Annotated in this window: 128 protein-coding genes and 1 pseudogene (2 of these 129 cut by a window edge); 26 read left to right on the top strand and 103 right to left on the bottom strand. The window is 46.4% G+C overall.

The features are described from left to right. From RRU94_RS10050 to RRU94_RS10035, 4 genes are all read right to left on the bottom strand, one after another. Positions 1–954: the start of an S-layer homology domain-containing protein gene (locus tag RRU94_RS10050; protein WP_315694068.1), read on the bottom strand. 999 nt of this gene lie to the left of the window's left edge; 954 of the gene's 1,953 nt are visible here — the first part of the coding sequence; its start codon is at positions 952–954; the stop codon falls past the left edge of the window. A 107-nt stretch (positions 955–1,061) separates the two neighbouring features. Then, complete coding sequence (locus RRU94_RS10045; protein ID WP_315694066.1) at positions 1,062–2,084, bottom strand: C40 family peptidase; 1,023 nt, start codon at positions 2,082–2,084, stop codon at positions 1,062–1,064. 306 nt (positions 2,085–2,390) lie between these two features. Next, positions 2,391–4,313 carry a S8 family serine peptidase gene (locus RRU94_RS10040; protein ID WP_315694064.1) on the bottom strand — a complete coding sequence of 641 codons (1,923 nt, stop codon included), beginning with the start codon at positions 4,311–4,313 and terminating at the stop codon, positions 2,391–2,393. A 113-nt stretch (positions 4,314–4,426) separates the two neighbouring features. Then, on the bottom strand, positions 4,427–5,818 hold the full coding sequence (locus RRU94_RS10035; protein ID WP_315694063.1) for an N-acetylmuramoyl-L-alanine amidase: 1,392 nt from the start codon (positions 5,816–5,818) through the stop codon (positions 4,427–4,429). A gap of 248 nt (positions 5,819–6,066) precedes the next feature. Here RRU94_RS10035 and RRU94_RS10030 point away from each other — a divergent pair, with 248 nt between their 5' ends. Together RRU94_RS10030 and RRU94_RS10025 are read left to right on the top strand one after the other, a co-directional pair. Then, positions 6,067–7,368, top strand: a complete 1,302-nt coding sequence (locus RRU94_RS10030) for a hypothetical protein (RefSeq protein WP_315694062.1) — start codon at positions 6,067–6,069, stop codon at positions 7,366–7,368. Next, on the top strand, positions 7,361–10,108 hold the full coding sequence (locus tag RRU94_RS10025; protein WP_315694061.1) for a DEAD/DEAH box helicase: 2,748 nt from the start codon (positions 7,361–7,363) through the stop codon (positions 10,106–10,108). The genes RRU94_RS10030 and RRU94_RS10025 overlap by 8 nt, the downstream gene beginning before the upstream one ends. Positions 10,109–10,315: 207 nt before the next feature. Here RRU94_RS10025 and RRU94_RS10020 read toward each other — a convergent pair whose 3' ends face one another. Next, positions 10,316–10,681, bottom strand: a complete 366-nt coding sequence (locus RRU94_RS10020; RefSeq protein ID WP_315694060.1) for a single-stranded DNA-binding protein — start codon at positions 10,679–10,681, stop codon at positions 10,316–10,318. 237 nt (positions 10,682–10,918) lie between these two features. Here RRU94_RS10020 and RRU94_RS10015 point away from each other — a divergent pair, with 237 nt between their 5' ends. Beyond that, positions 10,919–11,338 (top strand): YwpF family protein, encoded by a 420-nt coding sequence (locus RRU94_RS10015; protein ID WP_315694059.1) that lies wholly within the window; start codon positions 10,919–10,921, stop codon positions 11,336–11,338. A 206-nt stretch (positions 11,339–11,544) separates the two neighbouring features. On the opposite strand, the gene RRU94_RS10010 is transcribed toward RRU94_RS10015, so the two are convergent. The 9 genes from RRU94_RS10010 to RRU94_RS09970 form a co-directional block, all read right to left on the bottom strand. Then, positions 11,545–11,949 (bottom strand): hypothetical protein, encoded by a 405-nt coding sequence (locus RRU94_RS10010; protein ID WP_242232829.1) that lies wholly within the window; start codon positions 11,947–11,949, stop codon positions 11,545–11,547. Between the two features lie 145 nt (positions 11,950–12,094). Next, positions 12,095–12,412 carry a hypothetical protein gene (locus tag RRU94_RS10005; RefSeq protein WP_315694058.1) on the bottom strand — a complete coding sequence of 106 codons (318 nt, stop codon included), beginning with the start codon at positions 12,410–12,412 and terminating at the stop codon, positions 12,095–12,097. A gap of 154 nt (positions 12,413–12,566) precedes the next feature. Next, positions 12,567–12,986 carry a 3-hydroxyacyl-ACP dehydratase FabZ gene (gene fabZ, locus RRU94_RS10000; RefSeq protein ID WP_315694057.1) on the bottom strand — a complete coding sequence of 140 codons (420 nt, stop codon included), beginning with the start codon at positions 12,984–12,986 and terminating at the stop codon, positions 12,567–12,569. A gap of 13 nt (positions 12,987–12,999) precedes the next feature. Beyond that, the gene (locus RRU94_RS09995; protein WP_251271623.1) at positions 13,000–13,203 is read right to left on the bottom strand and encodes a DNA-directed RNA polymerase subunit beta; all 204 of its coding nucleotides are present in this window, start codon (positions 13,201–13,203) and stop codon (positions 13,000–13,002) included. 16 nt (positions 13,204–13,219) lie between these two features. Then, positions 13,220–14,008: a flagellar hook-basal body protein gene (locus tag RRU94_RS09990; RefSeq protein ID WP_315694056.1), complete on the bottom strand. Its 789-nt coding sequence runs from the start codon at positions 14,006–14,008 to the stop codon at positions 13,220–13,222. 13 nt (positions 14,009–14,021) lie between these two features. Next, entirely contained in the window at positions 14,022–14,822 is an 801-nt protein-coding gene (locus RRU94_RS09985) for a flagellar hook-basal body protein (RefSeq protein ID WP_315694055.1), read from the bottom strand. Positions 14,823–14,962: 140 nt separating this feature from the next. Beyond that, positions 14,963–15,967: a rod shape-determining protein gene (locus tag RRU94_RS09980; protein ID WP_251271619.1), complete on the bottom strand. Its 1,005-nt coding sequence runs from the start codon at positions 15,965–15,967 to the stop codon at positions 14,963–14,965. A gap of 418 nt (positions 15,968–16,385) precedes the next feature. Further along, positions 16,386–16,637: a sporulation transcriptional regulator SpoIIID gene (gene spoIIID / locus RRU94_RS09975; protein WP_251271617.1), complete on the bottom strand. Its 252-nt coding sequence runs from the start codon at positions 16,635–16,637 to the stop codon at positions 16,386–16,388. A 121-nt stretch (positions 16,638–16,758) separates the two neighbouring features. After that, positions 16,759–17,364: a peptidoglycan DD-metalloendopeptidase family protein gene (locus RRU94_RS09970; protein WP_315694053.1), complete on the bottom strand. Its 606-nt coding sequence runs from the start codon at positions 17,362–17,364 to the stop codon at positions 16,759–16,761. Positions 17,365–17,567: 203 nt separating this feature from the next. Between RRU94_RS09970 and RRU94_RS09965 the strand changes: the two genes are divergently transcribed. Next, on the top strand, positions 17,568–18,002 hold the full coding sequence (locus RRU94_RS09965; protein WP_315694051.1) for a VanZ family protein: 435 nt from the start codon (positions 17,568–17,570) through the stop codon (positions 18,000–18,002). A gap of 20 nt (positions 18,003–18,022) precedes the next feature. Here the strand turns inward: RRU94_RS09965 and spoIID are convergent, their stop codons facing one another. The 33 genes from spoIID to RRU94_RS09800 all read right to left on the bottom strand — a co-directional run bounded on the left by spoIID (position 18,023) and on the right by RRU94_RS09800 (position 46,813). Next, entirely contained in the window at positions 18,023–18,952 is a 930-nt protein-coding gene (gene spoIID / locus RRU94_RS09960) for a stage II sporulation protein D (protein ID WP_315694049.1), read from the bottom strand. A gap of 118 nt (positions 18,953–19,070) precedes the next feature. Continuing rightward, complete coding sequence (murA, locus tag RRU94_RS09955; RefSeq protein WP_251271609.1) at positions 19,071–20,360, bottom strand: UDP-N-acetylglucosamine 1-carboxyvinyltransferase; 1,290 nt, start codon at positions 20,358–20,360, stop codon at positions 19,071–19,073. A 307-nt stretch (positions 20,361–20,667) separates the two neighbouring features. Next, a complete protein-coding gene (locus RRU94_RS09950; protein ID WP_315694048.1) occupies positions 20,668–21,048 on the bottom strand; it encodes a DUF1146 family protein in 381 nt (126 codons plus the stop codon). Positions 21,049–21,108: 60 nt separating this feature from the next. Beyond that, a complete protein-coding gene (locus tag RRU94_RS09945) occupies positions 21,109–21,516 on the bottom strand; it encodes a F0F1 ATP synthase subunit epsilon (RefSeq protein WP_315694047.1) in 408 nt (135 codons plus the stop codon). Between the two features lie 23 nt (positions 21,517–21,539). Continuing rightward, positions 21,540–22,946 carry a F0F1 ATP synthase subunit beta gene (gene atpD / locus RRU94_RS09940; RefSeq protein WP_315694046.1) on the bottom strand — a complete coding sequence of 469 codons (1,407 nt, stop codon included), beginning with the start codon at positions 22,944–22,946 and terminating at the stop codon, positions 21,540–21,542. Between the two features lie 62 nt (positions 22,947–23,008). Next, complete coding sequence (locus tag RRU94_RS09935) at positions 23,009–23,869, bottom strand: F0F1 ATP synthase subunit gamma (protein ID WP_315694045.1); 861 nt, start codon at positions 23,867–23,869, stop codon at positions 23,009–23,011. Between the two features lie 80 nt (positions 23,870–23,949). Then, positions 23,950–25,458 (bottom strand): F0F1 ATP synthase subunit alpha, encoded by a 1,509-nt coding sequence (gene atpA, locus RRU94_RS09930; RefSeq protein WP_242232765.1) that lies wholly within the window; start codon positions 25,456–25,458, stop codon positions 23,950–23,952. Positions 25,459–25,511: 53 nt separating this feature from the next. Continuing rightward, positions 25,512–26,054: a F0F1 ATP synthase subunit delta gene (locus tag RRU94_RS09925; RefSeq protein WP_315694044.1), complete on the bottom strand. Its 543-nt coding sequence runs from the start codon at positions 26,052–26,054 to the stop codon at positions 25,512–25,514. After that, entirely contained in the window at positions 26,051–26,572 is a 522-nt protein-coding gene (gene atpF / locus RRU94_RS09920; protein WP_315694043.1) for a F0F1 ATP synthase subunit B, read from the bottom strand. Before atpF ends, RRU94_RS09925 begins: the two co-directional genes overlap by 4 nt. Positions 26,573–26,894: 322 nt before the next feature. Next, entirely contained in the window at positions 26,895–27,107 is a 213-nt protein-coding gene (gene atpE / locus RRU94_RS09915) for a F0F1 ATP synthase subunit C (RefSeq protein ID WP_255821825.1), read from the bottom strand. Positions 27,108–27,179: 72 nt separating this feature from the next. Then, entirely contained in the window at positions 27,180–27,905 is a 726-nt protein-coding gene (gene atpB, locus RRU94_RS09910; protein WP_315694041.1) for a F0F1 ATP synthase subunit A, read from the bottom strand. Position 27,906: 1 nt separating this feature from the next. Then, on the bottom strand, positions 27,907–28,299 hold the full coding sequence (locus RRU94_RS09905) for an ATP synthase subunit I (protein ID WP_315694039.1): 393 nt from the start codon (positions 28,297–28,299) through the stop codon (positions 27,907–27,909). Positions 28,300–28,305: 6 nt separating this feature from the next. Next, positions 28,306–28,521 carry an AtpZ/AtpI family protein gene (locus RRU94_RS09900; RefSeq protein ID WP_315694038.1) on the bottom strand — a complete coding sequence of 72 codons (216 nt, stop codon included), beginning with the start codon at positions 28,519–28,521 and terminating at the stop codon, positions 28,306–28,308. A 252-nt stretch (positions 28,522–28,773) separates the two neighbouring features. Further along, the gene (wecB, locus tag RRU94_RS09895; protein WP_315694037.1) at positions 28,774–29,922 is read right to left on the bottom strand and encodes a non-hydrolyzing UDP-N-acetylglucosamine 2-epimerase; all 1,149 of its coding nucleotides are present in this window, start codon (positions 29,920–29,922) and stop codon (positions 28,774–28,776) included. 19 nt (positions 29,923–29,941) lie between these two features. Further along, positions 29,942–30,571 (bottom strand): uracil phosphoribosyltransferase, encoded by a 630-nt coding sequence (gene upp / locus RRU94_RS09890; RefSeq protein WP_309089271.1) that lies wholly within the window; start codon positions 30,569–30,571, stop codon positions 29,942–29,944. Positions 30,572–30,710: 139 nt separating this feature from the next. Then, a complete protein-coding gene (glyA, locus tag RRU94_RS09885) occupies positions 30,711–31,952 on the bottom strand; it encodes a serine hydroxymethyltransferase (protein WP_315694035.1) in 1,242 nt (413 codons plus the stop codon). Between the two features lie 160 nt (positions 31,953–32,112). Further along, positions 32,113–32,691, bottom strand: coding sequence for a TIGR01440 family protein (locus tag RRU94_RS09880; RefSeq protein WP_315694033.1), 579 nt, complete (start codon positions 32,689–32,691; stop codon positions 32,113–32,115). Then, on the bottom strand, positions 32,691–33,140 hold the full coding sequence (gene rpiB / locus RRU94_RS09875; protein WP_242232755.1) for a ribose 5-phosphate isomerase B: 450 nt from the start codon (positions 33,138–33,140) through the stop codon (positions 32,691–32,693). Before rpiB ends, RRU94_RS09880 begins: the two co-directional genes overlap by 1 nt. A 55-nt stretch (positions 33,141–33,195) precedes the next feature. Then, positions 33,196–34,485: a methyl-accepting chemotaxis protein gene (locus RRU94_RS09870; protein WP_315694031.1), complete on the bottom strand. Its 1,290-nt coding sequence runs from the start codon at positions 34,483–34,485 to the stop codon at positions 33,196–33,198. Then, positions 34,482–34,904, bottom strand: coding sequence for a low molecular weight protein arginine phosphatase (locus tag RRU94_RS09865; protein ID WP_315694030.1), 423 nt, complete (start codon positions 34,902–34,904; stop codon positions 34,482–34,484). The genes RRU94_RS09870 and RRU94_RS09865 overlap by 4 nt, the downstream gene beginning before the upstream one ends. Positions 34,905–34,989: 85 nt before the next feature. After that, positions 34,990–35,511 (bottom strand): manganese efflux pump MntP, encoded by a 522-nt coding sequence (locus RRU94_RS09860; protein WP_315694029.1) that lies wholly within the window; start codon positions 35,509–35,511, stop codon positions 34,990–34,992. Between the two features lie 264 nt (positions 35,512–35,775). Continuing rightward, positions 35,776–36,816 (bottom strand): L-threonylcarbamoyladenylate synthase, encoded by a 1,041-nt coding sequence (locus RRU94_RS09855; RefSeq protein ID WP_315694028.1) that lies wholly within the window; start codon positions 36,814–36,816, stop codon positions 35,776–35,778. Between the two features lie 93 nt (positions 36,817–36,909). Beyond that, positions 36,910–37,575, bottom strand: a complete 666-nt coding sequence (locus RRU94_RS09850; protein WP_315694027.1) for a stage II sporulation protein R — start codon at positions 37,573–37,575, stop codon at positions 36,910–36,912. Between the two features lie 45 nt (positions 37,576–37,620). Further along, complete coding sequence (gene prmC / locus RRU94_RS09845; protein ID WP_315694026.1) at positions 37,621–38,466, bottom strand: peptide chain release factor N(5)-glutamine methyltransferase; 846 nt, start codon at positions 38,464–38,466, stop codon at positions 37,621–37,623. A 3-nt stretch (positions 38,467–38,469) separates the two neighbouring features. Beyond that, positions 38,470–39,540, bottom strand: a complete 1,071-nt coding sequence (prfA, locus tag RRU94_RS09840; RefSeq protein ID WP_309089290.1) for a peptide chain release factor 1 — start codon at positions 39,538–39,540, stop codon at positions 38,470–38,472. 17 nt (positions 39,541–39,557) lie between these two features. After that, positions 39,558–40,130: a thymidine kinase gene (locus RRU94_RS09835; protein WP_242232747.1), complete on the bottom strand. Its 573-nt coding sequence runs from the start codon at positions 40,128–40,130 to the stop codon at positions 39,558–39,560. A 349-nt stretch (positions 40,131–40,479) separates the two neighbouring features. Then, complete coding sequence (gene rpmE / locus RRU94_RS09830) at positions 40,480–40,692, bottom strand: 50S ribosomal protein L31 (protein WP_242232746.1); 213 nt, start codon at positions 40,690–40,692, stop codon at positions 40,480–40,482. A 128-nt stretch (positions 40,693–40,820) separates the two neighbouring features. Further along, complete coding sequence (gene rho, locus RRU94_RS09825) at positions 40,821–42,104, bottom strand: transcription termination factor Rho (protein WP_251271578.1); 1,284 nt, start codon at positions 42,102–42,104, stop codon at positions 40,821–40,823. A gap of 125 nt (positions 42,105–42,229) precedes the next feature. Continuing rightward, entirely contained in the window at positions 42,230–43,195 is a 966-nt protein-coding gene (gene glpX, locus RRU94_RS09820; protein WP_242232744.1) for a class II fructose-bisphosphatase, read from the bottom strand. A gap of 94 nt (positions 43,196–43,289) precedes the next feature. Continuing rightward, positions 43,290–44,576: a UDP-N-acetylglucosamine 1-carboxyvinyltransferase gene (locus tag RRU94_RS09815; protein WP_315694023.1), complete on the bottom strand. Its 1,287-nt coding sequence runs from the start codon at positions 44,574–44,576 to the stop codon at positions 43,290–43,292. Between the two features lie 95 nt (positions 44,577–44,671). Continuing rightward, positions 44,672–45,319, bottom strand: a complete 648-nt coding sequence (gene fsa / locus RRU94_RS09810) for a fructose-6-phosphate aldolase (protein WP_251271572.1) — start codon at positions 45,317–45,319, stop codon at positions 44,672–44,674. Positions 45,320–45,491: 172 nt separating this feature from the next. Then, positions 45,492–46,349 carry a class II fructose-bisphosphate aldolase gene (locus RRU94_RS09805; RefSeq protein ID WP_315694021.1) on the bottom strand — a complete coding sequence of 286 codons (858 nt, stop codon included), beginning with the start codon at positions 46,347–46,349 and terminating at the stop codon, positions 45,492–45,494. A 101-nt stretch (positions 46,350–46,450) separates the two neighbouring features. Continuing rightward, positions 46,451–46,813 (bottom strand): response regulator, encoded by a 363-nt coding sequence (locus RRU94_RS09800; protein ID WP_242232740.1) that lies wholly within the window; start codon positions 46,811–46,813, stop codon positions 46,451–46,453. 497 nt (positions 46,814–47,310) lie between these two features. Between RRU94_RS09800 and RRU94_RS09795 the strand changes: the two genes are divergently transcribed. Beyond that, positions 47,311–47,817, top strand: a complete 507-nt coding sequence (locus RRU94_RS09795) for a DUF2529 family protein (protein WP_315695904.1) — start codon at positions 47,311–47,313, stop codon at positions 47,815–47,817. Positions 47,818–47,919: 102 nt separating this feature from the next. Here the strand turns inward: RRU94_RS09795 and RRU94_RS09790 are convergent, their stop codons facing one another. The 3 genes from RRU94_RS09790 to RRU94_RS09780 form a co-directional block, all read right to left on the bottom strand. Further along, positions 47,920–49,518, bottom strand: coding sequence for a CTP synthase (locus RRU94_RS09790; protein WP_251271566.1), 1,599 nt, complete (start codon positions 49,516–49,518; stop codon positions 47,920–47,922). A gap of 163 nt (positions 49,519–49,681) precedes the next feature. Further along, the gene (gene rpoE / locus RRU94_RS09785) at positions 49,682–50,233 is read right to left on the bottom strand and encodes a DNA-directed RNA polymerase subunit delta (protein WP_315694020.1); all 552 of its coding nucleotides are present in this window, start codon (positions 50,231–50,233) and stop codon (positions 49,682–49,684) included. A gap of 97 nt (positions 50,234–50,330) precedes the next feature. After that, a complete protein-coding gene (locus RRU94_RS09780) occupies positions 50,331–50,552 on the bottom strand; it encodes a hypothetical protein (protein WP_315694019.1) in 222 nt (73 codons plus the stop codon). Positions 50,553–50,823: 271 nt separating this feature from the next. On the opposite strand from RRU94_RS09780, the gene RRU94_RS09775 reads away from it, so the two are divergent. Further along, positions 50,824–51,771 carry a YsnF/AvaK domain-containing protein gene (locus RRU94_RS09775; RefSeq protein WP_315694018.1) on the top strand — a complete coding sequence of 316 codons (948 nt, stop codon included), beginning with the start codon at positions 50,824–50,826 and terminating at the stop codon, positions 51,769–51,771. 25 nt (positions 51,772–51,796) lie between these two features. Here RRU94_RS09775 and RRU94_RS09770 read toward each other — a convergent pair whose 3' ends face one another. The 9 genes from RRU94_RS09770 to speE form a co-directional block, all read right to left on the bottom strand. Then, positions 51,797–52,444: a TetR/AcrR family transcriptional regulator gene (locus RRU94_RS09770; protein ID WP_315694017.1), complete on the bottom strand. Its 648-nt coding sequence runs from the start codon at positions 52,442–52,444 to the stop codon at positions 51,797–51,799. Between the two features lie 12 nt (positions 52,445–52,456). Next, entirely contained in the window at positions 52,457–53,581 is a 1,125-nt protein-coding gene (locus RRU94_RS09765; protein ID WP_315694016.1) for an acyl-CoA dehydrogenase, read from the bottom strand. Continuing rightward, positions 53,578–54,651, bottom strand: coding sequence for an acyl-CoA dehydrogenase family protein (locus RRU94_RS09760; RefSeq protein ID WP_315694014.1), 1,074 nt, complete (start codon positions 54,649–54,651; stop codon positions 53,578–53,580). Before RRU94_RS09760 ends, RRU94_RS09765 begins: the two co-directional genes overlap by 4 nt. Before the next feature lie 14 nt (positions 54,652–54,665). After that, the gene (locus RRU94_RS09755; protein WP_315694013.1) at positions 54,666–55,517 is read right to left on the bottom strand and encodes a 3-hydroxybutyryl-CoA dehydrogenase; all 852 of its coding nucleotides are present in this window, start codon (positions 55,515–55,517) and stop codon (positions 54,666–54,668) included. 19 nt (positions 55,518–55,536) lie between these two features. Further along, entirely contained in the window at positions 55,537–57,624 is a 2,088-nt protein-coding gene (locus tag RRU94_RS09750) for a 4Fe-4S dicluster domain-containing protein (RefSeq protein ID WP_315695902.1), read from the bottom strand. A gap of 116 nt (positions 57,625–57,740) precedes the next feature. Next, complete coding sequence (gene argS, locus RRU94_RS09745) at positions 57,741–59,411, bottom strand: arginine--tRNA ligase (RefSeq protein ID WP_315694012.1); 1,671 nt, start codon at positions 59,409–59,411, stop codon at positions 57,741–57,743. Then, positions 59,408–59,842, bottom strand: coding sequence for a YwiB family protein (locus tag RRU94_RS09740; protein WP_315694011.1), 435 nt, complete (start codon positions 59,840–59,842; stop codon positions 59,408–59,410). The genes argS and RRU94_RS09740 overlap by 4 nt, the downstream gene beginning before the upstream one ends. Positions 59,843–60,003: 161 nt before the next feature. Next, the gene (gene speB, locus RRU94_RS09735; protein ID WP_242232729.1) at positions 60,004–60,873 is read right to left on the bottom strand and encodes an agmatinase; all 870 of its coding nucleotides are present in this window, start codon (positions 60,871–60,873) and stop codon (positions 60,004–60,006) included. 1 nt (position 60,874) lies between these two features. Further along, positions 60,875–61,702 (bottom strand): polyamine aminopropyltransferase, encoded by an 828-nt coding sequence (speE, locus tag RRU94_RS09730; protein ID WP_251271543.1) that lies wholly within the window; start codon positions 61,700–61,702, stop codon positions 60,875–60,877. Between the two features lie 276 nt (positions 61,703–61,978). On the opposite strand from speE, the gene RRU94_RS09725 reads away from it, so the two are divergent. Further along, positions 61,979–63,901 (top strand): transglycosylase domain-containing protein, encoded by a 1,923-nt coding sequence (locus RRU94_RS09725; RefSeq protein ID WP_315694010.1) that lies wholly within the window; start codon positions 61,979–61,981, stop codon positions 63,899–63,901. Positions 63,902–63,953: 52 nt separating this feature from the next. Here the strand turns inward: RRU94_RS09725 and RRU94_RS09720 are convergent, their stop codons facing one another. From RRU94_RS09720 to RRU94_RS09705, 4 genes are all read right to left on the bottom strand, one after another. After that, the gene (locus RRU94_RS09720; RefSeq protein ID WP_315694009.1) at positions 63,954–64,466 is read right to left on the bottom strand and encodes a YwhD family protein; all 513 of its coding nucleotides are present in this window, start codon (positions 64,464–64,466) and stop codon (positions 63,954–63,956) included. A gap of 16 nt (positions 64,467–64,482) precedes the next feature. Continuing rightward, positions 64,483–65,121, bottom strand: a complete 639-nt coding sequence (locus RRU94_RS09715; RefSeq protein WP_251271538.1) for a site-2 protease family protein — start codon at positions 65,119–65,121, stop codon at positions 64,483–64,485. A gap of 13 nt (positions 65,122–65,134) precedes the next feature. Further along, the gene (locus tag RRU94_RS09710; RefSeq protein ID WP_410493040.1) at positions 65,135–66,475 is read right to left on the bottom strand and encodes an HD domain-containing protein; all 1,341 of its coding nucleotides are present in this window, start codon (positions 66,473–66,475) and stop codon (positions 65,135–65,137) included. Between the two features lie 107 nt (positions 66,476–66,582). Then, positions 66,583–66,807, bottom strand: coding sequence for a YuzB family protein (locus RRU94_RS09705; protein ID WP_242232723.1), 225 nt, complete (start codon positions 66,805–66,807; stop codon positions 66,583–66,585). Between the two features lie 137 nt (positions 66,808–66,944). On the opposite strand from RRU94_RS09705, the gene RRU94_RS09700 reads away from it, so the two are divergent. Beyond that, complete coding sequence (locus RRU94_RS09700) at positions 66,945–67,496, top strand: RsfA family transcriptional regulator (protein ID WP_315694005.1); 552 nt, start codon at positions 66,945–66,947, stop codon at positions 67,494–67,496. A gap of 2 nt (positions 67,497–67,498) precedes the next feature. On the opposite strand, the gene RRU94_RS09695 is transcribed toward RRU94_RS09700, so the two are convergent. Continuing rightward, positions 67,499–68,329, bottom strand: coding sequence for an octanoyl-[GcvH]:protein N-octanoyltransferase (locus RRU94_RS09695; RefSeq protein ID WP_251271532.1), 831 nt, complete (start codon positions 68,327–68,329; stop codon positions 67,499–67,501). Between the two features lie 111 nt (positions 68,330–68,440). Between RRU94_RS09695 and hemQ the strand changes: the two genes are divergently transcribed. From hemQ to gerQ, 3 genes and pseudogenes are all read left to right on the top strand, one after another. Then, positions 68,441–69,187 carry a hydrogen peroxide-dependent heme synthase gene (gene hemQ, locus RRU94_RS09690; RefSeq protein WP_315694004.1) on the top strand — a complete coding sequence of 249 codons (747 nt, stop codon included), beginning with the start codon at positions 68,441–68,443 and terminating at the stop codon, positions 69,185–69,187. 201 nt (positions 69,188–69,388) lie between these two features. After that, positions 69,389–69,604 (top strand): annotated as a pseudogene (locus RRU94_RS09685) (hypothetical protein). Positions 69,605–69,624: 20 nt separating this feature from the next. Continuing rightward, complete coding sequence (gene gerQ / locus RRU94_RS09680; protein WP_315694003.1) at positions 69,625–70,056, top strand: spore coat protein GerQ; 432 nt, start codon at positions 69,625–69,627, stop codon at positions 70,054–70,056. 212 nt (positions 70,057–70,268) lie between these two features. Here the strand turns inward: gerQ and RRU94_RS09675 are convergent, their stop codons facing one another. The 4 genes from RRU94_RS09675 to RRU94_RS09660 all read right to left on the bottom strand — a co-directional run bounded on the left by RRU94_RS09675 (position 70,269) and on the right by RRU94_RS09660 (position 71,961). Beyond that, positions 70,269–70,640: a DUF423 domain-containing protein gene (locus tag RRU94_RS09675; protein WP_315694002.1), complete on the bottom strand. Its 372-nt coding sequence runs from the start codon at positions 70,638–70,640 to the stop codon at positions 70,269–70,271. A 12-nt stretch (positions 70,641–70,652) separates the two neighbouring features. Then, entirely contained in the window at positions 70,653–70,931 is a 279-nt protein-coding gene (locus RRU94_RS09670; protein WP_315694001.1) for a YwdI family protein, read from the bottom strand. Then, positions 70,928–71,086, bottom strand: a complete 159-nt coding sequence (locus RRU94_RS09665) for a uracil-DNA glycosylase (protein WP_315695900.1) — start codon at positions 71,084–71,086, stop codon at positions 70,928–70,930. The genes RRU94_RS09670 and RRU94_RS09665 overlap by 4 nt, the downstream gene beginning before the upstream one ends. Before the next feature lie 191 nt (positions 71,087–71,277). Further along, positions 71,278–71,961 carry a uracil-DNA glycosylase gene (locus tag RRU94_RS09660; protein ID WP_315693999.1) on the bottom strand — a complete coding sequence of 228 codons (684 nt, stop codon included), beginning with the start codon at positions 71,959–71,961 and terminating at the stop codon, positions 71,278–71,280. A gap of 101 nt (positions 71,962–72,062) precedes the next feature. On the opposite strand from RRU94_RS09660, the gene RRU94_RS09655 reads away from it, so the two are divergent. Both RRU94_RS09655 and pdxK read left to right on the top strand, forming a co-directional pair. After that, the gene (locus RRU94_RS09655) at positions 72,063–72,434 is read left to right on the top strand and encodes a YflT domain-containing protein (protein WP_315693997.1); all 372 of its coding nucleotides are present in this window, start codon (positions 72,063–72,065) and stop codon (positions 72,432–72,434) included. Between the two features lie 75 nt (positions 72,435–72,509). Beyond that, a complete protein-coding gene (pdxK, locus tag RRU94_RS09650) occupies positions 72,510–73,307 on the top strand; it encodes a pyridoxine/pyridoxal/pyridoxamine kinase (RefSeq protein ID WP_315693996.1) in 798 nt (265 codons plus the stop codon). A gap of 40 nt (positions 73,308–73,347) precedes the next feature. Here the strand turns inward: pdxK and RRU94_RS09645 are convergent, their stop codons facing one another. Then, on the bottom strand, positions 73,348–73,899 hold the full coding sequence (locus RRU94_RS09645; RefSeq protein ID WP_315693995.1) for a nitroreductase family protein: 552 nt from the start codon (positions 73,897–73,899) through the stop codon (positions 73,348–73,350). A 122-nt stretch (positions 73,900–74,021) separates the two neighbouring features. Here RRU94_RS09645 and RRU94_RS09640 point away from each other — a divergent pair, with 122 nt between their 5' ends. Beyond that, positions 74,022–74,369 (top strand): YojF family protein, encoded by a 348-nt coding sequence (locus RRU94_RS09640; protein WP_242232711.1) that lies wholly within the window; start codon positions 74,022–74,024, stop codon positions 74,367–74,369. 17 nt (positions 74,370–74,386) lie between these two features. Next, positions 74,387–75,103 (top strand): bacillithiol biosynthesis deacetylase BshB2, encoded by a 717-nt coding sequence (gene bshB2 / locus RRU94_RS09635; RefSeq protein ID WP_315693993.1) that lies wholly within the window; start codon positions 74,387–74,389, stop codon positions 75,101–75,103. Between the two features lie 34 nt (positions 75,104–75,137). Here the strand turns inward: bshB2 and ilvA are convergent, their stop codons facing one another. Together ilvA and RRU94_RS09625 are read right to left on the bottom strand one after the other, a co-directional pair. Next, positions 75,138–76,385: a threonine ammonia-lyase IlvA gene (gene ilvA, locus RRU94_RS09630; RefSeq protein WP_315693991.1), complete on the bottom strand. Its 1,248-nt coding sequence runs from the start codon at positions 76,383–76,385 to the stop codon at positions 75,138–75,140. Between the two features lie 42 nt (positions 76,386–76,427). Beyond that, positions 76,428–77,300: an HAD family hydrolase gene (locus RRU94_RS09625; RefSeq protein WP_315693990.1), complete on the bottom strand. Its 873-nt coding sequence runs from the start codon at positions 77,298–77,300 to the stop codon at positions 76,428–76,430. A gap of 288 nt (positions 77,301–77,588) precedes the next feature. On the opposite strand from RRU94_RS09625, the gene RRU94_RS09620 reads away from it, so the two are divergent. Both RRU94_RS09620 and RRU94_RS09615 read left to right on the top strand, forming a co-directional pair. Next, on the top strand, positions 77,589–78,683 hold the full coding sequence (locus RRU94_RS09620; protein WP_315693989.1) for an AI-2E family transporter: 1,095 nt from the start codon (positions 77,589–77,591) through the stop codon (positions 78,681–78,683). A gap of 149 nt (positions 78,684–78,832) precedes the next feature. Next, complete coding sequence (locus RRU94_RS09615) at positions 78,833–79,303, top strand: helix-turn-helix transcriptional regulator (RefSeq protein ID WP_315693988.1); 471 nt, start codon at positions 78,833–78,835, stop codon at positions 79,301–79,303. A 4-nt stretch (positions 79,304–79,307) separates the two neighbouring features. Here RRU94_RS09615 and RRU94_RS09610 read toward each other — a convergent pair whose 3' ends face one another. Continuing rightward, positions 79,308–79,439: a hypothetical protein gene (locus RRU94_RS09610; protein WP_255821852.1), complete on the bottom strand. Its 132-nt coding sequence runs from the start codon at positions 79,437–79,439 to the stop codon at positions 79,308–79,310. Positions 79,440–79,537: 98 nt separating this feature from the next. Between RRU94_RS09610 and RRU94_RS09605 the strand changes: the two genes are divergently transcribed. After that, positions 79,538–80,341: an alpha/beta hydrolase gene (locus tag RRU94_RS09605; RefSeq protein WP_315693987.1), complete on the top strand. Its 804-nt coding sequence runs from the start codon at positions 79,538–79,540 to the stop codon at positions 80,339–80,341. Between the two features lie 8 nt (positions 80,342–80,349). On the opposite strand, the gene RRU94_RS09600 is transcribed toward RRU94_RS09605, so the two are convergent. From RRU94_RS09600 to ybaK, 3 genes are all read right to left on the bottom strand, one after another. Further along, a complete protein-coding gene (locus RRU94_RS09600; RefSeq protein ID WP_315693986.1) occupies positions 80,350–80,481 on the bottom strand; it encodes a hypothetical protein in 132 nt (43 codons plus the stop codon). Between the two features lie 109 nt (positions 80,482–80,590). Continuing rightward, positions 80,591–80,878, bottom strand: a complete 288-nt coding sequence (locus RRU94_RS09595) for a hypothetical protein (RefSeq protein WP_242232703.1) — start codon at positions 80,876–80,878, stop codon at positions 80,591–80,593. A 113-nt stretch (positions 80,879–80,991) separates the two neighbouring features. Continuing rightward, a complete protein-coding gene (gene ybaK, locus RRU94_RS09590; protein WP_315693983.1) occupies positions 80,992–81,471 on the bottom strand; it encodes a Cys-tRNA(Pro) deacylase in 480 nt (159 codons plus the stop codon). Positions 81,472–81,535: 64 nt separating this feature from the next. Here ybaK and RRU94_RS09585 point away from each other — a divergent pair, with 64 nt between their 5' ends. Both RRU94_RS09585 and RRU94_RS09580 read left to right on the top strand, forming a co-directional pair. After that, positions 81,536–82,186, top strand: coding sequence for a LytTR family DNA-binding domain-containing protein (locus tag RRU94_RS09585; RefSeq protein WP_251271497.1), 651 nt, complete (start codon positions 81,536–81,538; stop codon positions 82,184–82,186). A 143-nt stretch (positions 82,187–82,329) separates the two neighbouring features. After that, a complete protein-coding gene (locus tag RRU94_RS09580; RefSeq protein ID WP_315695897.1) occupies positions 82,330–83,820 on the top strand; it encodes a succinyl-CoA:acetate CoA-transferase ScpC in 1,491 nt (496 codons plus the stop codon). Positions 83,821–84,215: 395 nt separating this feature from the next. Here the strand turns inward: RRU94_RS09580 and RRU94_RS09575 are convergent, their stop codons facing one another. After that, positions 84,216–86,054 carry a cation:proton antiporter gene (locus tag RRU94_RS09575; protein WP_315693981.1) on the bottom strand — a complete coding sequence of 613 codons (1,839 nt, stop codon included), beginning with the start codon at positions 86,052–86,054 and terminating at the stop codon, positions 84,216–84,218. Between the two features lie 227 nt (positions 86,055–86,281). On the opposite strand from RRU94_RS09575, the gene RRU94_RS09570 reads away from it, so the two are divergent. Further along, a complete protein-coding gene (locus RRU94_RS09570; RefSeq protein ID WP_315693979.1) occupies positions 86,282–87,175 on the top strand; it encodes a manganese catalase family protein in 894 nt (297 codons plus the stop codon). Positions 87,176–87,205: 30 nt separating this feature from the next. Here RRU94_RS09570 and purU read toward each other — a convergent pair whose 3' ends face one another. After that, on the bottom strand, positions 87,206–88,114 hold the full coding sequence (gene purU, locus RRU94_RS09565) for a formyltetrahydrofolate deformylase (protein WP_315693977.1): 909 nt from the start codon (positions 88,112–88,114) through the stop codon (positions 87,206–87,208). A 141-nt stretch (positions 88,115–88,255) separates the two neighbouring features. Here purU and RRU94_RS09560 point away from each other — a divergent pair, with 141 nt between their 5' ends. Next, positions 88,256–89,599: a sodium-dependent transporter gene (locus RRU94_RS09560; RefSeq protein ID WP_315693975.1), complete on the top strand. Its 1,344-nt coding sequence runs from the start codon at positions 88,256–88,258 to the stop codon at positions 89,597–89,599. An 83-nt stretch (positions 89,600–89,682) separates the two neighbouring features. Here the strand turns inward: RRU94_RS09560 and RRU94_RS09555 are convergent, their stop codons facing one another. From RRU94_RS09555 to RRU94_RS09520, 8 genes are all read right to left on the bottom strand, one after another. Beyond that, entirely contained in the window at positions 89,683–90,570 is an 888-nt protein-coding gene (locus RRU94_RS09555) for an SGNH/GDSL hydrolase family protein (RefSeq protein WP_315693974.1), read from the bottom strand. A gap of 74 nt (positions 90,571–90,644) precedes the next feature. Further along, positions 90,645–91,157 carry a hypothetical protein gene (locus RRU94_RS09550; protein ID WP_315693973.1) on the bottom strand — a complete coding sequence of 171 codons (513 nt, stop codon included), beginning with the start codon at positions 91,155–91,157 and terminating at the stop codon, positions 90,645–90,647. 184 nt (positions 91,158–91,341) lie between these two features. Then, entirely contained in the window at positions 91,342–92,463 is a 1,122-nt protein-coding gene (locus RRU94_RS09545; protein WP_315693970.1) for a type II asparaginase, read from the bottom strand. A 209-nt stretch (positions 92,464–92,672) separates the two neighbouring features. Beyond that, complete coding sequence (locus tag RRU94_RS09540) at positions 92,673–92,930, bottom strand: hypothetical protein (RefSeq protein WP_315693968.1); 258 nt, start codon at positions 92,928–92,930, stop codon at positions 92,673–92,675. A 16-nt stretch (positions 92,931–92,946) separates the two neighbouring features. Beyond that, positions 92,947–94,425, bottom strand: coding sequence for an NCS1 family transporter (locus tag RRU94_RS09535; protein ID WP_315693966.1), 1,479 nt, complete (start codon positions 94,423–94,425; stop codon positions 92,947–92,949). A gap of 28 nt (positions 94,426–94,453) precedes the next feature. Beyond that, positions 94,454–95,866, bottom strand: coding sequence for a dihydropyrimidinase (hydA, locus tag RRU94_RS09530; RefSeq protein ID WP_315693964.1), 1,413 nt, complete (start codon positions 95,864–95,866; stop codon positions 94,454–94,456). Between the two features lie 19 nt (positions 95,867–95,885). Continuing rightward, positions 95,886–97,148 (bottom strand): NAD-dependent dihydropyrimidine dehydrogenase subunit PreA, encoded by a 1,263-nt coding sequence (gene preA, locus RRU94_RS09525; RefSeq protein ID WP_315693962.1) that lies wholly within the window; start codon positions 97,146–97,148, stop codon positions 95,886–95,888. A gap of 15 nt (positions 97,149–97,163) precedes the next feature. Further along, positions 97,164–98,540, bottom strand: coding sequence for an NAD(P)-dependent oxidoreductase (locus RRU94_RS09520; protein WP_315695895.1), 1,377 nt, complete (start codon positions 98,538–98,540; stop codon positions 97,164–97,166). Between the two features lie 176 nt (positions 98,541–98,716). On the opposite strand from RRU94_RS09520, the gene RRU94_RS09515 reads away from it, so the two are divergent. After that, the gene (locus tag RRU94_RS09515) at positions 98,717–99,208 is read left to right on the top strand and encodes a hypothetical protein (RefSeq protein ID WP_315693960.1); all 492 of its coding nucleotides are present in this window, start codon (positions 98,717–98,719) and stop codon (positions 99,206–99,208) included. Position 99,209: 1 nt separating this feature from the next. Next, positions 99,210–99,587, top strand: a complete 378-nt coding sequence (locus tag RRU94_RS09510; RefSeq protein ID WP_315693958.1) for a hypothetical protein — start codon at positions 99,210–99,212, stop codon at positions 99,585–99,587. 192 nt (positions 99,588–99,779) lie between these two features. Here the strand turns inward: RRU94_RS09510 and RRU94_RS09505 are convergent, their stop codons facing one another. The 4 genes from RRU94_RS09505 to RRU94_RS09490 all read right to left on the bottom strand — a co-directional run bounded on the left by RRU94_RS09505 (position 99,780) and on the right by RRU94_RS09490 (position 103,399). Continuing rightward, the gene (locus RRU94_RS09505) at positions 99,780–101,006 is read right to left on the bottom strand and encodes a Zn-dependent hydrolase (RefSeq protein WP_315693956.1); all 1,227 of its coding nucleotides are present in this window, start codon (positions 101,004–101,006) and stop codon (positions 99,780–99,782) included. Between the two features lie 149 nt (positions 101,007–101,155). Beyond that, positions 101,156–101,986, bottom strand: coding sequence for a D-amino-acid transaminase (gene dat, locus RRU94_RS09500; protein ID WP_315693954.1), 831 nt, complete (start codon positions 101,984–101,986; stop codon positions 101,156–101,158). A 38-nt stretch (positions 101,987–102,024) separates the two neighbouring features. Then, on the bottom strand, positions 102,025–103,113 hold the full coding sequence (locus tag RRU94_RS09495) for a class I SAM-dependent methyltransferase (protein ID WP_315693952.1): 1,089 nt from the start codon (positions 103,111–103,113) through the stop codon (positions 102,025–102,027). Positions 103,114–103,276: 163 nt separating this feature from the next. After that, the gene (locus RRU94_RS09490; RefSeq protein WP_315693950.1) at positions 103,277–103,399 is read right to left on the bottom strand and encodes a hypothetical protein; all 123 of its coding nucleotides are present in this window, start codon (positions 103,397–103,399) and stop codon (positions 103,277–103,279) included. Positions 103,400–103,512: 113 nt separating this feature from the next. Here RRU94_RS09490 and RRU94_RS09485 point away from each other — a divergent pair, with 113 nt between their 5' ends. Further along, positions 103,513–103,980 (top strand): GyrI-like domain-containing protein, encoded by a 468-nt coding sequence (locus tag RRU94_RS09485; protein ID WP_315693948.1) that lies wholly within the window; start codon positions 103,513–103,515, stop codon positions 103,978–103,980. A 392-nt stretch (positions 103,981–104,372) separates the two neighbouring features. Here RRU94_RS09485 and RRU94_RS09480 read toward each other — a convergent pair whose 3' ends face one another. Further along, positions 104,373–105,176 carry a ZIP family metal transporter gene (locus RRU94_RS09480; protein WP_309091453.1) on the bottom strand — a complete coding sequence of 268 codons (804 nt, stop codon included), beginning with the start codon at positions 105,174–105,176 and terminating at the stop codon, positions 104,373–104,375. 189 nt (positions 105,177–105,365) lie between these two features. Here RRU94_RS09480 and RRU94_RS09475 point away from each other — a divergent pair, with 189 nt between their 5' ends. Next, positions 105,366–106,241 carry a cation diffusion facilitator family transporter gene (locus RRU94_RS09475; RefSeq protein ID WP_315693945.1) on the top strand — a complete coding sequence of 292 codons (876 nt, stop codon included), beginning with the start codon at positions 105,366–105,368 and terminating at the stop codon, positions 106,239–106,241. A 58-nt stretch (positions 106,242–106,299) separates the two neighbouring features. On the opposite strand, the gene RRU94_RS09470 is transcribed toward RRU94_RS09475, so the two are convergent. From RRU94_RS09470 to RRU94_RS09410, 13 genes are all read right to left on the bottom strand, one after another. Next, positions 106,300–106,632: a bh protein gene (locus RRU94_RS09470; RefSeq protein ID WP_242232675.1), complete on the bottom strand. Its 333-nt coding sequence runs from the start codon at positions 106,630–106,632 to the stop codon at positions 106,300–106,302. Positions 106,633–106,760: 128 nt separating this feature from the next. Next, entirely contained in the window at positions 106,761–108,050 is a 1,290-nt protein-coding gene (locus RRU94_RS09465) for an NAD(P)H-dependent oxidoreductase (protein WP_315693943.1), read from the bottom strand. A gap of 2 nt (positions 108,051–108,052) precedes the next feature. Then, on the bottom strand, positions 108,053–108,451 hold the full coding sequence (locus tag RRU94_RS09460) for a PTS glucitol/sorbitol transporter subunit IIA (protein ID WP_251271463.1): 399 nt from the start codon (positions 108,449–108,451) through the stop codon (positions 108,053–108,055). Between the two features lie 14 nt (positions 108,452–108,465). Further along, complete coding sequence (locus tag RRU94_RS09455; protein WP_315693942.1) at positions 108,466–109,503, bottom strand: PTS glucitol/sorbitol transporter subunit IIB; 1,038 nt, start codon at positions 109,501–109,503, stop codon at positions 108,466–108,468. A gap of 21 nt (positions 109,504–109,524) precedes the next feature. Continuing rightward, a complete protein-coding gene (locus tag RRU94_RS09450; protein ID WP_315693941.1) occupies positions 109,525–110,058 on the bottom strand; it encodes a PTS glucitol/sorbitol transporter subunit IIC in 534 nt (177 codons plus the stop codon). Between the two features lie 34 nt (positions 110,059–110,092). Further along, on the bottom strand, positions 110,093–110,461 hold the full coding sequence (locus tag RRU94_RS09445) for a transcriptional regulator GutM (protein ID WP_251271458.1): 369 nt from the start codon (positions 110,459–110,461) through the stop codon (positions 110,093–110,095). 178 nt (positions 110,462–110,639) lie between these two features. Then, a complete protein-coding gene (locus RRU94_RS09440) occupies positions 110,640–111,368 on the bottom strand; it encodes an SDR family NAD(P)-dependent oxidoreductase (protein ID WP_410493006.1) in 729 nt (242 codons plus the stop codon). After that, positions 111,361–112,032 (bottom strand): SDR family NAD(P)-dependent oxidoreductase, encoded by a 672-nt coding sequence (locus RRU94_RS09435; RefSeq protein ID WP_315693939.1) that lies wholly within the window; start codon positions 112,030–112,032, stop codon positions 111,361–111,363. The genes RRU94_RS09440 and RRU94_RS09435 overlap by 8 nt, the downstream gene beginning before the upstream one ends. An 11-nt stretch (positions 112,033–112,043) precedes the next feature. Then, positions 112,044–113,072: a zinc-dependent dehydrogenase gene (locus tag RRU94_RS09430; protein ID WP_315693938.1), complete on the bottom strand. Its 1,029-nt coding sequence runs from the start codon at positions 113,070–113,072 to the stop codon at positions 112,044–112,046. After that, positions 113,069–113,503 (bottom strand): hypothetical protein, encoded by a 435-nt coding sequence (locus RRU94_RS09425; RefSeq protein WP_315693937.1) that lies wholly within the window; start codon positions 113,501–113,503, stop codon positions 113,069–113,071. Before RRU94_RS09425 ends, RRU94_RS09430 begins: the two co-directional genes overlap by 4 nt. Before the next feature lie 57 nt (positions 113,504–113,560). Beyond that, complete coding sequence (locus RRU94_RS09420) at positions 113,561–113,839, bottom strand: PTS sugar transporter subunit IIB (protein ID WP_315693936.1); 279 nt, start codon at positions 113,837–113,839, stop codon at positions 113,561–113,563. A gap of 19 nt (positions 113,840–113,858) precedes the next feature. After that, positions 113,859–115,265: a PTS galactitol transporter subunit IIC gene (locus RRU94_RS09415; protein WP_315693934.1), complete on the bottom strand. Its 1,407-nt coding sequence runs from the start codon at positions 115,263–115,265 to the stop codon at positions 113,859–113,861. 42 nt (positions 115,266–115,307) lie between these two features. Continuing rightward, positions 115,308–115,343, bottom strand: the 3' portion of a protein-coding gene (locus RRU94_RS09410; protein ID WP_315693932.1) for a PTS sugar transporter subunit IIA. The gene runs 444 nt beyond the window's last position; 36 of the gene's 480 nt are visible here — the last part of the coding sequence; its start codon lies beyond the right edge, outside the window — the gene reads right to left on this strand; it ends in the stop codon at positions 115,308–115,310.

Raw genomic sequence — 115,343 nt, 5'->3', positions numbered from 1 at the left:
TCCGCCAAGATACACTTTTACATAGGAATTAGTTGATGTAATATATTGCAGCTCAGTGGAAATCCCGCTGCTTCCGATCGCCGATGCGGTCACATACGTTTTAGCGTTTGTAAGTGCTGGGTCTGTATATAGGGAAACCGTTGTCGCATTGCTTGCAGGCTTGGCGAAAACAAGACCCGCATAGTTCTTCATGTAAATAATTTTTCCGTCTTTTAGGACAAGCTCAGAACCGCTTTTGGTCATCGCCTGTTTAGCGAGATCAAACGATTCGTATTGCATCGGAGCGCGTGTAATCGTTCCGCTGCTGTCAATATTCGCTGTTTGATAATTCTTTGCAGGCGGCTCTGGCAGATCCCCGTCAAGCAGGCGGTAAATAAACGCAGCGGCCTGGTCACGGCGTGCGTTATCTTCCGGGCCAAAGCGGCCGTCTCCATAACCGGAAATAATGCCGAGGTTGACGCTTTTACCGATTGCAATCCGGTGTGCGGAGCTTAAGTTATCGATGTCGGTAAAATCAGGCTGCACATATACCGCTTCTTTTTTCAAATAATCAAGGGCATTGCTGATCATCAGCGCCATGTCTTTACGGGTAATCGTCATCTTCGGAGAGAAGTTGCCGTTCGACCCGCCATTAACAATGCCAGCCGCCGCTGCAGCGTAAATGTAAGGAGCCAGCTTTGCAGATGGCGAAACGTCATTAAACATAGCCGGTCCAGCCGGCAATTCGAGGGCGCGGGCTAAAAATGTGGCAAACTCTTCACGTGTTACATTGTTTTCAGGCTTATATGTACCATCTTCATATCCGCTCATCACGCCAGCGGCGATGACCGCGCGGATTTCTTTTTCAAGGGTAATGCCGGTTACATCATCTGCAGCCTGCACTTTACTGTTTAGGAATGGCAAAAGTGGGAATAGTAATACAAGTGCCATCACAATTGAAACTGCTTTTTTCATCCTAGATTGAAACTCCCTTCAATAGTTGGTGGCCTTTTATTGCCTATCTTTCTCTATATATAGAAAACAGCCCCGGCGTAAGGGTCCGGGGCTGTTGATTTACTTTCTTATTGAGCGTTTGTTGCATTATAGATTGCAACCGTAAACGCTTCGCGTGTTGCAAGATGTGTTCCGTAGAACTTATCGCCTTCGAAAAGGCCCGTTTTATCGATTGAAGCCATTGTTACAATGCCTTCGTACGCCCAGTGATCTGCACGAATATCTGAATATCTAACACTTGCAGCTGCCGTTTGTGACATTTGCAAGTCGAATGCGCGCTGGATAATAGCGGCCATTTCGTTTCTTGTCATCTCCGCTTCTGGACGGAACGTTTTATCGTCGAATCCAGTGATGATGCCTGCTTCACGAATCGCGGCAATATCATAAGCGAAACGATAGGTTTTCGGCACATCTGTAAAGTGGCTCATGACAACTGGCTTCAAGCCAAGTACGCGGTTCATAATCGCCGCTGCCTGTCCGCGTGTTACTTTAGCGTCCGGGCGGAATGTGTAATCTTCAAAGCCGTTGATGACTTCTTTATCTGTCAGCGTTTTGATCGCTGTATATGTTGTATCTGTTGTCGGTACATCTGTAAACCATGATGGAGTAACTGGTGCAGCCGCTGCTTTTATCACACGTTTCGCACCTGCATATCTTGGTCCCCAATATGTGTTGCTAAGAGAAACAAGCGCAATGCCTTGACTTGATGTTGCATTCAATACCATATTGCCGCCGGCATACACACCTACGTGCGAAATCCCTGCTTTATATGTATTTTTGAAGAATACAAGATCGCCTACTTGTAAATCGCTTTTTGAAACTGCTGTGCCAACGTTGTATTGCTGTTCTGCCGTTCTTGGCAGTGAAATATTTGCTGCGTTACGATAAATATATTGAGTAAAGCCGGAACAATCAAACCCACTTGGCGTTGTTCCTCCAAAGACGTAAGGGACACCCATAAACTTTTTACCATAAGCCACGATTGATTCTCCAACAGACGCCGCTTCCGTTTTAAACGATGTCAGCGGTGAAAGAGTCAAAAGCATGACCGCGGCAAGTAAAGCCGTTATTGCTTTTTTATACCTGTTCACTTCAAACCTCCAGTTTTTCTCTTTCTATCATTTCTCTCTCGTGTTTTTTCTCATTGAAAATATTGTAGCAAATTTAAACCCAAAAATAGGTTACGTTTCTATTACATTCAAATATCATTTCATGACATTGCTAGTACGGGGTTTTTATTGCTTTTTGATCAAAAAATAGGAGAATAGACATTATTTATCCTGTATTTATTTTGTTTCTTTTATGATCGTGTAACATTGACATGTTTCTGAAATAAAACTGAAAATTCAGCAAAATAAAAAACAGCATCCGTCATTAACTGACAGATGCTGTTTCGTTTATCGCAATTCGCTGTTGATGGCACGTGCTAAAAATGTCGCAAACTGCGCACGGTTCATATGGGTATGCGGACGGAATGTACCGTCTTCATAACCGCCGGCAATGCCTGCTGCCGCTACCCCGTTAATATATTGGTAGCCGGTAATGCTTGCCGTAATATCTTTTAATGTACTCGTCGAAGCCGGGTTGATCTGATAGGCTTTTGAAATGAAGATGGCCATTTCAGCCCGTGTGACCAGCTGGCCTGGACGGAAAGATCCATCTCCAAAGCCCGTTGTAATGCCCGCGTCTGCTAAGCTTTGAATGTAGCCGGATGAGCTGACATTTGCCGTTACATCTTTAAACGATGTCGCACGCTGGGTGCCGTTTAAACCGAGTGATTTCCCGATTAAAATCGCTGCTTCTCCGCGTGTAATACTGGATTCCGGCTTAATAGTGCCGTCCGTAAAGCCTGTCATAATTCCTTCGTGGTTCAAGTACGTTACGTAACGGTCATACCATTTAGAAGAAAGCAAATCTTTAATTTGTGGAGACGCAATCGTTACTTTTAATGTTGTAAACGATGTTTCATCTTCCACTCCGTTTACAACCGGATGGAAATAGTAGCTGACTGTGCCTGCTGAAGCGTAGTCTGTCCACTCTGCTGCCGTTTTGTTTTTGCCGACCAGCTGATCACCACGGTATACGTTGTACGTACCGAAACGTGCAGCAAGGTCGCTTGTATCAACAGTCAGTTTCCCTTTACTGTCCGTCGTGTAAGGAAGTTCAATCCCGTGATTGATTAAATTTTTATCTACTTGTACAAGACCGAAGCCGAAATAACGGTCACGGCCCGCTGCTCCTAAATCCTTCGCGTTTTTCTGCAGCAGGGCGCGAAGCTGTTTGTTTGTCATTTCAGGATACTTTTCTTTGTATAGAGCAGCCATGCCGGATACGTACGGAGCTGCCATAGAGGTACCGCTTGATGTTGTGTAATCGGAATCCGGATACGTACTGTAAATTTTCACGCCCGGTGCAGTTAGTTCAATTTCTTTTCCAAGTGAAGACTGGCTGTCTATTTTGTCATACTCATCAATCGATGATACCGCAATGACACTGTCAAACTTCGCTGGATATTCAACCGATGAATCATTTCCTGAAACGGGCGGCCCGGTATTTCCGGCTGCCCCTACAAGTAAAATGCCCGCATCATATGCTTTTTGCATCACTTCTTCCATCGCCGGTTCATAAATAGGCGAGGTAATGCTGATATTTAAAATATTCAGCTTCTGCTTAATCGCCCATTCTACTCCGGCGATCAATGTGCTTGTTGATCCTTCGCCGTATTCATCGAGCACTTTAATGGCATACAAGCTCGCCGCCGGGGCCACCCCGATTGTGCCGAATGTGTTGTTATTAGCTGCAATAATTCCCGCTACATGTGTGCCGTGCCCGGCATTGTCATTGTAAGAATCCGGACATCCGGCGGGATCAACGATCGTCATCGTACATGTACCGCCGACCACTCTTTTCTGCAAATCCGGATGCCGTGTATCAATGCCTGAATCCAGTACGCCAATTTTTACACCGGCTCCTTTTAGTGTAGAGGGTACCATATTTTTCACGCCTACTTTTTCGTAACCGTACGAAATCGTTTGTGCAGACGACTGAACCGGCATATCATAAGAAACCGATTCAACCTCCGGTGACATTTGGAGTGCTTTTCTCTGCGCCTCGCTTATGGTAATGGACGCGGCCGGGATTTCTTGAAATATGTAGTCAACCGATTCGGAGAATTGTTCCAAAAGCTCTTTGTCTACCTGGCTTTTAAACATAATAACGGCCTGCCTGCCGTCCTGGACCGCCGCTTTCGGTGCGGATGGTGTGTGAAAAAATAAAAAGAATGCTGCAAAAACCAGAGCAGGTAGTTTTATAGCCTTCATGCTGGTCACCTCTTTCTTCAAAACTAAAATAAAAAGAGAGGCCCTGTTTGGGATCCCCTCTTTATTGTACACGGCGTGTATCCAATATTCTATTTATATATTGGCCTATTTTATTACTTATAAAGCGACGTTACATTGTAACCTTTTGCTTTGTAATAGTCCAAAATACCGTTATAAATTGCTTTAGACATCACGTTCAGCCAGTAATCTGACTTCAGTTTGTCGTTGTCGGTTTTGTTTGTAATAAAACCAAGCTCAAGCAATGCAGCCGGCACTGTGTTGTTTTTTAATACATAATAGTCAGCTGTTTTCACGCCGCGGTTGTTTAAATTCCACGCAGCGATCATACGGCTTTGGACTTTTGTTGCAAGCAGCTTGCTGTCCGCTGCGTTCTCGCTGTTTGATGCAGCCGAGTAAAATGTTTCTGTACCAGATGCGCTGGCAGAAGCAGCATTGGCATGAATGCTAAGGAAAATGTCGCCGTTATTTTTGCTTGCAAATGCGGCACGGTTCGCCAGTGTAATAAATGTATCTGTCGAACGCGTCATTTTCACATTAAATGGTGTGTCTTTAAGCAGGTTGTTTACTTTCAAGCCTGTTGTAAGCACTACATCTTTTTCCTGAAGACCAAAGCCAATCGCACCTGGATCACTGCCGCCGTGGCCTGGATCCAAGATAATCGTTTGTTCAGCCAGACGCGGGTCGGCTGTCGTAGCACTTGTTGTTTCTGTGCTGCGCAGATAATAAGAGTTTACAAAACCAACAATGGTGCCGGAGCGGATGTACGTCCAGCTTCCGACTGAATGAGCTGCTGATACACGTGCATCTTTCGCCAGTTTTCCGACTGGTGCGTATGCTGTTGATGGGCCTGAACGAACATTAAGATCGCCTGTGTTTGTCCACATCGTTCTTTTAAATTCGTCTGTTTGAACAGTACGGAAAGTTGGAGCAATGGCCCGTGCAAGAAATACTGCAAAGTCCACCCGTTTAATTTGATAAGATGCACCAAACGAACCGTCTGCCATTCCATCTGCAATACCACGGGACATCAAGGCTTTTGCCGCACCGGATAAAGTACCGCCGAATGAATAACCAAATGCTTTCGAAAGCATAACCGCCATTTCACCGCGTGTTACTTGTTTATATGGTAAAAACCGTCCCCCGTCATAACCGGACAGGATGCCTTTTTCTACAGCTGACTGAATGTAACCTGACGCGAAATTGCCTGAACCGACATCAACAAATTTTGTTTCACGTTGTGTGCCATTAAGCTGAAGTGCCCGCCCGATAAAAGCGGCTGCTTCGGCTCGCGTGACCGTTTTTTCTGAATCAAAAGTTGTTGCAGACGACCCGTTGGCAATTCCCCCTTCCGCCAGATAATTGACTTCTTTTGACGCCCGGTATGGAACATCCACGAAGCCTGATGCGCTGGCATTCTGTCCAAAATTAAACAAAGGAACCGTCAAAATAAACGCTAATACGACAAAGAAAAACCGTTTCTTCACCTTTCTGCCTCCTTTCTTAAAATTTACCACCTAAGTCTAGCACAGAAAATATAATCTAAAAACATCTCTTTTTTTAATATTTCGTGACAAATCGCTATTTTGTTAGTTTTACCCTAAAAATGTAATTTATCTGTAACAGTTGTTACATTGAAGAAACACTAGAACTTATGTTCCTTATCCTTGCCTAACCAGGACGGTTTCGTGCTATAATGAAGGAATCTTACAGAATCGAAAGGGTGCCATCTATTTTGACGAAGGCGAAATCGCTGTTTACTGATTCATCTTCTCCAAAGCGGGCAGATTTGCTTTCTATTCCGGGTGTAATGCGGGCTTCCGATTTAAAGCCGGCTCCTTCAAGCGGAACCTCTGCCGGCGAATGGAAGGAATTTGTGCTGTCTGCTTTTCGGACCCGTCTTTCAGCCCAAACAATAAAGGCCGAGCCGTACCAGACAGAGTATGCGGCAAAGGAGCTTTACCAGGCGCTTCTCAAAAAAACACCCTCAGATCGGGAATGGGCTGTTCTTTTTCGTTTGTTTGCGGCGTTTTATTCCTTCTCGGCGCTGGCGGACCAGCTGGACGAAGCGTCCCTCGCACCGGAAGTGGCAGAACGGGCTGCTTATGACGTGCTGTTTTATTTTGTCGATGAAGCCTATGACGCTGCAAAAATGACCGGCAGTGCCCTGCCGTTTGCTTTTGAATCTTATATTGAACAGCTGCGCAACGATGCAGGGCGCCTGCTCGGTTTTCCTTTTGAGCAGTTTCCGGCAGCACGGCTTGATATTTACCGCTTATTATGGGAATCCCTTTTTACCAGAACCGAGTGGCGGACAGCAGAGCTTGAGCGGATCGCCCCGGCACCCGGCAGCAGTACGGTACAGCATGCCGCTTATTTGCATCAGCTGTATCTGCTTAATGACATGGAGCAGTTTATCACCCAATCGGCTTCTGCGCCGGCGGATATTTTTCCATATTTTCTGCACTGGCTGCAGGCGTCAAAAAGATCCAGCCGTTTTATAGCCGTTCTTCGAGGCGCCGCTTCCCTTGCGCGGGACGGCCTGCTTACGATTGAAAATGAATACAGCCGGCGCTTGTTGGTCCGGCAGCTGATCCGCCTTGTCGAGGAGGATGAAGCGTCTGAGCTTGCTCCTCTTTTAGTAAAGGAGCTGTACACCTCCCTGCTGCCGTTTAGCTATGTGTCGCTCAGCTACTTTTTAATTGGCCGCGGCGACTATGCCGAATGGGTGGACTTACAGCTGCTCATTGATGCCGATATTACAGACCTTGACCGGGCCGGCTTAAAAAGTGTCGTAAAAGAAGCTCCCGAGCTGGCACTTCCTCTTCTTCATCATGGAATTAGAGGTTTTATTGCTGAAAAAAACCGGTCTTCTTATAAAAAAGCCGTCCGGTTTATGAAACGGATGCGCACGATTTATAAAAAACTCAAACAAACGGACGAATTCGACCGCTGGCTGGAATGGATCCTTGGTGAAACAAAGCGGCTGCGGGCGTTTCAGGAAGAATGCAGAAAAGGCGGGCTGTTGGATGATTAATCTTAAAACGGTTCATCTTGTTACACAATTTGAACAAGGCTTTTTTTATTTGCGGGCAATGGATGCGAACGGTGCGCCATTGCCTTTTGATTCTTGGACGCGTCTCCTGTTCGGCGGACACGCGGAAAGCTTTTATGGAACAAAACTGACCATTGCTAAACAAGACGGAGAGCCGGCTGTCCAGCTGACGCCGTTTGAATGGGCATCTCTTTTTAAAGCGGAGCATTTCAACCGGTTTGCCCGCTTTGAGTGGGATGAAGCAGGCCATTTCAGCCTCGCATGCGCCCCCGTTCTTTATGAAGCCGTTTTTGACGTAATGCCTTCTTTTCAGGAAGATGGCGTGCAATGGACTGTGCCGGAAGAAGTATACGATGAATTTGCCGAATCGTTTTGGCGGGAGCCTATTTATGGCGAAAGCCGCCAGTCGTTTGTAGAGCGGATTTTCCCCGCTCTTGCCTCGGAGGCACATCCTAATATCACATCGGTAACCGATGCGGTCGGCACCCGACTGACGATGGATGAACTAAACCGTTATTTTGACGCGGAACGGCTTAAGGAGTACTTAGCCGACGGAGAGCCGGCTGCCTTCGAACCGGGACTGCGATTATCCGAGCCGCAGTCCGATGACGGAAGCTGGACGCTTGAGGCGATCTTACTGCGCAGGAAGCCATCTGAAAAAGTGTATGAGCTGGACAAAAAATTGCCGAAATCAGCAGAACCGTTTTTGGAAGCGGCGCAGGAAGAGCTTGGACGCTGGCTTCGTCTGTTTCCGGAGCTTGATGATGAGGGCGAATTAAAACGTTTCTTATCCGAGGAAGAAGCGATCACCTTTTTAACTGACCGTGGTGAAAAACTCACCGCCCTCGGTATACCGGTGCTGCTGCCTCCCTGGTGGGAATCTGTGCGCTCGGCGGCTGTTTCCGTTGCCGCAGACGTGCGTGATAGCAATAAGCAGTCCTTTGTCGGCATGAACGCTATTTTGGATTTTGATTTTAAAGTGGCGCTTGGCGGCGCAGAAATGACAGAAGAAGAATTTTTAGCGCTCGCTGAAGCCGGCTCGCGCCTTGTGAAGGCGAACGGCCGCTGGGTTCATCTGGACCCCGATGTGATCCGAAAAATTAAAACACTGATGGAGCGCGCCAAACAGGAAGGCTTAACTGTGGTGGATGTGCTGAATCAGGAATTTGCGGACCCGGATGATGCAGCGCGTGTGCACATTCGCCTTAACCGCTCGCTTCAAGCGATGGTAGACCGGCTTAAAAGCGGTGCAGATATCCCTCTTCTTTCGCCGCCGAAGAAGCTGCACGGAGAATTACGCCCGTATCAGCTGGCTGGTATGAGCTGGCTGCTTTTCCTGAGGGAATGTGGTTTTGGCGCCTGTCTTGCAGATGATATGGGACTCGGGAAAACTGTCCAGCTTATTTCCTATTTGCTGCATGTGGAAAAAAGAGAACGCCCGGAAACACCTGCCCTGATTATTTGCCCGACATCTGTTCTTGGCAACTGGCAGCGTGAGCTTGCCGCCTTCTCACCCGATTTATCGGTGATGCTTTACTATGGAAAAGACCGGCCGCGCGGTGAAGCATTTTTAGAAAGCATCGCAAACGCGGACGTTGTCCTGACCACGTATGGACTTGTTCACTCTGATTTTGACACACTCGAAAAAATAGAATGGAATACAGTGGCACTGGATGAAGCGCAAAACATTAAAAATGCCGGCACAAAACAGTCACGTGCTGTTCGGAAGCTGAAAAGCCGCCATGCCATTGCCCTGACCGGCACACCGATGGAAAACCGCTTATCTGAGCTATGGACGATTTTTGACTTTACAAACCGGGGCTGGCTCGGCACTCTGGCACAGTTTCAAAAAACATACATGGCACCGATCGAAAAAGAACATGATGCCGGGCGAGTGGCTGCTTTACAAGCAAAAATCCGGCCGTTTCTGCTGCGGCGGACGAAAACAGATCCGGAAGCGGCACTGGGTCTGCCGGACAAAGTCGAGCAAAAAGAATACTGCCCTCTTTCAAAAGAGCAGGCTGTTTTATATGAGCAGGCTGTCCGTGAAACAATGGATCAAATCGGCCAGCTGACCGCTTTTGAACGCCGGGGCCTGATTCTCCGTCTGCTTAATCAATTAAAACAGCTGTGCAGCCATCCGGCTCTTTACTTAAAAGAAGACGACCCGCAAGATGTGCAGGACCGTGCTTCGAAAATGGAGAAGCTGATGGAGCTTGCCGGTAATATTTATGAACAAGGAGAAGCCTGCTTGATTTTCACGCAGTATATCGGAATGGGGAAAATGATTCAGCGGGAGTTGTCCGGGGCATTTGGCATTCAGGTTCCATTCTTAAACGGAGCTACGCCAAAGCAGGAGCGGGATAAGCTTGTGATGCAGTTTCAAAACGGAGAATTTCCTTTCTTTCTTCTTTCTTTAAAAGCTGGAGGCACAGGATTGAATTTAACAGCGGCCAATCATGTGATTCATTACGACCGCTGGTGGAATCCAGCCGTTGAAAACCAGGCAACCGACCGGGCTTACCGAATTGGGCAAAGCCGGTTTGTCCACGTTCATAAATTTATCACGACCGGCACCATTGAAGAAAAAATTGACGCCATGATTGAATCAAAGCAGGCGGCCAGCAGCGAAATTATTCAAAGCGGTGCTTTTATTGCCAGCATGACCGATCAGGAGCTTGCGGAATTGTTTACTTTAGATAAAAACCCCGCCCTGCGCTAGAGGAATGGCAGGCGGGGTATGCGGCGGGCGCCGTTATGGGGATATGAGGGGATTGGGGCAGCCAGGACGGGCTGCCCTTTACTTTTGCTGCTGCTGTTCTAATCTTTGAACTCGTTCTTCAAGCTGATAAATAATGGCTTTTGCTTTGCCTAGCTGAAAAATCACATCTTCGATCACACGTTCAACTTGTTCTGTCATGGTTCACCTCTAAATTAACGGTACAGTTTGAATGACGCCGGGCGATTCACCCGTCTGCGTGTCAGCCTGCTTTTTACTGAGAAAACGAATCGTCTGGACAAGCACTTCCGTTACATAAATGGTTTTACCGCTTGAGTCTTTATAGTTGCGCGTTTGAATCGAACCGAGTACAGCAACCAAAGAACCTTTTTCACTGTACTTGGCTGCCGTTTGGGCCAGGCGCCCCCAGACTGTGCAGTAAATAAAATCGGTGTCTGTTTCGCCCTTTGCATTTCGATACGGCCGGTTGACCGCAATCGTTGTCTGTAAAAGCGGTGTGCCGTCTGTTGTATGTTTCACCTCTGGATGCTTTGTCAGTCTGCCGACAAGCGTCACTTGATTTATCAGCTCGCTCCCCTCCTTTCGTTGGGCTGGCTTTAGCATAAAGGAAAAACATGGGTTTACACAAAGGTCATTTCCTTTATGTTCTTCCCATTTTTAGGTTAATTATGGGAACTATTTTTCTTTCCTGTTTGATGGAAGGCGATCCCTTTTGGTCAAAAAATGATTTTTCGTTTAATTCTTGTTATACTTTCTTTAATAAATCGCTTTCTTGAGAGGAGCGTGAACGACTTGAAAACCTTTAAAGTAGCAGCCTTTTTTTTCGAAAAAAAGGGAGAGATGACCCCAGTCCCGCTTCAGGACGGCCTCATTATTAACCGTGAAGATGAACAGCGTTCATGGCTGATTGAGCTGTTTTTACAAGAAGAAGATGTACAGCTGGTCCGTACTTTCGAACAGGATGAGCAGCTGACAGCACGTGTCGCCATTTCACATCCTGGTAATGACCCGGCGATGTTTACCGTATCGATCCGTTCCTTCGAGCTTTTGGAAGACGGTACAAGTATTTTATTTGATGCACAGCTGCGCCAGATGCGAAACGAATATGCCAAGCAGGTTCTTCATTCTCTTGTAGAAAAAGGCCTTTCTGGAGAAAAGCTGCTTGAGGCATTTACAGAAGCTCTCCACAGCCGCCCTAAAGTAGAGCAATAAAAAAAACGCCTTCCTTTAAGGGAAAGCGTTCAATCAATGAATAATATCCGACCGGAGTCCGTCCTGGCCAGTTTGAAGCGTCTGCTGAAGCAGCTGGATAAGATAAGAGATATCCTGTTTTGTGTATGACTGCATCGGCAGATTTTCATCATACACCTCGGCATACAGCAGCGAAGCCAGTGCTAAGTCCTGTTCATCGGCCGGACTTAGCCCTTCGGCTTTTTTTTTTCGTATTCATTTAAAAAATCAATATAAAAACGGGCTTCCGCTTTACATGAGAAATCGTAATCGGTTCCAAGCTTTTCCTGCTGTGCATTCAATGTCTCAATTTGCTCGGCTGTTGGTTCTTCCGAGAAAATTTTTGCGACGACTTGATTGATTTTACCAGCCAGCTCTTCATGAAACCGCGGATCGTTTTTCACATCGTCCGGCACATCATGATACCAGGAAGCATGCTTATGAATATAGCTCTGCCATTCCTTCATGAAATCAGCGGGGCTATAGGCTTCTTCCTCCCACATGATATTGGCCATATATTGTTCAAACGCCGTTGTAATGGAACGGGTAATGCTAATTTTAATACCGTGTGATAAACCACTTAAGATGGACATTGCCAATAGGTACCTCCTAGAAATAGCCTCATTGACTTCTTTAGAATAATAACTCTTATACTCTATCATACTTTTGAACCGGTGACAAAATTTTTTGTTAATAAAAGAAGCATCGGAGACGCTGGCGCCCGATGCTTTCTTTTGATTATTGGTTGTTGTTATTGTTGTTGTTTCCGTTATCTTCCAACTCATCCTGACCCTCATCAATATTCTCTTGCAGATCCTGCTCGCCTTGATCCACACCTTCTTCTACATCCTGCTCGCCTTCATTCACATCTTCCTCTATATCCTGTTCGCCATCCATCACGTCATTTTGCGTATCGGTGCCATTATCCTGCTGTTCCTGCTGTTGTTCCTGCTGATCCTCCTGCTGCTCTTCCTCATCCTGACCGCCGCCGCACCCAGCTAAAATCATCGTCACAAGCAAAGAACCGCCCACTAATTTAAATAACTTTGCATTCATCTAAAAAAGCCCCTTTCATTTCTGTAGAATTGATCCTCTTACGTGATGTATTGTTTCCCGCAATTGGTCAAAATATCCGTTTTTTTATAAAAGAGGCACAAGTATAAAATAAAAAAGCGGTGCTGCCATATAAAAATGGCAGTACCGCTTTCTTCTATTCCAAAGCAAACATTAAGTCTGCTTCACAAACAAGCTCGCCGTCTACTGTCGCTGTAGCTTTTGCTTTTCCAATCGAGCCGCGCAGGCGTGTCATCTCCACCTCAAGGCGAAGCTGATCGCCCGGAATAACCTGCCGTTTAAACCGGCAGTTGTCGATGCCGGCGAAAAAAGCAAGACGGCCTTTGTTTTCTTCTTTTTTCAACATCGCGACCGCACCTACCTGCGCCAGTGCTTCCACGATTAATACGCCCGGCATAACCGGATAGTCCGGAAAATGACCATTAAAAAATTCTTCATTAGCGGTCACGTTTTTAATGCCGACCGCACGCTTTCCTTCCTCGACCTCAAGAATCCGGTCTACAAGCAGAAACGGATAGCGATGCGGAATTGTTTCTTTAATTTCACGAATATCCATACTAGCACCCACCTTAAAAAAGACTGTTTACGACTACGTCATATAAATTCATCCACGTGTCCCATTTAAATACGTCAATCGGGTTTCCACTCCCGATAATACTGTATCCAATCAGCGCACCGATAATGGCGGTCAGGACAATGAAAAACAATGACAAAACAAATCTGCCAAGGGGGGTGAGGCGGGTTTGTTTCGTCCGCTTCAATCCATTTGTCACAATTAATCCTTCCCCTTTATCTGACCCCGTTAATTAAGCCAAGCATTTGATCAGCGATTGAAATCGCCTTTGATTGGAATTGATAAGAGCGCTGGGTAATCATCAGGTCGCTCATTTCTTTTGAAAAGTCAACATTGGACATTTCAAGGGCCCCTGTTTGAATACCCGCCTGCTGGCGTTCAGCCGCATTCAAATTACGCAGAATTTGATTTTCGGCTGTGGCCGGGTTCTCCGGCAGCACAAGCAGATTTTGGGACGCCCGCTCTAAAAATTGCGGCTTGTCTACTTGAACGAGCCCAACCAGGGTCCCTGCCTGGTTTTCCATTTCATTCTCAGGCAGCACAACCGGGTTATCCCGTTCATCAAGCACGGGGTAGCCTTCCGATGTGACGAGCATCACATTGCCTCCGCCAGCCGGTGTCACAGAAAACGAGCCGTCTCGTGTGTAATGTACGCGGTTGTTGCCCTGCTCATCCTCTACCAGCACTTTAAAAAACTGATTCGGCTTGGATAGGGCAATATCCAATGTGCGTCCTGTCTGCTGCAGCGTGCCCTGCGTTCCAACCATTTGCGCCTGCGCCATCTGGGCACCGACCCCAAGACGGAGGCCGGATGGCGTCAGTCTTCCTGCGTCTTCGCTTTGAGGTTCCATATTATTGGCCTGCTGATGAATCAAATCGGCAAACGTGGCTTCGCTTCGTTTGTATCCTGCTGTATTGATGTTCGCGATGTTATTGCTCGTTACGTCCATCTTTTTTTGAAGCTGTGACATCGTATTGACCGCATTGATCATAGTTCTGTTCATTCTGCGTTCTCCTTTACGTTACGCGCCCGATTTCGTTCGCCGCTTTTTCCATGCTGCGGTCGTAAGCAGTCAGCACCTTCTGGTTTGCTTCAAATGAACGGTAAGCTGTCATCATATCGGTCATCGTTCGGGCTGTATCCGTATTTGATCCTTCTAGGGCCGCCTGCTGAATAGAAAACACGGCATCCTCGCTCCCGAACGCATTTGGAAGAGCTGCTCCGTCAATCCGGTACAGGCCGTCTCCCTCTTTAATTAAATCATTTGGGTTTTCGGCGTAGGCAACACCGATTTGTGCTACCTGCTGTCCATTTTCCGTGATTCGGCCTGAGCTGTCTACTTCAAATTGATCAGAAGACAGCTGAATCCGGCGTCCTTCTGTATCCTGTACGTAGAAGCCAGAAGCTGTTGTTAAGTATCCTTCCAAATCCAGCGTGAAATTTCCATTTCTTGTATAGCGCGGTTCACCGGCTCCGTTTTGAACGGCAAAGAAAACAGACTCTCCCTGCAAAGCAAGATCTGTTTTCAGCCCTGTTTCCCGAACGTCACCCTGACGGAAATTAGGCATTGTTTCTTGTAAGTAGACGCCAGTATTGAGCGCGCCGATTTGCGGCTCAAGCGGCACATTTAATTTATTTTCGACCGGTATAGATGTTTTATCCATCCGCTTTAAAAGCATTTCCGGAAAAGCTCTTACACTTGTCTGGTCTGCTTTGTAGCCCGGTGTATTCGCATTTGACATGTTGTTCGTTAAAATTTCAGTGCGCCGCTGCTGGGCAATCATGCCTGAGGCAGCAGTGTAAAACCCTTTAAACAACTTTTTCACCTCAATTTTTTAGCAATAGATGCCGTCTTCATTATACAATGGCACCCCCTGCATTAACAGAAAATAATAAGAAAAATAGACAGTTTGAGGGAAAATAAATAAAGCTGCTTATAAAAAGCAGCTTTATTTGTTCATATTTTTCTTTTTTTGGAAGAAATCCGGTCCATGCTCTCAAGCATAACACCTGTACCGATGGCTACGCAGTCCATTGGGTTCTCGGCCACAAATACCGGTACCTTTAATTCATCTGCCATTAATTGGTCAATGCCGTGCAAAAGAGCTCCGCCGCCTGTCAGCATCACACCGCGGTCGATAATGTCAGCAGACAATTCAGGAGGTGTCTGCTCAAGTACATTTTTAGAGGCCTGGACAATTTGTGCGACAGATTCACGCAATGCCCCTTCAATTTCTACAGAAGTAATCGTTAAAATTTTCGGCAGTCCCGTCATAATGTCACGCCCGCGAATCTCCATTTCTTCATTGCGAGAACCTGGATATACCGTTCCGACGTTGATTTTAATCGCTTCTGCTGTCCGCTCACCAATCAAGAGCTTGTACTGCTTTTTCACATAGTTCATAATGTCAGCGTCGAATGTGTTGCCGGCCACTTTAATCGACTCAGCTGTCACAATCGCACCCAGCGACAAAACCGCTACGTCCGTCGTACCGCCGCCGATGTCAATTACCATGTTTCCGCTCGGCTCAAAAATATCCATGCCGGCGCCAACAGCCGCCACCTTCGGCTCTTCTTCCAGATAAACGGTTTTTCCTCCGCTTTTTTCTGCTGCTTCACGAATGGCTTTTTGCTCTACCGCCGTAATTTGTGTCGGGCAGCAAATTAAAATACGCGGCTTTGATAGAAAGCCTTTTACATTTAGTTTATTAATAAAGTGCCTAAGCATCGATTCGGTTACATCAAAATCGGCAATGACTCCATCGCGAAGCGGACGAATCGCTACGATATTGCCCGGTGTCCGGCCGACCATTTGATAAGCTTCTTCTCCTACTGCAAGCACTTTATTTGTGCTTCGGTCCAGTGCGACAACAGATGGTTCGTTTAGTACAATTCCTTGTCCTTTTACATGAATCAAAACATTAGCTGTGCCAAGATCAATTCCAATATCCCTTGATAACATGCTTTATTCCCCCTGAATATGCTTTATCTATTCTTATTATGAAAGTCGCTTTTTTGCTCCAAATATCTATTTTACCATATATTTAGGAAAGTATGGACAATGATTATCCGTTTTTGACTATGAAAAAAGGACGCTCTTTTAAAATAGAGACGTCCTTTTTTAGTATTAGGTTTCAACAATCAGAACATTTGAATGTCAGTTCCCAATTTGCGCGGTGTGAGCCCAGACAGGCCAGGTTCCACTTTTGCTTCATCTTGACTCCAGCAGCCAGTCTCGAAGTCATAAGTATCATCAGCTGTGCGTCCAAGAATACCGCTGCTGATGATGCTGATGCCAGTCGAGCTTATATGGACTGCTTTCGCTTTTGCTTCATCTTAGCTTCAGCAGCCAGCGCCCAAAGTCATATTGACATTGAGTGTTAAACAGACCGCTTCCACTTTTGTTTAGTCGCTTCTCCTCCCCGCAGGTGCCGGACAGATTTATGATAGTGCAAAATATGCTCGACACGAGCGGACAGCTCCGGGTTTACATTCGGCAGCCGTTCCGTTAGATCTTTATGGACGGTGCTTTTTGAAATGCCGAATTCCTTTGCAATGTCCCGGACCGTTTTGTTTGTTTCCACGATATATTTCCCGGCCTTCAGCGCTCTTTCTTTGATGTATTCGCGCACGCACACGCCTCCTTCAGCGGAAACGGGATGAGCGGTGTCGAATGGTTCGGCCATAGGTTTCATCGAATGAAAGTAGACCCATTTCTTTTTACTAACAGTATGCGCATTCCCTGGGAAATATTCATTTCCATTCACTGACGGCCTTTCCATAGAGCGCGGATGGATTTATCAGGTCGCCATCTTTGGTCATTTCAAAGTGAACGTGAATACCCGCTGATTCGTTGAGAATGCTGCGTCCGGCCTCGCCAATTTTTTGTCCCTGGCTGACCTTGTCATCTTTTTTCACTTGAATATCCTTGATCGATTGGAATGTGCTGACTGCCCCATTGCCATGGTCAATTTCAATGTAATTCCCAATGAATGCATCTTCCCGTACATCCGTAACCGTTCCGGAAAGCGGTGCGGATACGGCAAAGGTTTTTCCGTTTTCAAGCGCATAGTCTACACCCGTACTTTCATAGTAGGTGTCGTTAAATACAACAAGCGCTTCTTCCTGCTGGGCTGCTTTTGCTTTTGAATCGTAAAAAGCGGTTTTCGCAATCGCTCCTTCTACAACTGGCATGATCATCTGTTCCGTCTCGACAGTGCCATTCACACTTTCTGCTGGCTGATCAAATACGGCCGCATCCTCTTTCTTTTCAGGCTTCATTACTTCGTAAAACATAAGACTGGAAATCAATAAAATAGCACAAGCAAGATAAATCACAGGCAGTGCCCGTCGCTTCATAAAGAAGTCTTTTAATTTTGGGGGGAGTGTTTTTTTGCCGCCCTCTTTCATAGTTATCACCTCGACAACCATTTTGGACAGGCAGATGTTTTTTTATACACTTATGCCATAAAATTCCCTAAATCGTACGAAAAACGCCACAATCATAAAGGTTCTCACTGCGTTGGAATGGTAAAATCAAAGAGGGAGATGGAGGTGTGGAAGTGAAAAAAGGAATTCGGTTTTTAATGATGGGACTGCCTGTTTTATATATGATTGCTATTTGGATCATGTCAGGGCTTCCGCACGATACAATTATGGATTTACCGAATAATAAAGTAGACTTATTTATAAAAGAATCACTTCACCTTGTTGAATTTGCCATTTTGTACGGCCTGATTGTGCTTGCTCTTTTAGCAAATGGAAAGCTGACGCCGCTTACCAGCCTGGCTGCAGCAATGTTTGCTTCTTTTTACGGACTGACTGACGAAATCCATCAAGCATTCGTACCGTACCGGTCGGCTACGCTTATTGATGCAGTCAAAGACGTAACCGGTGTTACGATTGCATTTTTAGCTGTTAATTATTTTTATTTCGAGCGCAAATCACGTATCGGCCGCTGGCTGGCAGGCTTCGGTGAATGGACACGTCCGCAGTAAATGCGGACGTGTTTTTTCGTTTATTTTAAGAAAGACTGCACATCTGCTATTTCGGCACCCGGATAATAATGGGCTGTAATATCTTTATAGTTTTTCCCTTCTTTCGCCATCCCGTTAGCTCCGTATTGGCTCATCCCCACTCCGTGTCCATATCCTTTCGTTTCTACGATTACATCACTGCCTTTAACCGTCATGTTAAAGTCCGCAGAAGGCAGGCCAAGGGCTTCTCTTATTTCCCGGCCTGTAAATGATTGGCCGTCAATTAAAATGCTGCCGATACGCCCGCCAGTTGTTTTATCCACTACCGTACCGACTTCCCCCGATGAAGGCAGAGACACATCCAGCTTTTCCTCTACTTCTTGTTTGGTCAGAACGAGTTCTTGTTCAAAATTAGGGGCAGATTCATCCCATGGACTCACGACACTGATTAAATAGGGGGCTGCTGACTGCCAGTATTCTTCAGCATTTTCCGTCTGTCCATTGCCAGAGGAAAAAAACGCAGCTGTAATTGGTTGTCCATCATACACGAGTACTTCCCCTTCTGTTTCATCTGCAGCCTCTTCAATCTTCTCTTTGTTTTTCTTAAAATCGGCTCCCCACATTTTTTTCTGGTCATCCTCATCTTTAAATACCTGGTCATCTACGGTATCCGTTACGTCCTGCCCTTTCAGCGTTTCCGTTAAAATAAAGGTACGCGCAGCGACAGCCTGGGCTTTTAACGCTTCTTTTTCAAAAGAAGCCGGCATTTCAGCTGCTACTACTCCTGCCACATACTCCTCAAGCGGAACAGATTCAGTTTTTTGCGTGTCAGACCGAATAACCTCTACAGTCGGCTCTTTCTCCTCCTTCTTTGGCGCCGTCTTTTGTCCGTCCGTCAGCCACAGGCCGGCAGCTGGAATCGCAATAGCTGTAACGACGATCAGTAAAAAAGCGAAAAACGGCTTTTTCAACAAATTTCCCTCCTTGCTGTATAAAAAGGGATATGCACGACTATAATGATTATGACCGAACATAAAAAACCGCCTGCATCTGCAGACGGTTTTCATAAAAGTAGGAATAAAAATAAATTCAGCTTTTCACCGCAACTGGTGTTTCTGCTGCTTCTGATACGCGCTCGATATCCGCACCAAGCGCCGCAAGCTTGCCATGGAAATTCACATATCCACGATCAAGATGCTTTAGTTCTGTAACGCGTGTATAGCCGTCAGCCACAAGACCTGCGATAATCAATGCTGCAGCTGCACGTAAGTCTGTTGCCGCTACTTCTGCTCCCTGCAAATCAGACGGACCGTCAATGATAACAGAACGGCCTTCAATTTTTGCATTTGCGTTCATACGGCGGAATTCTTCCACATGCATAAAGCGATTTTCAAAGACTGTTTCGGTAATGACGCCTGTTCCTTCTGCTTTTAACATAAGAGCCATCATTTGTGATTGCATGTCTGTTGGGAAGCCAGGATGCGGCATCGTTTTAATATCGACCGATTTCATTTTTTCAGGACCGATTACACGAATGCCATTGCTTTCTTCAATGACTTCGATGCCCATCTCACGCATTTTAGCGATCAATGAAGACATATGCTCTGCTACAGCACCTTCAATCAGCACGTTTCCGCCTGTGATGGCTGCCGCTGTCATAAAAGTACCTGCTTCAATACGGTCTGGAATGATGGCGTGGTCTGCACCAGTCAAGACATCAACGCCTTCAATCCGAATGGTTTCTGTACCGGCACCGATTACTTTGCCGCCCATTTTGTTGATTAAGTTTGCAAGATCCACGATTTCCGGCTCTTTCGCCGCGTTCTCAAGGATCGTTGTCCCTTCTGCCAGCGCAGCAGCTGTCATAATGTTTTCAGTTGCGCCAACGCTTGGGAAATCCAAATAGATTTTTGCGCCTTTTAAGCGTCCATCTGTTTCAGCATCGATAAAACCGTTTTCTACCTTAACACGGGCACCCATTGCTTCAAACCCTTTTAAGTGCTGATCGATGGGACGCGAACCAATGGCACAGCCGCCCGGCAGTGCCACACGTGCTTTCCCATTTCGTGCTAAAAGTGCGCCCATCACTAGGACAGAGGCACGCATTTTACGAACGTATTCGAATGGCGCTTCAATAAGAAGTTCTTTTGTCGCATCAACAGTTACGGTATTGTTTTCAAATGTAACTTCGCAATTTAAGTGGCGTAGCACTTCATTAATTGTATATACATCGGATAAAGTAGGTACGTCACGAATGACACACTTTCCTTCTCCTGCAAGCATAGTTGCTGCGATGACCGGCAGCACCGAATTTTTTGCTCCTTCAACTTTGACGGTACCGTTCAACTGACGGCCGCCGCGGACGATAATTTTGTCCAAACTGTTCCCCTCCGCGTCCTTTTCTATTATACATATTCAAATCAGTGGACTGACGTGCCAGTCCTGTCCAATGTCTTTTCGTAACTTCGACAAAACTTCTTAAAGTTTACCATTCAAATTGTTTGTTTAACAAGGGAAATTCCTCACAATTTGTAGAGACTTTGTGAAAAATTTCAAAAGAGGCGCCTTTTTTTGTTTTCCCGCCTAATGAGAGAACAAACCTAAATTGCTTGTTTTTTCACAAATTGTCTTCATCCAATTTAAATGATTTTCCCCAAAAAGGCAAGTATCCTACGTATACCCGGGCTTAAAACAGTAAAGGAAGCTGGCGGGCCCACTGCAGGTAGTTTAAAAAGAAGCTGCTGACGGCAGATCCGATCGCAATGGAAAGCAGCAAATATAGCATTCTTGCCCTTGCCACCTGGTTTTTGCGAAAAAGCTGGTCAAGCCGGAGCGACTGCAGCGCCCAAAATGACAAGCCGATGCAAAAAAGGCTGAGAAACATACTGAACAGTGCTTCCTGTCCAAATGATTCAATCATATGATTTCTCCTTAATTTAATATATTGTGATTGTATATAAGAGGTGATAGCAGCCTGCAACGCGAGTGGTTCACCGTCATGTGAAAGCTGCTGATCTAACGAGGCATGTGCTGCGTAATGCAGGCGCAGCTCAAAAAACCATAACATTTTTCTTTCCTATAATAAGAAAAAAGCTGTCACAATCGCCAGGCGACGGACAGCTTTTTCTTATAAATTGCCTTGAGAAGCATTGATGCGGTTTATCGCACGTTTCAATGCCAATTCGGCACGTTTAAAATCGACGTTATCCTGGTTGTCTTGAAGCCGCTGCTCAGCACGACGCTGGGCTTCTTGTGCACGGGAAAGGTCGATATTTTCCCCTTTTTCAGCAGCCTGCGCTAATATCGTTACCTGATCCGGACGAACTTCGAGAAAGCCGCCGCTGATAGCGACCAATTCCGATTGCTTGCCGCCTGTTACTAATCGGACTACACCGATTTGTAAGGGAGCGACCATCGGGACGTGGCCGGCCATGATACCGAGGTCACCGCTTTGTGCTCTTGCACTAAGGAGTTCAACCGTTGTATCGAGGACCGGACCGTCAGGAGTGACGATATTGACGTTAAATGTCTTCATAACTTAACCTCCTGATCCCTATATTAAACGTTTGCACCCATTTCTTGTGCTTTTGCCACTACTTCTTCAATGCCGCCGACTAAACGGAACGCATCTTCAGGAAGATTATCATGTTTACCATCCAGGATTTCACGGAATCCACGTACTGTATCTTTTACTTGTACATAAGAACCTTTTTGTCCTGTAAACTGCTCTGCCACGTGGAAGTTTTGTGAAAGGAAGAATTGAATGCGGCGCGCACGCGCAACAGTCAATTTATCATCCTCTGACAACTCATCCATACCGAGGATTGCAATGATATCCTGCAATTCTCTGTAGCGCTGCAATGTTTGCTGTACAGAACGAGCTACTGAGTAGTGCTCTTCACCAACGATTTCCGGTGAAAGGGCGCGTGATGTTGAAGCAAGCGGATCAACCGCAGGGTAAATACCCATCTCAGAAAGTTTACGCTCAAGGTTTGTTGTTGCATCCAAGTGAGCGAACGTTGTTGCCGGAGCCGGATCCGTGTAGTCATCGGCTGGGACATAAATCGCCTGGATAGATGTAACAGAACCAACGTTTGTTGATGTAATACGCTCTTGAAGCTGACCCATTTCTGTTGCCAATGTTGGCTGGTAACCTACCGCAGATGGAAGGCGTCCAAGAAGGGCTGATACTTCAGAACCTGCTTGAGTGAAACGGAAAATGTTATCGATGAAGAACAGTACGTCCTGTCCTTGTTCGTCACGGAAATGTTCCGCCATTGTCAGACCCGTCAAAGCTACACGCATACGTGCGCCCGGCGGCTCGTTCATTTGGCCGAAAACCATCGCTGTTTTTGAAATAACGCCTGAATCGCTCATCTCGTGGAAAAGGTCATTTCCTTCACGTGTACGCTCACCAACACCGGCAAATACAGAGATACCCCCGTGCTCTTGAGCGATGTTGTTGATCAGTTCCTGAATAAGTACCGTTTTACCTACACCGGCACCACCGAACAAACCGATTTTACCACCTTTGATGTAAGGCGCAAGAAGGTCAACAACTTTAATTCCTGTTTCTAGAATCTCAACTTCTGTTGAAAGCTGGTCGAAAGTAGGCGCCTGGCGGTGAATCGCATCGCGGCGTGCTCCTTCTTCCATTGGTTTCTCATCGATTGGTTCACCAAGGACGTTGAATACACGTCCAAGCGTCACATCTCCAACCGGTACCGAAATCGCGCTTCCTGTATCAATTACTTCCTGGTTACGCTGAAGGCCGTCTGTTGATGCCATCGCGATCGCACGAACAGAATCGTCGCCAAGATGCGTAGCGACTTCTAACGTAAGCTCCGTACCGGCTTCAGAACCGATTTGAACTTTTAAGGCGTTATAAATGGCAGGAAGTTGACCGTTTTCGAATTTAACGTCAACAACCGGACCCATAACTTGAAGAACGCGTCCTTTGTTCATCTTTTTCCCTCCTGTTTGGTTAGCTTCATTCTATATCGGGACGTAAACCGCCCATTTTTAATCTACTCGAGTGCTGCTGCCCCGCCGACAATTTCCGTAATTTCCTGGGTAATAGCGGCTTGACGCGCACGGTTGTATTGAAGTGTCAACGTGCGGATAAGCTCTTTCGCGTTATCGGTTGCATTCTGCATAGCCGTCATACGCGCTGCGTGCTCACTCGCTTTTCCGTCAAGAAGTGCTCCATAAATCAAGCTTTCTGCATACTGAGGAAGCAAGACTTCAAGAATCTCTTCTGCGGAAGGTTCAAATTCATATGAAGAAAGACGTCCGCCAGATGCTTGAATATCTGTCAGCGGCAATACTTTCTTAGCCGTTACATCCTGCTGGATTGCATTGACGAAATGGCTGTAGTACATATAAAGCTCGTCATAAGCTCCCTCTGAGAAAAGATCGACTGTTTTCCGGACGATCTCTTTTACATCCGCAAAAGACGGCTGATCTGGAAGACCCGTAACGCTTTCAATGGTATCGATGCCCCGGATACGGAAGAAATCCCGTCCGACACGCCCGATTGCAATGACTACGTACTCGTCTTTTGATGTATGACGTTCTTGAATACGTTTATAAACAGAACGCAAAATACTGCTGTTATAAGCTCCCGCCAAACCACGGTCCGATGTAATAACAAGGTACCCGGTTTTTTTAACGGGGCGGGAGACAAGCATCGGATGTTTTACATCTTTACTGCCGAGCGCAATTGACGCAACCACTTCCTGAATTTTATCCATATACGGAACAAATGACTTCGCATTCATTTCTGCACGATTCAATTTAGAAGCAGATACCATTTGCATGGCTTTCGTAATCTGACTCGTCTTTTTTGTCGATGTAATACGTGTTTGTATATCGCGTAACGATGCCACTTTCTCTCACCACCCTTTTGTGTTTGATAACGCAGGAAGGGGCGGACGTCCGATGAGACGGTACCGCCCTTCTTCTGCTCTTATTCGGATTTCACAAACGATTTTTTAAACTCGTTGATTGCTGCTTTCAACTCGTCATCAGACGGAAGTTCTTTCGTTGTGCGAATATGATCATACACATTCGTGTGGTTTTTATCGAGCCAGTGCAGTAATTCGTCTTCGAAACGAGTGATATCAGAAACCGGAATATCATCAAGATGGCCGCGTGTTAATGCATAAAGAATAACAACCTGGCGCTCAACTTTAAGCGGTTTGTTTAAATCCTGTTTCAATACTTCAACTGTACGTGCACCGCGGTTTAGTTTTGATTGCGTAATCGCATCAAGATCTGAACCAAACTGAGCAAATGCTTCAAGCTCACGGTACGCAGCAAGGTCTAGACGCAGTGTACCTGCTACCTTTTTCATCGCCTTGATCTGCGCTGAACCACCAACACGTGATACAGAAAGACCCGCGTTAATCGCCGGACGAACACCTGAGAAGAACAAGTCAGACTGCAGGAAGATCTGTCCGTCTGTGATAGAGATAACGTTCGTTGGAATGTAAGCAGAAATATCTCCCGCCTGTGTTTCAACGAATGGAAGTGCTGTAATAGAACCTGCACCAAGTTCATCGTTCAACTTCGCTGCACGCTCAAGCAGGCGTGAATGCAAGTAGAATACGTCACCAGGATATGCTTCGCGGCCTGGAGGACGGCGAAGAAGAAGGGAAAGTTCACGGTATGCAGCCGCTTGTTTTGAAAGATCATCATATACGATCAAAACGTGCTTGCCGTTGAACATAAAGTCTTCTGCCATAGAAACGCCTGTGTATGGCGCAAGGAACAACATCGGAGCTGGTGAAGACGCAGATGCCGTTACAACGATTGTGTAATCAAGTGCACCGTGCTTGCGAAGAGTTTCCACCGCATTACGAACTGTTGATTCTTTTTGACCAATCGCAACATAGATACAAACCATATCCTGGTCACGCTGGTTCAAGATTGTATCGATCGCAACCGTTGTTTTACCTGTTTGACGGTCACCGATGATTAATTCACGCTGTCCGCGGCCGATTGGTACAAGCGCATCAATCGCTTTGATACCTGTTTGAAGCGGCTCATGAACAGATTTACGAGCCATAACGCCTGTTGCCGGGCTTTCGATTGGACGTGTTTTTGTTGTGTTGATTGGACCAAGACCGTCGACTGGCTGGCCAAGAGAGTTTACAACGCGGCCGATTAGCTCTTCGCCAACCGGAACTTCCATGATGCGGCCTGTGCGGCGCACTTCATCGCCTTCTTTGATGCCTGTGTAAGGACCAAGAATAATAATACCTACGTTGTTTTCTTCCAGGTTTTGAGCCATACCCATAACGCCGTTTGAGAACTCAAGAAGCTCCCCTGCCATAACGTTGTCGAGGCCATGAGCACGTGCGATACCGTCCCCAACCTGGATGACAGTACCGACGTCGCTAACTGTAATATCGGTCTGGAAGTTTTCAATTTGCTTTTTTATCAGCGCACTGATTTCTTCAGCTTTGATGCTCATGCATGTCACCCCTCAATTTCTTTTTGTAAAATGTATTTTGCTTCTGATTTCATTTATAAATTCGTCGTTAATTGCTTTTGAAGACGATCTAGCTTGCCTTGCAGTGTTCCATCAAAAATACGGTTCCCAATTCGAACTTTTAATCCGCCCAAAACATTGGAATCAACAATATTTTCAATAGTTAACGTTTGTTTGCCGACTTTACGGGCAAACGTTTGAGACACACTTGCTGCCTCTGCTTCTGTTAACGGCCGTGCCGAGTACACAATGGCCTCTGCCATGCCGCGTTCTTGATTAGAAAGCTGAATAAACTCTTCACATACTGTCCCAATCTCATCGGCGCGACGGCGCTCAACAAGAAGCTTCAGTGTGTTCAAAACCGCTGTTGAGGCGTGAGCGGCCAGTGTATTTACAAGTGCCTGCTTGTCTGCCAGCGATAAATTCGGTGACTCGAGTGCCTTGGCAACCTCACCGTTTTCTTCGATGACTTCTTTTACAATGCGCACTTCCTGATCAAATTTTGCTACCTGATTGTTTTCTTTTGCCAGTTCAAAAAGCGCGATCGCGTAGCGTTTTGCCGCTCCGGATTTACTCATCGCTCTTCGCCTGCCTCTTTAATAAGATAGTCGTTGATCATTTTTTCCTGATCTGCTTCTGAAAGATCTTTTTCAATCACTTTCGATGCGATCATTACTGAAAGTGAAGCTACTTGCTCACGAAGCGTGCTCATTGCTTTGTCACGCTCCTGTGCGATTTCAAGCTTTGCCATTTCTTTTAAGCGTTCAGATTCAGCGCGAGCTGCAGCCAAAATGTCGGCTTTTTGTTCTTCTGCTAATTTCTTGGCGTTTTCAATCGTGTTTTGTGCTTCAAGGCGGGCTGATTTAGCTTCCGCACGTGTTTGTTCTAATAATTGATTCGCTTCTGTGCGGCTTTTTTCTGCTGCATCAATTTCAGATGAGATTAAGTCCGCACGCTCCTGCATAATGCCCATTAATGGAGCCCATGCAAATTTTTTCAGCAATGCGAGCAAGATAATGAACATGATTAACTGGAAAAAGATATCACCAGTGTTAAATCCGCCACCTGCTCCAAGTACCAATGAATTTGTCGTCACGATTTTCACTCCCTTCAACAGCTTCATCCCCGAATGGGAAAAATATGTTCCTTTTTTACATAAAGGAATGGCGAAGGCTCGCATTTAGAATGTGATCTTCGCCATTCAAAAGGCCAGCCGGAATTCATGCCGGGGCTTTTCATATCCTTTATCTGCCTAACTTCAGGTGAATGACTGTCCTCTCTGCCGGAAGCCGGATCACGATCCGGGCAGAAAAATCATTCACCAATGTTTAATTGTCGTTATAAAACCGGCTTCTTGGGTATAACCTAGATAAAGGCATGTGCGTCCATTTGTCAAAACCGCTTCGAAAGCGTGTTTATTACTGAGCGCTTGCCATGAATGCAATAACAACGGCGATGATAGGAATCGCCTCAACAAGGGCAATACCGATGAACATGATTGTTTGAAGAGTGCTGCGAGCTTCTGGCTGACGAGCTACCCCTTCAATTGTTTTTGATACGATAAGACCGTTACCTACACCGGCTCCAACGGCCGCTAAACCAACTGCAATTGCTGCTGCTAAAAAACCCATTGTAATGTTTCCTCCTTATTATTAAAAGCTTAATTTACTTAGAAATGATTCATTTCCAAGCAGCTAGATATATTAATGGTCATGACTCACTTTGTGTGAGATGTAAACCATCGTTAACATAGTAAAGATAAATGCCTGGATTGAGCCAACGAAAAGCGAGAAGCCCTGCCATGCAAGTGTTGGCAGAATGGCTGCTAAATGGCCTCCAACTCCAACCGCCAGGGAAGCTGACAGTAATGAAAGAAGGATTTCACCAGCGTAAATGTTTCCGTAAAGCCGCAGACCCAATGTCAGCGTGTTTGCAAACTCTTCAATCAACTTCAGCGGAAGCATAAACCACATTGGGCGGAAAAAGTCCTTGCCGTATTCAGAGATCCCTTTCATACGGACTGCATAATAATGTGTAAGTGCGACCACCATAACTGCAAGTGTCATCGTCACGGCCGGATCGGCTGTTGGCGACTTCCACCATAAGTGATTGTCATAAACGATTGCAAATGGAAGGCCGAGCATATTGGAAACAAAGATATACATAATCAATGTAATTCCAAGAACGTGAAACCGGCCGCCTGTTTTCCAATCCATATTGCTTTTGATGATTCCTTTAACAAAATCCATAACCCACTCGATAAAGTTTTGCATTCCTGCCGGCTTTAGGGCCAACGTGCGAGTTGAGATCACCGCGAGCAAAAACACTATCACACTGGCAATTGTAATCATTAATACGTTCGCCAGATTGAAGGTCATTGTCAATCCACCAAATAAAGGAAGATCGTATAATGGAGCTTCGTGATGCAAATTATTTCACCTCTTTCCGGATCATACGTTTTATAAAGTGCTGGATTACAAAATCTATCATAATCACTGCATAAGCAGTCATTAATCCCAAAATAGTACTGATCATATGAAACTGTTCGGGGTTTCGGAGGGCAATAATCGCGGCTAGTGCAGCGGTGGCGATTCGTGTTGACGTGCCAAGCCGCGGCGGTTTTAAGTCGTTATCGACTGCTTTGTTAAAACGCAGCATCCGCCTGGAGATGAGCCAGTGATTGCACATACTGAGTATCGTGCCGAGAATCAGTCCGGCAAAAATACTTTGTGCTGACGTAAAGCCCCATCCGAGAACAAAAATAGACAAAAGGTAAAACAGGTACATTCTTTGTCTTCTAATAGATTGCTGGAGTTCGGACATAAATGGCTAGTCTCCTGAATTGAAATAATGAAGGGTACGGAACATTGCATAAACGCCTGCAAAAAGGCCTGCCAGCAGTCCGACAATTAAAAAGAGGGGCATAGTACTCAACCGTTTATCAAGAGCAAGGCCCCCGAAAATGCCAATTAGCATAGAGCCAGCAAGCTGGGTAAGTATTGTGGTGTAAATGGCTATGGATCGGAATGGCTTTTTGTTGTTCATCCCGCACCTCGCTGATTCGGTAAATTGGCGAAAAAAGAACCAGAAAAAAACGGTTACACTATGTATAAAACCCATTGTCCTTACCCTTTGTTAGCATACAATAGGGCTTTTTCAATGTCAATGTGTTGGGAACGAAAACCTCAAGTTATCATGTACATATTTCACAAAATGCTCATACTTTTTTCATTTTTTTCCGAACATTTATGTAGAATAGAAAAAAGTCGTCCGTTATTTAGGACGACTTTTTTCTTCTTATTTTACTTCAAACCGTTCCGGTTTGTTTGGATCCGCTCCAAAATAATAGCGAATCGCATCACAAATGCGCCGTGATGCTTCTCCGTCTCCATATGGATTAGAAGCTTTAGACATTTTGTCGTATGCTTGTTGATCCGTTAACAGCTCAGAAGCAAGCGAGTAAATCGTCTCTTCTTCTGTGCCGGCAAGTTTCAGCGTTCCGGCTTCAATTCCTTCCGGACGCTCTGTTGTATCACGCAGTACAAGAACCGGTACACCAAGTGAAGGAGCTTCTTCCTGCACGCCGCCCGAATCCGTTAGAATGATATGGGCACGTTCAGCAAAGTTGTGGAAATCAATCACATCAAGCGGTTCAATCAAATGAATGCGCGGATCATTTCCTAAAATAGAATCCGCTGTTTCACGCACAACCGGGTTTAAATGAACCGGATAAACAACTTGAATGCCTTCGTGATCCTCTACAAGACGCTTGATGGCACGGAACATGTTTTTCATCGGTTCGCCAAGATTTTCGCGGCGGTGCGCTGTCATTAACACAAGCCGGTCATCGCCCAGCTTCTCAAGCACCTCATGCGTATACTCTTCTTTAACCGTTGTTTTCAGCGCATCGATCGCTGTATTGCCTGTTACGAAAATAGACTCCGGCTTCTTATTTTCATTTAATAAGTTTTGTTCAGACTGTGCCGTCGGTGAAAAATGAAGATCCGCCATTACACCTGTCAGCTGGCGATTCATTTCTTCAGGGAACGGTGAATACTTATTCCATGTACGAAGACCCGCTTCCACATGACCCACTGCAATTTGATTGTAAAAAGCAGCAAGCCCGGCTACAAATGTGGTCGTTGTATCACCATGAACGAGTACGATATCTGGCTGAACTTCTTTCATGACTCCATCAAGTCCTTCAAGTCCGCGTGTCGTTACATCGATCAGCGTCTGGCGGTCTTTCATAATATTCAAATCGTAATCGGGTGTAATATTGAAAATGTTCAGCACCTGATCGAGCATTTGGCGGTGCTGGGCTGTTACCGTAACAATGGCTTCAAATTCGTCTGGACGCTTTTTCAGTTCCAAAACGAGCGGAGCCATTTTGATTGCTTCCGGCCGCGTGCCGAAAATCGTCATTACTTTAATCGGGCGATCCATTCTCTCCACCTGCTTTTCTTTATTTTGTTCCGAATAAACGGTCACCGGCATCGCCGAGACCCGGTACAATGTAGCCTTTTTCGTTTAATTTTTCATCCAGTGATGCAATGTAAATGTCTACGTCCGGGTGTGCTTCTTTTAATAGCTCTACCCCTTCTGGAGCAGCAATCAGGCACATAAATTTAATGTTTTTTGCGCCGCGCTTTTTCAAGGAATGAATGGCTTCAATCGCAGAGCCGCCTGTTGCAAGCATCGGATCTACCACGATAAAATCGCGATCCTCTACATCAGATGGCAGCTTTACATAATATTCAACCGGCTGAAGCGTTTCCGGATCACGGTACAAACCGACATGGCCTACTTTTGCAGCAGGGATCAGCTTAAGTACACCGTCTACCATTCCAATGCCTGCACGCAAAATCGGCACAATTCCAAGCTTTTTACCGGCAAGCACCATCGCTTTTGCATCACAAACCGGTGTTTGCACCGTTACTTCTTCAAGCGGCAGGTCCCGTGTAATTTCAAACGCCATCAGTGTGGCTACTTCATCTGTTAGTTCACGAAAATCTTTCGTGCCTGTGTTTTTATCGCGAATCATTGTCAGCTTATGTTGAATAAGCGGATGATCGAATACATAAACTTTTCCCATCAAGTTCACTCCTCGTTTATACGGTCATACAAAACCATCCCTATTTTACTCCAAAAGCAAAGGACGGGCAACCGAAGGGACAGGGCGCTTCTTTGAAACATAAAAAAACTGCCGGCATTTGCCGGCAGTTTTTGTTTGATTATGCTTCTTGGTAAAGTGAGTATTTTGATGTTAAAGCAACAACGCGTTCTGCTGACTCTTTCAACACTGCTTCATCTTCATGATTTTTCAATGTTTTTGCAATGATTGAAGCCACTTCATCCATTGCAGCAAGATCGAATCCACGTGATGTAACCGCTGCTGTACCGATACGAATACCACTTGTTACAAATGGGCTTTCCGGATCGTATGGAATCGTGTTTTTGTTTACCGTAATGCCCACTTCATCAAGCACTGCTTCTGCTACTTTTCCTGTTAAGCCAAGGGAACGAAGATCGATCAAAAGAAGGTGGTTATCTGTTCCGCCTGACACGATATCGATGCCTTCTGCTTTCAAGCCTTCTGCAAGACGGCTTGCGTTGTCAATGATGTTTTGCGCATACGTTTTGAAATCATCTTGAAGCGCTTCTTTAAATGCAACAGCTTTTGCAGCGATGACGTGCATAAGCGGGCCGCCTTGAATACCAGGGAAGATTGATTTATCAAACTTTTTGCCAAACTCTTCTGTTGACAAAATCATACCGCCGCGTGGACCGCGAAGCGTTTTGTGTGTTGTCGTCGTTACAAAGTGAGCGTAAGGAACTGGGTTTTGGTGAAGGCCTGCTGCCACAAGGCCGGCAATGTGTGCCATATCCACCATTAAGTAAGCGCCCACTTCATCTGCGATTTCACGGAATTTAGCAAAGTCAATTGCACGCGGGTACGCACTTGCACCAGCAACAATCAATTTTGGCTTGTGCTCAAGTGCTTTTTGGCGAACATCTTCATAATCGATTACTTGCTCTTCTTTTGTTACGCCGTACTCAACGAAGTTGTACTGAACGCCGCTGAAGTTAACCGGGCTTCCGTGTGTTAAGTGGCCGCCATGAGATAAATTCATGCCAAGAACCGTGTCGCCTGCTTCTAATACTGCAAAGTAAACACCCATGTTTGCCTGTGCACCTGAATGCGGCTGAACGTTTACATATTCTGCACCAAAAAGTTCTTTTGCACGATCGCGTGCCAAGTCTTCTACTACATCCACGTGCTCGCAGCCGCCATAGTAACGTTTGCCTGGGTAGCCTTCTGCGTATTTATTCGTTAAAACCGAACCTTGTGCTTCCATTACTGCTTCTGATACAAAGTTTTCTGAAGCAATCAGTTCAATCTTTGTCTGCTGGCGTTTCAGCTCATCCTGAATTGCTGCAAATACAGCCGGGTCCTGCGCTTGAATTTTACTCATCGTTGTTCCCCTTCCCAATCTATAAAATAGTTCATGCGAGTTGTCCTTAAAATCCTCTTTCATAATAACATGTTTCCCGAATCTTTCAACCGCATTTTTTGTTTTTTTACGCTTTTTCGTTAAAAAATGAGCTTTTTCTTTTTGAAAACGAGCTCATTTCTTAACATTCTGTCCCGTCGAAATCATTTACATTCGTTTTTTCATATACCGCTCTCGGCCCGCCGATCAATTTAGGACGTGTTCTGGCCATGGTGACATGCGCAGCGCCGACTGAATTTCCCGACGTCCGGATCGGCACAGCTACATGTTTTAAGTGCATGCCGATCAATGTATCACCAATATCAATTCCACCGTCCGCTTTAACGAATTCAACGAGTACACAGTCCTTTTGCCGGTAGGCATAAGCAGCCATGGCCCCGCCGGCAGTCCGCACCGGCACAGCTGCTACTTCTTCATAGCCGAATTGCTGTGCCGCTTCCCGGTCAATTACGACCGCTCTATTTAAATGCTCACAGCATTGAAAAGCTAAATGAACACCTGTTTTTTCCGCGAAGGCCTGCAGCACCTCATAAAGAGCTGCTGCTGTCTCATCTGTACCAGCTGTACCGATCCGGCCGCCGGCTACTTCCGATGTAGAACAGCCTACAATAAACAGCTGTCCTTTTTGAAATTGAGCTTGTTCCTGCAGCTCTGAAAGAAGGGACTCTAGTTCCTGTTTCCAAACCGTAGGCCGATCCATTACTGTCCGCTTCTTTCTTCATATTCGGCAATTTTGCCGATCCGCGTGGCATGGCGTCCGGCTTCGAAATCAGTTGTCAGCCACATTTGGGCAATTTCCCGTGCAAGCCCCGGTCCAATCACGCGCTCGCCCATTGCAATTAAATTTGTGTCGTTATGCTGGCGTGTCAGTTTAGCGCTATATACATCATGCACAAGCGCGCAGCGGGCTCCTTTTACTTTGTTGGCTGCAATGGACATCCCAATGCCTGTTCCGCAAATTAAAATGCCGCGGTCAAATTCACCTGCGGCGACTTTTTCCGCTACTGGAAGAGCGTAGTCTGGATAATCAACGGATGTGGCGCACTCACAGCCAAAATCCTCATACTCAATGCCGAGTTCTTCCATTAGTGTTTTGATTTCTTCGCGAATATTGATTCCGCCATGATCTGATGCGATGGCTACCTTCATATCCAAGACTCCTTTCAAGCTTTTTTGTTTTATTTTCTCATACTTCGCAGGGAAACTACAGTTTAAAACGTGTAATGACAGACTTGAGCGCAGCTGCCTGCTCCTCCAGCTTTTGGCTGATGCTGCCGATTTCATGAATCACATCTGATTGCATTTGTGCCGCATGGGTCACTTCATTTGCTCCAGCGGAGGTTTCTTCAGCAATGGCAGCCACCTCTTGAGACTGGTGCGTCGTTTGTTCAATTTTGCCCATCTGCCGATCGACAAGCGTAGAAATTTCCTCGACTTCGGCAGCCATACTCATAATCGCTGCGCCAATTTGGCCAACCGCTTCCTGAGCCGACGCTCCTTTTTGAACCCCTTCTTCTGCCGCCTTAGCCTGATCCGTAATTTTCTGGACAACATGATCGACTTCAAGCTGCATCTGCTTTACAAGGTCAGAAATGCTTTTGACCGCTGTGGCACTTTCATCTGCAAGCTTGCGTACTTCTTCTGCTACTACAGCAAATCCTTTTCCATGTTCCCCGGCGCGTGCCGCTTCAATGGACGCATTGAGCGCCAATAGATTGGTTTGAGCAGCAATATCTCCTACCAGGCTGATCACGCTGCCGACCTTGCGGGCATTTTCTTCAAGCGACCGGACCGCTTCAAGCGACTCCGTATTGTCGGCCGCAAGCCCGTCCATTCCGGAGATAAGCAATTGAAATGTTTCTCTGCTTGTGTCCAGCTCGCCAACCATACTCCCCGCTTTTTGGGCGGACTCTCTCGCTTTTCTTTGTACATCTCCAGCAATTTCGGCTACTTCTTCCATTGCTTCTGCTGTTGCCTGTACAGCAAGAGCGGAACTTTCGGCACCGCTGGCAATTTCCTCTGCTGTTTGTGCCATGCTCCCAGCCTGATGCATAGCCTGGCCGCTGATCTGTGCGATATGGCCGACGCTTTCATCTGTAATAGCAAAGTTGCTTTCGATGCTTTGTACCATCATTCGTAAATTTGTAAGCATCTCGTTAAATGCTGAAGCGAGTGCACGAATTTCATCATCACTATTTGGAAAAGCGACTTCTTGTTCAATTCTTCCTGAAGCCGCCTCCCGAGCGGCTGCTTCAAGCCTGATAATCGGCTTTACAAAATAAGCCGCGGCAAAATAAGCTAAAACAGCTGACCAAAAAATACCGAACGCAAGTGTAGCAATCGTAAAAACCATTTCGTTTATATGCGAAAAGTAAGTCGGATAAATAAAATACATAAATAATGCACTGAAGGTATACGTAATAAGGGCAAGCAGCGTCACAAGCAGAACCAGTTTTTTTCGAATGCTGAATGAATACGCCTTTTTTTCTCTCACTTTTCAGGTTCTCTTTCCAGCCATCTGCTTATGTAGTGATCAAGCTCTTCAAATGTTTTTCGGTACTCCGCGTCTGGACCGCCAAATGGATCGACTACGTCCCCGTCCGCTTCTTTCAGCGGTCTTACTTTATCCCGAAACTGCGGGAAATGAACGTCAATCAGCTGTTTATGTGACGATGTCATCGTCATGACAAGATCTGCCCATTTGAGCAGTTCTTCTGTGACTTGGGCGGCGGCGTGATTGTGTGGAATCCCTTTTTCATTTAAAATAACAGTCGTTCCCCTTGAAGCAGGTGCACCTGGACTCGCGTACAATCCAGCTGATTTCACTTCCCAGTCTGGCTTCTTTTGGCGTAAAATGGCTTCCGCCATTGGACTGCGGCATGTATTGCCTGTGCATACGAATAAAATTTTCATGGTGACCACCTTTGCATACGTTTTCTTTCATTATAATGGATTAAATTACAGTAAAATAGTCCTTTTCTATTTGAAAAGGACTTCGTCATGTGAATATCCATTTTAACCCAACCAATAACAAAAACACACCTCCTGCTGCTTCCCCAACCTTTCCCGCTGCTGTACTAATCCGGCTGCTGAGCAGCAGGCCGGCCATGGTCATAACGCCCGAGAATACCCCAAAGCTCATCACCGCTATGGACTTGTCCATCCCGAGCACACCAAGCGACAATCCCGTTGAAAAGCTGTCCATACTTACTCCGAAGGCAAACAGCATGATACCGATACCGGCCGGCTTTTCTTGTTCTTCCTGCCTGAAAAAGGAAAGCACCATCTGCAGACCGGTAATGACAAGAACCAGCCCGCCCGCTGAAAACAGAATATCCCCAAATCTTCCGTGCAGGAAGTTACCTGCTGTCATACTGGTAGCAGGAAGGATAACATGCATAATACCGACTGCAGCACTCAGCTTGAGTTTGTCCCATAATCCCATACGTCTCATTCCAACAGCCAGGGCTGCACCAAATGCGTCTGCCGACAGTGCTAATGATAAAATAAAAATATCCATGCTTATCTATATGCCGGGCGGTGTTTTCTATAACCGGCGCCATGCAGGAATCATAACGATAAACACGCTCTCAGATTTACTTTTTTCGTATGCAAAACAATCTTTTAGCTGCTGTATAGGACGCTGCCGCCCAGGGTTATGCTTAAGGATAGAAAACCTGATGTTGATTCCATTTTATTTGATGTATATTTCTCACACAGCAGACCGCTGAACAAGACCTGCGCACTAAATAAAAAAGCAGGCTGTCTGGTCAGCCTGCTTTTTTCATTTGATCCATTTATGTCCCGCTGCTTTTTCAAGCCTGTTCATAATGGCTGCACCGACGCCTTCTGTCGGAAACGCTTCGGCAATAATCACATCGACCGGCTTTTCATTAAATGCCCGGAGTGCTCCGTACAATTCCCTGGCAACCGAAGATAAGTCACTTCTGCTTCCACACGCAATAACAGCCTCCGCTTTGTACGAGGCTGCGTTTTCTGATGCGGCGAGCACGCCGACTTTTTTGCCTTCTTTCTTCCATTCATCTACTTTTTTCTGAATAGCTTGGGCCGTTCCTTCCATTATGTAAAGAGGTGCTTCAGGCGCATAATGTGTATATTTCATTCCCGGCGCCTTCGGGGCATCTTCCTGTTTCTTTAAAACGGTATTTGTATCCGCTTTTCCAGCTACTGCTTTAATATCCGCTTCTGTTACGCCGCCCGGCCGCAGGACAATTGGATAATCCCCTGTGCAGTCAACGACAGTAGATTCCAACCCGACTCCTGTTTCACCTGCATCTACCACTCCGGCAATCCGCCCCTTTAAGTCATCGAGCACATGCTGAGCCGTGGTCGGGCTCGGTTTTCCTGAACGATTCGCGCTCGGCGCCGCCACTGGCACTCCTGCTTCTTTAATTAAAGCAAGCGCCGCTGGATGATTGGGCATTCGAAGAGCTACCGTATTAAGACCGGCTGTGACCCGCTCAGACAGAACGCCATCTTTTTTTGGAACAATAACTGTCAGCGGACCTGGCCAAAACGCCTCCATTAGCTTGCGTGCATAGGATGGAATAGAATGAGCTAATTCGTCCACATCTTTTTTGTCCGCAATGTGGACAATAAGCGGATTATCAGATGGCCGCCCTTTTGCTTTAAAAATTTTGTCCACAGCGTTATCCATTTTTACCTGTCCCCCCAGGCCATACACGGTTTCTGTAGGAAATGCGACTACCTCTCCTCTTTGAATAAGCTCGGCTGCTTCTTTTATTTGTGGATAATGTTGATGAATTTCCTCAAAGTTATCCACAAACCAGTATTTCGTCTCCATATTCGTCACCTTTGCTTTTTTTATTTACAAAATCTAAGAATACTTTACTTAATTCTATATATAAATCGATTTTCAGCTTTGTTATAAACAAAGTTATTCACAATATGTGTATAACTTATCCCCGGTTGTGTATAACTGTGTGGATGACTGTGGATCTTCCTTTACTTTCTCACATAATAAATCCAGATCTTCTTGCATCGCAAGGGCTTTTTCCCGTTCTTTTAAATCATCATCTTCTTTCAAATGATCCCATAACTCAATAACCGCCCATTTATATCCCGGATCTTCTTCTTTTTCTTCCGGAAAACAAAACGATGGATACAGTAAACACCACCAGTTATCCCCACGTCCATCCCCAATGGTGACAACAAGCGATTCATAATCGCCCGGCGGATATACATAACGGCCATACTGCTTGGCAGGAAATGCTTCCTTGCCCAGCGAAACATCAACAGGTGAACCGCCCGCCGTCTTTACGGCGATTTCTTTTACTTCTTTTATATTTTCTCCAATCAAGGTACGCGCTTCCCCGGGTGAATGCGCATCCGCCGCCCACTTGTTGATTTGCTCAGCAACTGCAAGGTGAACACGCTCTTTTCTTTCCTGCTCTGATCGGCTGTTGTCATGCGCAACGACCCTGATACGGATTGCCTCTTCTGGAATACCGCCCGCAGCGGGATCAGACGGGGCAAAATACATCATAAAGCAAACGGCAGCTGAAAGTCCATATACATATAGAATAAGAATTTTTGTTTTCATTTTATCATCCCTCCCGACAATCAGTATCGCCGGAAAGGATTTATCTTAAACGTGCAAAAATACCATTCTATCTTTTTTATTAATATCATACATAATGCTTACTGTCCCATCTGGGAAAGCTGCCTGAAGGAGGGCGGCAACGTCTTCGGTTTGGCCGGCGCCTGTTTCCACGCCGACAATTCCCCCTGGCTTCATAACAAGCGGCAGCTGTTGGGCCAGCCTCCGGTACAAATCAAGCCCGTCTTCTCCACCAAACAATGCCATATGCGGCTCGTGATCCACTACAATTGTGGACAATGTTTCCCGCTCTCGGGCCGGAATGTACGGCGGGTTCGACAGCAGGACATCCACCAGCAGTCCTTGCTTAATGAGCGGTTCTGCCAGGTCGCCATGCCAAAACGTCACGTCCGCACCTAGAATATCGGCATTTTGGGCTGCCGTCTGCAATGCTTCTGGGGATAAATCCACTGCGTAGACAGAAGCATCCGGCCGTTCAGCTTTCATGGTTACAGCAATTGCACCGCTCCCTGTTCCAATATCCACAATCACCGGGCTCTTTATTTTTTTTATTTTTTCGATTGTATGATACACAAGCTCTTCTGTTTCGGGCCGCGGGATTAAAACATGGTTGTTTACGATAAACGTCCGTCCGTAAAACTCTTCCATGCCAATCAAATGCTGGACCGGCACTCCTTCTGCATGGCGTTGGACCATTTTTGAAAAAGCATCCCACCGCTCTGGTGTCAGTGGATCATGCAGCCTCGCCAATAGAGCGGAGCGGCTTACGCCCATTACATGTTTCATCAACAGTTCGCCCGCATTCGCATCGCGGCTGTGCTCGACTAAATAAGAAGAAGCCCATTTTAGGGCTTCATATATTTTTTGTTCCACTTATTAATCCTCCAGGTTTTCAAGACGGCTTGACTGATCTTCTACGATAAGAGCATCAATTACTTCGCCGACTTTGCCTTCAAGAATTTGATCAAGCTTTTGAATCGTCAACCCGATACGGTGATCGGTTACGCGGTTTTGTGGAAAATTGTACGTGCGAATCCGCTCCGAGCGGTCACCGGTACCTACGGCTGATTTGCGGACAGCGTCGTATTCTGCCTGCGCTTCTTTTTGGAACTTATCGTAAATACGCGCACGAAGAACTTTCATCGCTTTTTCTTTGTTTTTAATTTGTGATTTTTCATCCTGGCAGGATACAACGATGCCAGTTGGCAAATGCGTCAGCCGGACAGCAGACATCGTCGTATTGACGGACTGGCCGCCCGGTCCGCTTGATGCGAATGTATCCACCCGGATGTCTTTATCGTGCACTTCCACTTCGACTTCTTCTGTTTCCGGCATAACCGCAACAGTCGCTGTAGACGTATGAATACGCCCGCCGGATTCTGTTTCTGGTACACGCTGTACCCGATGGGCGCCGTTTTCGTACTTTAATTTAGAATAAGCACCGCGACCATTAATCATAAAAATAATTTCCTTGTAGCCGCCAACCCCGGTTGTACTCGCTTCGATCACATCAATTTTCCAATTGTTCGCTTCTGCATACCGTGAATACATCCGGTACAGATCGCCAGCAAACAGAGCCGCTTCATCGCCTCCAGCAGCGCCGCGAATTTCCATAATGACGTTTTTATCGTCATTCGGATCTTTCGGTATAAGCAAAATTTTCATCCGGTCTTCCAGATCAGAAAGCGTACCTTCCAGCTCGCTCATTTCTTCTTTAACCATTTCCCGCATTTCAGCATCAAGCTTGTCTTCAAGCATCGCTTTCGCATCGGCATATTGTTCTTTTGCTTCTTTGTACTGCCGGTATACTTCCACTGTTTCTTGAATATCTGATTGTTCTTTAGAATAATCGCGAAGCTTAGCCGGATCATTTACAATATCCGGGTCACTCAGCAGTTCATTTAATTTTTCGTATCGGTCTTCTACTGCCTGCAATCGATCAAACATTGTCTACACCTCGTTTGTTAAAGCGGCGGGTTTTGATGGCATTTCCGACAAACCGGATAATAGGTATCGTTGCCGCCGATTTGAATTTGTTCCCCTGTATACACAGGTTTTCCTTCTTCATCCACGCGCAGATTCATCGTTGCTTTTCGCTCACAAAACCAGCAGATCGTTTTCATTTCTTCTACTTTATCCGCGTAAATAAGCATATACTGGCTTCCTTCAAACAGCTCGTTTTGAAAATCATTTTTCAAGCCGAATCCCATAACCGGAATGTTCAGTTCGTCCACAATCTGGGCGAGCTGCAGCACGTGCTTCTTTGATAGAAACTGCACTTCATCTACCAGAATACATGATGGCGATGATGGATCTCTTCGCACCTCTTCAAATACGTTTGTATCCGCGAAGATCGGACGCGCTGGACGCCGCAGGCCTACACGGCTTGAAATGTAGCCGACTTCATCCCGCGTATCGAGACCTGACGTAAATAAAAGCACGCCCTTATTTTGTTCTTCATAGTTATTGGCAACCTTTAAAATTTCAATCGACTTGCCGCTATTCATCGCACCATATTTAAAAAAAAGCTGGGCCATCCTGCCTGTCCCTCCATTTTATATCAAAGATCAAAGGCTAAAAACACGACATCGTGTCGCCGCGCTCAAGTCTGCCACTTCCTATGGCAGCCGCCCGACTAGATCATCACGATCGTCGTAACGCCTTTATGACCCGCATCCTGCGTGCCTAAGCTTAAGGCAGCCGTTCAGGCCCGGCAGGCATAAGCCGAACCGGCTATGTGGCGCTCTTTGCCACATAGCCATGGCGACTTATGACAGAGGGGCTGGCCACCTGAAGCTAGACAGCATAAACAATCTTACCTTTTCTTATTTTTACATACAAAAAAACAGGCAAGCAGTTTGCACTCCTTGCCTGTCCCTTTTATCATTATCTTGCTTGATCTTTAAGGCCGTATTTTTTGTTGAAGCGATCCACACGTCCGCCTGCGTCAGCAAATTTCTGACGACCAGTGTAGAATGGATGGCATTCAGAGCAAACCTCTACGCGGATCTCGTCTTTAACTGAACCAGTTTCAAACTCGTTACCGCATGCACATTTAACAAGTGCAGTTTTGTAGTTAGGATGAATTCCTGCTTGCATCTTTTTTCTCTCCTTCCGCCCTGAGTCATTCCGAAACAGAGTTAAATATAATTAGGTCTTACTCCTAATTATTTATTTCATTCACATAAATCACATTATAGCAGGCACCCTCAAAAATTGCAATTAGGTTACAGCATTTTTTTTGAGGCGCCATTTTTCTTTGTTTCAGCAAGCAGCTGGGCAATAAACTCCTCGTTGCTTTTTGTCTGGCGCAGACGGCGCAATACTTTATCTGCCAAGTCTGGCGCATCTGACATTGTTTTACGAATTGCCCAGACCATATCAAGCTGTTCTTTGCCAATCAACAGCTCTTCTTTGCGCGTACCCGAACGGCGAATATCGATGGCTGGGAACACACGGCGCTCGGCAAGTGAACGGTCAAGGTGCAGTTCCATATTGCCCGTCCCTTTAAACTCTTCGTAAATCACATCATCCATACGTGAGCCCGTATCGACGAGAGCTGTGGCCAAAATCGTTAAGCTGCCGCCTTCCTCAATATTGCGCGCGGCACCAAAAAAGCGTTTTGGGCGGTGAAAAGCTGCCGGATCAATACCGCCGGATAAGGTACGGCCGCTCGGTGGAATCACAAGGTTGTATGCACGAGCCAGGCGTGTAATAGAATCCATAAGGATGATGACATCCCGCTTATGCTCAACGAGACGCATGGCGCGTTCAAGTACAAGTTCTGCCACTTTAATGTGGTTTTCCGGCACTTCATCAAATGTCGAACTAACGACTTCAGCTTGCACCGAGCGCTCGATATCCGTTACTTCTTCCGGGCGCTCATCAATAAGCAGGACAATCAGCTCTGCTTCCGGATGGTTGGCCGAGATCGAATTGGCAATTTCTTTTAACAGCATTGTTTTCCCGGCTTTCGGCGGTGCAACAATCAAGCCGCGCTGGCCAAACCCAACCGGCGAAACCAAATCCATAATCCGGGTAGATAAGTGTCTGGACTCAAGTTCAAGCTCGATTTGGCGGTCCGGGTAAAGCGGCGTAAGCGCTGGAAAATGAACCCGTTCCTTTGCTGTTTCCGGGTCTTCTCCATTGACCGCTTCTACATGCAAAAGTCCGTAATACCGTTCATTTTCTTTTGGCGGACGAACTTTTCCGGATACTTTGTCCCCGTTTCGAAGATCAAACCGGCGAATTTGAGAAGCAGAAATATAAATATCTTCCGAGCTGGCTGAGTAGTTAATTGGACGAAGGAAACCAAAGCCTTCCGACTGAATGATTTCAAGCACTCCTTCCATAAAGAAGAAGCCTTGCTGCTCAGCACGCGCTTTTAAGATGGCAAAAATCAGTTCTTTTTTGGTGAGCTTGCTATAGTAGGAGATTTTGTACGTTTTGGCAAGTTCGTATAACTCTTTTAGTTTTAAGTTTTCAAGATGATTGATTGTAAGTTCTTCCATTATGGCACCACACTTTATTAAATTGATTTGATAGAAGGGAGGGGTGACGATGAAGCATGATAAACAAGTGGGCAAATCAAACAAAACAGCGGAGAACCGGACCGGCTGCACCGCTGTTGGTATGCTTATGGTTTAATAACAAGATTAGGTTTTTTGTGCAAGCTGTGACGTCCATCTACAAAACGGACAGTACCTGATTTGGCACGCATAACGACAGATTGTGTTTCTGCGTATTTGCCTTTAAATTGAACACCGCGCAGCAATTCACCGTCTGTTACACCGGTTGCCGCAAAAATAGCGTCGTCGCCGCGGACAAGGTCTTCCATCCGAAGAACTTTATTCACGTCAAGACCCATTCTCATGCATCGTTCAAGCTCAGCATCAGACTGCGGCAGCAAACGTCCTTGAATTTCCCCGCCAAGCGCTTTCAATGCAACAGCAGAAATAACGCCTTCTGGTGCGCCGCCCGAACCAAATAAAATATCAACGCCTGTTTTATCAAACGCTGTATTAATTGCCGCAGCAACATCACCGTCATTAATTAGTTTAATACGAGCGCCGGCTTCGCGCAACTCGGCAATAATATGCTGATGGCGTTCGCGGTTCAAAATCGTGGCCACCACATCTTCAATATCTTTGTTTTTCGCTTTGGCAACAGCCCTTAGGTTGTCCGTCACAGAGGCGTTAATGTCGATCATACCGACAGCTTCAGGTCCGACGGCAATTTTATCCATGTACATATCAGGCGCATTCAACAGGTTTCCGGCATCTGCTACTGCTAAAACAGCCAGGGCATTCCAGCCGCCGGCTGCGACAATATTTGTTCCTTCAAGAGGATCAACAGCTACATCCACGCGTGGCCCATAGCCGTTTCCAAGCTTCTCTCCAATATAAAGCATTGGGGCTTCATCCATTTCGCCTTCACCGATCACGACTGTCCCTTTCATCGGGATCGTATCGAACACATCCCGCATTGCTGATGTTGCTGCACCATCCGCTTCGTCCTTCAGGCCACGGCCCATCCAGCGTGCTGATGCTTGTGCAGCCGCTTCTGTAACGCGGACTAGTTCCATCGATAAACTTCTCTCCATTACTCTCCTGCCCCCCCTGCGACGAACAAACAACGGCATTATGCCACATATTTTTTATATATTGTAACACATTTACCAGTTGTTTCGCTTAATACTATGAACTTTTTATTTCACTGTACTCTTCTTCTGTCATTTCTTCCCGCCAAATATTAGCGCCGAGAGCTGTCAGCTTTTCAGCCAGCTTGCTGTAGCCGCGGTCAATATGCTCGAGACCCGTTACTTCCGTAATGCCATCTGCCATTAAACCGGCTATCACAAGTGCTGCACCAGCGCGCAGATCGCTGGCTTTCACTTTTGCTCCTTGAAGCTGAACAGGACCGTTAATGATGGCAGAGCGTCCTTCCGTTTTCACATTGGCTCCCATACGGCGCAGCTCGTCAATATGCTTGAAACGCGCTGGATAAATCGTATCGGTTACAATAGCCGAACCTGATGCTTTTGTTAAAAGCGACGTGAACGGCTGCTGAAGATCGGTTGCAAACCCCGGATAAACAAGTGTTTTAATATCAACGGTTTTAAGGTTCTGGGCTTTTCCAACAAAAATGCGGTCTTCTCCGATTTCAATCGGCACATTCATTTCACGCAGCTTAGCCGTTAGCGACTCCATATGCAGCGGAATAACATTATCGACAATGACGCCTTCTCCTGCCGCTGCTGCCATAATCATAAACGTACCCGCTTCAATACGGTCCGGAATAATGGAATGACGGCAGCCATGCAGACGCTCTACGCCATCAATACGAATCACATCCGTGCCGGCTCCTTTAATCTTTGCACCCATATTTGACAGAAGCGTTGCCACATCAATAATTTCCGGCTCTTTTGCCGCGTTTTCGATAATTGTCTGACCTTTGGCACGAACCGCTGCCAGCATGATATTAATGGTTGCCCCCACACTGACTACATCCAAATAAATTCTGGCACCGCGCAGTTCATTTGCGCGTAAATAAATCGCGCCTTGTTCATTTGTTACTTCAGCACCGAGTGCTTCAAAACCTTTAATATGCTGGTCAATCGGACGAGGGCCGAGATGGCAGCCGCCGGGCAAGCCAATGACCGCTTTATTAAAACGGCCAAGCATGGCACCCATTAAGTAATAAGAAGCACGGAGCTTTTTGACTTTTCCATTTGGCAGCGGCATAGCAGTCATGTTTGTCGGATCAATTCTCATTTCCCCATCTTCAAACGTAACCTCTCCGCCAACTTCCTCCAAAAGACCTTTTAACATATGAATATCGGATATATCCGGCAATCCATCGATTGTAATCGGAGATTCCGCCAAAATAGCAGCCGGCACAAGGGCAACGGCGCTGTTTTTTGCGCCGTCCACCTTAATTGTGCCTTTTAAAGAATGGCCGCCTTTAATCTTTAACTTTTCCATCATGTTGTACTCCCTTCTTTCTGCGTAAACGGAAAGCGGGAAAGCTTTCTTGGTACTCGTAGTTTAACCGATAAAAATGGTCTCATGTACAATTCTTACTTCGCTTTACGATTTTCCCAATCAGCCAGGAATCCTTCGATACCTTTATCCGTTAACGGGTGTTTAAACAGCTGAGCCAATACTTTGTAAGGAGTTGTCGCAATATGCGCCCCTTTTAGCGCTGCTGCTGTAATATGCTGTGGATGACGGATCGATGCTGCGATAATTTCCGTTTCGATGCCATGGATGGCAAAAATATCTGCAATCGTCTCGATCAACTCAAGTCCATCCTGTCCGATATCATCTAAACGGCCAAGGAATGGTGAAACGTATGTAGCACCGGCACGCGCTGCCATCAACGCTTGGTTAGCACTGAAAATGAGTGTAACATTTGTTTTAATGCCTTCTTTAGCGAACACTGCGACCGCTTTCAAGCCTTCCGGCGTCATTGGTACTTTTACTGTAATGTTTGGCGCGATTTGAGCGAGTTCGCGGCCTTCTTTAATCATGCCTTCTGCATCAAGCGCAATAACTTCTGCACTTACTGAATCTGAAACAAGCTCCGTAATTTCACGAAGACGGTCATGGAATGGAATGGTTTCTTTTGCAACCAGTGATGGATTTGTTGTAACGCCGGAGAGAATGCCCCAAGAATGTGCTTCGCGGATTTCATCGATGTTGGCTGTGTCAATAAAGAATTTCATTAAATATTCCCTCTTTTCAGTTCATTTTATAATATAAACAACAACCGCCTATTCGTTAAAAAAGGCGGTTCTTGTCGTTATTTGTTTTGTTATAGGCATGCAGAATTAAGGATCAAAGGCTAAATTCGCGACGTCCTGTCGCAACGCCTTTGTGACCTACATCTTGTAGGTCTTACGCTTGGCCTGAAGAACCAAATTCACGCATTTTACCGGCAACTGTCGCTTTAATTGCATCGCGAGCTGGTCCAAGGTATTTACGTGGATCGTACTCTTCTGGTTTTGCAGCAAGTACTTCACGAACTGCTTTTGCAGAAGCGATTTGGTTTTCTGTATTTACGTTGATTTTAGCTGTTCCAAGAGAGATTGATTTTTCGATGTCTTTTGTTGGAATGCCTGTACCGCCGTGAAGAACAAGTGGAAGACCTGTTGCATTTCCGATCGCTTCCATCTCAGCAAAGCCAAGGTTTGGCTCGCCTTTGTAAGGACCGTGAACAGAACCAAGTGCTGGTGCAAGGCAGTCGATGTTTGTGCGTTTTACAAGCTCTTCGCACTCTTGCGGATCTGCATAGATAACACCTTCAGCAACGACGTCGTCTTCTTGTCCGCCAACTGTACCAAGTTCCGCTTCAACTGAAACGCCTTTTGAATGTGCATATTCAACAACTTTAGAAGTTGTAGCAACGTTTTCTTCAAATGGATGGTGTGAAGCATCGATCATAACAGATGTAAATCCTGCATCGATCGCTTCTTTACATTTTTCGAAACTTGAACCGTGGTCAAGGTGAATGGCAACAGGTACTGTTGTACCGTAGTCTTCCATTAATCCTTCTACCATTTTCACAACTGTTTTGAATCCGCCCATGTAGCGAGCCGCGCCTTCAGAAACACCAAGGATAACTGGTGATTTTTCTTCTTCAGCTGCTTGAAGAATCGCTTGAGTGAACTCAAGGTTGTTTAGGTTGAATTGGCCTACTGCGTATTTCTTTTCTTTCGCAGTATTTAACATTTCTTTCATTGATACTAATGGCATTTTGTTTCCTCCTCTAAGGGAAATGTTTGCTTCATGAAAAAAACCACATTAGTATCATATCAAATTCGTCTTTTTATTACCAACACAATTTACTTATTCCGTTAAAGCGTTAAATGCTCTTTGATGGTTTGGCGGATATCATCAATATCAAATGGTTTCGGAACATGCATAATGGCGCCGATATTCTTTGCTTCCTGAATCATATCCAGTTCTCCGTAAGCCGTCATAATAATGGCCCGGATGTTTGGATTTTCTGCCTTCATCCGCTTTAAAATTTCAATACCATCCATACCTGGAATTTTCATATCAAGCAGCACTAAATCCGGAACATTTTCTCTCGCCAGCTGAATTGCTTCCGGTCCATTTGCTGCCTGAAGAGTTTGATACCCTTCTTTTTTCAATACTTCATTCAACAAAATTCTAATTCCATATTGATCATCCACTATAAGAATTGTTGCTGCCATCTTTATCTTCCTCCTAAATATAGCGCCTTCCGTTTTTATCCTTTTGTTTGTTACATTCGACAGAACCCCGCAAATTCCCTTTTTCATTTTACTTGAACAGGATGTTCTGGGTTCTCTCTTGCACACAGGACGTGTGCGTTTCAGTGTGTAGACAAAGTCTTTCTCCTTAAAAAAAGAGCCGATAAGTGGTATTGAAGATCAATAAGTAAGAACTGAATAGACATTTTCTCTTTTTTAAACAGAAAGATACGACCTTATTCGCTCTATACAATCTTGTCACAAGCCACTTGGCGGCGGGAGGGCGGCGCAGACTCCTATGGGCTCAGCGCCTGCCCCATGGAAAGCGGAGCTGCCCGGACGCCGCCGATCCATCCCAGTCATGTACACCCTCATCTATATAATTTGTCTACAGTCTGTATCGCACGCAGGACGTGTGCGTTTTTAGGAGAACTTACTTATAATAAAGAAAACGAAAGAAGTGATTATGGTTGTCAAAAATGTTTACGACGCAGTTGAACGGACTGCTGAAACGGATTAGTGAAAAAGAGGAATTCGCCATCGAAGATGCGGGACGCCTCCTGTCTCAAGGGCTGCTTGGCGAAGGAACTATTTATATGAAGGGATTCGGCGAAATGGCTGCTCTTGAAGCAGAAGCGATTCATGGTGCCGAGCGTCTGCCTGACATCCGCAAGTGGACCGGGGATGCCCGCTTAACCGAAGCAGATCGTGTGCTGATTGCCACCCGCTTTTCCGATGATGCGGAAGCTCTTGGTCTTGCTAAGGAATTGCAAAGCGGCAATATCCCGTTCACTGCTATTGCCTCTAAACGGGAAGCAGCGGGCATTGAGGAAGCAGCAGACGTGTTTATTGATCTGCGCCTGACAAAAGGGCTGCTCCCTGACGAAGAAGGCGGCCGGACAGGATTCCCTTCGTCGATTGCCGGTTTGTACGTTTACTTCCTATTAAAAATGACGATCGAGGAAATGATGGCTGAATATGAGTGACAGTGCCCAGCCAGCTTAAAAAAGAAAAACTTTATTCCTATCGGGTTTCAGTCATTACATATAAAAAAACAGGACCGGCGCAAAAGGCGGTCCTGTTTTTTATTAGCTGTGTTCGATTGAAGCTCGTACGAATTCTCTAAATAATGGCTGTGGACGAGTTGGACGCGACGTAAATTCCGGATGGAATTGCGCAGCGACGAACCACGGATGATCCGCGATTTCTACGATTTCTACAAGACGTCCATCTGGGCTTGTACCGGAGAAAATAAAGCCTTCTTTCTCCATTTGCTCGCGGAATTCATTGTTAAATTCGTAACGGTGGCGATGACGCTCGTATACAATTTCCTCATTGTAAGCCGCACGCGCCAGCGTTTCAGGTTTTAATTTACATGCGTAAAGACCTAGGCGAAGTGTGCCTCCAAGATCTTCGATGTCTTTTTGTTCAGGCAGAAGATCAATGATCGGATACGGTGTATTCGGCACAATTTCTGCTGAATGAGCATCTTTCAAGTTCAATACGTTGCGTGCATATTCAATTGATGCAAGCTGCATGCCAAGGCAGATACCGAAAAACGGCACTTTATTTTCACGTGCATAGCGAATCGCAGCCAATTTCCCATCGATACCGCGATCACCAAATCCGCCCGGAACAAGGATGCCGGCTGCACCTTCTAAGCGCTCTGCTGCATTTTCCTCTGTTAATTCAGCGGAGTTCACCCAGTCGATCTCGATATCTGTATCAAATTGATAACCAGCATGCTTAAGAGACTCGGCAACAGAAATGTAAGCATCCTGCAATTCAACATATTTTCCGACAAGGGCAATACGGGCTTTGTTTGGCAGGTTGCGTACTTTATCAACGAGTGCACTCCACTCGGTCATGTCCGCTTCATGGCATTGCATTTTCAACAGGCGGCAAACAAGTTCGTCCATGTTTTGCTTTTGAAGCATAAGCGGCACTGCATAAAGCGTGTCAGCATCTGTCGCTTCAATAACCGCTTCTTTTGCGATATCACAAAACAGTGCAAGCTTATCTTTCATATCTTGTGAAATTGGCATTTCTGTCCGAACGACGATAATATTTGGCTGGATTCCTAAGCTGCGCAGCTCTTTTACGCTGTGCTGTGTCGGTTTTGTTTTCATTTCGCCGGCTGCTTTTAAATACGGAATAAGCGTACAATGAATGTACAATACGTTATCCTGGCCAACATCACTTTTAATTTGGCGAATCGCTTCTAAGAAGGGGAGGGATTCAATATCGCCGACCGTACCGCCGATTTCCGTAATGACGACATCCGCACCTGATTCTTTGCCAGCACGGAACACGCGATCTTTAATTTCATTCGTAATGTGCGGGATTACCTGAACCGTACCGCCAAGATATTCACCGCGGCGTTCTTTGCGAAGAACGGTTGAGTATACTTTCCCTGTTGTGATGTTACTTAATTTTGTTAAGTTAATATCGATAAAGCGCTCGTAGTGACCAAGGTCAAGATCCGTCTCTGCCCCGTCATCTGTAACAAACACTTCACCGTGCTGATACGGGCTCATCGTTCCCGGGTCTACGTTAATGTATGGGTCAAATTTTTGAATGAATACCTTTAACCCACGATTTTTCAATAATCGGCCGAGAGATGCAGCCGTGATTCCTTTTCCAAGAGATGACACAACGCCGCCTGTCACGAAAATATATTTCGTCAAAATGAACGTCCTCCTTCAATGGTTATAATGCTCAAAAAAATACAAAAAACGCCCCACTTACTTCTCAGTAAGAGGAGCGTTATCGACTAAATTCTTCGTCTCGTAAAGAGCCCAAATAACATACTACAATTCACGCATGAAATAGTCAAGAGAAGATTCTGCTTTATTTATCGTCAAGGTCGTACTCGTCCTCGGCGCCTTCTTCTTCTTCAAATTCTTCTTCTTCTTCATCAAGGTCTTCATCGATATCAACGTCTAAATCATCTTCCAGATCATCATCTTCTAGATCGTCATCCAGATCAAGATCTTCTTCTTCTTCTTCAAAGTCTTCTTCTTCAAAATCGATCAGCTCGTCTTCTTCTTCAAGAATGTCTTCTTCGAAATCATCTTCCACTGCTTTTTTCGCTTTTTTCTTACGCGTTTTCACTGGTGCATTTGTTGTTTCTTCTTCCAGTTTTTCAACTGGATACCATGCACGAAGCCCCCAGCGGTTTTCACCGAGTGGCAAAAAGCTACCGTCGATGTTTAAATCTGTGTAAAATTGAACCATACGGCCTTTTACTTCCTGCTCTGAAATTTCCAGATGCTTTTGAATTTCAGACAGTAAATCGTTAAATGCAACCGGCTCCCGCTTATCGGCAAGGATCAAATGCGCCAGTTCAAGAAATGACATTTCCTTTAATTCTTCTTTCGAATGTTGTTGCAAGCTCACCATCCGCACTTCCCTTCTCTATTTGCACGCCCAAAAAAAGAGCAAAAACGTTTTTGGCATATTCTCCATTATAAACAAAAAGAAGGCCTCTACGCTATATTTATGTGATGATTTCTGCTTTTTTTCCTGCAGGAGCGATGGACGGGCTCATTTGCTTGCGTTCGCGGCGTTTTTTCGCTTTCCCTGTTATCTCCTCGTACGCTTTATAGAAGAAGAAAAATGAAAGAAGCAGGAATGGCACAGCACCTAATTGTTTTATGTAAAGCCAATAAGAACCGACCGAAACTGCTGCAACGGTTACGCAGATAAGAAACTGTTTCACACTTCCCCACCCTTCCCTTCGACATTTTCCTACTCTATTATCTCTTCTTACTATAATAGGGATATGTAGAGAATGTAAATTTAATTATAATTATTCCCTTTTTTCTGGAGAAATAAAGCAGCCTCATCCTTATTTTCACCAAAAAAGAAACTTTTAGTACAAATATGCATCATTGTAACCAAATTTGCTTGAAATTGTTTTACCTGCGAAGCACCGGGTATACAAAAAACAGAACAGCAAAACATTAAATCTTTCAGGAGGTAACACTATCATGGAAAACAAAAACTTTATTGGCGTATACCACAATGAAACGGATTTATTAGCAAAAATTGATGAGCTTAGAGCAAATGGATATGCAGAAGAAGACATGTATATTACTGTAAAAGACAAAGATGCGGTATCAATGGTAAGAGGACGCACAAACGCTGAAATCGAAACAGCAGGCGGCTCTTGGGGAGATCGCTTTATGTCCTTCCTATCGGGCGTAGATCCAATTCGCGAAGGCTTCCGTAATATGGGTCTTTCTGATGCAGAAGCGGACCGCTACTACAGCGAAATTGAAAATGGCGGCATGCTGCTTTATGTAGATCGTGATTACGGAACCCGCTATGGCAGCGATTATGATCCAAGCAGCACAGTAGGCCTTGCAAATGGAAACAGAGCAGACCTAGATGGAGAAACTTTGGATCCAATCGATTACGATGGCCTTGATTCAACAAGAACTGGCCGTTCAACGACGGGCTTGACGGATACAAACCTAGGCGGCAACGCTACGTTTGATACAGACCGTACTCTAACAGACAACTTGAACGAGGAAGAAAAGCTTCGCCTTCATGAAGAGCGCTTAAATGTAAGTAAAGAGCGTGTGCAAACAGGTGAAGTTCAAGTAGAAAAAGAAGTAGTCGAAGAAGAGCAGGTCATTGATGTACCGGTCGAGCGTGAAGAAGTGTATGTAGAGCGCCGTCCAGTAAATGACAGCGATGTGTCTGCATTTGGTGATCGTGCATTTGAAGAAGACACGGAGACAATCCGGGTTCCTGTTACGGAAGAGCGTGTTGAAGTAACGAAAAAACCGGTTGTAACCGAAGAAATCGTTGTTGGTAAACGAAAAGTAGAAGATACCGAAACAGTCCGTGACACTGTGCGCCGTGAAGAAGCGCGCATTGACGAAGACGATGATGAAAGACTGCGTTCAGAACGCAAGCGCGGTTTACTATAAATAAAAAAGGCAGCAAAAACCGTCCTCACTTGAGGGCGGCTTTTTTTTCATATCCTTTTACACCCTCGAACAATAAATCTATCTGCAGGTTAATGTATTCCTCCAGTGTGAAATTCTCCTGAAGCATCCAGTGGCGGAATCCCCACATTTGTCCCAGCACAAAAATGTTTTGGGCCAGCATACGAACGTGGTCTTTATCCATATCGAGCACGCCATTATCAACGCATCGCTGAATAAGCTTTTCCACCATCCCTGTCATTTCTTCTTCTTTTTCTAATACATATGGAAGGACATCGTTTGAAAGGGATTTTACTTCTTGATACAATACTTGAACTTCATCCTGCATCTCATCAATCACGTGAAAGAAGTGGCTGATGCCCAGCTTAAGGTTTTCAAGCGTCCCCTCCTCAAGATTCATTTGCTCGATCCGGCTCTTTACTTGATCATAAATACTGTCGCAAACAAGATATAGCACATCTTCTTTTGTCCGAATGTATTCATACAATGTCCCAATACTGAAACCGGCTGCTTTTGCAATTTCACGGGTTGTCGTCCGATGAAATCCTTTTTGCTTAAACAATTGCACAGAACCGCGGATCATCTCAGCCCGCCGCTTTTCAATCAATTGTGTGTCTTTAACCGAAGTAGGCACTGGCCGTTTCGTTCGCTCCATCTTCACACCGCCTTACGTTGATAAAAACCTGGAAATAACAAGACGCTGAATTTCCTGTGTCCCTTCATAAATCTGGGTAATTTTCGCATCGCGCATAAATCGCTCAACCGGATATTCTTTTGTATACCCGTAGCCTCCGAAAATTTGAACAGCTTCTGTCGTTATATACATAGCCGTATCACCAGCCATGAGCTTAGACATAGCCGATGCTTTTCCGTATGGAAGGCCTTCTGACTCCAGCCAGGCTGCTTGATAAGTCAGCAGTCTCGCCGCCTCAACAGAAGTCGCCATATCGGCGAGTTTAAATGAAATGCCCTGGTTCGCCATAATGGGTTTTCCAAACTGCCTGCGCTCTCTTGCATAGGAAAGTGCCGCATCCAGCGCTCCCTGTGCAATCCCAACCGCCTGGGCGGCAATACCATTGCGGCCGCCATCAAGTGTTTTCATCGCTATTTTAAAACCGCTTCCAATTTCACCTAATACATTTTCTATCGGAACGTGGCAATTGTCAAAGATAATTTCTGTAGTAGGGGACGAACGGATGCCCATTTTCTTTTCTTTTTTCCCGATCGAAAATCCATTAAAGTGTTTTTCTACGATAAAAGCAGTCATCCCTTCCTCTGCTTTCGCAAAAACAATATATAAGTCAGCAATGCCCCCATTTGTAATAAAGATCTTAGAGCCATTTAAAACGAAAGAGGCGCCGTCACGATGAGCCGTTGTTTTTATGCCGGCAGCATCTGATCCACCCCCAGGTTCTGTCAGTGCATAAGCACCTATTTTTTCTCCCTGTGCCAGCGGCTTTAAATATTTCTTTTTTTGCTCCTCTGTTCCAAACGCATAAATCGGCCAGCTGGCTAGTGAGGTATGAGCCGACAGGGTAACACCTGTTGAAGCGCATACACGCGAGAGCTCTTCAATGGTCACACAGTAAGCAAGATAGTCACTGCCGATTCCTCCGTATGCTTCCGGCCACGGGATTCCTGTTAAGCCGAGTTCCGCCATTTTATGAAAAATCCCTGGGTCAAAGCGTTCTTCTTCATCACGCTTGGCAGCAGACGGTGCAATTTCTTTTTCCGCGAAATCCCGCACCATTTTCCGAATCATGCTGTGCTCTTCTGACAATGTGAAGTTCATCTTCCCATCCCCTTTGCCAAATGCTTGCTGATCACAATTCGCTGAATCTCCGACGTCCCTTCGTAAATCTCTGTTACTTTTGCATCGCGGAAAAACCGTTCTGCCGGCCCGTTTCCGGCAAGCTGGTTGATGCATTGGCTTGTGATGGTGACTACTGCTTTTGAAGCAAAAAGCTTTGCCATAGACGCCTCCCTTCCGCACGCCTGGCCGGCTGCACGCAAACACGCAGCCCGGTAGACAAGCAGCCTGGCTGCTTCAACCGATACAGCCATGTCAGCCAGCTCTATACCTGCATCGTTTTTCTTTGCATACTCAAAAGCCGCTTCTGCGATGCCGAGCGCCTGTGCTGCAATACCAATACGCCCCCCATCCAAATTAGACATTGCAATTTGAAAGCCTCTTCCTTCTTCTCCAAGTCTGTTTTGGAGCGGCAGACGCATGTCTTCAAAGGTAAGAGCCGTCGTTTTTGACCCGTGAAGACCCATTTTTTTCTCATCCTTGCCAATGAGAAAGCCAGGTGTACCTTTTTCGACTACAAAAGCCGTAATACCGGCTTCTGACCTGGCAAAAATAACATATAAATCCGCTGCTCCGCCGTTTGTGACAAACAGTTTGGAGCCATTTAAAACATAGGCATCACCATCGCGGCGTGCTGTCGTTTTTAAAGAAGAGGCATCAGAGCCCGACGATGGCTCGGTTAAACAAAAAGCACCGAGCCATTTGCCGGAGGCGAGCTTTGGTATATACGCGTTCTTTTGCTCCTCCGTTCCAAAAGCCAGAATAGGGGCTGTGCCGACGGATGTATGAACCGACAAAATCACACCGGCCGCTGCGCTTACTTTTGACAGCTCGTGAACAGCCGTAATGTAGGAAACAAAATCAAGCCCGGCACCGCCATATTCTTTCGGCACCGTCAATCCCATCAGTCCATGCTCTGCCATTTTTTGAACGAGTGCGTAAGGAAACTCGCCAGCTTCCATCTGTGGAACAAAGGCTGCCGCTATATTTTCTGCAAAGTGCCGGGCCGCATCACGCGTTCTCTGCTGCACATCGGTCAGCTCAAGATTCATCCCTCCCGCCTCCTTTACTCGTATATATAAAACCCGCGCCCTGCTTTTTTACCGACCCAGCCAGCTTTTACATACTTGCGAAGCAGCGGGCATGGCCGGTATTTATCATCGCCAAAGCCTTCATGCAAAATCTCCATCACAGACAAACACGTGTCCAGTCCGATAAAATCCGCCAGCTCAATCGGCCCCATTGGATGATTCATGCCAAGCTTCATGACATCATCAATGGCTTCTTTTGTGGCAGCTCCTTCATAAAGAGCATAAATCGCTTCATTGATCATTGGCATTAAAATCCGGTTAGATACAAACCCTGGAAAGTCATTGACTTCCACAGGTACTTTGCCAATCGTTCTAGCTACTTCTTCTACCTTCTTGTGGACTTCATCCGATGTAGCGAGCCCGCGAACAATTTCAACGAGTCTCATCACCGGCACCGGGTTCATAAAATGCATGCCAATCACGTTTTCCGGCCGATCCGTCGCCGCTGCGATTTCAGTAATCGGCAGAGAAGACGTATTAGAAGCCAAAATAGCATGATCCTGGACGAGTTCATCCAGCTGCGAGAAAATCTCCCGCTTTACGTTCATATTCTCAACGACTGCTTCAATCACCATATCGGCCTCTGCTGCGTCGCCAAGAGAAGATGAGTCCTCCAGTCTGGCCAGAATATCCCCTTTCTCTTCCTCACTCATTCGCCTCTTTGACACTTGGCGGGCCAGATTTTTTCCGATTCTTTTCCGGCCCTCCTCCAAGTTCGCGTGGCTGATATCGTATAAAATAACTTCATAGCCTGCCTGCGCACATACCTGTGCAATGCCTGTGCCCATTTGTCCGGCACCGATCACCATAATTTTTCTTATCTTCACCTGCGCCGTCCTCCTTTCATTAAGATACGTCCGCTTCTTTTTGTCGCCCTAAAACAGCCCTTTCCAGCAATTCAGCTACATCATAAGTGGCAACCGTCTCTTCTATTTCTTTTGCTTTCGTCCCATCACTGAGCATCGTTAAGCAAAACGGGCAGCCCGAGCTGATCACAGATGGAGCCTGCTCTAACGCCTGCTCCGTACGTGCCACATTAATGCGGTGGCCTGTATGCTCTTCCATCCACATCAAGCCCCCTCCTGCCCCGCAGCACATGCTGTTCTCCCGGCTGCGTTTCATTTCGACGAGCCGCACTCCAGGAATCGCAGCCAGAATATTTCGAGGCGGGTCATATACATCATTATACCGGCCAAGATAACAGGAATCATGGAAAGTGACTGTTTCGTTTACCGGATGCACCGGCTTCAACTTCCCTTCCCGTACAAGCGTATCTAACAGCTCGGTATGATGGTACACTTCCGCCTGAAATCCAAAATCCGGATATTCTCTTTTAAAGGCGTTATACGCGTGCGGATCGATCGTTACAATTTTTCGTATACCATGCTTCTCAAATTCGGCTATATTCGCAGCAGCGAGTTCCTGGAATAAAAATTCATTGCCGAGGCGCCGAGGCGTATCACCCGAGTTTTTTTCCTTGCTGCCTAAAATGGCAAAGGAAATGCCTGCTTCATTGAGCAGTCTTGCAAACGATAGGGCGATCTTCTGGCTTCGGCTGTCGAATGCACCCATAGAGCCGACCCAAAATAAATATTCCGGCTCCTCTCCGGCTTTTTGTGCTTCTTTCATTGTCGGAATGTAAACATCACTGCGCAGCTCCCGCCACTTTTCTTTGTCCTTCCGATTCAGTCCCCACGGGTTGCCTTGCCGCTCGATATTTTGCATGGCCCGTTGTGCATCTGGATTCATCTTTCCTTCTGTCAGTACCAGGTAGCGGCGCATATCAATGATTTTATCAACGTGTTCATTCATAACCGGGCACTGATCTTCACAATTCCGGCAGGTTGTACAGGCCCATAGCTCTTCTTCCGTGATGACGTCTCCAATCAGCTGCGGGCTGTATACAAAAGCTCCTTCAGCAATTTGATTGCCCTTTGTATTGGAAAAAGCAAATGCCGGGACCCATGGCTGCTTTGAGGTAACCGCTGCTCCAGTAAAGGTGAGATGGTCGCGCAGCTTCACAATCAAGTCCATTGGTGACAGCATTTTACCCGTTCCGGTTGCAGGGCACATAGAAGTACAGCGGCCGCATTCTACGCAGGCATACAAATCAAGCAGCTGTGCGCGGGTAAAGTCTTCTATTCTTCCTGCGCCGAAACTCTCCTGCGCCTCATCTTCAAAATCGATTTTTCGAAGCGTCCCCGCCTGTTCGAGCCGGTGAATATACGTATTAACAGGACCGGCAATCAAATGGGCGTGCTTCGACTGCGGCACATACACAAGAAAAGCGAGCAGCACCAGAAGATGCACCCACCACATCACATAAAACAGGCCAACGATGGAGGGCTGCCCAAGCCCGGCAAAAGGAATAGCAATGAGCGAGGCAATTGGCTCCGACCAGCCGAAACCGGCGGCCTTTTCCTGCCAGAGAAGCCACATGCCGTTCCCTATTAAAACAGACAGCATAAGGGAACCGATAAAGACGAGCACAAGACCGCTTTTCCAGCCACGCTTTAAGCGAACGAGCTTTTCAATGTAGCGGCGGTAAAATGCCCAGACGACGGCAGCGAGAATGACGAGCGTAACCATTTCCTGAAAAAACGTAAATGGGCCGTAAAGCGGACCAAGCGGCAAATGTGCACCCGGCACCACCCCTTTTATAATAAAATCGAGCGCTCCGAGCTGTACAAGCAAAAAGCCATAAAAAAACATCACGTGAATAGCTCCGCTTTTTTTATCTTTCAGCAGTTTTTTCTGGCCAAATACATGAACCATCATGTTTTTTAAACGTTCGTTTCTTTTGGAATGCCATTCTTCTTTCTTACCGAGCCGAATGAATGTGTAACGTGTTTTCAATAAATAAATGAACAAAAAAATGGAGTAAGCGATTACAAAAAGCGCCGCAGCCGCATTCAGCCATAGCCATCCGTTCATCTTCATTCACGTCCCCTTCCATTCCTTTTCTTTATCCTAATGTATGAATGAACATTCAGTCAATAAATAAAAAAAGAAGAGCCTGTTCTTATTTTAAGAACAGACTCTTTCATTTATTACATTTTTTCCGGTGCTGATACACCGATCAGTTTCAATGCATTTTTCAATGTAATTTGTACAGCCTGCACAAGAGCAAGGCGTGCTTTGGACGCTTCTTCGTTTTCCTTGTCTACCACTTTATGTGCTCCGTAGAAGCTGTGGAAGCCTGCCGCAAGATCATGTACATAGTTTGTAATGCGGTGCGGAATGCGTTTGTCTGCTGCTTCAGCTACTACCTGCGGGAAGTCACCCAATTTCTTCAGCAGGTCTACTTCTTTTTCGGATGTTAACAGCGATACATTTGCTTCTGCCGATGCCGTTAAGCCTTGTTCAGCTGCCTGGCGCAGAATGCTGGAAATACGCGTGTATGCATACTGTGAGTAATAAACCGGGTTTTCATTAGACTGTGATACGGCAAGATCAAGGTCAAAGTCCATATGTGTATCGCCGCTGCGCATTGCAAAGAAGTAACGGACAGCATCCAGGCCGACTTCTTCTACAAGCTCACGCATCGTAACAGCTTTGCCTGTACGTTTGCTCATTTTCATTTTTTCGCCGTCTTTATACAGCTGCACCATTTGGATCACTTCTACTTCAAGCTGCTCTGGTTTCATGCCAAGTGCTTCAACGGCTGCTTTCATACGTGGAATGTAGCCATGGTGGTCGGCACCCCAGATGTTGATGACTTTGTCGAATCCACGCTCAAATTTATCACGGTGGTACGCAATATCCGGCGTTAAGTATGTGTATGAACCGTCCTGTTTGCGAAGAACGCGGTCTTTATCATCGCCAAATGCTGTAGAACGGAACCAAAGCGCACCGTCCTCTTCGAATGTATGGCCATTTTGGTCAAGTGCTTTGAGCGCTTCATCAATTTTGCCGTTTTCATATAAAGAGGTTTCGGAGAACCACACATCAAATTTCACTCGGAAGTCCGCCAAGTCTTTTTGAAGCTTCGCCAGCTCCAGCTTTAAACCGTGAGCACGGAAAGCCTTGTAGCGTTCATCTTCTGGCATGTTGGCAAATTGATCTCCAAATTCTTCCGCCAGCTCTTTCCCGATATTGATAATATCTTTGCCATGGTAGCCGTCTTCCGGCATTTCTTTTTCAAGACCAAGCGCCTGGAAGTAACGGGCTTCAACAGACAGGGCTAGATTATGGATCTGGTTGCCGGCATCGTTAATATAATATTCACGCGTGACGTCATAACCAGCTGCATCCAATACGTTGCACAGCGAATCACCAACGGAAGCGCCGCGTGCGTGGCCCAGGTGCAAATCACCCGTTGGATTAGCTGAAACAAATTCCACTTGAATTTTTTCGCCTTTGCCGGCATTGGATCTTCCGTATTCGTCTCCCGCTTTCAGCACAGCCGGAACGAGATCCGTCAAATAGCTGTTATTCATGTAAAAGTTAATAAATCCAGGTCCGGCGATATCAATTTTTTGGACGGAACTCTTTGACAGGTCCATATTTTCCTGAATCGCTTCCGCAATTTGGCGTGGTGCTTTTTTGGCAATCCGCGCCAGCTGCATCGCCATGTTTGTTGAATAATCACCGTGTGATTTATCTTTTGGTGTTTCAAGTAGGACAGCAGGAATTTCGCTCTCTGCGGCAAGTCCTGCTTTCAGGACAGCTTGTTTAATTTCTTCTTTGAGCTGTGCCTGCATTTGTTCTGCAATGTTCACAATTGTTCCTCCAGTTCATAGTGGATATTCATCGTATACGTGCCGACTGCATCGCCCTGCATAAGCAGGCTATATACTAACTCGGCTTGTCCGGTGCCCGCATCGTTCATGTTGTGGGTAAAGATTTTGGTGTCGGTTGTCAAAAGAAGCGTGCCGAACTGGCTTTCATATGAGCCGTTCAGCCGCTGCCCTTCTTCGAAAATCATCCGCATTTTCAAAGCACCGCTCCGCAAAATAAGCGCCCCTGCGTCTGCGAGCTTTACGATGGTGTGCACGACCCCCTCATCCTGCACTTCATCATATTTTAAAAATGTGGACCCATCTTTTTTAAAGAGCCGGCCAAACAGCGACAGCTCAAATGTTTCCTTTTCCCCTTCGTGCGCTACATCCGTCTTCACCCGGATTTTCACGGGCATCTGCTCATCTGCCACGCCGAATCACTTCCTTGTTGTAATGTGTGTTTATTTTAACACAGAAAGCGTGCTGGCTAAACGTCTGTTTTTGGCAGCACATTCACCGTATCTGCCACACGTCGTAAACAAGCCGCCTTACCGCAAACAAAAAAGTGTCCGGCAAGAAGCCGGACACACGTTTAAAAGAAACCGAGCAGCATTTCCCGAATCAGCTTCGATGCTGTATTCGCTGTTTGTTCAGAGTTATCGTAGATCGGCGCTACCTCAACAAGGTCCGCACCGATGACATTTACATCTGAGCCGGCAATGGCATGAATAGATGCTAAAAGCTCTTTCGATGTAATACCGCCAGCGTCTACAGTTCCTGTACCTGGTGCATGAGCCGGATCAAGTACGTCGATGTCAATCGTTACATAAACCGGGCGCCCCGCAAGCGTCGGCAAAATTTCTTTCAGCGGCTCCAGCACTTCAAATTTAGAAATGTGCATGCCGTTTTCTTTTGCCCACTGGAATTCTTCCTTCATACCGGAACGAATACCAAATGAGTATACATTTTTAGGACCGATATGCTCGGCAATTTTGCGAATTGGCGTAGAGTGTGACAAAGGCTCACCTTCGTACTCTTCGCGCAGATCGGTATGCGCGTCAAAATGAATGATCGCCAAATCTTTATACTTTTTCGCCGCTGCTTTCATAACCGGCCATGATACCAAGTGCTCGCCGCCCATACCAAGCGGTTTTTTGCCGGCTTCAAGCAGTCCATCAATATATTCTTCAATGATGTCAAGGCTTCTTTGTGCGTTGCCGAATGGCAATGGAATGTCCCCTGCATCAAAATATGCGACTTCGTGCAGCTCACGATCTAAATAGGCGCTGTATTCTTCAAGCCCGATCGATACTTCGCGAATGCGGGCCGGGCCGAAGCGCGAACCTGGACGGTAGCTTACCGTCCAGTCCATCGGCATGCCATACAGCACGACATCACTGTCTTCAAATGATGTTTGCGTTCCAATAAATACATTTCCTGAATATGCTTCGTCAAATCTCATCTTATGTTAAATCCTGCACGAATTTTGGCAGCGCAAATGCCGCTTTGTGCAGCTCTTTCGTATAGTATTTTGTTTCGATATCGTGGAAACGGCCCTCTTCCACTTGAAGCGGATCATGTTTTTTCGAACCAATTGTAAAGCACCAAAGGCCGCTCGGATACGTTGGGATATTGGCTGTGTACAGACGTGTAATTGGGAAAATTTCTTTTACATCTGCCTGCACCTGACGGATAAGCTCTGCTTTAAACCAAGGATTGTCACACTGCGCCACAAAAATACCGTCTTCTTTCAATGCTTTAGAAATGCCGGCATAAAAGCCTTTTGTAAACAAGTTAACAGCCGGGCCGACTGGTTCTGTTGAATCGACCATAATGACGTCATACTCATTTTCAGACTCTGCGATATGCATAAAGCCGTCGCCTACTTTTACTTCAACGCGCGGATCATCCAGGTCGCCTGCGATGTCAGGCAGATATACCTTCGAATACTCGATGACTTTGCCGTCGATTTCAGCAAGCGTTGCTTTTTCAACAGATGGGTGCTTTAGCACTTCACGGATTACACCGCCGTCGCCGCCGCCAACAACCAATACATTTTTCGGGTTTGGATGCGTAAATAATGGTACGTGTGCCACCATTTCGTGATAAACAAACTCATCACGCTGGCTCGTCATAACCATGCCGTCCAAAAACAGCATGTTGCCCCACTCTTCTGTTTCCACCATTTCTAAATATTGAAAATCCGTTTGTTCTGTATGCAAAGTACGTTTCACTTTCATCGTGATGCCGTAGCTGCCTGTCTGCTTTTCGGTATACCATAGTTCACTCATGATATTGCCTCCTTCTTAATGATAAGGATATTACTTTATTCTCTTGGAGAACAAAGGCTAAACCCATAGCATCCTGTTAGGACGCCTTTATGACCTGCATCCCGCAGGCCCCAAGAAAAAAGTATAGAACAATTTGACGAAAAAGCATAGTGAATTTATATGAAGACGTTTAAAAATTCGCCATTTTTTTCATACTAATAAACAAGCAAGATACCTGGAACTGGGCAAAATTTAAAATAGAGCTTTTTCATCTAAAGAAAAACGAGGTGATGCAGCATGAAAAAGTGGCTCATGGCGATACTTGTTTCAATTATCGGGGCCGTTATTGTCTTTTTTTACGCGTTGTATGCGGCCGGTCCCCCAGATATAACAGTGCCGCGTTCGACCCTTTTTTATGCGGCTGACGGAACAAAAGCCGCTGAAGCACATGGAGGAGAAAAGCGGTACTGGGTAAAGCTCGAAGACATCTCCCCTTATATGATTGATGCGGTGATCTCCATTGAAGACAAGCAATTTCACAATCACTTTGGCCTGGACCCAAAGCGCATTGCTGGTGCCGCTTTGGCTGATATAAAAGCCGGAGCAAAAGTCCAGGGGGCAAGTACGATCACGCAGCAGTATGCGCGCAATATTTTTTTAACCCACGATAAAACGTGGACCCGCAAAGCAAAAGAAGCCTGGCAGGCGCTTCGTCTTGAAGCGTTTTACTCAAAAGATGAGATTTTAGAAGGATACTTGAATACCGTGTATTTTGGCCATGGCGCTTACGGGATAGAAGCGGCCTCCCAATTTTATTACGGCAAGCCGGCCGCTGCCCTGAGTGTTTCCGAGGCAGCGCTTCTAGCCGGTATTCCAAAGGGGCCTTCGGTTTATTCTCCACTCATCTCACGAGAAAAATCTGAGCAGCGCCGCCGGCTTATTTTATCCGAAATGCATTTGTCTAAACATGAATATGAAAAAGCAGTAGCGGACGCCCCGCGGATCACCGGCGCTTTTGCCGATGACGAAAACAGTGCGCCTTACTTTATAGATGCCGTACGGGGTGAGCTTGAGTCACTTGGTTTTCGGGAGCAAAGCGGCTTGAAAGTGTATACAACGCTTCAGCCACGGCATCAAAAAGCAGCCGATCAAGCGATGGCAGACGGCATTGCGAGCGGCGCTTCCATTCAATCCGCCCTTGTTTCTATTGATCCGGACACCCATTATGTAACCGCCCTGTCCGGCGGGCGCAACTATCGGGAAAGCCCTTTTAACCGGGCTGTGCAGGCGTTCAGGCAGCCAGGATCCTTAATAAAGCCTTTTTTGTATTATGAAGCGCTTGGGCACGGGATGACCCCTCTTACAAAAAGAAAAAGTGAGCCAACGACGTTTGAAGGAAATTATTCACCAAAAAATTTCAACAGCCAGTATGCAGAACGTGCTGTGACAATGGCTGAAGCACTCGCCGTTTCCGACAATATTTATGCGGTCAAAACCAATATGCTGCTCGGACCGGAAACACTCGTGCAGACGATGGAAGAGTTTGGGGTTACCTCCAAGCTTCAAGCCGTCCCCTCTCTTGCACTCGGTACCTCTGGGATGACCGTTCTTGAAACAGCGAATGCCTACGCAGCCATTGCATCGGGAGGCACATTTGCGAAGCCTGTCTTTATTACAAAAGTGGAAAGTATGGACGGAGAAGTGCTGTACCAGTATGACAAGCAGCAGGAACAGCGGCTTGATAGAAACAAAATGGCTGTACTGACACGGCTGATGACGGGGATGTTCGATAAAACGATAAGTGATTATGCCTCACCAACGGGAACGGTGATCGCTTCTTCTCTGACACGGCCTTACGCCGGCAAATCCGGATCCACTCCTTACGATTACTGGATGGCAGGCTTCACGCCTTCACTTGTATCCGTCGTGTGGACCGGCTATGACAATGGAGCGGAAATCACGAAAACCGAAGACCGGTCACGGGCAAAAGTGATCTGGGCAAAGTTTATGGAAGAAGCTCATAAAGGACAGAATCCAGAGGCATTTACCTGGCCGCGCGAGCTGGTTGAAGTTGAAGTAGATGTTAAAACGGGCACAGCCTGCAGCGGAGGGCACAAGCTTTTGTTTGAACCTGGCACCGAGCCAGAGACGAAATGTCCGAAGGATGAGGAGCATACAGAAGAAATGCTGTATCCCGAGCTGCCTGAATGGTTCAGATAATATAAAAAAACCCGGGAATCCTCCCGGGTTTTCTGCGTTTTGTATAGGCTGTTTAAGCTTCTGTCACGGTTAAACCGTTTTTGAGCTCGTCTGAAGAAAGATTCCACATTTGCTCATTATGGCTGGTGAGGAAATCGCGCAGGATGGTTTTGGAACGATCATCCATCACATCTACAATAATATGGCGCTTGAGCGATTTGTCCATCCGGTTAACATGCTCCGGCAGCGACTTGTACCCGCGCCGGATGTCGCGATTAACTGTCATTTCACATGCGGTTACTCCTGCATAATAAGGCCCTTCTTCTTTTCGGTCTACGGTTACCCAAACGAGCCAATAGGGTTTGGCATCCGGCACTTCTTCTTTTGTTTTTAAAAATTTAATGCCTTTTTCCACAGCACTCCGAGCATGCATCGCACCGATATCGATATGAGCCGACCCTTCTTCTACGTCAATAATGACCGGTGAAACCTCCTCTAAGCTGAGTGCACCTTTTCCAAATCCTTTATGTCCGTCGGTCGGATCATTTTTAATAATATTAAAGCCGACTTTCTTTTTTTGTTCCATTGTTTATTAGCCCTCCTTACAAGAATACGCTAAAAATAGCATTAAAGCCTGCTAAAACAGCTGAAGTCAGCTGGCTTAAAAATGGACTTACCGTATAATCTCCCAGCGGTGTAATGACTAAAATTAAAAACAGCAGTACACCATATTGTTCATACTGTGTCATTTTAACCCGCAGATTGGCCGGAGCCAAATCTTCTAAAATCCGGTAGCCATCCAGCGGCGGGAACGGAAGCAGGTTAAACACAAACAGAAGCACATTCAAATACACCATCATATATAACAGCTGAAAAACAAACTCATTCGCGTTTGCCCCGACCCCGTATAGAATGCCCATGGCGATAAACGCAATTAAAAAATTGCTGAGCGGTCCGGCAAGCGATACAAGCACGCCGGCCAGCTTCGGGTTTTTAAAATGACGGCGGTTTACCGGCACCGGCCGCGCCCAGCCAAACCCGGCAATAAGGATAAAAATAGTACCGATCGGGTCCAAATGATGCACCGGGTTCAACGTAAGGCGCCCTTGATTTTTGGCCGTATCATCCCCAAATTTGTACGCCGTATACGCATGAGCAAATTCATGCACCGTAAAAGCCACCAGCAGCGAGACGATCACAAACGGCAGCTGTTCCAATTCAAATGCCAAAAATTGTTCCAATCCGTTGTCCCCTTTACTTTCGATATAGTTCTAATATACTTTTGATCTTCCGTTTAGCTGTTCGGTTTGAAGATTCATCCCGGAGCAGATCAATCGGGAAATAAAGCTTGTGATCTGTGCGCCGCTTGCCGGAGATCGCTTCGACGATGTCAGAGCGACCGGATAATTCCTGCAGCGTTTCCCCGTCTTTCATCAATAGATAAATCGGCTGCCGTTCCGTTTCAATGCCCGGCCGGTAAAAGTCATACGGCAGGTCGGAGGAGGAATCATGAACGAGGTAATATTCCGGGTCGATGCCTGCTTTTCGGAACAGCTCTTCCAGCTCCGCATATTTTTCCTGCTCGGCTTCCGGGTCAAATTCTACATATTTAAATAAATTCCGGTTCATAAACCGGCTGCATAAATCCTGCAAAATGGCATCATCTTCATCCTGCCAGACGTGAAAATAAAACATAATGACGGACTCATCCAAATTTACATATTCTTCAAGCGAGCAGTCCCCGTCAAACAGGGAAATAAAGTGAACCGGCTTCTGTCGGAACGAATATCCCTGTTTATACAGCTGCTTTGCCCGCTGCAGGGTTTTAGAAAGCAGTACTTCGGCACTGCGCGTAACAGGATGGAAGTAAATCTGCCAGTACATTTGATAGCGGCTCATAATATAATCCTCTACCGCGTGCATGCCGCTTAATTTAAACACAGCCTGCTCTTCGCGCGGACGAATCACCCGCAGAATGCGCTCCATATCAAAATGTCCGTAGCTTACACCCGTGTAATAGGCGTCACGCTGCAGATAATCCATACGGTCTGCGTCAATCTGGCTTGAAATCAAGCTGACTACCAGCTTATTCGGATATGTTTTGTTAATAACCGCTGCTACCTTTTCCGGGAAATCGTCGCTCACCCGCCGCAGCACCCGGTTAATATCCGTGTCACCGAGCACAATCTTTTTTGTATATTCTTCGTGATCGAGGCCAAACACTTTTTCAAATGAATGAGAAAAAGGCCCATGCCCGACATCATGCAGCAGTGCTGCGCAAAGGCTGACCAGCCGTTCTTCCGGGTTCCATTCTGATCTGCCCCGAAAAATGTCATCAACGATCCGGCGGACAATTTCATAGACACCGAGAGAATGATTAAACCGGCTGTGCTCCGCCCCATGAAAAGTAAAGTACGTCGTACCGAGCTGGCGAATTCGGCGCAGCCGCTGAAACTCTTTCGTGCCGATCAAATCCCAAATTACTACATCCCGCACATGAACATAGCGGTGAACCGGGTCTTTAAATACTTTCTCTTCTTTCAACTTCTGCTTCGCGTAGCTCACATGCGCGCCCCCCGTCTCTTTTTTGTTCATTATAACGGAAAAATCAATCATTATGGGAAAATTCGCATTGACAAATGCATATACTGCTAGCACATAGAAAAAAAATCACCTTTTTTCGAAAGAAAAGGTGATTCACATTATGACTTTAATTTTTTCTGTATTTTCTCCATCAATTCATCTTCTGTCAATGCCGCAACTGGACGATTATTGACAAAAGCAAACGTTTTTTTTCGGCCAGGGCCGCAATAGGATTGGCATTTTACATCAATGGATGCATCCGGATCCAATTTTTCGAGCTTCGGAATCAGTGTTTTCAGATTCACTGCCTGGCAATCATCGCATACGCGAAATTCATTCGCCATATTAACTCTTCCTTTCCGTTCATTCATCCCGATATTTTACATGGAAAAAAGCATGTTTGCAAGCTTGCCGCGTATAAAAGAAATCCTATCTGGCAATCCTGTTCATAGAGACTATTTTCATAAGGAGAGATGATAAAATGAAAGTTCGTCAAGATGCCTGGTCAGAAGAAAACGATCTGCTGCTCGCCGAAACCGTTCTTCGTCACGTACGTGAAGGAAGCACGCAATTAAACGCATTTGAAGAAGTCGGCGACTTATTAAACCGCACATCAGCTGCCTGCGGATTCCGCTGGAACGCTGTTGTGCGCACCCAGTACGAAAAAGCACTCAGTCTCGCTAAAAAGCAGCGCAAGCAGCGCAGCCGTACCATCGAGAAAAAGACCCTGTACACGCCGCCGGCAGAAGGTTCGCTGGCGATCACAATGGCTGATGTGATCGGCTATTTGCAAAGTCTTGATTCTATCGATGCAGTTAAAGCAGAAAACGAGCGGCTGCGTGCCGAGAATGAGCAGCTGCAGTGCCGCTTGAATAAAATTGAACAGTCATCTGAAATTATGCAGGAAGACTATGAAACACTAATGAAAATCATGAACCGCGCCCGCAAGTTTGTTGCATTAGATGATCAAGAAGGCGCTGCGGTTACCTTTAAGATGGAACAAAACGGAAACCTGGAAAAAGTGGCAGAGTAATATTAAGCAAGGGCCCGGTCGTTTCGTTCGATCACACGCTGCAAATAACCGTCAAAAACATCTGCTTCAAATGACGTCATAGAGCCGCTTTCAAGCGGACCGCCAAGTTCTTGCAGCGACTTTAAAAATCGTATGATGACATCTTGGATGGTGAGCGGTTTTCTGATCAGCTCTTCAAGTGAAGCCATCACCTCGGGCTGAATATCAGGGTACACCCATTTTGTCTGAGCCTGCCGCTTGGCTGCTTCGTAAAAAGAACGGACAGCTGCGGCACGCTCTGAGCCGCTTCCATTTACACACAAGTAGATTTGAACGGCTACACCTTTTTTCAAGCGGCGCTGCGAAATGCCAGCGAATTTCTTGCCGCCAATGCTAAGATCATAGCTTCCTGGACAATAGGATCCAACAATTTCATAGGCATCGATATCGGCCTCCGGAAACATATGGCGAACGAGTGTATACATCGCTTCATAGCCGCGGTCAATATCGATGCCTTTTTCCGTGTCCGGCACCAAAAGAGATAAGTTCAGTACACCTTCGTCCAGAAGCACCGCAAGCCCGCCTGAATTGCGGACAATGACCCGGTAGCCCTCGTTCTCAAGCACCTCCACCCCTTCTTTTAAATAAGGCAGCTTTGTATCTTGAATGCCAAGCACAATGGTGTCATGATGCACCCATGCACGGGCCGTTGCAGGGCTTTGCCCGGCGCCGATCGCTGTTGCAAGGGCGTCATCAGTAGCAAATGAATGAATAGGGTTAAATCCTGGCCCGTAAGCGGATTGGTCGATAAACCGCCAAAGCGGACGGCGCAGAAGCGCTTCTGATTGATCCATAACGATTCTCCTTCACAAAATGTTCTTCTTTTACTGTAGCCTTCTGGCGGGAGTCGTTCAAGCTTTTTATGATATAGTAAGTAGGACTATACTACATAGGAGATGAAGAACATGAGTGAAGCAGCAAAAACGCTGGACGGCTGGTATTGCTTGCACGATTTCCGCTCGATTGACTGGGCAGCGTGGAAAATGCTGTCAAGCAGTGAACGAGAAGGTGCTCTGGCCGAATTCCGCAAATTCTTATATAAACTGGAAGAAACACAGGAAATGAAAGCTGGCAGCCACTCCTTCTACAGCATTATTGGCCAAAAAGCTGATTTTATGCTGATGATTCTGCGCCCGACAATGGCAGAGCTGAATGTAATTGAAACAGAATTCAACAAGCTGAAAATTGCCGAATTTACCATCCCGGCGTATTCCTATGTATCCGTTGTCGAACTAAGCAACTACCTGTCTTCTGATGAAGATCCGTACCAAAATCCGCAAATCCGCGCTCGTTTGTATCCGGAGCTTCCTAAAACAGAGTATGTATGCTTCTATCCAATGGATAAACGCCGTCAGGGCGAAGATAACTGGTACATGCTTCCAATGAAAGACCGCGGTAATTTAATGCGCAGCCACGGTATGATTGGCCGCCAGTATGCCGGCCTTGTGAAACAGATTATTACTGGTTCGGTTGGATTTGATGATTACGAATGGGGTGTCACGCTTTATGCGGATGATGTACTTCAGTTTAAAAAGCTCATCTATGAGATGCGCTTTGATGAAGTAAGTGCCCGCTACGGCGAATTCGGTTCTTTCTTTGTCGGACATTTGCTGACAGACGAAAAGTTTACACAAATGATGCATATCCAATAACCTTTTCAGACGGTGTCTTTCAGGCATCGTTTTTTTATGTGCATTTTTTGCCGGCACTCCCCTTTTATTATACGGCACGTAATGGTTAGAGTTTATGGATTGAGGCGTAAGCCCAGCACCGACTTTATGCGCTTTGCATAAAGTAAATCGGGAGGTGTTGATGCGGCTGTTGTTGCTCATGCGGAAGAGGATGTAAAACTTCTGGCACGCCTGGCATGCTGATGGCTGGCAATGTCGGCGTAAACCGGACACGGTCTGACTGTCTTGATTTCAAAGATATCCGCACAATCCGTCAAATGGTTTTTCAGTCACCCGGCGGATGCCCTGCCCAGTGGTTTAACCAGCCGAATACCGGCCGATATAAATCCCACTGCTTTTTTTAGTCCGCTTCGTTCTGTTTGTCCATCTGTTTACTAAATAAGGAGGCGTTTTTTTTCATGAATCCATTTCACTATGTACCGGCCCAGGGACCGATGAATCAGGGAAGCATGAATCAAGGAAGTATGAACCAAACCGGGCCGCAGACACTGCCTCCAGTAGGTATGGGCCAAGGTATGGCTCAGGGCATGGGACCGGGTATGGGCCAAGGCATGGGGCCTGGCGGAGGAGCCGGCCTGCCGCAAGTTGAAGAATCCTACATTGAAAATATTTTCCGTTTAAACCGCGGCAAAATGGTGACCGTGTATACAACGTTTGAAAACAATAAAGAATGGAATGCTAAAGTGTTCCGCGGCCGCATTGAAGCAGCCGGGCGTGACCATCTTATTTTAAGCAGTCCTTCAACCAACCAGCGCTTTTTAATTCCGCTTCTTTACCTTGATTATGCTGTCTTTGATGGAGAAATTGCTTACGAGTACCCGTTTAGTTAAAAAAAGAGCGGCATGGAGGCCGCTCTTGTGAGCATGTAGACAAAGCAAGAAAACAGGCTGATTGAAAACGTCTGCTCTTCCAGGAGTGCAGCCTGCTCGGAAGCGAAGTGACCTCTTGGGTGAAGGTCATGAGCATTTACAGCCGGCAAGTGATGCCGAAAGCAGGCGATTGAGAGCAGCTTGAAAAGAGCGGCATGGAGGCCGCTCTTTTCCTACATATTTTTAACGGCTGCTACAATAAGCAGTACCCAGGCAGCAAGAAATGCCACGCCGCCAATCGGCGTAATCGCACCAAGCTTGCTGATACCTGTAAGAACCAACGCAAATAAGCTGCCGGAAAACAGCATGATTCCTGCAAACATAAGCCAGCCTGACCAGTTTAGTGCAGAGCTGCCCGCAAACTGCCCTATTAAAAAGCCGACGATTATTAAACCGAGCGCATGAAACATTTGGTATTGAACCGCAGTTTTCCAAATGTCTAAGTACTTCGCGTCTACTTTCCCTTCAAGCCCGTGGGAGCCAAACGCACCAAGCGCAACCGCTAAAAAGGCATGGATCGCCCCTAAAATAATAAATAATTTCATGATTCTGCTCCTTTAAAAATCAAAAATTGAATCGCCATTTGATCCGTCTTCTGTCGCGATCCGCTCTTTCTGGCCAACAATCTGCACAGGCTCCTGGACTGGCGGAGGCATAACGGCTGGCCCAACAGAAGCCTGCTTCGGCGCAGGCATGTCCATTCCAGCTCCAATAAGCAAGTCGCACATCGACTTGATCGCATAAATATGCCGTTCCATTTTCCCTGGACCGGCGTTTCTTGCCGCAGCTATTTCCTGTTCCATTTTCTGCAGCACTTTCTCATGAGATACATTCACTTTTTAACACCTTCTTTCGGTGAAAATTGAAAACACGGATGGCCTGATGACCTTTTTACAGCCACAGACGGCATCTGCTTTGTTTTAAATCCAAATGCCCGGCAGCCACGAGGAGCCTGCGCATCCCATGTGACAAAAAAATGCCGGCATTTCATACAATTCGGTTCCGCTTTCAACACGTCCCTTCCCCGTTTCACGTGAAACATCAGGCTGCTGGAAATATACGCACGTTTTTTAAAGCAGATAATCTGAAAAAAGCTAGGCTGCATAGTCCAAAACTTTGCTTATAAAAAAACAGACGCTTCCAGACAGCCGGCTTTTTTGCTTTCTTTGTTCTTTGAACAATTTACACGTTTGAATCGAGGCACCAATTAATCGGGCTTTCTCCCATAGAAGTGAGCGCTTCATTTGCCTTGGAGAATGGCCGGCTTCCGAAAAATCCACGTGATGCTGATAATGGACTTGGATGAGGCGATTCAATAATAACATGCCTGTTTATGTCGATTAAGGCTTTTTTGCTTTGTGCTGGTCTTCCCCAAAGTAAAAATACAACCGGCTTCTCCCGCTCGCTGATAAGTCTGATTACCTGATCCGTAAACGTTTCCCACCCCTTGTTCCGATGAGAATTTGCTTTTCCCTCTCGAACAGTTAAAACAGTGTTTAACAGGAGAACACCTTCATCTGTCCATTGTTTTAAATATCCATGATTCGGTATCTCACATCCAATATCTTCCTTCAATTCCTTGTACATATTTTTTAAAGATGGCGGCGGTTTAATGCCAGGCTGAACTGAAAAGCTTAAGCCGTGCGCCTGGTTCGGTCCATGATACGGGTCCTGGCCAAGAATGACGACCTTTACATTTTGGTACGGCGTAAAATGAAGGGCATTAAAAATATCATCCATATCAGGATGAATCACCTGTGTACTGTATTCTTCTTTTAAGAATGACCGCAGCTCCTGGTAATAAGGTTTTTCAAATTCACCTTCAAGCAGCGGTGCCCAGTCATTTGTTAAGATTTTTTTATTCATGCGGCTCACCTCCTTCTTCATTATAAAGGAATGAGCCGCTGTTTAAAAATAAAGCGGGCGGGTATAAGAAAGCGAACGTGAAAATACGAGGAGGTCTTTCTGTGTATACCGCGAAAATTGTTCGAAACCATACAGAAGCGGCCAGTGCCGTAACGGCTTTTTCACAAGATGGGTTTTCCAAAGAGGCGATTTATGTGTTTGCCCGCGATAAAGATGAATCTAAACAGTTAACCGACGCGACCAACAGCGGCTCAGTCGGCTTCAAGGAGCAGGGCTTGTCCGGCACAGTCGGCAATGTATTTAAAAACCGCGGGGACGAGCTGCGTTCGAAGCTTCACAGCCTCGGAATGAGCGAATCCGAAGCAGCCGAGTATGAAGAACAGCTTGACCGGGGGCTTATTGCCGTCGTTGCGACAGATAAAAATCCGGAGGATCGAAGTTCGGCCAATTCCAACGATCAAAGCGTCCTTTAAAAAGGGCGTTTTTTCTTGTACATTTCCCTATTGTTTCTTAAACTAAAAGAAGTGTTAAAAAGGAGGAATTGCATCATGAAAAAAACATTAACCATTGCAGGATCAGATACAAGCGGCGGCGCTGGCATCCAAGCCGACTTGAAGACCTTCCAGGAGCACGGCACATATGGCATGACAGCCCTCACAACAATTGTCACAATGGACCCCGATAACGGCTGGAACCATGGTGTGTTTCCACTGGCGATCGACACGCTTCAGGCTCAGTTAAAAACAGCCATGTCCACTGGCATTGATGCGCTGAAAACAGGAATGCTTGCTACGCCTGAAATTATCGAAACGGCAGCAGCTTCTATTAAAGAGAACGATATCCAAAAAGTCGTCATCGACCCGGTTATGGTCTGCAAGGGCGAAGATGAAGTATTAAATCCAGAAGCAGCCGAAGCAACACGCGACTCTCTTCTTCCGCTTGCGACCGTTGTTACACCAAACTTATTTGAAGCATGGCAGCTTTCTGGTGTCGGTCCAATCCGCACAATTGATGATATGAAAGAAGCGGCTCAAAAAATTCATGCGCTTGGTGCAAAAAACGTAGTCGTTAAAGGCGGCAAGCAGCTGCAAAGCGAAAAAGCGGTTGACCTTTTCTACGATGGCCATGAATTTGAGCTGCTAGAAGGTGAAAAGCATAACACCACTTACAATCATGGTGCAGGCTGCACGTTTGCGGCTGCTATTACGGCCAACCTGGCAAACGGACAGGACGTAAAAACAGCAGTCCATAATGCGAAGGATTTCGTAAATGCAGCGATTAAACACGGCTGGAGACTGAACGAGTATGTAGGTCCTGTTATGCACGGTGCTTACAACCATAAATAACACATAAGAAAATCCCGCCTGCCTGGACGGGATTTTCTTTTTATTTAAAATACGTAATTTTCTCTTGAACCGGCGTCCGTTCTTTTGCTTGCGGCAATTCGTCGTAATAGCCGAATTGCAGCAAGGCCAAAATCCGCTCGCCTGGCTTTACATCAAGAGCTTTACGAAACTTTGGTGCATCCAGCCAGGCTGGTGTTTTCCAGCATGTGCCGATGCCCTGCTCCCAGGCAAGCAGCTGGGCGTTTTGAATAAGGGCGCTTGCAGCCGAGAAATCTTCCAGCCGTTCTTTTTGGCGCGGATCCTCCGGTACAATGACAAATACAAAAGCGCCAGGCAGTGCGAAGCCGGCTGTTTTTTTCTTTAGCTCTTCTTCCGGAAGCATATTCCATTTAGGGATTGTACATTCTTTCAGCGTTTCCCGCATCGCTTGGAGTCCCTCTTCCGCTGCAACAACAAAACGCCATGGCTCGCGGCAGCCATGATTCGGCGCCCACACTGCGTCCTCTAATACAGCCGTAACATCGGACAGCGCTACAGGCTTGCCATTAAATTTCTTGATGGAACGACGTTCACGAATAATATTTTTCAGCATATGTACCACCTCTATCTATTAGATTTCTTTTTTTATCATACTGAAAAAGCGGGATTTTCGCCATTCGAACTATTTTTTAGTACAATAGGGCAAGAACGAAATTCGACGGGAGGGCAACGGACATGGAACCGATTTTACCTGAAAAGGTACAGGAGCTTATTAATACGTTTGCCGGCCAGGAAGTATACCTTCACATGGAAACGACAAACGGTGCTTATGCATCACATTTTAATGAAAAGTTTTTCTCTGCGGGTGCGTATATCCGCAATGCGAAGCTTACATATGAACATGGCAAAATTGTCGGTGATGGGCCGTTTCGTGTTGGGCTGAAGCTTGCAATTGGCTGGGTTTACGCAGAAGGATTAACTCATTATGGGTTTGATGAAAATGGGCACTTACTGATGGCTGGACATGATTTTGATGGAAAACTGGCAGTCGCTCTGCAGCTGGGCACGACGCCGTTTAAGTAACGAAAGGACTGAAGACGATGACCAAAACAATGGAAATTGAACAGGAGCGCCACGTCCTTGTCATCTTTCCTCACCCGGATGATGAGGCATTTGGTGTATCCGGTACGATCGCTGTTCATACTGGACGAAAAACACCGGTCACTTATGCCTGCTTAACACTCGGCGAAATGGGCCGTAATCTTGGCAATCCACCTTTTGCAAATCGCGAGTCTCTTCCAGATGTCCGCAAGGCCGAGCTGCAAAAAGCAGCCGAAGCTATCGGCATTCAAGATTTGCGCATGATGGGCCTTCGTGATAAAACGTTAGAGTTTGAAGACGATCAAAAAATGATGAACCTCGTCACGGGTTTGATTGATGAGCTGAATCCTTCCCTGATTATTACATTTTATCCGGGCTACTCTGTTCACCCGGACCATGAAGCAACCGCACGTGCGGTTGTACGGGCGGTGCGCGCGATGGAAGAGAGCAAACGGCCGAAGCTTCACTGTGTGGCCTTTGCGAATAACACGCTTGAAGAAATCGGGCCGGCTGATATCCGTTACGACATCCGGCACGTGTATGATAAAAAACTAGAAGCCATGAAAGCTCATATTTCCCAGACCATCTGGATGCTGAAAGATCTGGAAGCAAGCGTCGCCGAAGAAGGAAGCGACCTGCATGACCGGTTTAACTACGAGCATTTCTGGACATACACATTCGATGAAAAAGACAAAGTAACCGAAATAAAAAGCTGATCTGCGTTTGCAGATCAGCTTTTTTAATACTCGTTTAAATAAGCAGGTTAAACAAGAGAGGATCACTATTAATTTCCATATAAGGGAAGCCATTTTCCTCCATCCGCTTAACGAGCGGTGCATAGTCTTCTTTATGCTTCAGCTCAATACCAACCAGAACAGGTCCTTCATCACGATTGGTCCGCTTTGTATATTCAAAGCGGGTAATATCATCGTGTTCTCCCAGCACCTGAGCCATAAACTTGCGGAGTGCCCCGGCACGCTGCGGGAAAGTGACGATAAAGTAATGCTTTAACCCTTCATAAATGAGCGAACGTTCTTTGATCTCCTGCATACGCTCAATATCGTTATTGCCGCCGCTGATCACACAAACCACGTTCTTTCCTTTGATCTCGTCTTTATAAAAATCAAGGGCAGCAACAGACAGCGCTCCTGCCGGCTCTGCTACGACTGCGTTTTCGTTATACAGCTGCAAGATCGTTGTGCACACTTTACCTTCTGGAACAACGGAAATACCGTCGAGCACATCCATGCAAATATCCATTGTCAGGTCACCAACTTGTTTAACGGCCGCCCCGTCGACAAACGGATCGATCGTGTCCAGACGGGTTACCTGCCCGCTGCTCAAGGAAGCTTTCATGCCAGCTGCTCCTGCCGGCTCAACGCCAATCAGCTTCGTGGATGGGCTGATGCCTTTTAAATACGAGCCGACACCGGCTGCGAGGCCGCCACCGCCAATGGAACAAAACATGTAATCAATAGGTTCTTGCATATCGTTCAAGATTTCAACCGCCACGGTTCCCTGCCCGGCAATCGTCCGGTAATCATCGAATGGATGAACAAACATCTTTTCTTCTTCTGTGCAGTAGGCCATCGCTGCAGTATACGAATCATCGAACGTATCTCCTGTCAGCACAACCGATACTTTATCTCCACCGAACCGTTTCACCTGCGATACTTTTTGACGCGGTGTCGTGGACGGCATAAAGATCTTCCCTTCAATGCCAAGGGCAAGGCAGGAATACGCAACGCCCTGCGCATGGTTGCCGGCACTTGCGCATACTACTCCTTTTGCCCGCTCTTCCTCCGTCAAGCTCCGGATAAAGTTATACGCGCCGCGCAGCTTAAAGGAGCGGACAATCTGTAAATCTTCACGCTTTAAATACACGTTACAGCCGTAACGGGCTGATAAAAGTTCATTTTTTTGAAGCGGTGTCTTGGTAACCACGTCTTTAAGCACCTGGTTTGCCACGACGATTTCTTCTACTGATACTTTAGACACGGTGAATTCTCCTTCTTATTGCGAATTGTATGAATTATTTTATCATTTGACCGCACTTCGTTCCAGTGCATCTTCAATCGCCCTGGCTACTCCGCTTTCTTCATTGCGGGACGTCTCAAACCGGGCTGCTTTTTTAATATTGGTGTCTGCGTTGCCCATCGCATATGAATATCCGACTCTCTCAAGCATAGACAGGTCATTATAGTTGTCTCCCACAGCGAGCGCATCTTCGAGCGAGAGTCCTTTAGAAGTCAGGTAATTCTCAAGCGTAATGCCTTTTTGCGCCTGTTCATTGGTAATTTCAAGGTTTTCGTTCCCAGATGAGCTGACAGCTACTCCGTCAATTCCATCGAGACGGTCCGCCGCCCGCTGCAGCAGCTCGCGGTCTGTTGAAAACACGAAAAACTTATAAATGTGCTGGCTCGTGTCACGAATGATTTCTTCGTAATCATTCACTTTTTTAGCAAGGCCGTGCTCGATCCGCAGCTTGGCGCGTTCACGAATGTCTTCTACATTTGCGTCTGGATGTGCGGAAAGAACAATATCAATCAACAGCTCTACCGCTTTTTCTGCATCATCTGTGTACGTTGCTTGATTCGTATACACTTCGAAGTAAACGCCGACATCTTTTAAGCGGCGGTATAAATCGTATGCCAAATCATCTTCAATCGCCGTAAATTGAACGATTTCGCCCCTTGCATCCCGAACTTCCGCTCCGTTCACTGCAATAATCGGGCACTCGATCCCGGTTCCTTCTAATGCAAAGCGGGCTTCTTTGTAAGAACGCCCTGTTGCAACAATGACTTCGATCCCAAGCTCCTGCGCTTTTTTCATGGCAGTTCGGTTTTCTTCACTCACTTCCATGTTCCCGTTTAATAGCGTTCCGTCCATATCCGTTGCGATGCTTGTGATCATTCGGGTCACCTTCTTTTTAATTTCATTCTTTCCTATTTTAACATGAAAATAGTTCGGAATCCGGAAAAATACTGGTAGTTGTATAGCGCAAATCTTGTAAGCGTAACCAATGTTCAGGCCTTTTCTTGCATATGCCGAATTGTGGAGTTGAAAAAGGAATAAGCTGATTGATTTGCGGACTGTCGCAGGCACTGCGTACCTTTATTTTTAAAAAAGCCGGAACTTACCGGCTTTTTTTTCGTATAATCGGGTAATGATATATGTTGCCTAGAAAGGAAGTGTCTCTTTTTGACAAACAAACTTTGGTTTCAAACAGGAATTGGTATTTTACTGGCGATGCTGATTATTTTTATGTTTCAGCAAATTCATGATGTCTTTAATCCTCTTATTATTATCGCCAAAACGATTTTTCTGCCTCTTTTAATTGGCGGGGTGCTTTTTTATTTAACAAGGCCGCTCCTCCACTTTCTTGAAGCAAAAAAGCTGCCGCGCTGGGCTTCTATTACATTCGTGCTTGTTGTGGTCGCGGCCGTATTCTGGCTGATTTACGCGATGATCGCGCCCGTTATCGGTGAACAGGCCGGTTCTTTAGCGAAAAACACACCGCAAATGATCGATGAAGGTGAAAAATGGGTGGATTACCTGCTCAGTCACCGGGATGACCTGCCGCCTCAAGCGCAGGAATCTGTTGAAAGTGCGATCACCAATGTTTCTAACAATCTGAATGACTGGACTGTTGGATTCGGCTCCTGGCTGTTAACGTTTCTTCAAAACTTTTTCCAAGCCTTGTTCCTTTTAATCCTGGCGCCATTCTTCCTTGTATACATGCTGAAGGATCATGAAAAGTTTGCACCGTTTGTTGCCGGCTTTTTCAACGGAGAACGAAGAACATGGATCCGCAAAACACTGCATGACTTGGATGTGACGCTTCGCTCTTACATTCAAGGACAGCTGTTGGTCAGCTTCCTTGTCGGTGTAATGCTCCTAATTGGGTACTTAATTATCGATTTGAATTATGCCCTGCTGCTGGCGCTGTTCGGCATGATGACAAATGTGATTCCGTTCCTCGGCCCTTACTTGGCCGTTGTGCCAGCTATGTTTATCGCTCTTCTACAGGAGCCGCAGATGGCCTTGTACGTAGCGATTATTATGCTCGTTGCCCAGCAGATTGAAAGCAACTTTATTTCACCAAACGTAATGGGCAAAGCGCTTGATGTTCATCCGCTTACCGTTATTACGGTTATTTTGGCGGCAGGAAACATCGCCGGCATCTGGGGCGTTATTCTAGCCATTCCGTTTTACGGCGTTGTCAAAACGATTCTGTCTAACCTTTATCAAAAAAGAACAGAAATCCGTGAAGCGGCTGGAAAAGAAATTGATTAATACAACACAACTGTCTCTTTGGAGGCAGTTTTTATTTTTTGCATGCGGGCCGGATAATAAAAAGAAAAACCCCTTTTTGCACGAAAGGGGTTTTCTTTTTTACTTCTGTACGAACCAAGTGTAAAATTACACGTAAGGAGTGATGTTCGGTGAACAAAGAAGCGATAACAGCTATAGTTTCTTCTAAATTAAAGCTGATCCGCACAGAACGCGGATACACACAGGATAAAATGGCCGATGTAATCGGCTTGTCTAAAAAAACACTTGTGCAAATTGAAAAAGAACGCTCCACTGCCGGCTGGACAACAGCGGCAGCGGTATGTGCGCTGTTTCGGAACAGCGATATCCTTCAGTCTGCGCTCGGCGGTGACCCGGTTGAAATAGCCGAGCTTGCTGCGCACAAAACGATCTCACGGCCAAATGGCCAGGAAAAAACGATGGGCGGCCGCGTTTGGTGGCGTGAGTTAGACAGTCAAAAAGGCATCCGTCTTCAGCAAAATGTTATCAGCGGCCACTACCGCGTGCTGGATGCCGAAGATTACCGGCTTTTCAGCACATACGATGCAGCCGAAGCAGAAGAGCATTTTCAGAATCACGTGAAAAGAACCGGGGACGAATAACCGTTTATTCGTCCTGCTCTTCACAATCGAAGCAAAACAGCTCTCCTTGTTCTTTTACCCCATTTAAAAATCCGTCCAGACAATAAATATCCTTGCCGCATACGATACATTGACCGACCCATTCTTTCAGGACCATCTCCCCCTTTAAATTCCATTATATCCCGCTATGTATCTTTTTGTCGAAATTATATATAATAAGGATTACTACTTTTGAAGGAAGCGAAGTGACCGTTTATGCGGAAGTATGGACTGTTTTTAGCAGCGGCTCTTTTAATTTACGCCAGCTTTTTAACGCTTGAAAAAAGCGATCATGCAGTATCAGACAGCCAATTCACCGAACCGGTTTTGTTCGTTCATGGCTTTAAAGGAACCGCGCGCTCCTTTAATACGATGATTGCCCGGTTTGAGCAAAGAGGCTGGGGAGAGCGGGCACTGACCATGAATGTCACGCGTACTGGCAGGCTTCTCGTCCGGGAAAGTCCTTTTTCTACAGAACGGCCTGCACTTATTCAATTAATTATGGAAAACAACCGGGCTTCCTTTGAGGATACATCACGTGCAGTAGCTGCGGCTATGCAGGTACTGAAGAAGGAATACGGTATTGAACATATAAAGGTAGTCGGCCATTCAATGGGCGGCATTGTATCGGTAAAATTTCTACAGGATTTATATGACCCTGCACTTCATCCGGCAGTTGACCAATTAGTCACGATCGGCAGCCCCTTTAACGGCGTAGCCGGCGGTCGATGGTTTACGCAAAACGAAGGTGAGGCGGTATACGACCTTATGCCCGGTTCGCCGGCTCTTGCTCAAATTACTGCCAACCATGCTCAGTTTCCAAAGGAAACACAAGTATTAAACATTGCCGGAACCGGTGATCAGGTAACGCTGCTTCAAAGTGCACTCAGCTTAAACGCCATTGTCCCAAAAGACCAATATCAGCTCGACATCCTCTATGACACAACCGTTGATCATAGCGGCCTGCATGAAACACCTTTGGTCGACGAGAAGATCGGTGCTTTTTTTCATTATCAGTAAAGCAGCTCTTACCAGGCTGCTTCAGGCTGTTGACAAACGCCCGCTTTCGGCGTCACTTGCTGGCTGTGAATGCTCATGACCGCAAAAAGGTCACTCCGCTTCCCATCCAGCTGCGTTCCTGGAAAGGCAGGCGTTTTCAATCAGCCTGCTTTCTAACTTCGTCTACACTCTGAAGCAGCCTTTACCAGGCTGCTTTTTTTACGAAAAAAAACGGCTTCCCGCACAGGGAAACCGATGTATTTATCTATATTATCCTTTAAAAATATCGCTGTGTGCTTCACGGATACGCGCTAACACGGCATCCACAGTAGCCTCAGCGTTTACGGGATATTCTTTCACTCGAGTAACGGAGCACGCGTCTCCTGTCTGGCACAATATTTTTACACATTCCGCTGTTTCTTCTTCGAGTTCATGCCATCCGCCCTCTTTGAAAAATGCACCTGACTTGGCCATTTTTTCATACTGTACAACATAGTTCTCTTTTACTTCTTCGGCAAAATAGCTTTTCACATCAAGAAGATTTTCAACGACCATCATGGTTATGGGTCAACTCCTGTTTCTTTGATGGCACTAGTATACGACGTTTTTTTTCAAAAAAGAACCGGCATTCGCATAAAAATCTCGTTATATACAATTTGGTAACACTTCGTTCACGAATTGTTCACAATCTCACAGAAGGAAGCGTTTACGGCCTCTGCCAGCTTGCGAGGAGACAATTCTATTTGCGCTCCGATCCGGCCCGCACTCACGACAATAGACTCAAATTCTTTCGCCTGTGTATCTATAAAAGTTGGATAAAGCTTTTTCATTCCTACCGGCGAACAGCCTCCCCGTATGTATCCCGTTTGTTTCTGAATCTCTTTCACGGGAAGCATATCAACTTTTTTCTCACCTGCTGCGCGTGCCGCCCGCTTTAAATCAAGCTCCGCTTCGACCGGCACGACAAACACGAACAAGCCGCCTGCCCCTTCGGTAACCAGTGTTTTAAAAACGCGCCCCGGTTCAATGCCAATCTTATGGGCAACGGACACCCCGTCTATCTTCCCGTCTTTGTTATCATATTCATGCATCTTATACTCAATGCCTGCTGCATCAAGCAGCCGCACTGCATTTGTTTTTCCTTTTGCCACCGTGCTTCCCCCTTTTTCTATGGTACACTTATTGTACTATAGTCAATGTGAAGAGGTGGAGCAAATGGACCAACTGACCGTTTCCGGCTTAATGGAAGTGATGAAAGAATTTTTTCCGCCGAATACGTCTGTTGCCGTGTCAAATCACGAAACATTTATTTATTACCAGCCGAGCCGCCTGATTGATTTGCATATTCGGGTAGGCGACCCGATCAAGCCGGGCAGTGTTACCCAGCAGGCTATCGAAGAAAAACATCAAGTGTCTACGTATATTGACAGTGATGTATATGGTATTCCCTACTATGCGATGAGTGTACCGATTTTTAATAATCATGTCCTTACCGGTGCCGTCACAACCATCCATCCGGCCAAGCCATCGCCTATTTCACGCAATCTACTAACGATCAAGGCGGAAGACCGGTGGTATCCTATTCCGTACAGTGACGTTATGTATTTAGAATCTGAAGGACGTAAAACCCGCGTGCAGGCCCGGACAGGCAGCGGCTACCATAAACTCAATTTAACTGAGCTTGAATTTATGCTGCCGGATGATGCTTTTATCCGTGTGCACCGCTCTTATATTGTAAATGTGAACTTTATTCAGGAAATTCAGCCGGACTCGCATTCAACTTTTTTGCTGATTATGAAAGACCGCACTAAAATTCCCGTCACCCAGACGTATACGAGTGCTTTCCGCAAATCGCTCAATTATTAACAAACTTGCTTCATGACGCGAAATTTCTTCTTCGCGTCTTTTTTGCAGTTTTTCGTTACAAACAAAATGAAAGCCCTTTCAAAAGTTGCTACACTTACCAAAACAACCTGGGGGGTCGAATCACAGTGAAGGAACGTATTCGCATGGAGGAATTAAGAAACAGGATTGTGAGCGCCGATGAAGCGGCATCCTGGATTGAAGACGGGATGACATTGGGGTTAAGCGGATTTACACGAGCCGGGGATGCAAAAGCCGTACCGATGTCTCTTGTAGAACGAGCTAAGACGGAGCCATTTAAAGTCAATATTTTTACCGGTGCCTCTCTCGGGTTTGACTTAGATAAAATGATGGCAGAAGCCGGGATTATTCATAAACGCCTGCCCTTTCAGGCAGACCCAGTTATGCGAAAAGAAATCAATGAAGGGCATCTGCTTTTTGTGGACCAGCATTTATCCCATACGGCCGAATCCATCCGCAGCGGGGTTCTCGGGCCAGTCGATTATGCCATTGTGGAAGCAGTCGCTATTACAGAAGATGGACTCATTATCCCGGCAACTTCTGTCGGCAATTCATCTATATTTGTTGATAGAGCGGAGAATGTCATCGTGGAGCTGAATACCGCCCAGCCGGCAGAACTCGAAGGCCTTCACGATATTTTTAATCCGAACGACCCGGGAAAACGCGGACCAATCAGGCTGACATCGGTAGACGAGCGTATTGGGGAAATCGGTATTCGAGTTGATCCAGCAAAAATTAAAGGGATCGTTTTAACAAATGCACAGGACTCACCCTCTACGATTGTGCCGCCAGATGCGGAGACAGCGCAAATGGCAGACCATTTAATTGCCTTCCTCCGTGAAGAAGTGAAAGCGGGACGCCTGACAAATGAACTCGCTCCTCTGCAGTCTGGTATTGGCTCGGTTGCCAATGCAGTGATGCACGGACTGATTGACTCGGAATTCGAAAACTTGGAAGTGTACTCAGAGGTGCTGCAGGACGCTGTATTCGATTTGTTTGAATGCGGTAAAATCCGCTTTGCTTCCGGCTGTTCAATCACTCTTTCAGAAGAAAAAATGCAGGATGTTTATTCAAACTTAGCAAGGTATCGGGATAAGCTTGTCCTTCGTCCACAGGAAATCTCTAATCATCCCGAGCTGATCCGCCGGCTTGGCTTGTTATCGATTAATACGGCTCTTGAAGCAGACATTTATGGAAATGTAAACTCTACCCATGTACTCGGCACAAAGATGATGAATGGCATTGGTGGATCGGGCGATTTTGCCCGCAACTGCCGGACTGCTATTTTTGTAACAAAATCAACCGCGAAAGGCGGCGCAGTTTCCAGTATCGTTCCGTTTGTTTCACACGTGGATCACACAGAACACGATGTGGATGTAATCGTCACAGAACAAGGCTATGCCGACCTGCGCGGCCTCGCCCCGCGTGAACGCGTGCTCGTTATTATTGAAAATTGTGTCCATCCAGCTTATAAAGAGCAGCTCAGACGCTATTATGAGGAAGCACTATCGCGCGGCGGCCAGACACCGCATGTGCTTGAAAAAGCGCTCTCCTGGCATACCCGCCTTGCCGAGACAGGCTCGATGCTTGAACAAAGTTCTCTGTCCCTTTCGTAACGTCTGTCCAGCCGCTTTGGAAAACGACTTCCAGACTCCTATCTCAAAACGATTTTCTTAAAAAGCGGCATGACGTTAACTATATATTTTTCCTTAAGGAGCTGTTTTTAACGCAGCTCCTCTTTTAGTTACAAGTGGGACAAATACAGCTTATTTTTACGCTAAAACGACCCAATTTTTCTCCTGTTTAAAAATTCTCCTTCACGTTAAAAATTTGCTGCTTTGTGTCAAAAAAATACGGTTTTGTGTTCTTTATAATGAAAGCACTTTCAAAATATTTTATACTTATACACATGAAGCCGCTCGAAGCGGCTCAATGTATAAAATACAATTCCATACTCTCTCTGATTTACTGTCAGAAAAAAGCGGCCCCGGTGAAGGCCGCTTTTTTCGTCCTACTGGCCGCGGCGCTGCTCCGCGATTTTTTCTTTTGCTTTCGCTATTTCCTTTACCGGCGGCATTAAACTCACTACGATATCTCCCGCTTCTCCCCGAGGCGAGGCGTCGCGTGTGTAAAAAGCCAGCTTGCCAGAAGACTTTACCAGGAACAAAAGCAGCGTATTTTCGTCCAGCTCTTTTAAATAGCTGTCGTAGCCGAAGCGTTCCGTCAGCTCTGTTTTTCGAAAAACGTAATCAGCCGCCCGGGATGTTAACGCCTGATAATGAGCAGATGAATCAAACAACACTTTTCCGCCCACCGTTTTATTGAATTCTTTCGCTGTTTCTGTCCGCTCTGGTCCTGAAGCAATTTGATACAAATTCACACGGCCCATCTCCGGAACAAAGGTAGAGCAGACGAGTGCGTTATACGCCTCATCGCTCGTTGCCGCAATCATGTACTCATAGGGCGTCAGTTCAAGATGATATTCCGTACTTTCCGATAAAATTTCACCGTGGTAAACCGGCAGATTAGCCTGCCGTGCCGCGTGAAGCTGTTGCCATGAGTCGTCCGCCACAAGTACGGGAATATTTAAATCCTGCAATGTTTTACCGAGCTGTGCCGTAAAGGTATTGCCGCCCACAAGCAGGACACCCGGCTTATCGGTTGAAGCCAAATGAAGCTTTCTGGCCAGCCAGCCGATTGAAAAGCCATGAGCCACAACGGTAGAAAACACAAGGGCAAACGTGAGCGGTGTCAGCAGTGAAGCATCCTCATACCCTGCTTCAAAAAGCGACTGGGCAAAGTAGCCGGACACCGTGAGTGCCACAATGCCGCGCGGCGCAATCCAGCCAACCAGCGTTTTTTCCCCATTTGTCATATCTGTCCCGATTGTAGAAAGCCAAATCGACAACGGGCGAACGACAAACAGCATGATCAGTACGAAAGCAATAATACGGAAATCAAAAATCTGCATCAGCGTTTCTCTTGTCAGGGACGCTGTCAGCATAATAAAAATGGTCGAAATAAGCAGGATAGAAATGTTTTCCTTGAAATGGCGCATGTCTTTAATAGAAGAAATGTGCATGTTCGCCATGACCATCCCCATCGCCGTTACCGCAAGCAGCCCCGTTTCATGCATCGTTTCATCAGCAATCGTAAAACAGGCGATCACGACAACAAATACAGACGGCGACTTTAAGTATTCCGGCACACGCCCCTTTTCAAGCGCTTTGCCAAGACCAAGGCCAAACACTACGCCGAGTATCACTGCAAAAGCGGAGCCGAACAAGAAACTAATAAACGTAGTGGCTGTTTCTTCTCCTGTAAAAAACTTAATAAGTTCAAATGCAAATAGGGCAAGAAGAGCGCCAAACGGGTCTACAACGATTCCTTCCCATTTCAATATGGCGGACGTTCTCGGCTTCAGCTTCGCCTGGCGCAGAAGCGGAAGAATCACAGTCGGACCTGTGACAATAAACAAACCGCCAATCACAAACGAAACAGCCAGAGACAGCCCGGCTACATAATGCGCAGCCAGCGAGCCGGCGATCCAGGCGATAAAAGCACCTAACGTGACGATCCGGCGAATCGGCTGCCGAACCGTTCTGACTTCGCGAAAATCAAGGTTTAAGCTGCCTTCAAATAAAATAATGGCCACCGCCGCAGAGATAATCGGGCCAAATAAATCGCCAAACACATCTTTCGGGTTAAACCAGCCGGCCAGCGGGCCAATCAACAGACCTGCCACCGACATGACCACAATCGCCGGAAGCCTGTAGCGCCAAGCTGTCCATTGAGACGCAATTCCAACGACCAGTGTGATCATCATATAAAATAACAGAGAATCAAACATCACATCTCCCTTTCTTCTTATGTTTCTGTCCATACTACCGTGTTTGTTCCCATATTTCACGTCTGAGAAACTGGGCATACTCTGATCTCTAAAAATAAAAAAAATCGAAATATTTCTTATTCACTGACTGCAATTCCGATTTTACGCATATACCTTTGCTTTGAAATAGGCACCCTCCCTATTCTTCCCGCATACAATAAAAGGGTGAATAAAAAGGAGGGCTTTTTATGTTTAAGCGTATGAACCGCCTTGCCGTCGAGCTGCCGATCCCGGAATACGGATGCGCTAATTCTGCTGCGGCTGTCCAGGAGCTGCTTGGAGGCAAATTCGGGGAAATGTCGACGTTAAACAATTACCTGTTTCAATCGTTTAACTTCCGGCAGAAAAAGAAGCTCAAACCTTTTTATGATCTTGTCGCCAGTATCACAGCTGAAGAAGTCGGCCATGTAGAGCTTGTTTCAACAACTGTTAACCTTCTGCTTAAGGGAACAACCTTTAATGCCGATCCGGACTGCACTCCCCTTCAAAACGGTTTAAATAAACGAAATACTCAGCATTTTATTGCCAGTGCCCAGGCATCGCTTCCAGTGGATTCAATGGGATTGCCATGGAACGGCACGTATGTATTTTCAAGCGGCAACCTGACTCTTGATTTGCTTCATAACTTTTTCCTCGAAGTGGGAGCACGCACTCACAAAATGCGTGTATATGAAATGACGGATCATCCAACTGCCCGGGAGATGATTGGCTATCTGCTTGTTCGCGGCGGTACACACATTCTTGCTTACGCAAAAGCGATCGAAATGATTACAGGGGCAGACGTGACGAAAATGATTCCCGTTCCTCACGTGCCAAACGCAAAATTTGATACAACCCGCAAATTTGAAGAACAAGGGTTAAATAATGTGCTATACACGTGGAATGACGCCGGTGAATATGAAGGAATCCGCCAAATTTGGAAGGGCACCAATCCTGAGAGCAACGAACCGCTTAAAGTGATTACCGGCTCACCAAAAGGCGCGCCGATTCCGGACTTAGATGACCTGCCGCAGGAATTTGCCCCGGGCTTAAACCCTGACCATTATGAGTGGATCGCGAAGAAGCTGATGGATAAAATGTAAAAAAGCTGCCCCCAACAGGACAGCTTTTTCTTATTGAAACACGATGGTTTTGTTGCCGTGCACGATAATGCGGTCTTCTAAATGCCACTTAACTGCCCGTGCCAGAACACGCCGTTCAATCGAGCGGCCGATTTTTTTCAAGTCCGCCACGTGATCGCGGTGATCTACACGTTCAATATCCTGTTCAATGATTGGTCCTTCATCTAAATCATTGGTTACATAGTGAGACGTCGCACCGATCAGCTTCACGCCACGGTTGTACGCACGCTCGTACGGACGCGCACCAATAAACGCCGGCAGAAACGAGTGATGAATGTTAATAATTTTGTTCGGATACTTCTCTACAAATTCTGGTGTTAAAATTTGCATGTAGCGTGCCAGCACGATGACATCGACATTATGCTCTTCAATCAAACGTGACTGTTCCTCTTCCACCTGCCGGCGAATGTCTTTGTTTGCCGGGATATGATAGAACGGAATACCGAGCGATTCAACCATCCCCCGGGCTTCTTCGTGGTTTCCAGCTACGAAGGCGATATCAGTCGGCAGATCGCCGCTTTGCCATTCCCATAAAAGCTCCAGCAGGGCATGCGGTTCTTTTGAAACAAAAATCGCTGTTTTCTTCCGCTCGCTTCCGTACGCAAAGCGGAACTCCATACTAAATTCTTCCGCAAGTGACGAAAATTCCTTTTCCATAGCATCCCGCTTGTCCATTAGTCCTTCGCAGTCAAATTCGAGTCGGATAAAAAAAGTGCCGCCTTGCGGATCACTCGTATACTGGCTTGACTCAATAATATTCGCACCCTGCTCAAACAAAAATTTTGACAGCGCAGCTACAATCCCCGGTCCATCTGGACACTTTACAAGCAGGCGACCCCGATTTTCAGGACGGCTTTGTCCACTCGGTACGTTTTCGGGTGAATTTATATTTGCATTCATCATGTACACTCCAGTTTTTCAGTTTAATTTCAATTTCCTCATTATATACGATTCCGCCTGCTTTGAAAATATATTCAGCCGTTCGCCTCGATTCGTGCTATAGTAAAATAACAAAATGACTTGTTATTGGAGGCAAAGCAATTGGAGAAACAAGAACAATGGTCGTCGAAGATCGGCTTTATTTTGTCCTCAGCCGGCGCGGCGATTGGGCTTGGGGCGATTTGGAAATTCCCTTATGTAACCGGCCAAAGCGGCGGCGGTGCTTTTTTGCTTTTATTCGTTATTTTCACTCTTTTAATCGGGCTTCCTATGCTGATTTCAGAGTTTATTATTGGGCGCGGTTCCGGCCGGGAAGCGGTTGGTGCTTATAAAAAATTAGCGCCGGATTCTTTTTGGACACTCACAGGTAAAATGGGGGTCGTCGGCTGCTTTTTACTGCTTTCTTTTTACAGCGTAGTCGGCGGCTGGGTATTGATTTATACGATCCGTGCTCTTTACGGCGGTGTCATCGGCAGCGGTGATCCCGAGATCATGTTTGGCGCGATGACTACAAATGGATGGCTGACAATTGGCGGCCACGCTCTTTTTATGCTGCTGAATATTATTGTCATTGCAGCCGGCGTCCAAAAAGGCATCGAGTTTGCCAGCAAATATATGATGCCTCTTTTATTTATTTTCTTCATTATTTTAGTGATCCGCTCTTTAACACTCGACGGAGCAATGGAAGGCGTGGCATTTTTCCTGCAGCCGGACTTTTCGAAAATTAATGCAGAAGCCGTCTTATATGCACTTGGACATTCCTTTTTCTCACTGGCTGTCGGATTTTCCTGCATGGTCACCTACAGCTCTTATTTAGGTAAAGATGTGAGTATTCCTTCGTCTGCCGGTTCTGTGGCGATTATGAATATTTTCGTTTCCGTTTTAGCGGGACTTGCCATCTTCCCGGCCGTTTTTGCATTTGGCTTAGAGCCGACAGCTGGGCCTGGGCTTCTGTTTGTCGTACTGCCGGCTGTTTTTTCGCAAATGCCTTTTGGTGAATTGTTCTTATTTATGTTTTTACTGCTGTTTTTGTTTGCAACGCTTACTTCTTCGTTCAGCCTGCTTGAAATTATTACCGCAGCTTTTACGAAAGGCGAAGCAGCATCACGCAAAAAGATTTCACTCATCTCCGGTATCATCGTTTTTCTGGCGGGCATTCCTGCGGCTCTGTCCTTTAGTGCGTTCGCCGATATTTCCTACTTCGGCCGCAACATTTTTGATATGACCGATTATCTCGTCAGCAATATCCTGCTGCCGCTCGGCAACCTGCTGATCGCGCTGTTTATTGCCTGGCGGATGGATCAGGCGATTGTAAAAAGCGAGTACGAACTCAATGCGGGCCGCTTCGGCTCTACGTATACGTACTGGCTGCCGCTTATGCGCTGGATTGTGCCGATTACAATTGCGGTCGTATTTGTTTATACGATGAGCCAATTAAAAATGTAACCTAAAAAGCGTTCACGAATCCAAAACGGATTCGTGAACGCTTTTTTTATTTTTCTTTTATTCGTTACATGCCTATTCATGCTTTAAAGTGCAGCGGCATATACTTCTTCCCTTGTACATCCTTGTACAGCCGCTGTTTGATCCGTTTCTTCCGCTGCCTTTTTCTCCTGCTTCGGCTCATGTTCCAGCATCCTTTGCCGCTGTTTGATTAAATCAGCCAGTGGAATTGGCTTCGGCAGCTGTCCTAAAATGGAGGACGGCAGCTTTGTACCAGGAGCATATACAGCTAAAAAGGCATTCGCCATTTGCAAATATCCTGCGCCGTTTGGATGCACATCGCCCGGATTCGGCACATACTCCACTCCATCCAGTCCAAAACGATCCGTCACCGGAACAAAGACGGCACCCGCCCTCTCCGCTTCTTGTTTAATGATCTGGTTAAGCAGGTCCAGCTGCTCACTAACGGCCGGCTTGTGCTGGTCAAACACATGAGGATAGGGGAAATAATAACCCATTGCATAGATATGCGCCTGTGGATTCAGTGCTTTAATTTTCTCAAGCAGCAGCGCATAGTTTTCCCTCACGCCATTTAAGGCAAAAGCAGCCGTTACCGCGTTAAAGGTAAGCAGACCCCGCTTCGGATCATTTTGAATAAGCGGCAGCAGGTCATTCGCACCCGCTGAAATGGTAATGAGATCTGCCGACTGAATGGCTTTTTTCCCCGCCGCACTTTCCACCTGGCTGATTACCTGACTTACTGTGTAGCCGGGAATCGCAAGCTCCTTTGAATAAGAATCCGGCCGGATCGCAAGCGCAATCATATCTGCATACCCTGCTCCGATTTCCCGATTCGGCGTCTGGCCCGCTGCAAGCGAATCACCAATTGCTATATAATGGATGGCCGCCGCCTGTCCAGGGCCGGCAATACTGCCGAAAACAAAAAAGAACAACAGCAAAGCCCGTCTGATCATACGCGCCACTTCCTTTACTCATTCTTCTCCTTATTGTATCAAAAGAATGAGCTTTTACGCTTGAACAAACTGTTTTATGCACCAGTCATTGTAAATGTAAAAGCGAGATCAATGCCGTGGATCTGTTTTTCTTGAAAATAAGCGACGTAATAAATAACCGTATCGTCCACATGATATACAATTCCGTCAAAAGAGTGAGCCAGAAGATAGTCTTTGGTGATCCGGCCAATCCATGCATGAACATGTTCTGGGCGAACAGCAGGCACCGCTCTTTCGGCATATTTCCACTCAAGTGCATCCCGCCTAAGATCTGTTTCTGTGTACCGGCAGTTGATGACCATAGGCCGTTCCAGCTGGATGTCCTGTTTCAGTACGGCCGCCCGGCTGCTTCCTTCTGCTTCCGCGTGACAAAATGCGTAGTGGGCAGCAAGCTTTGCATCGCTGATTAAATAAAGGCCAGGACCAAAAATAGACCGCGCTTGAACGCCGTCTTCAAACTGCCGCCTTTCCATCCGCTCGTAACATTGAGTGGCGATTACACGTTTCGCTTCCCCAAAACTCACTCCACGATATCCCATTCTTTTCATTCTCCCAGCCTCCATTTCAAGCTTTATTGACCGGCAGGCAAACGTTGCAAGGTAAAATTGAGTTCAGCTTACCATATTCGCCCAAATAGATTTCGGTTATTGGCAGAAAATCTCACTGTAAAATGAACAGAAAATAAAAAACCTGCCTCTCTTTCGTTTTGAAAAAGAAGCAGGTTATATTGTTTTAGTATTTATCGAAATACTGCTGGATTTTCTTCGGATCGCTCGTTTTTGTTAAAGTTAACATTAATAAAATACGGGCTTTTTGCGGATTTAAGGAATCGGCAGAAACAAGGCCGTCTTTGTCGTCTGAAGGACTGTGGGTTACGACTCCGCTGCCTGTGCGTGTAGAGCGGACAACCGCTACTCCTTCTTCTGCTGCATCTTTCACTCCTTCTCTTGCGATACTCGACATGGACCCATTACCAGAGCCCGCTACAACAAGTCCTTTGGCTCCTGCTTCCACAGCGGCATCATACAAATATCTTCCTTCATTTTGGTAAGAATATAAGATATCTACTTGAGGAAGCTTTTCAATTTTTGAAATATCAAAAGCAGTCTGTGTAGTATGCTTCTTATTTAAGATGGAGCTGAAATAAACACTCTCACCTGCAAAACTGCCTAAATAGCCCTGCTCTACGGATTTAAATGTATCGAGAGCTGTTGTGTTTGTTTTTGTTATGTAACGCGCTGCACCAATTCGGTCGTTAAACGCGACCATAACACCCTTTTTCTTCGCATATGGATTCGCCGCCAGTTTCACAGCATTATATAAATTCATCGGCCCATCAGCGCTAATGGCTGTAGCCGGACGCATCGCACCGACCACCACGACCGGCTTTGTGCTTTTCACGACCAAATTAAGAAAATAAGCTGTTTCTTCTAATGTATCTGTCCCGTGTGTGACGACAATTCCATCCACATCATCGGACGCAAGCAACGTATTGATACGCTTGCCAAGCTTCAGTAAAATATCGTTGTTAATTTCCGGACTGCCGACGTTTACAATTTGCTCTCCGCTCACATCAGCCAGCTTTTTCATTTCCGGAACAGCTTTGATCAAGGTTTCCACACCGAGTTCCCCGGCATTGTAATCCGTTGTATCCGTATTGCTCGCAGAAGAGCCTGCGATCGTACCGCCGGTTGCTAAAATTTTCACGTTTGGCAGATCGGTGTCCGCACTCTTAACCGTTGTAGAAGCAGTTGTTGTAGCTGCCTGTACGGATAAACCAGTATAAACCCCTGCTCCTGGAGCTAATAAACAAACAGACATAACAGATGCACCTATCATTTTTTTAAGCTTCATTAAACCGTCTCCTTCCGCTGCTACGAATATATTATACAATTTTCACTATATACGCTTTACACGTTTAATTATCATTTCATGTAATATTTTCTAACATAAATTTATTTGTGTTTTCGTTTTTCAAACAGAAAATAGCCTTTATCCGTATAAGTAAAACGGATAAAGGCTGTTTTAAGATCTTTTACTGCTAATCTTTCATGAGAAAGCGGTCAGGATCCGGCTGCACCCGCTTCTTCGTATGTGCCTCCGCATGAGTTTTTACTTTCCCTTTTCGCTTCGACAATGAGCGTTCCAATGTATTTGCGTGCATCAGCTGTTAAAAGGTGTAGTTCCTTTCGTTCAATATGCCGTTCAAACTCGATAAAATCCCCTTCAAGCGTTTCTCTTACTGCGATAATCCGGTAGCCGTCATCGAGGAGTGCATCGATGGCTTCCTTTTCTTTTATAAACCCTTTGTAATCGGACATTCTCCCTCGCTCCTTTTTACAATTTTTCAATCGCAGCCGGCGGCAGTTCACCAGCTGCCGTTTCGCTTTCTGATGGAATGGTCCAATCACGGCCGACCGTCACGCCAAGGTATTTGTCGTCACTTGGGTCTTCCAGCTCAGCCTGCTTGTATGAGCGGAACCACCAAAACTTCGCTAATACATAATATGCAGCGGCGCCGACCGCAAAGCCGACAAAAAACGAATAGGTTGAAAAGATGACGGCAAGCGTACCGCCTATTACCCAGGAAATAATGCCAGCCCAGTTCACGCCGTAATGATAGCGGTACTGTCCTTTCATTTCATACAAGTCCGGCACATTCACACGGCGCTTTCGGATTAAATAATAGTCTGCAAACAAAATGCCGACAATGGCGGAAAGCACCCCGCCGACAACAAGCAGAAACGGCATTAAAACGTTAAATAAGTTCCACGGCTGGGTGACCATACCGATCACGCCTGCTGCGATTACACCCGCATAAAACGGTACTTTCGGGCCGCCAATATTTGAAAACACAGTGGCAGCCGGGACAAGATTGGCCGCTGTGTTCGTGGACCACTGGGCAAAGACGATAAGCAGCAGCAAAACAGCCAGTACAAGCCCGCTGGATGTTTCCTGCAAGGCGGCAACCGGATCATAGTTGCCGACTGCAATAAAAGCAACACCGCCAATCGCTACTACAAAGGTTTGCGTAAGCGGCATGGCAATTAAACTGCCGACCAGCACACTTTTATTGCGTTTGATCCAGTTCCGCTCAAATTGCGGCGCTTTAATAAAACGGGAAATCGAAGAAATATCGGCCGCCAGCGTCGACCAATACCCCATGTTCCCAAGAACCACAACCATAAAAGCATTAAACAGCAAACCGCCGGTAAGCGGGTTTTCCACCCAGGACCAAACATTTTTATCGGCAGCCGCCGCCTGGTCGGCAAGTGTGACATACATCCAGAGTGAAATTAAAATAATAATAGGCGCAGCTAAATCTGCAAATTTTTCAATCGATTTGATCCCAATAATCGTATTGGCGACCTGCACCGCCACAAAAGCTAAAAAGCAGACAAACCAGTTGTCAAAGCCAAACATCACATTTAAAATACCGTTGATCGCCATAGCGCCGAAATACGTATTGATTCCGAACCACATGGATGCGGCAATACCGCGGATCGCTGATGGGATATGTGTTCCGATTGTTCCAAACGGCGCCCGCATATAAACAGGAAAAGATAGCCCATGCTCGATCCCGATATCTGCAATAATGGAAATAAACAGGCCAATCAGCACACAGCCGATAAAAGAGGCGGCAAGCACCCATGAAAGCGGCATTTGTTCCACAGCCGCTCCGCCGATGGCAAAAGCAGCCAGAACAACCGCCATCCCAATCCACATAAGCGCAAAACCAAACGTGCCAATTTTACGGTCACGGTGGGCAATCGGAAGTAAATCCGGCGATTTTAAATAACGGCTGGGCTCTTTCATTTATGATTCCTCCTCTTTCATTGGATGATTATTGGGCAATGATAGCCTGACGCGCCTGCGTACTGTTATAGCGGCTTCTTTTAATGTACTGTCCGCTTCCCGGCTTGCCGGTAAATTCTCCTTCCCGAATGACAAATTCACCACGCGAGAGTACGGAGACGGGCTCACCTGTTACTTTCATTCCTTCAAAGGCGCTGTAATCGACGTTCATATGATGGGTTTCAGCAGAGATCACACGCTCTTTGTTTGGATCAAAGATGACGATATCCGCATCGCTGCCGACCGCAATCGTGCCTTTTTGCGGGAACAGGCCGAATAGTTTTGCTGAGCGGGTCGACACGAGATCAACAAACTGGTGAATGGAAATGCGCCCTTTTTTCACTCCTTCCGAAAACAGCAGGCTAAATCGGTCCTCAATGACCGGGCCCCCGTTTGGAATTTTTGAGAAGTCGTTCCGTCCGAGATCCTTCTGCCCATTAAAGTTAAAAGAACATTGGTCAGAGCCGATCGTTTGCAGCTGGCCATTTTTCAGTGCGTCCCACAGTACATCCTGGTTCCACTTTTCACGGAGAGGCGGTGACCAGACGTACTTAGCGCCTTCAAAATCCGGCTTTTCTAAATCATGCTGGTCGAGCAGCAAATATTGTGGACATGTTTCGCCCCAAACTTGGAAGCCTTTTTGGCGTGCCTCTGCAATTTTATGGGCAGCTTCCGCACACGACACATGCACAACGTACAGCTGGGAATTTGCCAGGCCGGCCAGCGCGGCTGCACGTCCGGTTGCTTCTCCTTCTACTTCCGGCGGGCGTGTAAGCGCGTGGTAAATCGGCTCTGTATGCCCTTTTTCCAGGGCGTCGTTTACGAGGTAATCGATCACATCACCATTTTCCGCATGAACCATCACCAGAGCGCCATGCTCTTTTGCTGTGAGCAGCGTACGAAACAGCGTTGCGTCATCCGCCTGGAAAACATTTTTATATGCCATAAACACTTTAAAGGATGTAATGCCTTCTTTTTCAATCACCTCCGGAATCTCCGCCAGCACCGCGTCATTTACTTCCCCAATCATCAAGTGGAAGCCGTAGTCAATAACGGCTTTATCCTTTGATTTCTCATGCCACGTACGGATCGCTTTTTGCAGCGGCTCCCCTTTGTTTGTCAGACAGAAGTCAATGATGGTCGTTGTGCCGCCGAATGCCGCTGCCATCGTCCCCGTTTCAAAATCATCTGCTGTGACTGTGCCGCCAAACGGCATGTCCAGATGTGTATGAGGATCAACACCGCCCGGGAACAGGTAAGCACCTTTTGCATCAATCACTTCATCTGCCGCTTCCTTCAGTGCAGCACCAATTTGGGTGATTTTGCCGTTTTCAATAAGCAGATCCGCTTCGTATTGATCGACTGCCGTTACAATGACACCGTTTTTAATGATTTTTTTCATGCTTATCCGCTCCTTTTCTTTAAACAATTGGCTGTTTAATAGCCGCCTGGCGTTCGTTCCATGTCATTGGCGGGCCGCTTGGAATTTCCATCATGTCGATAGCGCCGTCCACCGGGCAGACAATGGAGCAAAGATTGCAGCCGACACAGTCCTCCTCACGAACCTGCAAATATTTGCTGCCATCTGAAGACGTCAGCATCTCGATACATTGATGTGCTGTATCTTCGCAGGCGATATGGCATTTATTACAGTTGATGCATGTATTGCGGTTGATATGGGCGACCACTTTGTAATTTAAGTCGAGATTGCCCCAGTCGGAGTAACGCGGAACGGTCCGGCCCATTAACTCTTCAACAGAAGCAAGTCCTTTGCTGTCGAGATAATTGCTTAAGCCGTCGATCATATCTTCAACAATGCTAAACCCGTGGTGCATTGCCGCTGTACATACCTGAACGCTGCCAGCACCCATTAAGATAAACTCGGCCGCATCTTTCCATGTGCCAATGCCGCCAATGCCCGAGATCGGAACGTTAATTTCCGGGTTGCGTGCGCATTCCGCCACCATATTTAAAGCAATTGGCTTTACGGCCGGGCCGCAGTAGCCGCCATGTGCTCCTTTTCCTGCCACGTGCGGAATCGTATTCCACGAATCCAGATCCACACCGGCGAGGCTGTTGATCGTATTAATCATGCTGATCGCATCCGCCCCGCCCTGTACAGCTGCCCAAGCAGTGGCCGTAATATCGGTAATGTTTGGTGTCAGCTTGACAATAACAGGTGTACGGGCGGCTTCCTTCGCCCACATCGTCTGCTTTTCCACCAGCTCCGGCACTTGTCCGGACGCTGCACCCATACCGCGTTCTGCCATGCCATGCGGGCAGCCGAAATTTAATTCGAGCCCGTCCACGCCGGCGGCTTCTACTTTTTTCACAATTTCATGCCACTTTTCCTGCTTCGGTTCAACCATCAAGGAAGCGATGACAGCATGATTGGGAAACCGTTTTTTCGTTTCGTAAATTTCTTTTAAATTCACTTCAAGCGGCCGGTCTGTAATGAGCTCGATATTGTTAAAGCCTGCCACACGCTGGCCGTTAAAGTGCAGCGCCGCAAACCGGGAGGATGTATTAATAATCGGGTCACCGAGTGTTTTCCATACGGCGCCGCCCCAGCCGGCTTCAAACGCTCGCTGCACCTGATAGCCGGAATTGGTCGGCGGTGCGGATGCCAGCCAAAACGGGTTAGGTGATTGAATCCCTGCAAAGTTTATACGTAAGTCTGCCATCTAAATCTCCTCCTTTTAAGATGTTTGCGCCATGCCAGAGCCGACAAGCTGTTTGTAAATCGAGTAAGCCGCCCGTTTTCCCTGTTCTGCTGCTGTAACGACCATCGCATCCCCCTGCCCGTCACCAAAAATCACATCTCCTGCCGCATACACTTTCGGATTAGAGGTCTGGAGTGTGTCCAGGTCCACTTTCACGGTGCCCCATTTATGAGTTAACCCAAATGCTTCAATCAAGCCGGTATAACGCTTCTGCCCAATCGCACGAATGACCGCGTCCGCTTCGACGGTAAACTCGGAACCCTCAACCGGTACGGGCCGGCGGCGGCCGGATTCATCAGCAGCGCCAAGCTCCATTCGGATGCACGTTACGCCTTTAACTGCCCCCTTCTCATCCTGTACAATTCCAACCGGCTGTGTAAGCCAGCGGAACTCCACTCCTTCCTGCTTGGCAAATTCGTACTCAAATTCATAAGCGGTCATTTCGGCTTCAGTTCGCCGATACAGCATTTTCACATCGGCGGCACCGAGCCGGACCGAGCATGTCGCTGCATCAATCGCCGTGTTGCCAGCACCAATGACGACTACCTTCTTTCCGATCAAATGGGTATCCATCGGCGGTATTTTTGTCGATTCTACAAATTCAATCGCATCGTAAACGCCTTTGGCCCCTTCTCCCTGGATGCCGATAGGCGGAACACTGGCCATTCCAACCGCGAGCACCACAGCATCATAGCTCTCCAAAATGTCTTCCGGACTGATATCGCGGCCGACAATGGTGTTTGTACGAATGGTAACGCCCAGGCTCTCCACCTGCTCGACCTCCCACATGGATACGCGCTGCGGAAGACGGAAGGATACGATGCCATGAGTATCAAGGCCGCCCGCTTTTTCCTTCGCTTCGAAAATGGTAACTTCAAATCCAAGGCGCGCCAGTTCACGCGCTGCGGACAGCCCCGCCGGACCGCCGCCGATAATTGCGGCCGACTTTCCATTTTTCTCTCCTGCCTTAAACAGCTGCGCGTGATTATGTATCGCCCAGTTAGTGGCATGCCGCTGGAGGTTGCCGATCATAATTGGCTGTGACGCGTGGTTAAGGACACAGGCACCTTCACACAATTCTTCTGTCGGACAAACACGCGCACAGCTTGCCCCGACCGGATTGGCTTCCATAATCACTTTGGCCGATCCTTTCAAATTGCCTGAAGCAATTTTTTTAATAAACGACGGAATGTTGATCGAGGTTGGACAAGCTGTAATACAAGGTGCGTCATAGCAATACAAGCAGCGATTTGCTTCATCCGTTGCTTCCTTGGCCGTTAAATCAGGTTCAATTTCGAGAAAATTTTGAGACAGGTCCGTTAGTGAAACAGAACGGTTCTTCATTCGATTCATGTGCATCGTTCGTTCCCCCCTTGCATGTTTTCTGTCTATTGATTATTTATTGATTGCACCTTAAAATATTTATACAGCAAACAAAAAACGCACACATCATTTTTGGTATATTTTCTGACAAACGAACTTTATTTTAGTGTAGGATGAAGAGAATACCAACGGAAGAAGTGACACATGTGAACAGGAACGAATTGGAGCAGCGAATCAATGAATATGAGTCCCAGCTTGAACAGCTTCGCGGCCAGCTGGCGGCTGTTTCCGAGCAGGAAGAAGAGCGTAAACAGTTCGTCTCATCCAAAGAAATCATCGAGCTCATCCGGCAGCACACGGGTCGTGAATTAAATATGTCTACAATTAAAAGATGGGCAGATGAAGGCTATCTTGGCGAGGTGCTGGATGAAAAGCAGGCATTCCCGGCGCTCCGCACAAAACAGGGCAAGAAGCGGTTTATCTATCCGAAAGAAAGTGTGTATCATTTCTTGTTTGAAAAAGGCTATTTGGCCCCTGCTTTTGAGGTGCTGGACCAGGTATGGATTGGATCGGAGCGTGCGATGGTGATGGATTCCGTTCTTCAACAAGGGGAGTTTCATTATACAGTGCAGATAGAATCAACCTTTACTATACAAAAAGGGGTTAAAGAATCCTGCTTGCGAGGGGAAGAGGTGTAACGTGAAGGCCAAAATTTCCATTCAAAATACACGAGACAACCAGGGAAAAGCGCGGCTTATCCGGGATGAAAACCGTGACAGCGGGCATTCGCTGGCCATTTCTTTTTCAGAAGATGCCAAAGAGATCTTTTTTGAAGGCAGTATGATTCAAGTGCCGGACAGTGTTCCTTTTGGCGACATTACCGTGCTTGAAGGACAGGTGAAAAAACGTGAAGGCGGCTTTGATGTGCAGCAGGCCGACAAAGGAAAAACCGTCAACCTGCATTTAGATGCCGGCCTCGTTGCCGAGCTGAATGAAATTCGCCAGCATGTGATGAGCAAAACCCAGCATGACATCATTTTAGAAATCTTTAAAAAAGGACTCGATCACTATAAATGACCGAGCCTTAGGGTATAGACAAAGTTAGAAAGCAGGCTGATTGAAAGCGCCTGCCTTTCCAGGAACGCAGCTGGCTGGGAAGCGGAGTGACCTTTTCGGGGTCATGAGCATTCACAGACAGCCAGTGACGCCGAAAGCGGGCGTTTTTCAACAGCCTGGGGCTCGATCATTATAAATGATCGAGCCCCTTTTTCAGATCAAAGTGAGGACCGTTTCAAGCAGCACATTCACGCCTCTTTCACAGTCTTCCCAGGACGTTAATTCGTCTTCATCGTGGCTTTTCCCATTTACGCTCGGCACAAAAATCATCGCCGACGGAATGTAAGAAGCCATGAACTGCGCATCATGCCCTGCTCCGCTCACCATCCGCTTATGAGAAAAACCGAGTAAAGCAGCCGACTGCTCAAAAGCATCGCAGAGCGCCGGCTCAAACCAGACCGTCTCACGTCCCCACAATTTTTGAACTTTTACATTGCATGCTGCTCTTTCGGCAGACCCCTGCATCTCCCGAATGATGTCCTCTACTTTTTGAATCTTTTCCGCGGAAGTATGCCGTGCTTCCAATGAAAAAACCACTTTGTTCGGAATGACTGTGTGAATGTTCGGCGACACGTTCATCCGCCCAATCGTATAAACGAGGTCGTCACCAAGCGCAGCGAGCTTTTCTCTCGCTTCTTTAATTAAATCCACTGCCGCAAACAAGGCATCGCTGCGCATCGACATCGGCGTGGTGCCAGCGTGGTCCGATTCACCTGCTACCTCAATTTCATAACAGACCATACCGAGCACACATTCAACGATGCCAATCGACAGCTTCTCTCTTTCTAAAATCGGCCCCTGCTCAATATGCAATTCCAAGAAAGCTGCCGCTTCTTTCATCCTGTTTTCCACTTTGCCTTCATAACCAATCGATCGCAATGCTTCTGCAAACGTGATGCCTTCTACATCTTTTTTGGCTATCATTTCTTCTTTGTTAAACTTTCCGGAAAGCACACCGGAGGACATCATCGACGGTTCAAAGCGGGCGCCTTCTTCATTGGTCACATTCATGACGACAACCGGCACACTTGGCTTTACACCGTGTTCTGTTAAAGTCCGCATGACTTCAAGCCCCGCTGCTACACCAAGCACACCGTCAAAGCGTCCGCCGCCTTTAACAGAGTCAAGGTGAGAACCCATGACAACCGGCGGTTTGTTTTCACGGCCCGGGAGCATCCCATACATGTTGCCCATATCGTCCACCGATAAAGAAAGGCCCATCTCTTCACAGCATGTGCGAAAATAATTGCGTGCAAGGCGGTCTTCTTCCGATAAAGCGAGCCGTGTCACACCGTTTCGGGCTGTCCGGCCAAACCCGGCAAACGTTTCAAGTGATTCCTGCAGACGTTCACCATTAATCTTTAGTTTTTGATCATTCATATTGCATCCTCCTTTAAAAATATTTTTAAAAAATAATGCAATCAATAAATAATATTTCTTATTATGGCACAGACAGAGAAAGTTGAATAGATTTTTTACAGAAAATTCTGCACAAAAATAAAAAAGCCCTCTGTTAAAGGGCCTTTGTTTTAAACTCGTTTCATAAACGCTTCGTAGATTTTTTTCGTTATGTCGCCTGGCTTTCCGCTTCCAATCTTTTGGTCATCCGCAGTTGTAACCGGCACAATCTCAATCCCGGTACTCGTTAAAAACACTTCATCCGCTTTCAAAACAGCTTCAGGTGCAAATGTCTCCTCTTTTACCGGAATGCCAAGCTCTGCAGCGATATCAATCACAGCCATGCGCGTAATACCATGCAAAATATGCTTTGTCGCAGGCGGAGTAATTAATTCTCCTTCTTTGACGAGAAATAAATTAGAGCTTGATCCTTCTGTTACCACACCATCGCGGACGAGCACTGCCTCAAATGCACCAGCTTCAAACGCTTCCTGCTTCGCCAGGAGATTCGGCAAAAGATTGAGCGTTTTAATCCAGCAGTTTTGCCACCGTTCATCAGGCAGAAGCTTGATGCTAGCGCCATTTTCCCGTAGCGTTTCATCCATCGCTCGGAACGGCTTGACCGTCATGGAAATCGACGCGGGTACATTCGGAAACAAGTGGTTGCGCGGAGCGATGCCGCGTGTGGCCTGCATGTATATATCGCAATCAGACAGCCCGCTTCTCTTGATCAAGTCGGCTGTAATCTCTTCAATGTCTTCGCGTGAATGATCCAGATTCAGCTTGATCGCTTCAGCACTTTTAAAAAAGCGGTCCAGGTGCTCCTTCATCATAAAAGGACGTCCGCCATAAACACGAATATATTCATACACTCCGTCACCAAATTGATGTCCGCGTTCATCAATCGGCAGCACGGGATCATCTGAGTTTATGATTTTCCCGTTCAAGTACCCAATTGCCATTTTATCCGCCTCACTTTAGTTTGTTTCCTTCATTATATCTATTTTTTTGAAAAATTTACACAATACCAGCTTCCTTCGCGCACGACCGTTTTAATCGATTTTAACTGGAGTCCCGCTTCCTCTGCATCCCGGATAAGTTCATCCTTTCTTGGCAGCGGGTATAAATTTTCATGCGCTTCCATAAATGAATTAAACGCAGCTGAAAAGCGCTGTCCGCCTCGTTCCAGATAAAGGGGGGTAATCATAATAACGGTCCCGTTTTGGCTGATCAGCTTTGAAACCCGGGCGAGCAGCTCTTTTCGCGCATCCTGCGAATAGTAATGAAGAAGGTTATTCATCATGATCACATCAAAAAAACGGCTTGGCACTTCCCACGTATTGATATCTGCATAATAAAACTTTACTTTTTCCCCCAGGCTCTTCTTCCGGACTTTTTGGCGTGCTTCTTCAATACATTCTTTACTGATGTCCACCCCAACGAAAGTTCCTTGTTTTATTTTATCGGCCAGTTTTATTAAATAGCCGCCCGTTCCGCAGCCAATATCCAGCACCCAGCGTGGTTTTTGGGCATTTATCTCCGACAGTACATGTCCAAATGCTTTTTTTTCAATTAAAGCGGAGGTGGCCGCAACTGTTTTGCCAAAATCCTCTCCGTTAAACCGCCCTTTTTGATTGGATGTGATCATTTGGGGATAGTTCATCAGGGAAGGCATATGCATTTCAAATAATTCTTTGAGCAGCTCACCAACCGAATGATCACTTTCCTGTGAAAAAAACTTCAGCATTTTTTTAGAAGGAACAAGCCGGCCGCCGTCCTGTTTTAAATGACCCAGCACGATTCCTGTATCGGCCCAGGAACTCAGAAGCGTTTCTTCATAGCCGTAGTTCTCTGCAAGCGATTCAAGTGTCGCGCCGCCTGCGAGTTTATGAAACAAATCAAGCCGGTAGCCGACATATGCCTGCCATGTCGGCAAAAAGGGTTCATTTTTCTTCAGCCAGTTTCGTGCTTCCCACATTTTTCGGTATTCAGCAATCATGTTACTTCCCCCTGTTTTCCAAAGATAGTCGTCATCGTCTGTATATAGATACTCTGCGCCATTTGCACAAAGCGGCCCACTTCGCTTCATCTCTTTGTTCTCTTCTTTTTTAATAAGGAGTACCATGCGCAACTTTAAATTAGGAAGAGGAAAAAATCCAGGAAAGGAATGACCGCATACAATCATTTCGCCTTCTGTTATGCTTTCAGGCCGGAGAAATGTGGTGGTTAGAAAGCAATGGTTGTATACCGTTTCAGTCCATCAAAGGCGCAGCGTCTCTTTCGGCAGCGATCATGTCGACGTCGCCTTGCGTAAGCAGTATACCGATTAAAAGACCGGACACATGGCCTCCTGAAATACATATATTTGTTTTCATGAGGAGCCTTCCTTGTATAACTTTTGTTCATCGTTTTTACAATTGCTATTCCCTTAAGAAACGGTGTGAAAACATTTAAAAGCGGGAAAAGAAGGGAAAAAGGAGCTGAGATCATGAATCCGAAACTTGTAGATGTACGTGCAATCACGGTAGTGGGATTTGAAATGAGCGGTACAGAAGAAGAAATTGCTGCTATGCGCCCTGAATGGAAAAAACGGTTTCTAGAAACAGCCAGCCAAATTCCCTCTCAAACAGACGGCTACTTAATGGACATTTGCTTGAAGCGGGCTGGCCAGCTGTATACGCACTGCATCGCCATGGAAGTGAGCCATATCGACATTATTCCGTCCGGCATGTCGAGTTTAACGATTCCGGCTGGTTCCTATGCCTTACTTGAGCTTGACGGACAAGAGAAAGATGTGAAAAACGGATTTCGGTCTATTTTGGCATGGGCACGCGAGCATCATATACGGCTTGATCCTAATGAATTTCGGATTCATGTGACCATACATGGTGAGCAGCATCATTTATACTGGCGGCTGGCGAATAAACGCAGTGAAGCAGCTGAAGAAGCGGTTTAAATTGTTTGGAAGGAATTCTAACAGACTCGCTGACAATCCTTCTCCGCAAGTTCATACTAAACGTATGAACTTGCTCGGACGAGGAGGAATCACCGTTGACAGACGAAAATGTGGAACGAAAACCTTCTATTTATTTGCCCGGCTTAAGCCTGATTATTTTTTATGAGCTAAAAAGAAAAAAAACAGCCCCTGTTCTCCACTGAGAATAGGGCTGTTTTTTCTTTTATCGTTATCAGGTACGGACCTTATCCAGCTCCAGGCACCATCAGCTCGAAGGCTCACAAAATGTGAGTCACAAAGGCGTTGCAGCAGGATGCTGCGTTTTAGCCTTTACTCTTTATAGTCAGCTCCTTATGTTTGTCGCTGATAACCAGGTACCTTCCGCTTTCTTATTATCCGAGCGCGACATCGAGCACCATCATCAGGGCAAAGCCGACCATAACACCCATTGTGGCAAGGTCTGTGTTGCGCGAGGATTCTGCTTCCGGAATCAGCTCTTCGACCACGACAAAAATCATGGCTCCTGCAGCAAAAGCAAGGGCGTAGGGCAAAATAGGCTGAATAAACAGGACCGCCGCCGCTCCAATCACAGCTGAAATCGGCTCAACGAGCGCCGAAGCCTGTCCGTAGTTAAATGCTTTCATCCGTGACATTCCTTCTCCGCGAAGCGGTACTGATACCGCCGCTCCTTCTGGCATATTCTGAATGCCGATTCCAAAAGCAAGCGCCAGAGCAGCCGCTATAGTGGCTCCATCCATATTCAGCGAAGCCGCTCCAAATGCCACACCAATGGCAAGCCCTTCTGGAATATTATGAAGCGTAATCGCTAAAAATAAGAGCGTCGTTTTTTTCAATTGTGTAGACGGGCCTTCTCCTTTTTCCCGCCCGATATGCACATGCGGCACAACGACATCAAGCAGACGAATAAAAACGCCGCCCAGCAGAAAGCCGATTACTGGCGGCAGCCAGGCAATCTGTCCGCTTTTTTCGCTGAATTCAATGGCTGGTGCCAGCAGCGACCAAAAAGAAGCGGCAATCATCACACCCGCTGCAAATCCTAACATCATTTTCATGATGGATTCTTTAATATTACGAAAGAAAAACACGACCGCTGCACCAAGCGCTGTCATTCCCCAGCTGATCATGCCGCCGGCTAACGCCTGCAGCGCGGGGTGCAGGCTGCTGAATGTTTCCATTGTTTTCACCACCTATTTGTTATTCTTTTTTCTTTTCCCCGTTGTTTTGCAATTGACTCTCTTTTTTGCGAAAAAGAACAATTGTAGTACGAGGGCAACTTGTTAAGCCAGCGGCAATCATGTTGCCGTAGACCCACCCGAATGAGGGCTGGTATAGTATAAACACTAACTTTTCTGGAGGAACCACAGGTGGAAACAGCATATGAAGATTTAAAAAAAGGGGAACGCGGTGCATGGATCAGCATCGCAGCCTACTTATTCCTTTCCGCAGTAAAGCTGACCGTCGGCTGGATCGGCAATTCCGAAGCGCTGAAAGCAGATGGTTTAAATAACTCAACAGATATTATCGCTTCCGTCGCTATTTTGATCGGTCTGCGCATCGCCCGTAGACCGCCGGATGAAAATCACCGGTACGGCCACTTTCGCGCAGAAACGGTTGCTTCTCTTTTAGCCGCTTTTATTATGGCATCCGTTGCCATTCAAGTTTTGCTTACAGCCGGACAATCCCTGTTTCAAGCGAATCATGAAGCACCTGATATGTTCACCGCCTGGACAGCTCTGGGTGCTGCACTGGTCATGTATGGCGTTTACCTCTACAACAGGCGGCTTGCCCAAAAAATTAACAGCCAATCCATTTTGGCGGCTGCCCATGATAACCGTTCAGATGCTCTGGTCAGCGTAGGAGCCTTTGTCGGGATTATCGGATCGCGCCTGGGCCTTGGCTGGCTTGATACGCTCACTGCTTTTGTGGTCGGCCTTATTATTTTAAAAACCGCCTGGGATATTTTTTCTGACGCATCTCTTGCCCTGACGGATGCATTTGACCTTGATGAATTAAAAGGGATGCAGAAAACTGTTGAAAAAGTACCGGGTGTCCGCGGTGTGCCGAGCATTAAAGCCCGCTCGCACGGAAACATTACGCTTGTAGACGTTGTTCTTCTTGTAGACCCGGGTTTAAACGTAATCGAAAGCCATGATATTACCGAGTATGTAGAGGAAGCCCTGCTGCAGGAGCATGGCATCCGCTTGACCCATATTCATATCGAACCAGACGGACACAAATAAGTGTGCCGTCTTTTTTGAGCACAAAAAAAGCGGCTGCTTCAAAAGCATACCGCCTGCGTTAAGAATGTTTAGACTGTTTGAGTACTTTTCTCGTTTCGTTCACATATTTGATGAGTCTGTATGGCTTGCTGATCACCCGCAGCGGCATACCGGAAACAAACTTGCTTAAGTCCTGCTTATATTCCTGTGTCATTCGTGAAGGCTTTGTTGAAATACGGTCGTACATTTCTTTATATAATTCTTTTTTTGCATCGATTTTCATGCCAGTCAGCCGATGGCACTCCTCACATTCAATGCTTTGAATTTTATTGTTCACATACACAACCCGATGAATGGTTTCATCATGACAACGCGTGCAATAAAGGCCGGCTTCCATTTCGGAAATTTTCACTAAGCCTCACTCCTTCACACCTATTTCTTTCTCTCTTTATTATATGCCAATCAGGGGGACCGGTAAACCAAGCTGTTCAAAACAATTAAAGGGATGCCCCGATATACGGCAGCATCCCTTTTCGTTCCTTAAAAGCTCTGTGCTTGAAGAGAGCGCAGCTTCCAAATCGTTGACTCCCGCTCCTGTTCGATATCATCATACGTTAAAATGTCGCCTTTTTTCACTGCACGTTTTAAGACCACATTCGGATCTACAAGTCCGATTGGGAAAGCATTGGCGGCTTTGGATTCTTCCTGGCTGTACAGCGTGCCGTATACTGTAAATCCGCCGATGCCGTCAAGGCGGTCACCTGGCTGCAGATCTTTTTTCGCTGTTGCGACGGTTTCTGCCTGCAGGCCATGCCAAGGTGCGATGGTGGCTGACTGGTTTAAATAGGCCCGAGCCACTGAAAGCGGCGTTTCTAAGCTCGTTAAGTGGTAAGGGCGGAACAGAATATAATTTGGTCCCGGGCCCATTTTTAAGTACTGCATTTCATGGTTTACTTCTTCTTTTTCGGAAGAAATGATGGCAAAGACGCCCGGCGCAACGCCATTTACATAGTCGACAATCTTTTTGCTTTTTAAAATGCCTCCTTCTTCCTGCAGGCGGAAAATATCCGGCAGCTCTTTCACCGTGCCTTCCGGGCCATGCATGCCCGGTTTATCCGGTAAAAATCCTGTTGCATTTGCGACCGCGTTCATTTCAACCATTGTTTTCGTTCCATCCTGGAAGGAAGCGAGCATTTTCGGGCTTGAGCCTTTTTCTTTTGCTTCTGCTGCCGCTGAATCCGGATTTGCTTCATAGTTTAATGGGTTGTTTTTTCCTTTCCCAAGAGCGACGATGTCAAAGCCAAGCGCATCGGCAAAGTCATACAGCTCCATAATACAGCCTGGCTCATCACCAGCAGATCCTGTATAAACAACGCTGCTTGCTTCTGCCATTTGATGAAGCAATGGACCGACTGTAATATCCGCTTCTACATTCAGCATAACAATATGCTTTTTGTTCATAATCGTTTTCCAGGCAATTTCAGCACCAAGGTTTGGGATGCCTGTTGCATCTACAATAACATCAATGCCCGGCAGCGCGATCACCATAGACACATCGGTAGTGGCCACCACTTTGTTTTCTCTTAATGCTTTTTCTGCTGTTTCGATTTCTGTTGTGGTAACGATATGCTGCGGCTCCACACCGGCTGTCATGTACGCATTTTGAATAATATCTGTTTTCAAGTCGGCTGTCGCGGCTACACGCATGCCCTTCATGCTTTCAATTTGCGAAATCATGCCGCGTCCCATTTGGCCGCAGCCAATCAAGCCGACTTTAATTTCCTTTCCTTCTTTCTCAAGCTGCATCAGTTTTCGGTTAAGTCCCAACATGTTTAGGCCCCCTCAGGCTTTTGAAATGTAATCGTTGTTGATACCGAGATGACCGGCATGTCTTTATCCTCTACACAAAGCGTTCCTGGCAGGTCTGCATGATCCGCTCCGTTAAACGTAATTGTGCAGTGGCCAAGCTCTGCAACCGTTTCGTTTACTTTGTCTCCTACAAACGTCACCTTGTACGCCTGATCGCCAAAAGTCAGAATATCGCCCGCTTCAATCACACCTTCAAGCGGCGCAATGCTGTGCACAACCGCGATGTCACGCAGGTCTTTCGGTGCGCTTTCATTGAAAATAATCAGCATTTTTTCTTCCGCAAACATCTCCACGTCTGCACCAAGCTCTGTAACAGTTGACTGATAAATCGTTTTCATTTTTACGCCTCCAAGTACACTCAAAGTGACCCCTCCTATTATTCGTATAAGCCAAAGCTAAAGAAGTATGCAATCACGACCGCAAGCGGCCCTGTAATTAAACGTGACATTAAAACAGCCGGCACCCCAACTTCTACTGTTTCCGGTTTTGCTTCCCCAAGTGTTAATCCTACTGGCACAAAATCTGCGCCTACCTGCGGGTTAATCGCAAACAGGGCCGGAAGAGCGAGGCTTGGCGGGATATTCCCTTTGCCGATCTCCACCCCGACGAGTACACCAACGACCTGGGCAATCACGGCACCCGGCCCGAGCAGCGGTGACAGGATCGGTACGGCACAAATCACCGACAGAACGAGAAGCCCGAAGATATTACCGGCAAGCGGCGATACAAAGTTGGCAATAACATCACCGATACCTGTGTACAGAATAATCCCGATCAAGGTGCTGACAAGCGCCATAAATGGGATGATGTTTTTCAATACCTGCTCAATCGTTTCCCGTGCTGCCTGGTACAGCACCCCGATCACGCCGCCCATCGAACGGCCCAGCTTTTCAATGATGTTCTGCTTGCGCGGTTCACCGCTGCTGGTTTTCATCTGTGCGACTTTTTCGCGCGCTTCTGCTTTCAGCTGCTGGGCATTTTTCGGATGTGCTGCCGCAGTAACGGACGGTGCTGCTTCTCCGCCTGCCGGCTGAATGTCCGGCTCTCTTACACCGGAAACAAAATTGTCTTCCTTAATAAACTTCATTAATGGCCCGGATGGAGATGTGGGCGTCAGGTTGATCGTCAGCACACCCATTTTCGGATACACACCGCAGCGTGCTGTACCGCCGCAGTCAATTAAAACGCAGGCCATTTCGTCTTTTTCAATCGATGTTTTAAAGCCGTCGACGGCCTGTGCACCGGTTAAATCTGCAATGCGCTGGGCAACCGGGTGAATGCCTCCGCCAGTAACGGATACGACATACTTTTTCTGCTCATCCGGCTGGATGACAAGCGGCCCTCCCCATCCGTTGCTGCCTTTGGTAATTTTGACTGCTTTATACTGTGGATTTACTGCTTGATTTTCAGACATCTGCTTCTCCCCCTCTCTTCATTAGTCCGTTATGGAAATACCCTGGCGTTTCATCATCGCAATGGTAATACGTTCTGTTAAAATCCCGCGGATTAAAATGACAATCATGCCGACAAGGAAAAACCGGATCGCTAGTGGTCCCGTTGAAAGGCCAAGCGTCGTAATTCCCTGGGCAATTCCCATGTACACGAACAGCTCTGCCGCATTGGCGTGCGGGAACAACCCTGTGATCGGATGGACGAGTGAAACAGCTGAATCATAGAAAGCTGGTTTCTGACGCTCTGGCAGGAACTTCCCGAATGTATAAGCCATCGGGTTTGTTAAAAAGAAGACAGCTAGGAGTGGAAACAGCGTATAGCGTAAAATAATATTTTTCGTTGTTTTACGGGCGAAGCGGTCAATCCGTTCTTCCCCGATAATTTTAATTAAAGCGTTTACAGCAAGAATCAAACAAATGAGTGTCGGAATGATACCGGTAAACATGCCCATAAAGGTTTCTCCACCTTTTTCGAACATCCCGATAAATCCTTCTGCAAATTTTACCAAAAAGTCCATCTTACATTCCCTCCTCTTTCTTGTATAATGAAAGTTAAACGGTTACAGCCGTATTCATTTGCTGTTTAATTTTATCAGTGGCCATTTCGAGCGACTTTTCCCATTGTTCATCATGCAGTACGGAAATATGCTGACCTATAAACCGCTTACATTTTTTAAATTTAGCAAAAACCGTGACACCGCTCATTACCCGGCATTCTTCAACAATCCCTTGTTCATTTGTAACAAGAATCAGCACGGTACCGGAACCAAGTTTCTTTTTCTCAACACCAACACCTAAGTAACCGCTTTCTCTTCTGCTCATATGTTGAATCGTCATTCGATAATGCTTCATCTGACGCATGGTCAAATAAATTTGAAGCAGCCATAAAACGACAAACCCCGCAAGAAGATAACCCCACATTGAAGATCACCCCTTTACATTTGTTCTTATACGTTACCTTTGTAATGATTGTAGTCCATCCTATGAATTAAAGTCAACAGTAATTCACGGATTTTATGAAAAAATTTTCAGACAAAAGGAAACACGCTATTTTTACAACGGTTCAATCCTGTTGCAAAAATAGCGTGTTTCCTTTTTATTAGTTTCCTTGATACGTTCTTCCGCCATCAAGAAGAAAGATTTGGCCATGAATATAATCCGCTTGAGCTGAACTAAGATACTGCACCAGTTCAGAAATATCGGACGGCCTGCCCAGTCTTCCGATCGGGATTTTATTTCTGACCGTTTGTTTTAGCTCGTCCGTTGGATAAAGTGAATCAAGCATTTGTGATTCAATGACTCTCGGGGCGATCACATTAATATTAATTTGGTGTTCTCCAAGCTCTTTCACAAGTGATCTCATAAGTCCAAATGCACCGCCTTTTGAGGCGTAATATTGAATGCCTCCTCCCGATCCTGTAATAGCAGAGCCAGAGCCGATAATAACGATTTTTCCTTTTTTTCTGCCTATCATGTGCGGTGCGGCGGCTTTGATGCTGAAAAACAGACCATGTAAGTTAACCGCCATTGTTTTTTGCCATAAAGCCCAGTTTGTTTCTTCCAGCTTCCCTTTTTTCGTTATGCCTGCCGAAAACACAAGCGTATCAATGCTTCCTATCTTATCGATAACTTGTTCGATCATTTCCGAGACGCTTTCCCATGAGCTGACATCTGCTTTAAATCCATGTATTTGATTTTGCTGGGTCATGTCTGTTAGAGCTGACTGGTCAATATCCGCCACAGCTGTACAGCATCCTTTTTCGGCAAAGTCTAAAGCAATCTGGTGTCCAATGCCTGCAGCACCTCCAATGATGAGTACATTATCCAACACTTTTCCCTCCATCAATGAGAATCGATTCGCCGCTTATATAGCCTCCATAGTCTGAACAAAGCAGCAGCGTCATGGCAACGGTTGAAGAAATGACCTGCTCATTTTCTTTTTCTTCCTTTGCCAACAGAGCAGGTGCTATGCCGCTGACACGTACGTTTTGCTCCTTATACTCACGGGCCAGGCCGCGCGTCATCGATTGTAATGTGCTGCTTGCCGCGGCAAAAGGAGGACCCCCTTCACCTGTCACTGCTGCGGATGATGAAATATTGATTACAATGCCGCCGTGTGCTTTTGCCATGTGCGGCATGATTTCCCGGCACATCAGAAAAGGCACATCCACATGGTATTGGAACAAAGACAGCCATTCTTCTGGATCCGTCTCCAAAAAAGACCGGGCTGGAGGGGCTGGAAAAGAATGAATTAAAATATCAATCTTTTTATCTTTTTCCAAAATACATTCTGCCAGTTTTTTCACTTTGCTCGGCTGCCGGACATCCGCTGCAATCACTTTGCTGGAGGGGCTCATCACGGTTTCTTTTTCTTGAAACACTTGATGCCACACTTTTGCACCTGCTTCAGCGAGTGCTTCACAAAGTGCTTGATTGATTGGGCTGATTCCTCCAATCAGCAGTACCGTTTTTTCCTGCAATGTAATATTCATAACACTTCTCCTTATGAAGGGGTAATGAGTACCTTGAGCACTTTTTCATTCGGATCGTGTGCACAGCGAATCGCTTCATGCAGCTGTGAAAGCGGAAAACGATGGGTCACCATTTTATCTGCTTGAATGATCCCTTGTTGAATCATTCGAAGTGCACTTTCATAGTTATAAGGGTTGGATGAATAAGAGCCGATTATTTTAATTTCATCATTAAAAAATCGTTCAGCTGGTATCTGTACGAACTCCTTTTTAAACGGAGCAAAAACAAGAATCGTGCCGCCTCTTCGCACGCATTCCATTGCTTGAGGAAGCAGGCTGCCTATCCCTGCAGAGATAATTACGTGGTCTGCTCCGTTTCCGTTCGTCAAACGCATCACCGTATCCAGCAGATCTTCCTCTTTACTGTTAACCGCACGATCTGCACCAAACTGAAGAGACTGTTCAAGCCGATAGGGATTAATATCACTGACAATGATTTGTCCGGCTAAAAGATGACGGGCAATTTGAACCTGCAGACAGCCAATTTGGCCGGCCCCTAAAATAAGAAGCGAGTCTCCCGGCTTGACTTGAATTGATTCAAATCCGTGCAGGCAGCAGGCCACGGGTTCGACAAGTGCTCCTTCTTCAAAGGTGACGCTGTCTGGCAGTTTTCCCACCGTGTGCTTAACGTGAAGCTCTGGTACACGAATGTATTCGGAGAAGCCTCCTGGATCCAGGTTGGTTTCTTTAAACTGCCTGCACAGGGTATACATTTTCCGCTGGCAGTAATGGCATGTAAAACAAGGTACATGATGGGCCACGAATACCCTGTCTCCTTCTTTAAAATTCGAAACCCCTTGTCCTGTTTGGACAATCGTACCGGATACTTCATGGCCGAGAATGCTTGATTCTGGTACGGATTCGTCAAGCACCTTGTGAATATCCGTGCCGCACAGTCCGCACACTTCCATTTTTAACAGCACTTCTCCAGGTCCTATTTCCGGAATGGCCCGCTGTTCGTATTGAATGGTTTGTTTATCATAGAAAACGGATGCCTTCATGCTCTTTTCACGTCCTTTTGGCTTTTCTGTTCTAAAAGGCTGAGGAGCTCCTTATAGTCATTCATTTCATGTGTAATCCAGTATCTGCCGCCTAAAATGCGCGGCTTGCCAAGCCGGATAAACGTCTTTCCCACATACTCATACTTCCGGATAAAAATAACACCCGCTTCTTCCCATGTGTACGTGTGGCTTCGGCCAAAGCCGCTGAAGGTAATCGACTGGTCGGTCACTTTTACACTCGATGGATTGTGAAGCCCGATAAAAGAAGACAAAAGAAGCACCGGCATTGTATATAGAATCAGCTCATTTAACGGAAACCTGTTTTCTGACAGCAATCCATAGATGGCCCAGACGAAAAGGCCAGCCATAACCAGCACTGGCAAAAAGATTGTCATGTTTTTTGATAATCTGCTGTACGTGTAAATAGACATCGAAAACACCTCCCCCATCGCATCATAAGAAGAGGGGAGAGTTCCCCCTCCGCCTTTTTATCCCAAGTACTGAATAATTTTTTCGATATCTGCGTCGATTCCAACACCTGTTAGAAAAGAAATGGTTTGAATAACAGGCGTGCTTCCCGCATCGCTGATTGGTGTAGTCGTGACAATCACATCGGCACCTGCTGCTTTATAAGGAACCTCTGATGCTTTACATTGCTCGACAACGACGTCATACCCTTTGTTTTTCAATGTCTCTTCTACTTTTTTAGCGACAACCGTTGACGTAGCGACTGCTGTTCCGCATGAAACCAATATTTTTTTTGCCATTCTTTATTCCCCCTAATAATTAATTAATGTTTTCAAGTTTTTTATCTGCTCCATTTTCGGGCTGTGCATCAAGGCCCATTTCCTTGGCGTACTGCTTGCGGATATCGTTGCGTACCCAGTACCAAAGCGAGGCGTACACAACGGCTGCGCCGATTGCGGCAAAGAAATAAGGATTAGACGGATCAAGCAGGCGAAGGATAATCCATGGAAGAACGTGTGATCCAAGGTCAATCCCCGAAATTAATGTGGCCCCTTCAGGGAAAGCAAAGCCGACTGCACGTCCCATCGTCGTTGCAAGATCTGCCAGGTTTGTTGCCAAAAAGAACACAATCATCAGCGTAAAGATACTGTTAATTAATCCGCGAATAATATTGCCTCTAGCAGCAGCAACTGCCCAGACAACGGTAAATGGAAGCACGGATAAATCAGCAAATGGAAGCATGTTGTTGTAAGGCAGAATCACTGCCAGCAGGATTGTGATCGGAACCATTAAAAGCGCTACAGCCATATTAGCCGGGTGCCCGATGACGATGGCTGTATCAAGCCCAATGTACACGTTTTTCCCGGGAAATTTCCGGTTAATATAATCGCGCGCGCCTTCCGAGATCGGGATAAGCCCTTCCATCAGCAGGGCAACCATTCGCGGCATTAAAATGAGGACAGCTGACATTTGCACGCCCAGCGTCAGAACGCCTTTCGCGTCATATCCGCCAAGAAGGCCAATTAACATCCCCAGCACAAGCCCCATAACAAGCGGTTCGCCGAAAATACCAAAGCGTTTTTTCAAGGTTTCAGGATCGGCATGCAGCTTATTCAGTCCAGGTATTTTGTCAATGACTCGGTTAGATGCATACATGAGTGGTGCAAAGTTAACGGTTTCGGAATGGGCCATCGATACACCCTTCAACCCGAAGTGATGCTCGATTGTCGGAGCCGTCCAGTCCGCCAGTTTCAAGGTAATCGCGGAAACAACCAGGCCGACTACAATAGCGAGCAGCATATTGTCGTACGCATAGTACGCAATAGAAGCGGCGAAAATAAGGTGCCAGAAATTCCAAATATCGACATTCAATGTTTTCGTCCAGTTTAACGAAAGCATAATTACATTCAATATGAGAATAAGCGGAATCATAAGCGGGGCCACCGGTGTACCGAATGAAATAGCCGCGCCGATCGGCCAGCCGACATCCAGGATGTCTAGGCTGAGCCCTAATGATTTGACCATGGCTTGTGTGGCAGGCCCGAGCGCTTCCATAAGCAGACCAATCACAAGATTAATTCCGACGAAGCCGATACCGATGGTTAAAGCCGCTCGGAACGACTTATTAAATCCCTGTTTTAAAATAAGTCCAAACGCAAGCATAATAATGGGAAGCATAATGGATGGCCCTAAATCTAATACAAAATCCACAACATCTTTAATCATGTTTACACCCCCTGATTAATATGAGATTAAAGCGCTTTCACCTTACTTTATTTCGATAAGCTGCAATTTATTATTCAG

The sequence above is a fragment of the Domibacillus sp. DTU_2020_1001157_1_SI_ALB_TIR_016 genome (genome assembly GCF_032341995.1).
In the GTDB taxonomy this organism is placed as follows: domain Bacteria; phylum Bacillota; class Bacilli; order Bacillales; family Domibacillaceae; genus Domibacillus; species Domibacillus indicus_A.
This window is presented reverse-complemented; position numbering and strand designations above follow the sequence as displayed.

Coding starts and splice junctions, on each gene's coding strand:
- RRU94_RS10040 (WP_315694064.1), bottom strand. CDS start 4,313: ATGAAGGCTATAAAACTACCTGCTCTGGTTTTTGCAGCATTCTTTTTA.
- RRU94_RS10025 (WP_315694061.1), top strand. CDS start 7,361: ATGATTAATCTTAAAACGGTTCATCTTGTTACACAATTTGAACAAGGC.
- RRU94_RS10010 (WP_242232829.1), bottom strand. CDS start 11,949: ATGTCCATCTTAAGTGGTTTATCACACGGTATTAAAATTAGCATTACC.
- RRU94_RS10005 (WP_315694058.1), bottom strand. CDS start 12,412: ATGAATGCAAAGTTATTTAAATTAGTGGGCGGTTCTTTGCTTGTGACG.
- fabZ (WP_315694057.1), bottom strand. CDS start 12,986: ATGGATATTCGTGAAATTAAAGAAACAATTCCGCATCGCTATCCGTTT.
- RRU94_RS09990 (WP_315694056.1), bottom strand. CDS start 14,008: ATGAACAGAACTATGATCAATGCGGTCAATACGATGTCACAGCTTCAA.
- RRU94_RS09980 (WP_251271619.1), bottom strand. CDS start 15,967: ATGTTATCAAGGGATATTGGAATTGATCTTGGCACAGCTAATGTTTTG.
- RRU94_RS09970 (WP_315694053.1), bottom strand. CDS start 17,364: ATGAAGCGACGGGCACTGCCTGTGATTTATCTTGCTTGTGCTATTTTA.
- RRU94_RS09950 (WP_315694048.1), bottom strand. CDS start 21,048: ATGTTATGGTTTTTTGAGCTGCGCCTGCATTACGCAGCACATGCCTCG.
- RRU94_RS09945 (WP_315694047.1), bottom strand. CDS start 21,516: ATGAAGACATTTAACGTCAATATCGTCACTCCTGACGGTCCGGTCCTC.
- atpD (WP_315694046.1), bottom strand. CDS start 22,946: ATGAACAAAGGACGCGTTCTTCAAGTTATGGGTCCGGTTGTTGACGTT.
- atpA (WP_242232765.1), bottom strand. CDS start 25,458: ATGAGCATCAAAGCTGAAGAAATCAGTGCGCTGATAAAAAAGCAAATT.
- RRU94_RS09925 (WP_315694044.1), bottom strand. CDS start 26,054: ATGAGTAAATCCGGAGCGGCAAAACGCTACGCGATCGCGCTTTTTGAA.
- atpE (WP_255821825.1), bottom strand. CDS start 27,107: ATGGGTTTTTTAGCAGCAGCAATTGCAGTTGGTTTAGCGGCCGTTGGA.
- RRU94_RS09905 (WP_315694039.1), bottom strand. CDS start 28,299: ATGTCCGAACTCCAGCAATCTATTAGAAGACAAAGAATGTACCTGTTT.
- RRU94_RS09900 (WP_315694038.1), bottom strand. CDS start 28,521: ATGAACAACAAAAAGCCATTCCGATCCATAGCCATTTACACCACAATA.
- wecB (WP_315694037.1), bottom strand. CDS start 29,922: ATGGATCGCCCGATTAAAGTAATGACGATTTTCGGCACGCGGCCGGAA.
- upp (WP_309089271.1), bottom strand. CDS start 30,571: ATGGGAAAAGTTTATGTATTCGATCATCCGCTTATTCAACATAAGCTG.
- glyA (WP_315694035.1), bottom strand. CDS start 31,952: ATGAGTAAAATTCAAGCGCAGGACCCGGCTGTATTTGCAGCAATTCAG.
- RRU94_RS09880 (WP_315694033.1), bottom strand. CDS start 32,691: ATGGATCGGCCTACGGTTTGGAAACAGGAACTAGAGTCCCTTCTTTCA.
- rpiB (WP_242232755.1), bottom strand. CDS start 33,140: ATGAAGGTAGCCATCGCATCAGATCATGGCGGAATCAATATTCGCGAA.
- RRU94_RS09865 (WP_315694030.1), bottom strand. CDS start 34,904: ATGAAAATTTTATTCGTATGCACAGGCAATACATGCCGCAGTCCAATG.
- RRU94_RS09860 (WP_315694029.1), bottom strand. CDS start 35,511: ATGGATATTTTTATTTTATCATTAGCACTGTCGGCAGACGCATTTGGT.
- RRU94_RS09855 (WP_315694028.1), bottom strand. CDS start 36,816: ATGGAGACGAAATACTGGTTTGTGGATAACTTTGAGGAAATTCATCAA.
- RRU94_RS09850 (WP_315694027.1), bottom strand. CDS start 37,575: ATGAAAACAAAAATTCTTATTCTATATGTATATGGACTTTCAGCTGCC.
- prfA (WP_309089290.1), bottom strand. CDS start 39,540: ATGTTTGATCGATTGCAGGCAGTAGAAGACCGATACGAAAAATTAAAT.
- RRU94_RS09835 (WP_242232747.1), bottom strand. CDS start 40,130: ATGGCCCAGCTTTTTTTTAAATATGGTGCGATGAATAGCGGCAAGTCG.
- rpmE (WP_242232746.1), bottom strand. CDS start 40,692: ATGCAAGCAGGAATTCATCCTAACTACAAAACTGCACTTGTTAAATGT.
- rho (WP_251271578.1), bottom strand. CDS start 42,104: ATGGAAGAACTTACAATCAATCATCTTGAAAACTTAAAACTAAAAGAG.
- glpX (WP_242232744.1), bottom strand. CDS start 43,195: ATGGAGAGAAGTTTATCGATGGAACTAGTCCGCGTTACAGAAGCGGCT.
- RRU94_RS09815 (WP_315694023.1), bottom strand. CDS start 44,576: ATGGAAAAGTTAAAGATTAAAGGCGGCCATTCTTTAAAAGGCACAATT.
- fsa (WP_251271572.1), bottom strand. CDS start 45,319: ATGAAATTCTTTATTGACACAGCCAACATCGATGAAATCCGCGAAGCA.
- RRU94_RS09805 (WP_315694021.1), bottom strand. CDS start 46,349: ATGCCATTAGTATCAATGAAAGAAATGTTAAATACTGCGAAAGAAAAG.
- RRU94_RS09800 (WP_242232740.1), bottom strand. CDS start 46,813: ATGGCAGCAACAATTCTTATAGTGGATGATCAATATGGAATTAGAATT.
- RRU94_RS09795 (WP_315695904.1), top strand. CDS start 47,311: ATGTTTACGACGCAGTTGAACGGACTGCTGAAACGGATTAGTGAAAAA.
- rpoE (WP_315694020.1), bottom strand. CDS start 50,233: ATGGTGAGCTTGCAACAACATTCGAAAGAAGAATTAAAGGAAATGTCA.
- RRU94_RS09775 (WP_315694018.1), top strand. CDS start 50,824: ATGGAAAACAAAAACTTTATTGGCGTATACCACAATGAAACGGATTTA.
- RRU94_RS09770 (WP_315694017.1), bottom strand. CDS start 52,444: ATGGAGCGAACGAAACGGCCAGTGCCTACTTCGGTTAAAGACACACAA.
- RRU94_RS09765 (WP_315694016.1), bottom strand. CDS start 53,581: ATGAACTTCACATTGTCAGAAGAGCACAGCATGATTCGGAAAATGGTG.
- RRU94_RS09760 (WP_315694014.1), bottom strand. CDS start 54,651: ATGAATCTTGAGCTGACCGATGTGCAGCAGAGAACGCGTGATGCGGCC.
- RRU94_RS09750 (WP_315695902.1), bottom strand. CDS start 57,624: ATGAACGGATGGCTATGGCTGAATGCGGCTGCGGCGCTTTTTGTAATC.
- speB (WP_242232729.1), bottom strand. CDS start 60,873: ATGAGATTTGACGAAGCATATTCAGGAAATGTATTTATTGGAACGCAA.
- speE (WP_251271543.1), bottom strand. CDS start 61,702: ATGAGTGAACTATGGTATACCGAAAAGCAGACAGGCAGCTACGGCATC.
- RRU94_RS09725 (WP_315694010.1), top strand. CDS start 61,979: ATGAAAAAGTGGCTCATGGCGATACTTGTTTCAATTATCGGGGCCGTT.
- RRU94_RS09720 (WP_315694009.1), bottom strand. CDS start 64,466: ATGGAACAAAAAAAGAAAGTCGGCTTTAATATTATTAAAAATGATCCG.
- RRU94_RS09710 (WP_410493040.1), bottom strand. CDS start 66,475: ATGAACAAAAAAGAGACGGGGGGCGCGCATGTGAGCTACGCGAAGCAG.
- RRU94_RS09705 (WP_242232723.1), bottom strand. CDS start 66,807: ATGGCGAATGAATTTCGCGTATGCGATGATTGCCAGGCAGTGAATCTG.
- RRU94_RS09700 (WP_315694005.1), top strand. CDS start 66,945: ATGAAAGTTCGTCAAGATGCCTGGTCAGAAGAAAACGATCTGCTGCTC.
- RRU94_RS09695 (WP_251271532.1), bottom strand. CDS start 68,329: ATGGATCAATCAGAAGCGCTTCTGCGCCGTCCGCTTTGGCGGTTTATC.
- hemQ (WP_315694004.1), top strand. CDS start 68,441: ATGAGTGAAGCAGCAAAAACGCTGGACGGCTGGTATTGCTTGCACGAT.
- gerQ (WP_315694003.1), top strand. CDS start 69,625: ATGAATCCATTTCACTATGTACCGGCCCAGGGACCGATGAATCAGGGA.
- RRU94_RS09675 (WP_315694002.1), bottom strand. CDS start 70,640: ATGAAATTATTTATTATTTTAGGGGCGATCCATGCCTTTTTAGCGGTT.
- RRU94_RS09665 (WP_315695900.1), bottom strand. CDS start 71,086: ATGAAATGCCGGCATTTTTTTGTCACATGGGATGCGCAGGCTCCTCGT.
- RRU94_RS09660 (WP_315693999.1), bottom strand. CDS start 71,961: ATGAATAAAAAAATCTTAACAAATGACTGGGCACCGCTGCTTGAAGGT.
- pdxK (WP_315693996.1), top strand. CDS start 72,510: ATGAAAAAAACATTAACCATTGCAGGATCAGATACAAGCGGCGGCGCT.
- RRU94_RS09645 (WP_315693995.1), bottom strand. CDS start 73,899: ATGCTGAAAAATATTATTCGTGAACGTCGTTCCATCAAGAAATTTAAT.
- RRU94_RS09640 (WP_242232711.1), top strand. CDS start 74,022: ATGGAACCGATTTTACCTGAAAAGGTACAGGAGCTTATTAATACGTTT.
- bshB2 (WP_315693993.1), top strand. CDS start 74,387: ATGACCAAAACAATGGAAATTGAACAGGAGCGCCACGTCCTTGTCATC.
- RRU94_RS09625 (WP_315693990.1), bottom strand. CDS start 77,300: ATGATCACAAGCATCGCAACGGATATGGACGGAACGCTATTAAACGGG.
- RRU94_RS09610 (WP_255821852.1), bottom strand. CDS start 79,439: ATGGTCCTGAAAGAATGGGTCGGTCAATGTATCGTATGCGGCAAGGAT.
- RRU94_RS09605 (WP_315693987.1), top strand. CDS start 79,538: ATGCGGAAGTATGGACTGTTTTTAGCAGCGGCTCTTTTAATTTACGCC.
- RRU94_RS09595 (WP_242232703.1), bottom strand. CDS start 80,878: ATGATGGTCGTTGAAAATCTTCTTGATGTGAAAAGCTATTTTGCCGAA.
- RRU94_RS09585 (WP_251271497.1), top strand. CDS start 81,536: ATGGACCAACTGACCGTTTCCGGCTTAATGGAAGTGATGAAAGAATTT.
- RRU94_RS09580 (WP_315695897.1), top strand. CDS start 82,330: ATGGAGGAATTAAGAAACAGGATTGTGAGCGCCGATGAAGCGGCATCC.
- RRU94_RS09575 (WP_315693981.1), bottom strand. CDS start 86,054: ATGTTTGATTCTCTGTTATTTTATATGATGATCACACTGGTCGTTGGA.
- RRU94_RS09570 (WP_315693979.1), top strand. CDS start 86,282: ATGTTTAAGCGTATGAACCGCCTTGCCGTCGAGCTGCCGATCCCGGAA.
- purU (WP_315693977.1), bottom strand. CDS start 88,114: ATGAATGCAAATATAAATTCACCCGAAAACGTACCGAGTGGACAAAGC.
- RRU94_RS09555 (WP_315693974.1), bottom strand. CDS start 90,570: ATGATCAGACGGGCTTTGCTGTTGTTCTTTTTTGTTTTCGGCAGTATT.
- RRU94_RS09550 (WP_315693973.1), bottom strand. CDS start 91,157: ATGAAAAGAATGGGATATCGTGGAGTGAGTTTTGGGGAAGCGAAACGT.
- RRU94_RS09545 (WP_315693970.1), bottom strand. CDS start 92,463: ATGAAGCTTAAAAAAATGATAGGTGCATCTGTTATGTCTGTTTGTTTA.
- RRU94_RS09540 (WP_315693968.1), bottom strand. CDS start 92,930: ATGTCCGATTACAAAGGGTTTATAAAAGAAAAGGAAGCCATCGATGCA.
- RRU94_RS09535 (WP_315693966.1), bottom strand. CDS start 94,425: ATGAAAGAGCCCAGCCGTTATTTAAAATCGCCGGATTTACTTCCGATT.
- hydA (WP_315693964.1), bottom strand. CDS start 95,866: ATGAAAAAAATCATTAAAAACGGTGTCATTGTAACGGCAGTCGATCAA.
- preA (WP_315693962.1), bottom strand. CDS start 97,148: ATGGCAGACTTACGTATAAACTTTGCAGGGATTCAATCACCTAACCCG.
- RRU94_RS09520 (WP_315695895.1), bottom strand. CDS start 98,540: ATGAATCGAATGAAGAACCGTTCTGTTTCACTAACGGACCTGTCTCAA.
- RRU94_RS09505 (WP_315693956.1), bottom strand. CDS start 101,006: ATGAATGATCAAAAACTAAAGATTAATGGTGAACGTCTGCAGGAATCA.
- dat (WP_315693954.1), bottom strand. CDS start 101,986: ATGGCAATTGGGTACTTGAACGGGAAAATCATAAACTCAGATGATCCC.
- RRU94_RS09495 (WP_315693952.1), bottom strand. CDS start 103,113: ATGAAGCGAAGTGGGCCGCTTTGTGCAAATGGCGCAGAGTATCTATAT.
- RRU94_RS09490 (WP_315693950.1), bottom strand. CDS start 103,399: ATGAAAACAAATATATGTATTTCAGGAGGCCATGTGTCCGGTCTTTTA.
- RRU94_RS09485 (WP_315693948.1), top strand. CDS start 103,513: ATGAATCCGAAACTTGTAGATGTACGTGCAATCACGGTAGTGGGATTT.
- RRU94_RS09480 (WP_309091453.1), bottom strand. CDS start 105,176: ATGGAAACATTCAGCAGCCTGCACCCCGCGCTGCAGGCGTTAGCCGGC.
- RRU94_RS09465 (WP_315693943.1), bottom strand. CDS start 108,050: ATGTTGGGACTTAACCGAAAACTGATGCAGCTTGAGAAAGAAGGAAAG.
- RRU94_RS09455 (WP_315693942.1), bottom strand. CDS start 109,503: ATGTCTGAAAATCAAGCAGTAAATCCACAGTATAAAGCAGTCAAAATT.
- RRU94_RS09450 (WP_315693941.1), bottom strand. CDS start 110,058: ATGGACTTTTTGGTAAAATTTGCAGAAGGATTTATCGGGATGTTCGAA.
- RRU94_RS09445 (WP_251271458.1), bottom strand. CDS start 110,461: ATGTGGGGTTATCTTCTTGCGGGGTTTGTCGTTTTATGGCTGCTTCAA.
- RRU94_RS09435 (WP_315693939.1), bottom strand. CDS start 112,032: ATGAATATTACATTGCAGGAAAAAACGGTACTGCTGATTGGAGGAATC.
- RRU94_RS09430 (WP_315693938.1), bottom strand. CDS start 113,072: ATGAAGGCATCCGTTTTCTATGATAAACAAACCATTCAATACGAACAG.
- RRU94_RS09425 (WP_315693937.1), bottom strand. CDS start 113,503: ATGTCTATTTACACGTACAGCAGATTATCAAAAAACATGACAATCTTT.
- RRU94_RS09420 (WP_315693936.1), bottom strand. CDS start 113,839: ATGGCAAAAAAAATATTGGTTTCATGCGGAACAGCAGTCGCTACGTCA.
- RRU94_RS09415 (WP_315693934.1), bottom strand. CDS start 115,265: ATGATTAAAGATGTTGTGGATTTTGTATTAGATTTAGGGCCATCCATT.